We start from the raw sequence: 109,732 nt of genomic DNA on the forward strand, positions 1-109,732 counted from the left end.
ATCGCTGTCGGCGGCGCCGCGGTCGGCGTGGCCGAGTTGAAGGCGACGAACGAAGGCTGGCTGCCCGCTTACATGGGTGGGGAAATGTCCGGCCATTAATACCGGCCGCCCTTTGAAATGATCCGTTTGGGCGGCCGGCAAGCCCGCGCGGCGTTGAGCGAAACCATCTCGGCATGAACGGACCCAACGGGTCAGTTCATTGGCCGGGTGGTATAACTGGCACGAGCATGGCAAAGGCCGGCTTTCCGCAGGGGAAGCCGGCCTTTCTTTTTCAGGCTATGACCGTGCCTTCAACAAAGGTATAGGGGCAATTCCCCTGTTGTCAGGGCAAGGCGACCCAGAGCAAGATCGCCGCCGTTCTGCCCCGGTCCGGGGGCGGGAATGGCCCTTCAAGGAGAATTCATGGAACCCGCCCGTTCCGGCGCTTTCGCCGCCCTTGCCGCCTTTTTGTGCTGGGGGGTGTTCGGGATCTATTTCAATGCCCTGGCCAGCGTACCGGCCCCCGAGGTGTTGGCTCATCGCATTGTCGGCGGGGCGGTGTTCGCGCTGCTGGTGCAAGTGGCCTGGGGGCGTTTCGGTGAAATCCGCGCCGCTTTCGCCGATCGGCGGGTGTTGGGCGGATTGGCGGGCTCGGCCCTGGTCATCGCCATCAACTGGGGCTTTTACATCTGGGCGGTCAGTAACGGGCGGGCGCTGGAAGCCAGCCTGGGCTATTTCATCTTTCCACTGATTTCGGTGGTGCTGGCCCGGTTGGTGCTGGGGGAAAAGCTGACCCGGCGTCAGGGGGCGGCGGTGGTGCTGGCGGCGCTGGGGGTGGTGTGGCTGGTGGCCGGGGGCCACGGCGTGCCGTGGGTGGCGCTGACCTTGGCGTTCAGTTTCGGCACCTATGGCCTGTTGCGCAAGACCATCGTCGTCGGCGCCATGGCGGGCCTGTTCGTCGAGGCCGCCTTGCTGGTGCCGTTGGCTGTGGCTTATCTGCTGTGGCAGGGCGGCGGCGTCCTGGTCCACAGCGACGACGGCAAGCTGGTCGCCCTGATCGCCGTGGCCGGGCCGCTGACCGCCATCCCCTTGGCGCTGTTCGCCTATGGCGCCCGCCGGCTGCGGCTATCGACCTTGGGGTTGATGATGTACATCAATCCCACCGTGCAGATGCTGGTGGCGGTGTTTTGGCTGGGCGAAACCTTTACCCAGGCCCACGCCATCGCCTTTGGCGCCATCTGGTGCGGGCTGGCGCTGTATTCCTGGCCTCAACGCAAGCCCGCGATATAATCGGCGAATATTCCCTTGATAAGGGTTATTGTTCTGGGGTCCCGTGCGCTGATGGAGAGCGTGATGTCTTTCGTCACCATGATCCGGTTTCTGCCTGTGCTGCCGCTTTTAGTCGTTGCCGCCTGCGCGCCGCGCATTGTCGGCTATACTGATTGGGTGGATAAGCCGGGGCAAATGGTCGGCGACAAGACCGGTTACAGCATCGAGGTGCAGCCCGGCAGCTTGCAACAGCAGCGGATGACCGTCATCACCGTAATCCGCGCCTTCAATGATGGCGGCCTGTTGGGTTTGTGCGGCGCCATGGTGGCGGCGGCCCCCAACCAGAAGCTGCTGGAAGGGGAGTTCGCCGATTTTTTTCGCGACCGCAATTCCACCGTGACCCTGGGGGGCAAGGGGCGTGACCCGGTTTTGATTTCGGCTCGGTTCATGCGTCTGCATCAAAAGGTGGTCCCCAGCGGTATGCTTGATCCCAAAAACATTGATATGAATCAGTTGCAAGGCAATTGCGTCACCACCAAACTGCCTTGGCGCGACGATTTAAAGGCTGCCCATCACTTGGATCTCACGAAGACCACCACCACCCGTGGCGTCGTGCCAATCTATACTTATCGGCCTCGGTAAGTTTTGACCCTGCCGGGGTGTTGGCGCAATATGGCCGCGCTTTCGCCAAGTCACCGACCAGGAGATTTTTTCATGCCCATGGAAGCCAGTGTGATCGAGCAGATGATCAAAGAGGCTTTTCCCGACGCCAAGGTCATCATCGAAGATTTGCGCGGCGACGGCGACCATTACTCGGCCCTGGTGGTTTCCGAGGCTTTCACCGGCAAAAGTCGGGTGGCCCAACACCAGATGGTCTATGGCGCGTTGCAGGGCAAGATGGGCGGCGAGTTGCATGCCCTGGCGCTGCAAACGGCGACGCCGGAAAACGCCCCCGATTGGGTCAAGGGTTGACCGGCGTCAAAGCTGGTAAAAGCTGTCGCAAGCATGTTGCACAGCCATCCCGATCACCCTACATTGAAACAATTCCAATTCCGCCTTTACCCTTGCATATAGGTTATCACCCATGAGCAATCCGGCTTTCGAGCGCATTCAGCAAGATCTCAGCGAAAACGACGTGGTCTTGTACATGAAGGGAACGCCTATGTTCCCGCAATGCGGCTTTTCCGCCGCCGTGGTCCAGGTGCTTACCGCCCTGGGTGTCAAATTCAAGGGCGTCGACATTTTGGTCGATCCCAGCCTGCGTGAAGGTATCAAGCAGTTCAGCAACTGGCCGACCCTGCCGCAGCTCTACGTCAAGAGCGAGTTCGTCGGCGGCTGCGACATCGTCCGCGAAATGGCCGGCAGCGGCGAATTGGCGGCTTTGTTCAAGGACAAGGGCATCGCCTTTAACGGCTGATCGCGCGGTTCGCGAGAATGGAAAAGGTCGCCCACCGGGGCGGCCTTTTTTATTGGACGGGTGCAATTTCGTTCCTTTCCAAGGGTTTGTTGCTTTGGCATAAATTCCCTTATGACGATCTTGCCGCAAACTCCACGCACCACCGCCAAGCGCAAATCCGACCGCGTCGAGTATGATTTCGACGCCATTTGCGCGGTTCTCGACCAATCGCTGGTCACGCATCTGGGCTTTGTCCAAGATGGGAGCCCCTTTGTCCTGCCGACCAACGCCTGGCGAGTCGGCGATGGCCTATATTTCCACTTCGCCACCAATGGCCGTTTCGCCCAGACCTTGCGCGGCGGGGCTGAAATCTGTGCCACCGTGTCGCTGCTTGACGGTTTGGTGTTGGCCCGTTCAGCCATGCATCATTCGGTCAATTACCGTTCGGTGATGTTGTTCGGCGTGGCTTCCGAGGTGACCGAGGCCGCCGAGAAAAATCGCGTGTTGATGGCTTTGGTTGACAAGGTTTGGCCAGGCCGCGCCGCCATCGTCCGCCCCCCTGACGCCAAGGAACTGGCGGTTACCGCCGTTTTCCGCCTGCCGATCGCGGAGGGGTCGCTCAAGGCGCGGAGCGGTCAGCCGGTGGAACGGCATGACGATCTGGCTTTGCCGGTTTGGGGCGGGGTGGTGCCGGTGGTGACGGTCCTGGGACAAGCCCAGGCCGATGAATACGTTCCCTCCGGGCTTGAACTGATTCAACCAGATGGTCGGCGGACCATCTGAACCAATCAGTGCGCCAGGGTGAAGTGAAACGCCGTGCCGGCGGGCTCGCACGGTTCGGCCCAGATAATGCCGCCATGGCGTTCGACGATCTTGCGGCAGATGGCCAAGCCCAGGCCGGTGCCGGGAATATCCCTGCCGTGCAGGCGGGAAAAGGCCGCGAACACCCGTTCGCAATCGGTCGCCGGGATGCCTTGGCCGTTGTCTCTGACGACGAAATGCCAGCCATCGACATTTTCTCCGCCGCTGATGCTGATTTCCGGGATGCGGTCGGCGGCACGGTATTTAAGCGCATTGCTGACCAGATTGGCGAACAGGCGTTCGATCTGGCCGCTATCGGCAGAGATGGTCGGCATGGTCCCGACCGAGACATGGGCGCCGCTGTCGCTGATGCTGGGGGAAAGATCGGCCAAGGCGGCGGCCAGCGGTTCCGCCGAATCGATCGCCGCCAGGGCGACGTTCGAGCAGCCGGCGCGGGAATAGTCCAAGATATCGCCGATCAGGTGTTCCATGCGGGCCGCCCCCTCGGTGATGAAGCCAAGGAAGGCGTCGGCGTCCGAGTCCAGCTTGCCGCCATAGCGGCGCATCATCAATTGGGCATAACTGCTGATCATGCGCAAAGGCTCGCGCAGGTCATGCGAGACCACATGGGCGAATTGTTCGAGCTCGGCGTTGGAACGACGCAATTCATCCAGATTGCGTTGCAACGCGCTGATGCGCCGATCGGTGTCGGCTTGTTGCCCCTTGGCTTCGGCGGACACCATGGCCAGCCCCCCAGCGTTAACGACCTTTAGTGTTACTACTATGGCATATGTTTGGGCGGCCGAGGGGAGCAGAGAATCACCCGGCAGCCATGCAAAAAGAAAGGCCCGGCGTTGCCGCCGGGCCTTTCCGCCTTCCAGCGAAAGCTGGATTAGCGCGAATAGAATTCGATGACCAGATTGGGTTCCATCTGGCACGGATAGGGCACGTCCGACAGCTTGGGAGCGCGGATGAAGGTCCCCTTCATTTCCTTGTGATCGACTTCCAGATAGTCGGGAATGTCGCGTTCCGGCGACTGAGCGGCTTCCAGGATGATCGCCAAATCCTTCGACTTCGGCTTGATGCTGATGATGTCGCCGTCCTTGACCTGATAGGACGAGACGTTCAGGCGCTTGCCATTGACCAGGACGTGGCCGTGGTTGATGACCTGACGGGCCTGGAAGGGGCTGACGGCCAGCTTCATGCGATAGACGACGGCGTCGAGGCGACGCTCCAGCAGACCGATCAGGTTCTCCGAGGTGTCGCCACGGCGGCGCACGGCCTCGTCATACAGCTTGCGGAACTGCTTTTCCGAAACGTTGCCGTAATAGCCCTTCAGCTTCTGCTTGGCCATCAACTGGGTGCCGAAATCGGACGGCTTCTTGCGGCGGGCGCCGTGCTGGCCGGGCGGGGTTTCCTTACCGCGCGCCAGCGGGCTCTTGCCGCGGCCCCACAGATTGACGCCCAGGCGGCGGTTGATTTTGAATTTCGCTTCAATACGCTTCGTCATCAGGTCTTCCTTTGGTCCCGGCTGTTGCCGGTTGGGGTTTGTCCCGATAGGCCTGATCCAGTTTTATCTGGGGCGGGACGCAAGCGCGCCCACGTTCTCGGGAATGAATGGGGGCTTTTATACGGCGGGCCGGGCGCTGTCAATGGTTGCGATACGATTTCGCCCCTCCGGTTTGCTTGCCTTTGATGCGCCGCATCCGTAAACTTCATCCCTTCGTTTCGACCCTCCCATTAATATAGAGAGACCTGGGCAACATGGCCGATCTGCCGCCCGATATCGCCGCTTTGAGTTTTGAGGATGCGCTGGCCGAATTGGACGCCATCGTGCGCAAGCTGGAAACCGGTTCGACCAAGCTGGACGACGCCATTGGCGCTTATGCGCGCGGCGCCGCTCTCAAGGCCCATTGCGAGACCAAGCTGAAAGAGGCTCAGGCCAAGGTGGACAAGATTGTGCTGGGCGGCGATGGCGCCATCGGGCTTGAACCTGCCGGTATTGAGTGAGACGTCCAGTGTCCGATCCCCTGAGCTTGGCTTTGGCTGCCAACGCGGCGGCCGTCAACGACGAATTGACCCGCCTGTTGCCGGTGGGCGATGGGCCCGAGCATCGCGTTCACGACGCCATGCGCTATTCCGCCTTGGATGGCGGCAAGCGGTTGCGGCCGTTCCTGGCGGTGCAATCGGCATCCTTGTTCAATGTTTCGCCCGCTGCCGCCTTGCGGGTCGGCTGCGCCTTGGAAATGGTGCATTGCTATTCGCTGATCCATGACGATTTGCCCTGCATGGATGATGACGATCTGCGACGTGGACGGCCCACCTGTCACCGTCAGTTTGACGAAGCCACCGCCCTGTTGGCTGGTGACGCCTTGTTGACGCGGTCGTTCGAGATCCTGGCGGCTCAATCCACTCATCCCGATCCGGCGGTGCGCTGTGAATTGGTGTGGGAACTGGCCCATGCCTCGGGCGGGCAGGGGATGGTTGGTGGCCAGATGGTCGATTTGCAGGCGGCGGAATTGTCCATGGACGTGGCCGCGATCACCCGCTTGCAACAGATGAAGACCGGCCGCCTGATCAGCTTTGCCTGCGAAGCCGGGGCGATTTTGGGTAAGGCGCCGTCGTCGCAGCGTTTGGCCTTGAAGAATTACGCCCATGATCTGGGACTGGCTTTCCAGATCGCTGACGATCTGCTGGATGTGGAAGGCGACGAGACTCAGGTTGGCAAGAAGCTGGGCAAGGATGCCGGGGCCGGCAAGGCCACCTTTGTTTCCCTGCTGGGGCCGGACCGTGCCCGCGCTCAGGCGGCGATGCTGGCCGAGCAGGCCTGCGCCCATTTGGACAGTTTCGGCCCGGCGGCGGAATTGCTGCGCTTGACGGCGCGTTACGTCGTCAGCCGCAGCGTTTAAGGAATATGGTGATGAAAGCTGCTCTGCCCCGCCTGCTCGATCAGGTGAACTGCCCGGCGGATACCCGTGCGTTCACGCCCGAGCAATTGCGCCAACTGGCCGATGAAGTGCGCCAGGAAATGATCGAGGCGGTCTCCATCACCGGCGGTCATCTGGGCGCTGGTCTGGGGGTGGTGGAGCTGACCGTGGCCTTGCATCACGTCTTCGAGACCCCGGCCGACAAGCTGATCTGGGACGTCGGCCATCAATGCTATCCGCACAAAATCCTGACCGGCCGCAAGGATCGGATCCGCACCCTGCGCCAGGGCGGCGGTCTGTCGGGCTTCACCAAGCGGTCGGAAAGCGAATACGATCCGTTCGGCGCCGGACATTCCTCGACGTCGATTTCAGCCGGTCTGGGCATGGCGGTGGGCCGTGATCTCAAGGGCGAGGATTTCAACGTCATCGCCGTCATCGGCGACGGCGCCATGAGCGCCGGCATGGTCTATGAGGCCATGAACAATGCCGGCTCCATGGATTCGCGCCTGGTCGTCATCTTGAACGACAACGACATGTCCATCGCCCCCCCCGTCGGCGCCATGAGCGCCTATCTGTCGCGCTTGCTGTCGTCGCGGCCCTATTTGTCCATTCGCAGCTTCGCCAAGGATTTGGCCAAGTCGCTGCCGCCGCCGCTGGAACGCGCCGCCAAGCGGGCCGAGGAATATGCCCGTGGCTTCGTTTCGGGCGGTGGAACGCTGTTCGAGGAACTGGGCTTTTATTACGTCGGTCCCATTGACGGCCATAATTTCGACCATTTGTTGCCGGTGCTGAAGAATGTCCGCGATTCCGAGGACAACAAACCGGTTCTGATCCATGTGGTGACGCAGAAGGGGCGGGGATATCCGCCGGCCGAAGCCGCCGCCGACAAGTATCACGGCGTCGGCAAGTTCGATGTGGTCACCGGCGCCCTGGCCAAGCCCAAGGCCAATGCCCCCAGCTACACCTCGGTGTTTGCCAAGGCTTTGTTGGCCGAAGCCGCCGTCGATGACCGCATCGTCGCCATCAGTGCGGCCATGCCGGCCGGGACCGGTCTTGATAAATTCGCCGAACGTTACCCCAGCCGTTGCTTCGATGTCGGCATCGCCGAACAGCACGCGGTGACTTTTGCCGCCGGTCTGGCCTGCGAGGGGTTCAAGCCGTTCTGCGCCCTTTATTCCACCTTTTTGCAGCGTGGTTATGACCAGTTGATCCACGATGTGGTGATCCAAAAGCTGCCGGTGCGCTTTGCCATCGACCGCGCGGGTCTGGTTGGCGCCGATGGCGCCACCCATGCCGGGTCTTTTGATTTGGCCTATCTGGGCTGCCTGCCCGATATCGTGCTGATGAGCCCGGCCGACGAGGTCGAGTTGATGCATGCGGTGGCCACCGCCACCGCCTTGAATGATCGGCCGTCGGCTTTCCGTTATCCGCGTGGCGAAGGTGTCGGGCTGGAATTGCCCGAACGCGGGCAGGTGCTGCCCCTGGGCAAGGGCCGCGTCCTCCGCCAGGGCAGCCGTGTCGCCCTGCTGTCCTTGGGCACCCGCTTGGCTGAAGTCTGCAAAGCCGCCGATGAATTGGCGACGCGCGGTCTATCGACCACGGTGGCCGATGCCCGCTTCATGAAGCCCTTGGACGAAGAGATGATCTTGGCCCTGGCGCGTGATCACGAAGTGCTGATCACCATCGAGGAAGGGTCGATCGGTGGTTTCGGTTCGCAGGTTCTGCATCTGCTGGCCCATGCCGGGGCGCTGGACCGTGGCCTCAAGGTTCGGCCGATGGTTCTGCCCGATGTGTTCCTGGAACACGAAACACCCGCCCGGCAGCACGATCTGGCTGGCCTTAACGCACCGCAAATCATCGCGTGCGTTCTGGCGGCGCTGGGGCAGCCGGCGGCTGTGGTCTCCGCTTAAATTAGGTAACCGTTAAATAAGCAATATATACTACAGACGCCTTTCCTAAGATCTGGAATGTATTCAACACTCGAATTTGTGGGGAAATTTTCGTTCTGACGAGGATTTCCTGAATGTTTCGTTGCTGTAATATTGAAACATCAAATTTGAGTGGTATGCTATATGCCGGGTTGCTTGAAGGTAAAGGCTGTTGGAAAATGGAATTGGATAAACTCCAAGAAAGTGCCCGCCGGGCGAGTACGCTGCTCAAAGCCATGAGCAACGAGCATCGGCTGATGATCCTGTGCCAGCTTTTGCATGGTGAAAAGTCGGTGGGCGAACTGGAACGGTTGATCGGTCTGTCGCAATCGGCGCTGTCCCAGCACTTGGCCCGCTTGCGTCGTGACAATCTGGTGCAGACCCGTCGCCAAGCTCAGACCATCTTTTATTCCCTGTCCGGAGCCGAGGCCAGCGCGGTGATCACCACCCTTTATGGCCTTTATTGCGCCAAGGATTCGGGCGGCGTTTGCGCGGCCTGATCGCCGGCTTGGGGGTCAGCGTGTCAGCGGGATTTTCAGATAGCTGACACCATTGCTGTCGGGGGTGGGCAGGCGCCCGCCACGGATGTTGACCTGAACAGCGGCAAGCATCAGGGCTGGAAGCTCCAGCGCCATATCGCGGCTTGTGCGTAATTCAACGAACATTTCTTCGCTGACCGTTTCATTGACATGAATGTTGCCGTTGCGCTGGTCGGCGATGGTGGTTTCCCAGGCGATGGCTCGGCCGCCGGGGCCGTAATCGTGACCGACGAACACGCGGGTTTGATCGGGCAAGGCCAGCAGCCGGCGGATCGAATGATACAAGGTGGCAGCGTCGCCGCCGGGAAAATCGCAGCGGGCGGTGCCGAAATCGGGCATCAGCAGGCTGTCGCCGACGAACAGGCAATCCCCGATCAGATAAGCGGTGCAGGCGGGGGTATGGCCGGGCACATGCAAGGCTTGGGCGGCAAGTCCGCCGACGCGGAACTCTTCGGCGTCGGCGAACAGATGATCAAATTGCGAGCCGTCGCAACGGATGTCGGCGCCCAGATTGTAATAGCTGGCAAAGGTTCCCTGGACCTCGATGACCTGGTCGCCGATACCGGTCATGCCGCCCAGGCGCTGGCGCAGGCTATCCAGGCCGGACAGGTGATCGGCATGGATATGGGTGTCCAAGATCCAGCGCGGTTGCAGCTTGTTGTCGGCGATGAAGGCGGCGATCTTGTCCATGGACGCCATGGACAAGTGACCGGATCGGCTGTCGTAATCCAGCACCGGATCGATGACGGCGCAAATGCCGGTGGCCGGATCGGTGACCACATAGCTGACACTTGACGTTGCGGCATCGAAAAAAGCGGTGACGTCGGGGGTATCGGGGCGGCTCATGACGATCTCCTGTCCTTTACAGGAAATCGGCGATAATTCTCTGAATTCAAGCCGTCTGATATATCCATACGCCGTCGGCGTCCTCGGTGCGGACGAGGCGGCCTTGGGCGATGAGATGGTTGAGATGGGCCACCGTCTCGCCGGCGGCAAAGCCGGTCTGGTGCGGATCAAGGGGGCGTTGGAACAGGGCGCGCAGGACCGCGAGGGCGGTGCTGGGCTTGGCGCAAGCGGCAAACGCCCGTTCCAAGCGCTCGTCGTGGTGGGCAAGCAATTCGTCGGCGCGTTCATGCAGCCCACGGAACGGCAAGCGATGTGACGGCAGCACCAGACAATCGGCCGGAAAGGATTGTTTCAGCCGCTTCAAACTGTCGAGGAACTGCCCCAGGGGCTCGGAATCCGGTTCTTGCGGCCAGACGCCGACCACCGGGGAAATGCGCGGCAAGATCTGATCACCGGAAATCAGCACGTTCAATTCGGCGCAATACAGGCAGGCATGTTCGGGCGAATGGCCGCGACCGACGAAGACTTGCCATTGGCGGCCGCCGATGGTCAGGCAATCGCCATGGCTGATGGCCGAGACGTTGGTCGGTAACGGCTTGATCCGGTCGCCATATCCCCCCGAGCGTTCGCGCACGCCCTCCAGTAAGTCGGGGCCATAGCCGCAGCGGCGGTAATGATCGACTTGATTGTCGATGTAATCGGCCCCGCCTTCCAGCATCAGCATGCGGCCATAGGTCCATTCACCGACGGTGGCGGTCAGACGAATGCCAAAGCGCTGGGTCAACGGCCCGGCCAATCCCATGTGGTCGGGGTGGAAATGGGTACAGATCAGCCGCGTCACCGGCTTGCCGGCCAAGGCGCCAGCGAATAGGCTGTGCCAATGGGCCATGGTTTCGTCATCGCCGACACCGGTATCGACGATGGTCCAGCCGTTGCCGTCGTCCAGCGCCCACAGATTGATGTGATCCAAGGCGAAGGGCAAGGGCATGCGGATCCACAGCACCCCCGGCGCCACCTGCTGTACGGCCGCGATGTCGGGCGGGGCGGGAAAGGGATGATCAAGCTGGACGTAGGTCACGGGAGTTCTCCGATATTTCGGCATAAGGTTACCGGTTTGATGCGCCGCGGCAACAGGTTAAATTTGGATCATGAGCGACAACGACAAGCCTTTCCTTCGTATCGGTATCGACCTGGGCGGCACCAAGACCGAGGCCATTGCCCTTGATCACGCCAGTGGCGCTGAACTGGCCCGGCTGCGGGTAGCCACCGCGCGCGGCAGCTATGACGGCACCATCGCCATCATCAAGGATCTGGTTGAGGGGCTGGAAAGTCGCCTGGGCGGCGCGGGCAGCGTCGGTGTCGGCATTCCCGGCGCCATTAGCCCCAAGACCGGGCTGGTCAAGAATGCCAATTCCACCTGGTTGATCGGCAAGCCGTTCGACCGGGATTTGGCCCAGGCCTTGGGCCGGCCGGTGCGGCTGGCCAATGACGCCGATTGCTTCGCCCTGTCCGAGGCCACCGACGGCGCGGGCCAAGGGGCGGCATCGCTGTTCGGGGTGATCTTGGGCACCGGCGTCGGCGCTGGCGTGGTCATTGGCGGCCATGTGCTGTCCGGCCCCAATGCCATTGCCGGCGAGTGGGGCCACAATCCATTGCCATGGCCGGAACAAGACGAATTGCCGGGGCATATCTGCTATTGCGGCAAGTCCGGTTGCATCGAGACTTTTTTGTCTGGTCCCGGGTTGGAACGTCAGTATGGCCACGGCCTGCGGGTCGCCGATATCGTCGCCCTGGCGGAACAAGGCGACGACCGGGCCGAAGGGGTTCTCGGTCGATACGAGGACCGCTTGGCGCGTGCCCTGGCGACGGTGATCAACATTCTCGACCCGGAAATCATCGTCCTGGGCGGCGGCGTCGGCAATGTGGCGCGGCTGTATCGGAACCTGCCATCGCTTTGGCGCGAATACGTGTTCTCGGATGTGGTTGAGACCAGACTTGCCGCCCCCGCGCACGGCGATTCGTCGGGCGTGCGCGGGGCGGCGTGGCTGTGGCGGTGATCATGAGGCCAAGGCGAAATCCCCGGCGTCGATGCCGTTAAGATCGGTCGCGGCCAGGGTGGCGACCTGATAGGACGACGAACTGGCGTTGGACAGATCCTGACAATAATAAAGAGCGACAGTACCGCCATTGCTGATGGCGATGATGCCGCTGGTGCCGGCGGCGCCGCTGACATTGCCCAGGCTGCTGTCTTCGAAATAGTTGATGCTGTCGGTAAGGGAATCGCCGGCATTAAGGCCAAACACCGTGGCGTTCAGCTGGATCTTGTCGCTGCCGCTGTCGAAGTCGGTGATGGTGTCGGCGCCCAGGCTGATCAGGCGGTCGCCGACAGCGGCGGCGTTGCCGCCCAGGAAGGAAAAGACGTCGTTGCCGCTGCCGCCGGTCAACTGGTCCGTGCCCAAACCACCGATCAGGGTGTCGTTGCCGCTGCCGCCGGTCAGAATATCATTCCCGGCGGTGCCGTATAAAATGTCGTTGCCGCCGCCGCCATCAAGAACCGCCGCCGCGCCGAGGCCGAAAAGGATGTCGTTGCCGTCGCCGCCGTTGACCGCCGTTCCCGAGGCGATGTCGTCGCCGCTGGTGCCGGTGCTGGCGGTGGACAGCAGAACCCGGCCATCAGGGGTGAGGAACAGCGCCGAGATGGAGATGGACGACCACAGATTGACCATGAAATCATAATTCTGGTCGTTGTTGCTGTCCCATTGGATTTTATAAATACCGCTTCCCTCGCTGCCGGGCGAGGCGATGTTGGTATAGGCCGTCAACTCGTCCCCGACGGCAAGGACGCCCCCCAGGCCGGCGCCGTTGCCGGCATTCATCTGGGAGGCGATGGCCGAGAGATCGACGATGTCCTCGGTTCCGACCTGGTTGACCTGATCGACGTTGCCGGCGGCGATATCGGCGGCGCTATAGCCGACAACATCGGCGTCGTGGTCGTCGCCGAGATAGAGGCTGTCGCCGCCCAGGCCGCCGTACAGGGTATCGGCGCCGATACCGCCCCAAAGGCTGTCGATGCCATCACCGCCATACAAGATGTCGTTGCCGGCTTCACCGTATAAGCGGTCGGCCCCGGCCAGACCGGAAAGCACATCGTCGCCGCCGCCGCCGGTCAGGGTATCGTCACCGGCGGTGCCGGTCAGGCTTATCCCACTCACCTCGGCTTCGTCTTCGGCCTGGTCGATGTCCTCTTCGTCGCCCAGGTCCGAGGTCAGCGCCTCGTCGATGAGATCAAGCAGATCTTCTTCCGTCAGACCGCGCGCGGCCAGTTCGCGCAGCATGGCGTTGAAGTCCAATTCGCCCAGGCCGGCTTCCAGCTTGGCGGCGACCTGATCGCTGATATTGGTGGCCGGCTTATACCAGTTGAAGGTCGTGGAATCGTCTTGTTGTTGCGGCGGCGTGTCGGTCTGCGGTTGCGGGGCGGGCGGCAACGCCTGCATGGCTTGGCCGAACCGGCTTTCGATGGTTTGCGGCGACACCGGAACCGGCGGAGCAAAGGGCGACGTCGGCGATTGCTGTTCCGCCATGGTGAAGGCGGTGTTCAGCACCATGCTGCCGGATTGGTTGCTGAGCGTCACTTGGCCGACAGTGCCGTCGGCATCGGGCAGCAACGCCACCTGGGTGTGGCCGTTGGCGCCGACAGTGCCGGCAATGGTGGTGCCGCGCACGCCGATGGTCATCACCGGCGTGCGGATTTGCAAGGAATCTGGGCGAGTATGGGCGATCTGACCGGATGCCAGGCTGAATGCCCCCTGGTCCACCGACAAGGTGGCGGTTCCGGCTTGTGTCGCCGGATCATAGCGCACCTCGTCCAGGCTCAGCCGGCCGTGGCTGCCCAGCGACACGGTGGTGCGGTCGGCCAGGATGATGCCGATGGCGGCCCCCGCGCCGGTTTCCAGGATGTCGCCGCTGAACAGCTTGTCGTTGGTGGTCACGGTGCCGATGCTGCCGTCATCGTGGCGAACGGTAACGGTGCCGCTGACCGTGCCGGCGACGCCGACAGGTGTGCTGGAATTTTCGATCATGTCCCCGAACCCGGTTGTGCGTTAGCTGCCCCACCGCCGATTAGACATGAAAACGGCGGGACTGAGCAGCCCCGCCGTCACATCATCACCCGGTGTTGATGGTTTACATTCCCATCAGGGCGCGCACATGTTCCTTGACCGAAGCGGCCAGGGCGTTGAGGTCGTACCCGCCTTCCAGCACCGACACCACCCGGTTGCCGGCGGTTTCCTGGGCGACATCAAGCAATTGCTCGGTCGCCCATTTGAAGTCACTGGTCTTGAGGCGCAGATGGGCCAGCGGGTCCGAGGCATGAGCGTCAAAGCCGGCCGAGATGATCAGGAAGTCGGGGGCGTATTCCCGCAATTTGTAGACCAGGATGTCGGCGAAGGCCTGACGGAAATCGTCAGAGGCGCAGCCCGCCGGCAACGGCACGTTGACCATGCGGCCGACGCCGCCGGTTTCTTCGGCCAGACCGGTATTGGGATAGGCGTGTTCCTGGTGGGTCGAGGCGTACATGATGCCAGGTTCATCCCACAAGATATGCTGGGTGCCGTTGCCATGATGGACGTCGAAATCGACGATGGCGACGCGCTTGAAGCCGTGGGCGTCACGGGCGTGCAGGGCGCCGATCGCGGCATTGTTGAACAGGCAAAAGCCCATGGCGGCGTCGCGTTCGGCGTGATGTCCCGGCGGACGGACGGCGCAAAAGGCATTGCGGGCCTGCTTGGCCGCCACCGCGTCGACGGCGGCGCAGACCGCCCCGGCCGAACGCAAGGCGGCGTCGCCCGACTGATAGGACAGCAGGGTGTCGGGGTCGATGTGAAAATATTCACCCGGTTCAGGGACTGACGACAGCACATGATCCACATGATGGGAACAATGGGCGCGCAGCAATTGCTCACGACTGGCCTGCGGCGCTTCTTCGCGCAGCAGCATCATGAACTCCTCTGATTCCAGGCTGGCCAGAACCGCCTTCAGGCGATCGGCGCATTCGGGGTGATAGTCGCCTGTGTCGTGTTGCAGGCAGACTGGGTGCGTGAACAGCAGAGTGGCCATTGTGTTTCTTCGGACGTCCCTTATTGGTGTTTGCCTTATTCTCAATGAAGCCAAGGGTAATTTCTATACCCGATTTTCGCATGGGGCCATGTTGGCCGAGATTGCGCCGCCGAAGCCGGCGGAAGGAAGCGCGGAACGAGCCTTAATGGCGGGTTTTCTCGGCCATTTACCAACAATTAGGGGGGGGGCGTCAAAGCCGGCGCGGCCGGCCGCGGGGGCACGCCCGGCCCGGTTTGCTGCGGGCTTTGCTTGCCTTGGTTGACGGCTTAGGGCATCAACGGGCTTGTTGCGCTGTCGGCAGGGGTGTGCTTTGGCGGCGGCGCGGTTTTGGCTTTTCTGATGGAACCGATCCGATGGCGGGACGTATGCGTATTGACCAGTTGCTGGTGGACCGCGGCTTGGCGGAAAGTCGGGCGCGGGCGCAGGCCCTGGTCATGGCGGGGCTGGTCATCGTCGGCGGTAAAAAAATCGACAAGGCCGGAACCGCCGTGGCCGAAGATGCCGCCATCGAGCTTAAGGGCCAGGATCATCCCTGGGTCTCACGCGGCGGGCTGAAACTGGTGGAGGCGCTGGATCGCTTCGCCCTTGATCCCACCGGCAAAATCGCCGTTGATGTCGGCGCCTCTACCGGCGGCTTCACCGACGTGCTGCTGACGCGGGGGGCGGCCAAGGTCTATGCCGTCGATGTCGGCCATGGCCAATTGGCCTGGAAGCTGCGCAGTGATTCCCGCGTGGTGGTGCTGGAACGCACCAACGCCCGCTATCTGACTCACCAGCAGATCCCCGAGACGGTGGACATGGTGGTGTGCGACGCCAGCTTCATCGGGTTGGAAACCGTGTTGCCCGCCGCTTTGGCGCTGGCTGGCGACGGGGCCATGGTCGCGGCCTTGATCAAACCGCAATTCGAGGTCGGCAAGGGCCGGGTCGGCAAGGGTGGGGTGGTGCGCGAGCCGGAATTGCACGCCGAGGTGTGCGAGCGTATCACCACATGGCTGCCGACCAATCCGGGCTGGGAACTGATCGGCTTGTGCGAAAGCCCGATCAAGGGACCAGAGGGCAATAAAGAGTTTCTGATGGTGGGGCGCAAATGTGTTCCCGCTTCGAGCTGAAGGCCCCAGCCGGCGACATCGCCGCCCGCTTCGGCCTGACCGTGCCGCCGCCCTGGCCCAATGCGACTGAATTTCGCCCCACCGATCTGGCCCTGGCCATCGGTGTCGATGGACCGGCCTTGCTGCGCTGGGGGTTGCGCGTCGAGTGGGATAACCGGCCGTTGATCAATGCCAGGGTGGAAAGTATCGAGCAAAAACCGACCTTTCGTCGCCTGTTGGCCAATCGCGTGCTCATTCCGGCCAGCGCCTGGTGGGAATGGAACGCCGACAAGGTGAAGATGCGCCTTGCCGCGGATACGGGGGGCATGATGGCCTTTGCCGCTTTACGCGACGACGATGCTTTCGTCATCCTGACCGCTGCCGCCACCGCCGAGGTGCGGGCGGTGCATCATCGCATGCCCGTGCTGGCGGGGGCCGATTGGCTGGATGGCGGCGCGGCGCCGGCGATGGATCGCAAGATCGTCGTTGCCGTCGATCAGCCGCCGTCGCGCCAGGGCAGTTTGTTCGATTAGCCCAGGCTGAAAATGTCAGAGGGCGGGTTGGCCAGATCCCAGCCCAGCCGCAAGCATACCGCCAGCACGATCAGGGCCAGGGCCAGCCGGAGATGTTCGCCGCGCAACCTGCCGCCGACGCGGGCGCCGAATTGGGCGCCAATGACGCCGCCAAGCAACAAGGTCAGCATCAGCACCACATCCACCGTCTGGGTGGTCATGGCTTGCAGCAAGGTGACATTGGCGGTGACGAAGATGATTTGGAACAAAGAGGTGCCGACCACCACGGCGGTGGGCATTTCCAGCACATAGATCATCAACGGCACCATGACGAAGCCGCCGCCGACGCCCATCAGCGCCGCCAGCACGCCGCCGAAGATGCCGACGCTCAGCGGCATCAGGGCGCTGATATACAAGCCGGAACGGGGAAAACGCATCTTGAACGGCAGCGCATGCCAGGGGTGGCGATGGCGCTTGCGCGGCGATCCGCCGTCGCCGGACTGGCGGATGGCGTTGATCGATTCGATGCCCATGGTGGTGCCGATGAAGCCGAGAAAGATCACGTAACACAGTGAAATCACCAGATCGATCTGCCCCAATCCCTTAAGCCAGCCGAACAGGGCGACGCCCAGGGCCGAGCCGACAAAGCCGCCCACGGTCAGCACCGCCCCCATGCGGATATCGACATTGCGTCGGCGCCAATGGGCGATCAGGCCGGATACGCTGGCCCCGACCACCTGATTGGCCCCGGTGGCCACCGCCACCGCTGGCGAAATCCCCAGAAACATCAGCAACGGCGTCAGCAAAAAGCCGCCACCGACGCCGAACAGGCCGGACAGAAAACCGACACCGCCGCCAAGCGCCAGCAGGGCAAATAAATCGACGGACAGGCCGGCGATGGGCAGATAAACGGGCAAGGCAGGCCTCGGAGATGATGGAATTCTTATATAAGACCGAAGGCCAAGCCCACGGTAGTTAACAATCGGATACTGTACGCCATCTTGGCCAAGGGACATGATGGAAACATGCATGTGCTGTTGATCGAAGACGACGCCGAGACGGCGGAAATGACCGCTCAGGGCTTACGGGAAAGTGGCCATCGGGTGATGGTGGCCACGGGGCAGGTCGCGGCTGAACAGGCTGTCGATGCGCATGATTTCGACGCCATGGTGCTTGACCGCATGCTGCCCGATGGCGACGGGCTGGATTTTTTGCGGCGGCTGCGCGAACGCGGCGATCGGATTCCGGTGGTGCTGTTGTCGGCCTTGGGCGACGTGGATCAACGGATCGAGGGATTGCGGGCTGGCGGCGACGATTATCTTCCCAAGCCTTGCGCCTTGGCCGAATTGCTGGCCCGTCTTGATGCCGTCACCCGTCGCCGCGATGGCGCGGCGGCGACCTTTTTGCGGGTGGGCGACCTGCATATGGATCTGATCGCCCGCGTCGTCCAGCGCGGCGGCCAAGACATCGCCTTGCAGCCGCGCGAGTTTCGTCTGTTGGAATTCATGATGCGCCGCCCCGGTCAGGTCATCACCCGCGCCATGCTGCTGGAAGGCGTCTGGCATTACCGTTTCGACCCGCAAACCAAAGTGATCGATGTGCAACTGAGCCGGTTGCGGCATAAGATCGACAAGGATTTCTCGCCGCCGCTCATTCATACCGTGCGGGGCATCGGGTATTGCATCGGTGCGCTGGATCAGACTGCTTAAATCCTCGACCTTTCGCATGGTCGTTTTCGCCGCGCTGGTTTTCGCCGCCGCCGGTCCCGTTGCCGTTCTCGCCTTGGGGGCGGCGGTGGAGGTCCAGATGGATCACCGTTTTGACCGCATCGCCCGCGACATGGCCGGCAATATTCGCAGTCAGCCCGACATGGCGGCGGCGGTGACCGCCCTGGCGGCGCGGACTCCGGTTCATCTGCGCTGGATCGCCTTGACCGCCGGGGATGGCCGGCTGGTGGCCGGCAATCTGGGGCAATGGCCGGATTCCCTGCCCAGGCTTGCCGGCAATGTCACCGTCGCGGCGGAGCTGGGGCCAGTGCGGGCCGCCGTCATCGGCATGGCCGATGGCGGTTTCCTGCTGATCGCCACCCCCATGCCGGAACGGGTTTTCCTGACCGCGCTTGAAGGCGAGGTGGCGCTGGCAACCTCGGCGATCATGTTGTTGGCCGGGGTGGCGGCGGGGGTGTTGATCGCTCGACGCGCCCTGCACCGGCTGGATCGGGTCAACCGCACCGCCGCGACCATTTTGGCCGGCGATTTGTCGCGGCGGGTGCCGCGCGATGGCGGGGATGACGAATACGATCAGCTGGCCGATAATCTCAACGCCATGTTGGACCGTATCCAGGGGTTGGTGGGGACGGTGCGCGGCATTACCCACAACATCGCCCATGACCTGCGTTCGCCGCTTAATCGGTTGCGGGGACGGCTGGAAGTGGCGTTGATGACCGAGCGCAGCCCGGCCGAGTATCAGCAGGCCTTGGCCGCCGCCATGGACCAAGCCGATTCCATCGTCGCCACCTTCAACGCCTTGCTGACCATCGCCCGCATCGAAGGCGGCGTCGCCAATCTGGATCGGCGGGCGGTGGATGTGACCGAAGCGGTGGAAAGCCTGGGCGATTTGTACCAGCCATTGGCCGAAGAAAGTGGCTTGGATCTGCGCATCGAGGTCGATCCCGGTTTGCTCATCGCCGGAGACCCGCATCTGGTGTCGCAGGCGTTGAACAATCTGTTGGACAACGCGATCAAATACACGCCGGCTGGCGGTTTTGTCCGCCTGTCGGCCCATTTAACCCCGCAAGGAATCTGCGTTTCGGTGCGGGATAGCGGTCCCGGCATCGCCGCCGACCAACGCGGCAAGGTGCTGGAACATTTCGTTCGCCTGGACCCGGCCCGTCATCTGCCCGGCGCCGGGTTGGGCTTGTCGCTGGTGGCGGCGGTGGTGCAAACCCACGGCGCCGTCCTGTCGTTGCAAGACGGCGCCTCACAGGACGGCGGCCCGGGATTACTGATTTCGCTGACGTTCCCGCCGCTTACTTCGTCTTGAAATAGCTCGCGCTTTCATAGGGAGCCAGGGCGGCGGCGTCGGCCTTGGTCACCGGCGCTTGCGGGCGGGAGGTAATCCGGCTTTCCAGCGCGGTCTCGTAGGGGGCGGAGCAGGCGGCCAGCATAAGAAGGGCGGTTGCCGCAAGAATGATCTTCATTTTCGTCTCCGAAGGTCCCGATGCAATGGCCCGCATGGTAGCTTGCCGCAACAGCGGGGGGAAGGGGGCAAACGTCAGGCCAAGGCGTAACCCATGCCGCGGACGGTGACGATGGGGGCCTCGATGTCGCCATGGCGCATCTTGCGGCGCAGGCGGGCAACCAAGGTGTCGACGGTATGATCGCTGACCGAACGGGGGTCGCGATTGCTGATGACGTCAAGCAGGAAATCACGGCTGAGCGGTTGCGGCCGCTGCGAAGCCAAGGCGGCCAAGATATTGAACTCACCCGAGGTCAGTTCCAGCAACTGGCCGTTGGGGCGGAACAATTCGCGCCGGATGAGGTCGAGAATCCAGCCGTCGAAGGTGATCACCGATTCGCCGCTGCGCCGCATGACATTGCGGATACGGGCCAACAGGGCGCGCAAATTGACCGGTTTGATGATGTAATCGTCACCGCCGGCCTCTAAGCCGTTGATCTCGTCCTCGTCGGTGTCGCGGCTGGTCAGAAAGATCAGCCCCGAGCGGTCGCCAAGCTGGAGCTGGCGTGCCAAGGTGATGCCGTCGGCATCGGGCAGGTTGATATCCAGCAGGATCAGTGCGGGTTGCGTCTTGCGCAAAATGGCCTGCATTTCGGCGCCGCTGGCGGCACGCAGGCAGGTCAGCCCCTGTTCCTCCAGGTATCCGGCGACCAGTTCCAGGGTTTCGGGGGCATCTTCGACGACAAGAACGGTATTGGCTGTCATGGACATGAATTCAGACTTTAGCCTCGGAAGCGGCCAGGGTGCGTAGCCGGGCCTTGTTATCGACAATGGCCTGACTGACCGCGACTCGCAAGTCATGCAATGCCGCGTCGCGGGATAAGCCGATGGTATCGTCTTGTTCCGCCACCGCCATGGCCCGTTCCGCCGCCATGGCCAGGGCGGTCAATCCCAAGGTGGCGGCGCTGCCCTTGATCCGGTGAGCGATGGCGGCCAGATCCTTGGCGGCGATGGTGTCGGCGGCAAGAATGGCGGCGTGTTCATCCAAGCTGGCGGCCAGCAAGGTGTGAACCCGGATCATCTGGTCGCGGCCCAACAGGGTCGCCAAGGCGGCGACGGCGTCGCCGGCATCGGCATCGGCATCGGCATCATCGTGGTCTTGGCCGCGCGGGCAAAGATCGGCGATGGCGAGACCCCAGGCGGAAACCGGGCTGTCGGCGGCCAAAACCGCATCGGCGCCGCAGGGCTGTTCGCTTTCATCGGGGGCATAGGCCAGGATCGCTGGAGGCTGGGGGATGGTTTGGCGCAGGCGGATGATGCAATCCGCGCGCGCCTGTGTCGTCAGGGCGATGATCAGATCGAAGGGGCGGGCGCGCAGCAGGTTGGCGGCGATAACGGTATCGGCCACCGGAAACACCCGGTGGCCCATGGTGGTCAGCCGCCGGCGCAGGCCGTTGCTGTCTTCGCCCACCATCAACGCATCGACGCTGATGGTGGGGCCGCCGATCACTTGGGCCATGGCGGCATCCAAGGTCCGGCGTTCCACCGGTTTGGCCAGATGGCCATTCATGCCGGCGGCGCGACAGCGGGCGGCATCGCCGGGCATGACATTGGCGGTCAGGGCGATGATCGGCACCCTTCCGGCCGGGGCGGGCAGGGCTCGGATTCGCCGGGTCGCTTCCAGGCCGTCCACTTCCGGCATCTGCATGTCCATCAAGATCAGATCAAAGCCGCCCCCGCGGGCCAGTTCCACCGCTTGGGCGCCGTTGACGGCCAAGGTGACGCGGTGGCCGGCGCTTTCCAGCAATCCTTGGGCGACCAGTTGGTTGACCGGATGATCCTCGGCCAGCAGCACGGAAAGCGGCGGCAAGGACGATTGCGGCGTCGGGCCTAATTCGTCGGCCGGCTGTTGGGCGGCGGCGAAGCCCAGGCGGAAATGAAAGCGGCTGCCTCGTCCCAAGGTGCTGTCGACGTCGATGTCGCCGCCCAGGCCCTCGACCAGTCTTTTACAGATGATCAGTCCCAGGCCGGTGCCGCCGAATTGCCGACTGATGGAGGCGTCGGCCTGGCTGAAAGGCAGGAACAGGCGGGCGCGCTGCGGGGTGTCGATGCCGGGACCGGTATCGGTGACCGAGAATTCGACGCGAATATGGTCACCGCCGTCATCCAGACGGTCGGCCCGGATAGTGACGCTGCCGGTCTGGGTGAATTTGACGGCATTGCCGATCAGGTTGAACAGAATTTGCCGCAAGCGTCCGCTGTCGCCGGCAATCCAGTCGGGCAAGCCTGGCGCCATGTTCAGGGTCAGGGCCAAGCCCTTGTCCTTGGCGCGCAATTCCATCAGGGCGATGACCCCTTCCAGGGTCGAGCGCAGGTGGAACGGCGCATCCTCGAACTCAAGACGTCCGGCCTCGAGTTTGGAGAAATCCAAGATGTCATCCAAGATCACCTGCAACCCTTCGGCCGATTGACAGGCGGTTTGCAGGCGGCTGCGTTCGGTTTCCGGCAGCGGGCTTTCCAGCACCAGCCGCACCATTCCCAACACCCCGTTCATCGGCGTGCGGATTTCATGGCTCATCACCGCCAGGAAGTCGGCCTTGGTCCGGGCGCCGGCCTCGGCCGCCTCTTTCGCCTCCAGCAGGGTCTGGTTGGTGTGGCGTTCGCGCTCGATATGCAGGTGTTCCTCGCGCCGCATGCGACCGAACTGGGTGCGGGCGATGCCGCCGACCACATAAGCGACCAGGGTCAGCAGGAAGATGATGGCCAAATCAAGCGAAGCTTCCGGCTCGGGCCGCAAGACCCCCCAGAACAGCAGGCTGATGCCGGGGGCGAAGGCGGTCAGCGCCGCCGTGGCGCGAAAGCCGCCCGGCAGAAAGATGAACAGGGCAATGGCGATCAGCGGCAGCAGGGCGCCGCCATGGCGCAGCAGAACCGGATGATTGAAGATCAGCGCGTTAAGGGCGAAGAAGACGTATTGCTGAAGATGGGTCAGGGCGACGACGCGGCCATAGCTGGGGGCGCGGATGATGGCGGTCATGGCGATGAGGCAAAGCACGGCGATCAGCAGACGGTCGCCAAGGAAAAACGGCAGCATGTCGGCGGGCAGCGTCATCAGATCCAGCGGTGCGAAGCTGAGACTGGTCAAGGTGGTGGCGACCACGCACAGGCGTGCGGCTTCCATGGCGCGTTGGGTCGAGCCCTGGGTAAATGAATGTTCCTGCCGGGGATCGGCGAATTCGCCGGTCCACGAGATTTTCGCCATCATGTGCGGATCGCTGATCATGGCGCACCCTTGTCCAATCCGGCGGCGTCGTCAAGCGGCGGCGCTTGCGTTGAAGCTGGGGGGCGGCGACAATTCCCCTTCGTTGGAAGGTATTTCCCCATGCTTCGCAAGTTTCAGTATCTGTTGGCCTTGGCGCGCGAACGGCATTTCGGTCGAGCGGCGGCGTTGTGCAGCGTGGCGCAGCCGACGCTGTCCAATGCCATCCGCCAGTTGGAGGAGGATTTGCGCGTCCCCATCGTCGAGCGCGGCCATCGCTTCGTCAAGCTCACCCCCGAAGGGGAAAAGGTGTTGGAATACGCCCGGCGCATTTGCGGCGATTTCGACTCGCTGGTGCAGGATCTCGGCGCCCCCGGTCAGGACCTGTCGGGCCAATTACGGTTGGGGGTTATCCCCACCGCCTTGCCCATGGTCGCCCATCTGGTCACCCCCTTTGCCGCCCGTCACCCCGGAATCCGCATTTCCATCGTCTCGCTGTCGTCGCGGCAAATCCAGCGCGGGTTGGATAATTTCGAGCTGGATGCCGGCATCACCTATCTGGACAACGAGCCGCTGACCGGCGTGCGCATGCAGCCGCTCTATTCCGAGCGCTATTTCCTGTTGACGCAAAAACAAGCGGCACAGCACGAGCGCGGCGACATCACCTGGGCCGAGGCCGCCCATCTGCCGCTGTGTCTGTTGACCCCGGACATGCAGAACCGCCGCATCGCCGATGCCGCTTTTTTGATGGCCGGACACAAGGTCAGTCCGGCGGTGGAAACCAATTCGTTGATCAATATCTTCACTGCGGTTCGTCATGGGCCATGGTCCAGCATCGTTCCGGGCCAGTTGCTGGCGCTGTTGCCGCTGCCAGAGGACTTGATAGCTTTTCCCTTGGTAACACCAGATGTGACCTATGTCGTCGGTATCGTCTACGCCGATCGTTCGCCGGTGGTTCCAGCGGCCAAAGCCCTTGCTGCAGTTGCGTCCTTGGAGAAACTGGCATCTAGGATACCTCTCATTGTCAAGGAGGCTTTGGCCCGGAATGGCATCCTTTGGACGGCCACACGAGCCACCCGCATGGGCGGGGATCAATAGCTATTTGCTATCGCAGCATGGGGATTTTGTATTTGAAACCCGCGTCCGATTTGTTTCAGGGTATCGCCAAGGATAGTTCGGCGATGGCTTAAAGCCGCTCCGGAAACAAAAACAGCGACAGGGAGCACCCCAACTGATGACAGCCGCCTGGAATGCGGATCGTGCCCGCGCCATTATCGACAACCATCGTGGTTTGCGCGGGGCCTTGTTGCCGATCCTGCACGCCGTGCAAGAGGAATTCGGCTATGTCGACGCGGCGGCGATTCCGCTGCTGGCCGAAGCGCTGAACCTGTCCCAAGCCGATGTCCATGGCGTCATCAGCTTTTACCACGAATTCCGCCACACCCGGCCCGGCCGCCATGTGGTCAAGATCTGCGTCGCCGAGGCCTGTCAGGCGCGCGGCTCGGCCGCGCTGGTCGATTACCTGAAAACCAAGCTGGGCATCGGTCTGGGCGAAACCGCCGCCGATGGCTCGTTCACCTTGGAAGCGGTGTATTGCCTGGGCAATTGCGCCCTGGGGCCGTCGGCACAGGTCGATGAGCGTCTGCTCGGGCGTCTGAGCCCGGCCCGTATCGATGGAGCCCTGGCATGAAGCCGATCACCGTCTATGTCCCCTGCGATGCCGCCGCCTTGTCGGTCGGCGCCGACGATGTCGCCGCCGCCATCGCCGCCGAAGCCTTGGCCCGGCATCGGCCGGTCACGATCATCCGCAACGGTTCGCGCGGCATGCTGTGGTTGGAACCGCTGGTCGAGGTGGTCACCGAACAGGGCCGCGTCGCCTTTGGTCCGGTGACGGCCGACGCGGTGGCCGAATTGTTCGATGCCGGTTTTCTCGATGGACAGCCCCATCCGTTGGGCCATGGCCTGACCGAGGAAATGGCCTTCTTGAAGCATCAGCAACGGCTGACTTTCGCTCGCTGCGGCGTTACCGATCCGGTGTCGGTGGAAGATTACCGCGCCCATGGCGGCTTTGTCGGGCTGGAACGGGCCTTGACCCTGAGCCCGGCCGAGATCGTTGCCGAAGTGACCCAATCGGGTCTGCGCGGTCGCGGCGGCGCCGGCTTCCCCACCGGCATCAAGTGGAACACGGTGCTGAACGCCAGCGCGCAGGAAAAGTTCATTTGCTGCAACGCCGACGAAGGCGATAGCGGCACCTTTGCCGACCGCATGATCATCGAGGGCGATCCCTTCTTGCTGATCGAGGGCATGACCATCGCCGCCATGGCGGTGGGGGCCCGGCAGGGCTATATCTACCTGCGCTCTGAATATCCCCATGCCGCCGCCACCTTGCGTGAGGCCATTCGCCGCGCCTATGAACAAGATTGGCTGGGCGAAAACATCCATGGCTCGGGTCACGATTTCCATTTGGAAGTGCGGCTGGGGGCCGGCTCTTACGTGTGTGGCGAGGAAACCGCCATGCTGGAAAGCCTGGAAGGCAAGCGCGGCATCGTCCGCGCCAAGCCGCCGGTGCCGGCGCTGCACGGGCTGTTCGGACAGCCGACCGTCATCAACAATGTGCTGACCTTGACGTCGGTGCCGGTGGTGCTGGCCAAAGGGGCCGATTACTACCGCGATTTCGGCGCCGGCCGTTCGCACGGCACGCAGCCATTTCAATTGGCCGGCAATATTCAGCGCGGCGGTTTGGTCGAACTGGCCTTTGGCGTCAGCTTGCACGATCTGATTTATCGCTTCGGCGGCGGCACCGCCTCGGGCCGGCCGCTGCGGGCCATCCAGGTGGGGGGGCCGCTGGGGGCTTATATTCCGGCAAGCCAATTGGGCATGGCCGCCGATTACGAATCCATGGCCGAAGCCGGGGCCATGCTTGGCCATGGCGGCATCGTCGTGTTCGATGACAGCGTGCGCATGGACCGCATGGCCCATTTCGCCATGGATTTCTGCGTCGTCGAATCGTGCGGCAAATGCACGCCGTGCCGCATCGGCGCGGTGCGCGGCCGCGAAGTGCTGGAAAAAATCGTCGCCGGCCAGGACGTCGCCGACAATCTGGCCTTGCTGCAAGATTTGTGCACGGTGATGGCCGATGGCTCCATGTGCGCCATGGGCGGTCTGACGCCGTTGCCGGTGCGCAGCGCCATTCGTCATTTCCCCGAAGATTTCGCCCCAATTCCGGAGGGCTTGGCATGAGCTTGTCTTGCAAGGATTTCGGCACGCCGAAAAGCGATAACGCCCAGATGGTCAACGTCACCATCGACGGTCATCAGGTCGCGGTGCCGGAAGGCACCTCGGTCATGCGCGCCGCCGCCGAGGCTGGGATCATGATCCCCAAGTTGTGCGCCACCGATTCGGTCGAACCGTTCGGGTCGTGCCGGCTGTGTCTGGTGGAAATCACCGGGCGCAAGGGCACGCCGGCTTCGTGCACCACCCCCGTGGCCGACGGCATGAACGTGTGCACCAACAACCCGCGCCTGTCGGCCCTGCGCAAGGGGGTGATGGAGCTGTACATCTCGGACCATCCGCTGGATTGTCTGACCTGCGCCGCCAATGGCGATTGCGAATTGCAAGATATGGCCGGCACCGTCGGTCTGCGCCAGGTGCGCTATGGTTTCGACGGCGCCAACCATTTGGCCGAGGCCAAGGATACCAGCAATCCCTATTTCTCCTATGACCCGAGCAAATGCATCGTTTGCTCGCGCTGTGTCCGCGCCTGTTCGGAAATTCAAGGCACTTTCGCCCTGACCATCGCCGGCCGAGGCTTTGAGTCGCGGGTCAAGCCCGGCCCGGCCCTGGATTTCATGGGCTCGGAATGCGTGTCGTGCGGCGCCTGCGTCCAGGCCTGCCCGACCGCCACCTTGATTGAAAAGTCGGTCCTGCGTTTGGGCCAGCCCGAACACGCGGTGGAAACCACCTGCGCCTATTGCGGCGTCGGCTGCTCGTTCCGCGCCGAGATGCAGGGCGATACCGTGGTGCGCATGGTGCCGTCGAAGGATGGCGGCGCCAACCAGGGACATTCCTGCGTCAAGGGGCGGTTCGCCTGGGGCTATGCCAGCCACAAGGACCGGCAGTTGAAGCCGATGATCCGGGCCAGCATCACCGATCCGTGGAAGGTTGTGGAATGGGACGAGGCCATCGCCTATACGGCGGCCAAGTTCCGTGAAGTGCAAGACCGTCATGGTCCGCGCTCCATTGGCGGCATCACCTCGTCACGGTGCACCAACGAAGAAATCTACGCGGTGCAAAAGATGATCCGCGCCGGTTTCGGCAACAACAACGTCGATACCTGCGCCCGTGTTTGCCATTCGCCCACCGGCTATGGTCTCAAGCAGACCTATGGCACCTCGGCCGGGACCCAGGATTTCAAAAGCGTCGATCATTGCGATGTTATCGTGGTCATGGGCGCCAACCCCACCGCCGGCCATCCGGTCTTCGCCTCGCGGCTTAAGCGCCGGGTGCGCCAGGGGGCCAAGCTGATCGTGATCGATCCGCGCGCCATCGAGCTGGTCAAAAGCCCCCATGTCGCCGCCGATCATTACCTGCAATTGCAGCCCGGCACCAATGTCGCCATGGTCAACGCCCTGGCCCATGTCATCGTCACCGAAGGGCTGGTGAAGACTGATTTCGTCGCCGAACGCTGCGATCTCATCAATTTCCAGCAATGGGCCGATTTCGTCGCCGAGGACCGTCATTCGCCGGAAGCCCTGGAAAGCATCACCGGGGTGGCGGCGGCGGAAGTGCGCGCCGTCGCCCGGCTGTACGCCACCGGCGGCAACGCCGCCATTTATTACGGCCTGGGGGTGACCGAGCACAGCCAAGGCTCGACCACCGTCATGGGCATCGCCAATCTGGCCATGGCCACCGGCAATGTCGGCCGTATCGGCGTCGGCGTTAATCCTTTGCGTGGGCAAAACAACGTTCAGGGCTCGTGCGATATGGGCTCGTTCCCGCATGAATTTTCCGGCTACCGCGAGGTCAAGGACGATTCGGTGCGGGCTTTGTTCGAAGTGGTGTGGGGGCGCGAACTGGATTCAGAGCCGGGCCTGCGCATCCCCAATATGTTCGACCAATCCCTGCATGGCCATTTCAAGGGCATGTTCGTCCACGGCGAGGACATCGCTCAATCCGATCCCAACACCAACCATGTGACGGCGGCGCTTGAGGCGCTGGAGTTCCTGGTGGTCCAAGATCTGTTCCTGAACGAGACTTCGGCTTACGCCCATGTCTTCTTGCCCGGCACCTCGTTCCTGGAAAAGGACGGCACCTTCACCAATGCCGAGCGGCGCATCAACCGGGTGCGTCCGGCCATGGCGCCGCGCAGCGGCTTGCATGAATGGCAGGTGGTCGCCGCCATCGCCACCGCCATGGGCTATCCCATGCATTGGCAATCCGGCGCCGACATCATGGCGGAAATCGCCCGCGTCACCCCCAGCTTCAAGGGCGTCAGCTTCGAACGGCTGGACCGCGTCGGCAGCCTGCAATGGCCGGTGACCGACGCCGCCCCCGACGGTACCCCGATCATGCATGTGGATGGTTTCGTCCGCGGCAAGGGCAATTTCGTCCTGACCGAGTTCGTGCCGACCGAGGAACAGACCTCGCGCTTCTTCCCGCTGATCCTGACCACCGGGCGCATCTTGTCGCAATACAATGTCGGCGCCCAAACCCGGCGCACCGACAACGTCGCCTGGCACCCCGAGGATGTGCTGGAAATCCATCCCTTTGACGCCGAACAGCGCGGCATCGCCGCTGGCGACATGGTGTCCCTGGCCAGCCGCATGGGGGCGACGTCGTTGCGCGCCGATATCACCGAAAGGGTGCCGCAGGGGGTGGTCTACACCACCTTCCACCATCCGGTGACCGGGGCCAACGTGGTGACCACCGATCAGTCGGATTGGGCGACCAATTGCCCGGAATACAAGGTCACCGCCGTTCAGGTCAGTGTCGCCAACCATCTGCTTACTCTTGTGGCCGAATAGGAAATGGCCATGACCCGCCCCCCCACGATCCCCGATCCCGACGACGCCCCGGCGGCGGAAGCCGGCCCGCGGGATTGTTCGGTGGCGGCGCGCGGCACCAGCTATCGCACCTTGGCGGTGACCGAGCCGGTTGAATGGCAATTGCCCGAGGAAGAGCCGGTGGCCCTGGTCTATAACCGCCGCTCTTTCGCCGTCATGCTGGCCAGCCCGGCCGATCTGGACGATTTCGGCCTGGGTTTTTCGCTGTCCGAACGCATCATCGCCAATGCGGCGGAGATGCGGGAGATCAAGGTTCAGCGGCTGGAAGCCGGGCTGTCGGTGCAGATGATGATCCCCTCAATGCGCGCCGCCGCCCTGATGGGGCGGCGCCGCGCCATCGAAGGACGATCGGGCTGCGGTCTGTGCGGCATCGAAAGCCTGGAGGCTTTGCGTCAACCGTTGAGCCCGGTCACCGCCCCGACGGTGACGGCGGCGGCCATCGCTCGTGGCCTCGAGGAATTGCGCGAGCATCAGCCCATGCGGGCGAGGAATTATTCTGTCCATGGCGCCGCCTGGTGTGATCGCCAAGGCAATATCGTGCTGGCCCGCGAGGATGTCGGCCGGCATTCGGCCTTGGACAAGTTGATCGGCGCCATGAGCCGCGCCGGGCTGGAAAGCGCCGACGGTTTCGCCGTGCTGTCCAGCCGCTGCGGTTTCGAACTGGTGCAAAAAGCGACGGCGGTGGGTATTGGCCTGCTGGCGTCGGTGTCCGCTCCGACCACCATGGCGTTATCCATGGCTCGGCAGGCGGGGATGTCCCTGGCGGTTTCGGCAAGGGGCAAGGCTGTGGTGTTGTTGGATCGATAAATGAGCTAAAGACCGCCAATATGAGCGGTCCACAGGGGAGGAAGTACCACATGAATACTGCGTCCATTGCCATGCCGGGGATGTTGTCGCGTGAGCGCACCATCGCCCGTCCGGGCTTTAATCGCTGGCTGGTGCCGCCGGCTGCCTTGGCCATCCATCTGTGCATCGGTATGGCCTATGGCTTTTCCGTGTTCTGGTTGCCGCTGTCGCGGGCGATCGGCATCACCGAATCGGTGGCCTGTTCGGCCGATATGGGGTTCTTCCAGCAGATGGTCGCGACCAATTGCGACTGGAAGATTTCCATGCTGGGGTGGATGTACACCCTGTTCTTCGTCTTCTTGGGATCGTCGGCGGCGCTGTGGGGCGGCTGGCTGGAAAAGGCCGGCCCGCGCAAGGCTGGCGTGGTCTCGGCCTGCTGCTGGTCCGGCGGTTTGCTGGTGTCGGCGCTGGGTATCTATACCCACCAGATCTGGCTGATGTGGCTGGGGTCTGGCGTCATCGGCGGTATCGGCTTGGGACTGGGCTATATCTCGCCGGTTTCCACCCTGATCAAGTGGTTCCCGGATCGCCGCGGCATGGCCACCGGCATGGCCATCATGGGCTTTGGCGGCGGCGCCATGATCGGCGCCCCCTTGGCCGACAAGCTGATGAAATATTTCGCCACCCCCCATTCGGTCGGTGTGTGGGAAACCTTTGTTGTCCTGGCCGTGATCTATTTCGCCTTCATGATGGCCGGCGCGCTGGGCTATCGGGTGCCGACGGACAATTGGAAGCCGGCCGGCTGGAACCCGCCCGATTCGTCCAAGCCGGGCAATTCGCTGATCACCAACAAGCACGTGCATCTGGACGTGGCGTGGCGGACCAAGCAATTCTGGTTGGTCTGGGGCGTGTTGTGTCTGAACGTCACCGCCGGCATCGGCATCATCGGCATGGCTTCGCCGCTGTTGCAGGAAGTGTTCGCCGGCAAGCTGATCGGCATTGACGCCACTTTCAATGAACTGACCGCGGCGCAAAAGGGCCAGATCGCCGCCGTTGCCGCCGGCTTTACCGGTCTGTTGTCGCTGTTCAATATCGGTGGCCGTTTCTTCTGGGCGTCGTTGTCTGACAAGCTGGGCCGCAAGAACACCTATTTCGTCTTTTTCGTCCTGGGCATGGTGCTGTACGCGGCGGTGCCGTGGACGTCGCAGGCTGGCGCCTTGGTGCTGTTCGTCGCCGCTTTTTGCGTCATCTTGTCCATGTATGGCGGTGGTTTCGCCACCGTGCCGGCCTATCTTGCCGACATGTTCGGCACCAAGATGGTTGGCGCCATCCATGGGCGTCTGCTGACCGCGTGGTCGACGGCCGGCGTGTTGGGTCCGGTCCTGGTCAATTATATCCGCGAATACCAGTTGGAACACGGCGTTGCCCGTGCCGACGCCTACACCATGACCATGTACATCCTGGCGGGTCTGCTGGCCTTGGGCTTTATCTGCAACTGGCTGGTCACCTCGGTGGCGGAAGAGCATCACATGAGCGATGCCGAACTGGCCGAGGAAAAGAAGGTCGCCGACGACACCCATCAGCATTTCATTGCTGACGTCGAAGCCTTGGCCGATGAAGTGCGTCATTCGTGGAAGGTGGCGTTGGCCTGGGCGGCGGTGTGGATTCCGCTGGGTTGGGGCATCTGGATCACCTTGCAAAAGACCCTGTTGCTGTTCCGCTAAAGGGGCATCGACGAAGCAGCCGCCCGGAGCAATCCGGGCGGCTTTTTTCATGGGTTGGCGCCTCTGCCTTTGTTTATTTCCCGGTCAAGGGATTGTATTTGAACGCCGGCCACGGCATTTTGGCGTGAAAGCTCGCCTGTTTAGCTCAAGGAAACCCGATCCATGAAAACCATCCACAGCGACAACGCCCCCAAGGCCATCGGCCCCTATTGCCAGGGCATCGCCTGCGACGGTTGGTTCTTCAGCTCGGGTCAGATTCCGCTGGGTCTGGACGGCCAGGTGGTGGCCGGCGGCATCGAAGCCCAGGCCGAACAGGTGTTCGCCAATCTGAAAGCGGTGCTGGACGCCGCCAATTCATCGTTTGACCGAGTGGTCAAAACCACCGTCTTTTTGCAGGATCTGGAAGATTTCGCCAAGCTGAACGGCCTTTATGAAAAGGCTTTCGGCGACCATAAGCCGGCGCGGTCCTGCGTGCAGGTGGCGCGCCTGCCGCGTGACGTTTTGGTGGAAATCGAGGTTGTCGCCCGCGTCGGCTGATGCTGGGAAGCTGGGGGGCACCGTCCACCACAGGCAACTGACCGTCCAGCACGCAGCACAGGTGGGCATGGATGGCGTTGATTTCTGCCCGGAAACTTTCCGTCGTGCGATCAGCGGGGCGGTCGGCCGCCAAATCGGCCAATTGAATCTCGTGCTGAAACGCTGGGATACCGGCATCATGTGCGCTATGGCGGCGCACCTTGCAGTTTGGCCCGCCGCGGATCAGTGAAAAATCCGACCTGGACGGATTGATGAACGCGGTCGCCGAGGCCATCGTCTCGTTGTCCCGATAAGGATGGTTGCCGTCATGAAAAAGACCGCGTTCCGGTCGCAAAGGATATTCGACTGTCAGGGCATTGCATGCTAAATCCCTCATTCGCCAGATAAACGATTGGGGGCGTGATGGCGTTAAGCGTGCGCGTGTGGGTTGCCGCTTGGGCTGCCTGGGAGGGACAGGACCAATCCGTGACCGTCGGCGGCGCCGTGTCGGTGCGGCCGCCGCTGCCCGCGTCATTGCGCCGTCGGGTCACGGCGGTGGGGCGCAAGGCGTTGGAAGCCGCCTGGGCGGTTCTGCCGGAACAGGGTTCCCCGCGCTTCGTGCTGGCGTCGCGCCATGGCGAATATGACCGGACATTCGGTTTGCTGGGTGAACTGGCCCAAAGCGACGAGGTTTCGCCGGCCGAGTTCAGCTTGGCCGTGCATCACGCGCTGGCCGGGCTGTTATCCATCGCCACGGGCAACCGCCAAGGCCATACCGCCGTTGCCGCCGGCAGCGAATCCTTTGGCTATGGCCTATTGGAAGCTGCGACTTTCGTCGCCGAACAGGGGGTGCCGGCAGTGTTGTTTTATTTCGATCAGCCTTTGCCCGATAGCTATGCCCCGGTGATGGAAGGCGATTGCGTCACCCCCATGGTCTTGGCCTTGCGGCTGGTGCCGCCTTCGTGGCCGCAGGCGCGGCCGCTGGAGATGAGCCTGGAAACGCGGGCCGGTGGCGGCGATTGTCTGTCCCAGGCCTTCCTGGCGGTTTTGCAAAACGGCGGCGAAGGCTTGGCCCAAGGGCGACGACATGCATGGCGGTGGCGTGATGCGGCTTAATCCGGGCAGGGTCTGGCGGGCTTTGGGGGTTGGCTTCTTCCTGATGCTGATCGGGGTTGGCGGCACATTGATGGCGGTGACGGTGTTTCCACTGTTGACGCTGGTCAGCCGCGATCCGGTCACCCGGCAGCGCCGGGTGCTTTATGCCATCCATCTGGCGTTTCGGCTTTATTGCGGCGGCATCCGCTGGATGGGGGTCGCCTCGATCGAAACCGTTGGCACCGAACGGCTGCGGGCGTTGCGGGGGGCCTTGATCGTCGCCAATCATCCGTCTTTGCTGGATGTGGTGATGATCATGGCGGCGACGCCGTCGGTGCAGTGCATCGTCAAGGCCGGGCTGTGGCGCCATCCGTTCTTTCGTCTGACCGTTGGCGGCGCCCGCTTCATTCGCAACGACCTTGAGCCCGAGGCCTTGCTGGCGGCCTGCGCCGAGGCCTTGCGCGAAGGTCGCAATCTGATCGTCTTTCCCGAAGGCACACGCACTCTTCCCGGCGTCAGGCCCAAGCTGCAACGGGGTTTCGCCAACATGGCCATTGCGGTTGCGTGCCCGGTGCAGGTGGTGACCATCACCTGCGACCCGCCGATTTTACACAAGGGGCATTCCTGGTGGCGTGCCCCCGAGAAGCGGTCGTGCTTTCGCCTTGAAGTCGGGGAATTGTTGGATGTCGGTCAGTTCACGCATGGCCGTGCCCGCCCATTGGCGGCGCGGCGGATGGTCGCTTACCTGGAAAACTTTTACGCGGAAAAGCTAGGCTATGGACACGCTGGAACACGAATTGAAGAAACTGATCGTCGATGCCCTGAAACTGGAAGATGTGTCGCCTGACGATATCGACGCGCAAGAACCGCTCTTCGGTGATGGGGGCGGTCTGGGACTGGATTCCATCGATGCGCTGGAATTGGGCGTGGCCATCCGCAAAACCTTTGGCATCAAGATCGACACGGTGACCGAGGACGTTCGTCACCATTTCGCCAGTATCCACAATCTGGCCAATTTTATCCGTGCGCAGCAAGGGAATGCCGAGTAGATGACCCGCGACGAAATCCAGATCAGTCTGGCCGGCTATTTGACCGAAATGTTCGAAGTTCCGGCGGAAAAAGTGGTGGCTGACGCCAAATTATACGAGGATTTGGACCTGGACAGCATCGATGCCGTCGATCTGGTGGTCAAATTGCAGGAATTGACGGGCAAAAAGATCAAACCCGAGCAGTTCAAGACCGTGCGCACTGTCGGTGACGTGGTGGACCGGGTGCATGAGCTCTTCCTCGAATAAAAAAGCCATGAATGGAAAATCCATTCTGGCCCCGGTTTTGCTGGCCTGTGCCGGGGTGGCCTATCCGTTTCTGGTTTATGCCGCCATGGGGCGGGTATCGACGGGGGCCTTGGTGCTGCTGGCTTTGGCCTTGGTCGGGGCCCGCTTCGCCATGCTGCGCAATCTTGCCGTCGCCCGCACCTTGGCGGTGCCGGTTTCCGCGGTCTTTGTCGGGACCGCCGCCCTGGGGCTGGTGGATGGGGCAATGGCCACCTTGGCCTATCCGGTGCTGATGAATTTCGGCTTTGCCGCCGCTTTCGGCTGGTCCTTGTTGCGGCCGCCCTCGTTGGTCCAGGTCTTGGCCAGCGTGACCGAACCCGATCCATCCCCGGCCGCCCAGGCATATATGCGCAAGGTGTCGGCGGTCTGGTGTCTGTTCCTGGTCGTCAACGCTTTGGTGACGCTGGCCTTGGCCCTGTGGGGCGAGGTGGTGTTCTGGGCGCTTTATACCGGTTTTGTCTCGTATGTGCTGATGGGGCTGTTGTTCGCGGGCGAATGGCTGGTACGCCGCCGTGTCCGCCGTGCCCATGGAGAGGGGGCATGAGCTTCACCCCGTTGGCGGCGCTGATGGCGGAGGGACGTCCGCAGACGTGGCCGGTGGCCCGTGTCGAGGGCGAGATCATTTCCTGGGGCTGGATGCTGCATCATTCCGCCGGTCTGGCGGCGCGCTTGCGCCAGGCGCAGGCCCGCCGGATCGGGCTGTGGTGCGCCGACGGTCATACCTTGGTGGTTGGTCTGCTGGCGGCGGCGCGGGCGGGATGCGCGGTGGTCTTGCCGCCGGGGGATCAGCCAGGGTTTCTGGCCGGTCTGTCCGGCGCCTGGGACGTCGCCGTCGGCGACGCCCCCGGCATGATGCCGGTGGTGGATGGGGGCGGCGCTGATTTCACCGCGAAGATACAAGATATCCCCGTGGCGTTCTTCACCTCGGGCAGCACCGCCCAGCCCAAGCGGGTTGAGCGCCGGCTGGGGCAATTGGAAGCCGAAGTGGCCGGGCTGCATGCGGTGTGGCCCGGGGCGGGATGGGGCATGCATCATGCCACCGTGCCGCATCAGCATGCTTATGGTCTGGTGTACAAAGTGCTGTGGCCGCTGTTGTGCGGGCGGGTTTTTGCTTCGGTGACCCATCAATTCTGGGAAACGGTCCTGGCCGAATTGGCGGATGGCGACATTTTGGTTTCCAGCCCGGCCCATCTCGGTCGTCTGGGCGGGCTGGAGGGGCTGGCCCGGCCGGCATTGGTGTTATCGGCTGGCGCCCCCTTGCCGCCAGCGGCGGCGGACGAGGCGGCACGGTTGTTCGGGGCGCAGCCGGTGGAAATTTTCGGCAGCACCGAAACCGGCGGCATCGCCAGCCGCCTTGCGGTGCCGGGACAAGCGTGGATTCCGTTGCCCGGCAACGTGGTCGAAGCCGGCGCCGGTGGGCGGTTACGCCTGCATTCTCCCTGGGTTGGCGGCAGCCATGAGGGCGCCGATCTGGTCGATGTGCTGGCCGATGGCCGCTTTTTGCTGCATGACCGGGTTGATCGGGTGGTCAAGATCGAGGGCAAGCGAATCGGCCTGGCGGCGGTCGAGGCCGCCTTGCGGGCCTTGCCGCAAGTGGAGGACGCCGCCGTGGTCAAGCTGACGGCGGGGCGCGATCAACTGGCGGCGGCGTTGGTGCTCAGCCCTCAGGGGCGGGGGCTGTTGGCACAATTCGGCCCGTTCCGCTTTGGCCGCTGGCTGCGCACCGCCCTGGCCGATCAGCTGGAGCCACTGGCCCGGCCCCGGTTGTGGCGTTTCGTCGCGGAATTGCCGTGCAACAGCATGGGCAAGCGCCCCGATGCCGCCATCGCCCCTTTGTTTTCACCCCCAGACATGCCGGCATCATGACCCAATCGCCCCGCCTGCCGCTTATCTTGACGCATCGCCCGATCGCCACCGGGGCCGAGCTGGACTTGTTCATCGACCCGGCGCTTTTGTGGTTTCGCGGCCATTTTCCCGACTTTTTGTTGCTTCCGGGGGTGGTGCAACTGGATTGGGCGCTGACGCTGGCAGAGCAATATCTGGGGCTTGCCGCGGAACCAGCATCCCAGTTTCAGGTCAAATACAAAGGGGCGATCTTTCCCGGCGACAGCGTCACCTTGGCCTTACGGCACGATCCGGCCAAGGCGCGGCTGACTTTCGATTATCGTCGTGACGGCGCGGTGTGTTCCTCGGGCTCGGTGGCGGTGGCGCCCTGATGTTCAAGCCCTGTGCCCTGATTCCCAGCCATAACCATAGCAAAGCCTTGCCCCAAGTGGTGGCGGGCCTGCGGGGGCTTGACCTGCCGGTGCTGATCGTCGATGACGGCAGTGACGCGGCGGCGGCGGCGGCCATCGCCGCCCTGCACGATCCCGCCAAGGGCGTTTTCGTTCATCGCCGCCCGCTCAATGGCGGCAAGGGAGCGGCGGTGTGCGACGGCTTTCGGCTGGCCGCCGATCAGGGGTTCAGCCATGCGGTGCAAGTGGACGCCGATGGTCAGCATGATCTGGCCGCTTTGCCGCGCTTGCTGGACCAAGCGCGCCGCCATCCCGCCGCCGTGGTCAGCGGCGCCCCGATCTATGACCAGACCATCCCCACCGCCCGCCGTATCGGTCGCTGGTTCACCCATGTCTGGGTCTTCGTCGAAACCCTGTCCTTTCGCATTACCGACAGCATGTGCGGCTTTCGCGTTTATCCGCTCAAAGCCTGTCTGGATCTGTTGGCGGAAGAAACGCTGGGGACCCGCATGGATTTCGATACCGACATCATGGTGCGGCTGTTCTGGCGCGGAATCGCCCCGATCATGGTTCCGGTGCGGGTGACCTATCCGGTTGGCAACACGTCGAATTTCCATGTCTGGCACGATAATCTGCGCATTTCATGGATGCACACGCGGCTGGTCGTCACCATGCTGTCGCGGCTGGTCTCGATCTTGCGTCATCGTCCGCCCTTGCCGGGGGCAGAGCCCTCGCATTGGGCCGCCTTGACCGAACGGGGCGCCGCCTGGGGGTTATGGCTGACCGCTTGGGTTTACGGGCATTGGGGGCGGCGGGCCTGCATGGCGCTGCTGGCTCCGGTGGTGGCCTATTTCTATCTGACCGGGGCGCAACAGCGGCGGGCGTCGCGGCAATTCCTGGGGCGGGTGCGGCAGCGCCAACCCCGTGGCTGGGAATGCTATCGCCATCTCTTGGATTTTGCCGGCCGCGCCGTCGATACCATCGCCGCATGGTCGGGGCGGCTGGGCCAAGATGCCCTCCGGGTGGAAAATCCCCAGGCATTGGCGGCGGCCGCCGCCGATCCCGCCGGGGCCGTGCTGGTGGTATCCCATCACGGCAATGTCGAATTGTCCCGCGCGCTGATGGATCCGGCCTTGCGGCAACGTCTGACCGTGCTGGTGCATACCCGTCACGCCGAGAATTTCAACGCGGTATTGCGGCGCTTCAACCCCGAAGCGGCGGCGCGGATGATTCAGGTGACCGAAATCGGGCCGGAAACGGCCATTGCCTTGAAAGAACGGGTCGAGCGCGGCGAATGGATCGCCATTGCGGGCGACCGCGTGCCGGTCTTGTCATCGGGTCGGGTGGTCGCGGTGGATTTTTTCGCTCAACCGGCGGCGTTCTCGGTCGGGCCGTGGGTGCTGGCCGCCGTGCTGGATTGTCCGGTACACCTGCTGTTTTGCCGTCGCAGCGGCCCGGCCCAGTGGACCATGACGCTTGAACTTTTCGCCGCCAGGGTGGCATTGCCGCGTGGCCAGCGGACCGAGGCCCTGCGACAGCTGATCCAGGCCTATGCCGCGCGGCTGGAGCAGCACAGCCGGCTTGATCCTTATCAGTGGTACAATTTCTTTGATTTCTGGGCCAAGGGGGGCACGACGCGGTGATCTCGGCAGAAACCACCTTGACGGTGCAATTTTACGACCTCGACCCCATGCAGGTGGTCTGGCACGGCAATTACGCCCGTTTCCTTGAACAGGCGCGGTGCGCCTTGCTGGACAAGATCGGCTATAATTATCAGGAAATGGACCAATCCGGCTATATGTGGCCCATCGTCGACATGCGGCTGAAATATGTGCGGCCGGCGCGCTTTGGCCAGGAATTGCGGGTCACCGCGACCTTGCGCGAATACGAGAACCGGCTGCGCATCGAATACCGGGTTCACGACAAGGCCAGCGGCGAGACCCTGACCAAGGCCGAAACCATTCAGGTGGCGGTGCGGGCCGACACCTTGGAATTATGTCTTGAATGTCCGCCCGCCTTGACCGACCGGATAAGGGCCTTGCTGTGATCCGCGCCCTGTTCATGCTGATCGTGCTGTGGCCGATGGCGGCCTGGGCCGAACCGGTGACGTTGAAGCCGGGGGAAATTCTGCGCGGTCATTTCGTGCAGGAACGTTTTCTCGCCGGCTTTGCCCAGCCGCTGCGATCCGAAGGCAGCTTTGTCCTGGCCCCCGGTCAGGGGCTGATCTGGCGCGGCGAAAAGCCTTTCGCCGTGGTCACGGTGATCAGTGCGGCGGGCATGACGCAAAGCCTTGGCGGCAAGGAAACCATGCGGTTGTCGGCGGCCAAGGCGCCGTTTCTTGCCCGCCTGCACGACGTCATGGCGGGGGCGATGGCGGGGAATTGGCAGGAATTGGAGAGCGATTTCCGGGTGGTTTCGCAAAATGACGGTGTGGTCTTGACCCCACGCCGCGCCGATCTGCTGCAATCGGTCAAATCCATTCAGGCCCATATCGGCCGCTTCGTCGATGCGGTCGAGGTGGAAAAAGGCGAAGGTGACCGCGACCGCTTGCTGTTCAGTCAGCAAAATGTCGACCAAGGCCCGTTATCGGAGGACGAGGCGGCGGCCTTTGCCGCCATCCGATGACCCGCCGATTTCTGGCCCTGTCGTGGTTGGTGGTGCTGATCGCCGCGACGCTGTATCTGGGGCTGGCGGCGCTGGGGGGCGTGCCGCTGCAAAGCGACCTGATGGCGCTGCTGCCGACCGAGGATCGCGACCCGCAGGTTCATGCTGCCAAGACCCACATGGCCGAGCAGATTTCCGGCCGGGTGGTGATCCTGGCCGGCCATGCCGATCCGGCCCAAGCCATCCGCGCCGCGCAGACGCTGCGCGATGGTCTGATGGGCGACGGTTTGCTTGCGGATGCCGGCGACATTCCCAGCCCCGAGGCCATCGGCCGACTTGCCGCGCTGTATTTCCCCCATCGGGCCGGCTTGCTGTCGGCAACGGATCGGGCCAGCCTGCAAGGGGGCGACGCCTCGGCACTGATCGGGCGGACCCTCTCGCAGGTTTTCGGCATCGGCGGCATGGCCGATGCTCGGCTGCTGACCCATGATCCGTTCTTGCTGCTGCCGTCGTTCATGACCGGCTTGCCCGTGCCGACCAGCCGGCTGAGTTTGCGGGACGGCTGGCCCAGCGTCACCGCCGACGGCCTCACCTGGGTCTTGGTCAGCGGCAGATTACAGGGCCAAGCCTATGGTCTTCGCGATCAGCAGGCGTTTGCCGCCAGCTATGCCAAGGCGGCGGAACGGGCCGGCGAGGTCGCCCCCGGAATACGTTTGTTGCGTCTGGGCGCGGTGTTTTACGCTCAGGCTGGGGCGGCCCAGGCCATGGCTGAAACCTCGTTCATCGGAACAGTTTCCGCCCTGGGCACGGTGGGGTTGATGCTGCTGGTGTTCCGTTCGCTGTCGCCGCTGCTGCTGAGCTTACTGGCCATCGGCGCCGGTCTGCTGGTGGCGATGGCGGCGACGTTGCTGTTTTTCGGCTCGTTGCATGTCAGCGCCGCCATTTTTGGCGCCAGCCTGATTGGCGTCACCGTCGATTACAGCTTGCATTATTTCACCCGTCTGTTCGCGCGACCCGATACCCCCCAGGGGCGTCTACGCCATATCTGGCCAGGATTGTTCCTGGGGTTGCTGACCACCCTGATCGGCTATGGCGCGCTGGCCCTGGCGCCGTTGCCGGGTCTGCGTCAGGTGGCGGTGTTTTCCGCCTTTGGCCTGATCGCCGCCTTTTTGACCGTCACCTTGTGGTTCCCGCTGCTTGACCGTAATTCCAGCCGCATCCTGCCGGCCTCTTTGCGGCGTTTGGGGCGAGGGTTCTGGCTTTTGTGGGACAATCCAGGACTGGCCTTGGCCCGTCGCGGGGGGCTGGTGGTGTTGGCGGTCGTGGCGCTGATTGGCGCCAGTCGGCTGCGGGTTGACGACGATGTCCGCCGCCAACAGGCGCTGAACCCGGTTTTGGCCGCGGAGCAAGCCCAGTTGCAAGGCATCGCCGGTTTTGTTTCGGCGGGACAGTTTTATCTGGTTTCCGCCGACGACACCCAAGCGGCATTGCGCCAAGAGGAACGTCTGAGCCAGCGCCTGGCCGTGTTGCGGACGCAAGGAGCCTTGCGGGAATGGCGCTCGCCGGCCAGTTTCGTCCCCTCGGCCGAACGTCAGGCTGACAATGCCCGCTTGCTGGGCGAAGGCTTGAACGAAGCCGCGGTGGCGCGGTTGGCCGCCACCATCGGCCTGCCTTTGGCGCTGCCGGTGGCGGCGGATCAGCCGCTGACGCTCGAGACGGTTATCGCCAGCGGTGGTGTGCCGGCCTTGGCCGGGTTGGTGCTGGGGCAGGGGGTTCATTTGGTCGCCCTTGATGGCATTGTCGATCCGCAAAATCTGCGCGCCGCCGCCAGCGGCCTGGAGGGGGTCAGCTTCATTGATCCGGTCGCCGATATGGGGGATTTGCTGGGCATTTATCGTCAGCGCGCTTTGTGGTTGCTGGCGGCGTCGCTGGTGCTGATGCTGCCGCCGCTGATCTGGCGCTATGGCTGGCGCGGCGGGCTGTGGGTGATGGTGCCGCCGCTGGTCGCGGTGGTGTCGGCGCCGCTGCTGCTGGCGATGATCGGATTGCCCTTTACATTTTTCGCCGCCATGGCCTTGGTGCTGGTGGCGTCGGTGGGGGTGGATTATGCCGTGTTCTGCGCCGAAAGCGGCGCTGACCACGATCCATTGACCACCATCGCCATTTTGCTGGCCACGGCGACAACCGTTTTATCTTTTGGCTTGCTGGCCTTTAGCGATGTTTTGGCCATTCGTTCCTTTGGCACGATCATGCTGGTCGGCATTGCCTTGGCGGCGTTGCTGTCACCTTTGGCCGGGCGGGTGCGGCCGAAACGAGCACGGGGTTGGAAGCGTCACCATGATTGATGTATATGATCGCCCCATCATGCCGCGTGCTTTTTTCCCTCTGATGCTGGTCTTCCTGCTGGCCGGGTGCAGCGCCGCGCCCCCGCCGGATGACCGTTCGGTTGAGCGTATCGTCATCGCCCCCGGCGTGACCTTGCGTCTTCCTGCCGCCGGCCAGTTGGGCGACGCGGTCGAGGTGGCGCAAATGGTCACCGCCCGCCATGGCGGCGACAGCTTCAGCTTCGAAGGCCGCTTGTCGGTCCAAGCCGACCATTTGATTTTGGCGACCACCGACGGCCTGGGACGGCGGGCCATGACCGTGCACTGGAACGAAGGACGTTTGAGCGTGGAAAAGGCGTCGTGGTTGCCGGGCAATGTGCCGCCCCCAGCCAATATGCTTGCCGATATCGTGCTGATGTATTGGCCGGCCGAGGTTCTGTCAGCCGCCCTTGACGGCGCGGCGATCGAGGAAGCGGGGGGCATTCGCCGGCTGCGCCGCGACGGGGCCGTTGTCGTCGAGATCTATCGCGACGCCGATCCGTGGAACGGCGCCGTCGCTTTAACCAACCTGGCCTGGGATTACCATGTCCAGGTCGGCTCGACCCGGTTGACGCCATGAACGCGCCAGTGTTCCTGCCGGCCATGGCGGTGGCCACCTGTTTGGGCATCGGCAAGGCCGCCACCATGGGCGCCTTGCTGGCCGGGGATCGTTCCGGCTTACGCCGTCACCAGGGCGATGCGCTGCCGCTGGGGCGTTTGCCGACAGAGCCCGGCGGTCACGGCGACAGCCGCAACAATCGGCTGTTGGCCATGCTGTTGGAGGAAATCGCCGAACCGCTGGCTCGGGCCATCGAGCGTTATGGCCGTGACCGCGTCGCCGTGGTGGTGGGAACCAGCACTTCGGGCATCGCCGAGGGCGAGGTGGCGCTGGCCCAGCGCCTCAAGACCGGGCATTGGCCCGCCGGCTTCACCTATGCGCAGCAGGAAACCGGCAGCGCGGCGAGTTTTATTGCTGACGCCCTGGGACTGGGGGGCCCCGCTTATGTCGTTGGCACCGCGTGTTCGTCCAGCGCCAAGGTGTTTGCTTCGGCTCGCCGTCTGATCCGCCAGGGGTTGGCCGATGCCGCCATTGTCGGCGGCGCCGACACGCTGTGCCGGCTGACCGTGGCCGGCTTTTCCGCCCTGGAGGCGGTGGCGCCGGAACCGTGTCTGCCGTTTTCGGCTCACCGTCGAGGGATCACCCTGGGCGAGGGGGGGGCCTTGTTCCTGCTGACGCCGGAACCGGCCGAAATCGCTTTGCTGGGGGTTGGCGAATCCTCGGACGCCCATCACCTCAGTGCCCCCGACCCCGAAGGCCACGGCGCCCGTGACGCCATGCAAGCGGCCCTGGCCGATGCGGGGCTTGATCCGCGGCAAATCGGCTATGTCAACTTGCATGGCACCGCCACCCAGCTGAACGACGCCATGGAAGCCCGCGCGGTCAACGCCGTGTTCGGACCGCTGTTGCCGTGCAGCTCGACCAAGGCGCTGACCGGCCACACTTTGGGGGCGGCGGGCGCGGTCGAGGCGGCGTTGTTGTGGCTGACCCTGTCGGCTGAGTGGAACCCGTCACGGCTGTTGCCGCCTCAGGCCGGCACCGGCCAGATGGATGACAGCTTGCCGCCCTTGCATCTGGTCGCTGCCGGCGAGGCTTGGCCGATGGCGGAGAAACTGGCGGCGCTCAGTTCGTCTTTTGCCTTTGGCGGCAGTAATTGCGCCCTGGTGCTGGGGCGGGGGTGGGGGATATGAGCGCCTGTCCGTGGCCGATGGTCGAGCTCTTGCCGCACCGCCCGCCCATGGTGCTGCTGGACGCCTTGCGTTGCTTTGACGATGAAAGCGCCATCGCGGTGGCGGTGATGCGTCCCGATCATCCGTTTATCCGCCCCCAGGGCGTGCCGGCCCATGTGGGGATGGAAATGATGGCCCAGGCCTGTGGCGCCCATGTCGGTGCCTTGGCCCGCAGCGCCGGCGGCGCCGTGCAGGTGGGGTTTTTGTTGGGCACGCGCGGCTATGGCGCCAGCCAGCCATGGTTTCCGCTGGGGGCCGAACTTGAAATAGAGGTCCATCGGGTGTTCCAAGAGGACGGCATGGGGGTCTATGACTGCCGCATTGTGGTGGGGGGGGCGGAAATCGCCCAGGCTCGATTGAACCTTTATCAGCCGCCGGACATGGAAATGGCGGTGACGCGACTGAGGGGGGCGACATGATGAAAAATATCCTGGTCACCGGGGCCAGCAAGGGCATTGGCGCCGCCATCGCCGAGCGGTTGGGCCGGGACGGTTTTACCGTGGCGGTGCATTACCATTCCGACCAAAGCGGGGGGGAAAAGACCGTGGCGACGATTGCCGCCGCCGGTGGGGTCGCTCGTTTGCTGCGCTTCGACATCGCCGACCGCGCCGCGACCCGCGCCGTGATCGAGGCCGACATCGCCGCGCATGGTCCCTATTGGGGGGCGGTGCTCAATGCCGGCATCGCCCGCGACACCGCGTTTCCGGCCATGACCGAAGACGATTGGGACGACGTGTTGGGCACCAATCTCGACGGTTTTTACAATGTCTTGCATCCCTTGGTCATGCCCATGGTCTCGGCCCGCAAGGGCGGGCGCATCGTCACCCTGTCGTCGGTGTCGGGCTTGGTCGGCAATCGCGGACAGGTCAATTATTCCGCCGCCAAGGCCGGTATCATCGGCGCCACCAAGGCTTTGGCGTTGGAGCTGGCCAAGCGCGCCATCACCGTCAATTGCGTTGCTCCCGGCGTGGTCGAAACCCAGATGGTCGCCGATCTGCCGCGAGATGACGTCATGAAGATGGTGCCCATGCGGCGGTTGGGCAAAGTGGAAGAGGTGGCCGGGGTGGTGTCTTTCTTGTGTTCCGACGATGCAAGTTATGTCACCCGACAGGTTATTTCCGTCAATGGCGGGATGGTCTGATGCGTCGGGTTGTCGTCACCGGCATGGCCGGCATCACCGCTTTGGGCAATGACTGGCCGAGTATTCGCGCCGCCATGGCCGAAGGCCGCACCGGCATTCGCGACATGCGGCCGGCATGGGACCGCTTTGAAAGCATCAATACCCGGCTGGCGGCGCCGGTTCTGGATTTCACCATTCCGGCTCATTGGCCGCGCAAGAAGGCCCGCACCATGGGCCGGGTGGCGACCATGGCGGTGGCGGCGTCGGAACGGGCCTTGGACCATGCCCGATTGTTGAATGATCCGGTTCTGACCAATGGGCGGACGGGGGCCGCTTATGGTTCGTCCTTCGGCTCGCCCGATTCCGTTCTCGGCTTTTTTGAATTGAAGATGACCGGGGTGTCGCGTCATCTCAACGCCACCACCTATATCCAGATGATGAGCCATTCGGCTTTGGTCAATATCGGCCTGTTCTTCGGCCTGACCGGGCGGATGATTCCGTCATCCAGTGCCTGCACCTCGGGAAGCCAGGCCATCGGCTACGCCGCCGAGGCCATCCGCTGGGGCAAGGCCGACGTCATGGTCGCTGGCGGGGCCGAGGAACTGGACATCACCGACGCCGCCGTCTTCGACACCTTGTTCGCCACCTCAATGCGCAACGACGCACCGCAAACGACGCCACGGCCGTTTGACCGCGACCGTGACGGGCTGGTCATCGGCGAGGGGGCGGCGACCTTGATTTTGGAAAATTACGATCACGCCGTTGCCCGTGGTGCCACCATTTACGCCGAATTGGTCGGCTTCGGCACCAATTCCGACGGCAACCACGTCACCCAGCCGCAGGCGGCGACCATGGAGCAGGCCTTGCGCATGGCGATTGAGGATGCTGGTATTGGAACCGACGCCATTGGTTTCGTCAGTGGTCATGGGACGGCGACGGAATGGGGCGATATCGCCGAATCCCAGGCCACGGCGGCGGTGTTCGGCGAAAGCGTGCCCTTTCATTCGCTGAAAAGCTATTTCGGTCACTCGCTTGGTGCTTGCGGCAGCATCGAGGCATGGCTGGGTATCGAAATGATGCGTGAGGGCTGGTTCTGCCCCACCGCCAATCTGGATGTGATCGATCCGCGTTGCGCCGCTCTTGATTATGTCCGGGGGGAACCGCGCTTGGTCCGGCCGGATTACCTGATGTCCAACAATTTCGCCTTTGGCGGCATCAATACCTCGCTGATTATTAAATCAAGCTGACCAGGGAGCGGATCTGGCGGGCGCGAATGTCGCTGGCCATTTCCGCCTGGGTGACGTTGCGGCCGCCGCCGTAATTGGAAAGGGTGACCCGGTGGACGTCGGAGAAGCTGCCGCGGCTGCCTTCTTCCCATTCCTCGATCCGTGGGCTGCCGTCAAAGGTGACGACGCGGCGCGGCTTGGTGGAATTGCGGCGGATGGCGAACACGGCTTCGGTGACGACAACGTAGATGTTATCGACGGTGAAATAGCCGGCCAGGGTCCCCAACGACGCCCCGGCGGCAAGGCCGAAACCGGCGCCGGTGGCGGCGGAGCCGGCGCTTTTGTCCATGGCGGCGCCGATGCCGGCCCCGGCGATGCCACCGGCAGCAGCCCCCAGAAAGCTGAACTGCGCCATCATGTCGCGTTCATATTGCTGGCTGCGGATGATGTTCAAGTCGATTTTCAGGCCAAAATCGGTGCCGTCGGACCGTTCATAGCCCTTGTCCACATAGCCTTGGTACAATTGGTCGCGGGTGGCTTCCAAATCCCACACCGGATCGCCGGACATGTTGCGCAGGCTTAGCTTGAGGCGCCGGTTGGGGTAAAGCATGGGATCGGTGAAGATGGAGCCGTCCGAGCGCATGCCGTACATGCGATCGGTTTTGCTGTCGACCACCATATCGCCGACGTTGCGGCGCTGACAGGCGCCCAACAGGGCGGCCATGCCGGTGGCAAGAAACAGGCGCCGGTCCAAGGCCATGCTTATTCTCCCCTCATCGACGAGTTCAAGAAGTTCTGTGCTTCGGAATAATGGACAGAGAAATTCAGCCCCGGCGATTCGGTGATGCCGAAGGTGTTGATCCCGACCACGCTGTTGCCTTTAAACAATGGTCCGCCGGAATTGCCGGGATTGATGTCGGCATCGGTCTGAACATAGACCACGCCGTCACCTTTTTGCGCCGGGTTGGTGGCCGCCAATTTCTTGCGGATGGCGCTGACGACGCCACGGGTGATGGTAAAGGTCTGGCGGCGGGGATGACCAATGGCGTCGACGCTGTCACCGGGCTTAAGGTCCTTGCCGTGCATGAATTCCACCGGCCGGCCGCGATCTTGAACTTTGACCAGGGCAAGGTCGAGACGAACATCCTTGGCGATGACTTGGCCAAAGGTTTCGCGTTTGTCGTACAGGCGCATTTCAATGATGGCGCTGTCATCAACCACATGCCAGTTGGTCATGACGATGTTGGGGCGGACAAAAAAACCCGATCCCATGCCGCCCTTGGTGTAAATGGCGACGACGCTGTCGAAGCGGGGATCGTTGAGCGGGCGGTCGTCGTATTTTTCGCTGACGGCGCGGGCGATGGCGCGGTTGCGGTCCTGCCCCAACTGCGCCAGCAATGTTTCGGTCGAGCCGATGGGCAAAGTGGGGCCGCCTTGCGCCACCGCGTGATCCAGCACCTGCGACAGGGGGATGACCACCGGGGCGCGTTCCCAATCGACCAATTGCTTTTCCCGCATGATGTCGGCGCTGAAACGCGATTGCTGGGGGTCCGAGGTATCGACGTCATAGGCGACGGTGAAACGTTCGTTCTCGACCGTGTCGAAGGTGGATTTAGCGTAGGTCCGGGTGACGCGGTCGATGACGTAATAATTGACGGTCAACACCTTGCGCTCTTCGACATCGGCCAGTTTGTAGGTGTAATCGCCATAGATGGGCTGTTCGATGAATTGCGGCGTGGTGGTCATTTTCAGCCGGGCATCTTCGGCCAATTTCACCAGTTTTGTGTTGCCCGGAACCTTTTCCAGTTTGGCGGAATAGCTGTCGAATTGCTTGACGGCCCGCAAGAAGGCCGGGTTGTCGATCTTGTTGATGCTGACGATCTTGCGTGAGGATTTGTCCTTGAGGTCGCGCACCTTGCGCGACACCTTGGCCAAGGCGACGTCAAAGGCGACCACGTAGCGGCCGGTCTCCTCGATTGGGCCGGTCAGGGCGGTGGACAGGCTCCGCGGCTGGGCATTCAGCGGCAGATCGATGCCGACGGAAAAGGGAAAGTCGATGTCGCCTTCGATGCGCAGCAGGTAAGGGGAGGTCGCCTCAACCAAGGTCAGTTGGGCGATATCAGGGGCGCCTTCGCCCGCCGCGCGCGCCTGTTGGACCAAGGCGGCAAGATCGCCGCTTGCGCTGGCCCACCCCAGTGCCGGGACGCACATCAAAGCTACAAGCACGGCGGCCAATGCCTGCCGTGCCGCCCAAAGACGCCCGGTCGTGTCGCGTTTCATGTCCGATAAGCCCGACGCTGATTAATCTTCCGTTTCGGGCTCAGTAAATCGCGACGGGTCGGCGAGGGCAATATCTCTTTTTAGTATTTTGCCGTCTAGATGATTTCCCTTAAAAGGGATGTGCTATTTATTTGGCTCGCTGGGGCCGGTCAGGTCCTTCCAGGCGTTCTTGACCGCGTCGCCGATTTTTTGCGTGACGCTGCGGGTTTCGTGACCGACGGCCTTGGCGGCGTCACGGGTGCCATGCCCGATGGCCGTGGTGGTTTCGCGCGTCGCCTCGCCGATGGCGCGGGCGCCTTCCTTGACCGCTTGTTTGGTTTCAGCGACGGTCGACTGAGATTCCTCGGCCCAAAGCGGCTGTGCCAGGCTCAGTAATCCCGTGACGACGATGGCAGAGAGAAAGCGATGAGGATGCTTCATCAGAGATAACCTAAAGTTTCACCAAGATGCCATCCTAACAAATTCCTGACACTTGGAACATGAAAAAGACGATAACATGGCAATGCAGCACAAGGCCGCAGCATCGCGCAAATTGTCTGTGACTTAACGCAAGGCGATAGTCGAAGATCGCCTTGCCATTGCCGACAAAGCACCTTGCTTAATATAATCGCTCTGCTCGATCGCCCGACCACCGGGCAAGCTGTTTATCGACGGGTGCGAGATCGGCGGCTATGACGATGTGGAACTGACCAGATTGCGAGAGCACAGCATCGGATTCGTCTTCAGTATCACTATCTGATTTTCGCCTTCACGGCGCTTGAGAATGTGATGATGCCGACGTTGGTCGATCGAGAATTCCCCAAAGAGGACATGAGCGCCCATGCGCATGAACTGCTTGGCCTGTTCAGATCGGATTGTTGCCTATCGGAAAGTAAATGGTGGGCGGTACAAGGATCGAACTTGTGACCCCTACGATGTCAACGTAGTGCTCTACCGCTGAGCTAACCGCCCACTCTTGTGTGGATGAGTTTTCATCCACGTGAACCTTTCGGTTCCAACCCCGGAAGACTGACCTTGACGGGGCCGTCTTAGTATCCGGTTTTTTGTTTCAGCGCAACAGTCTTTATTGCTCTGAATTTGTTCCTCAGTCGCGATCTCCGTGGCTGAGGGGCGATCTTCTAACCGCTTTTACCGGGCTTGGCAACCCCTGTGTTACGGTTTTTTTCAATGAACTCCGTCTGTGACAGATGCGGTGCAACCTGCTAAACCGTTTACATGGATACGAGCGCGATTTCGCCCGCCCTGGATGAGGTTTTCACTGTCCTTGCGCCGCCACGCCAGACGGTGCCGTTGGTGTTTTCCTCGCCCCATTCCGGCCGTGACTATCCGGCCGATTTCATCGCCGCATCGCGCCTGGACCCGTTGACCTTGCGGCGGTCGGAAGATTCCTATGTGGAGGAATTGTTCGCCGCCGCGCCTCGCCACGGAGCGCCGCTGCTGGCGGCACGCTTTCCTCGGGCGTTTTGCGATCCCAACCGCGAACCTTATGAACTGGACCCGTCCATGTTCTCTGGCCGTCTGCCCGAGGCGGCCAATATCCGTTCTCCACGGGTTATTGCCGGCCTGGGGACCATTCCCAAGGTAGTGGCGTCCGGGGCCGAGATTTATAGCGGGCGCTTATCGGTCAGCGAAATCGAACGGCGCATCGGTTTGTATTACCGCCCGTATCACCAATGCCTGCGGGAATTGGTGCAGGCGACGCAGCGGCAATTCGGTTGGGCGGTGCTGGTGGATTGTCATTCCATGCCAAGTTTGGGGGCGCCGCCCGAATCAAGCCAGGGGACGGCGGGGGCGGATGTGGTGCTGGGGGATTGCTTTGGGGCCTCTTGCGCCGGTCCCATCGTCCAGACAATCGAGGACGAGTTTCGCCGGCGCGGTTATCGGGTGGTCCGCAACACACCCTATGCCGGCGGCTTCACCACCCGCCATTACGGCCAGCCGCGCCAGGGGTGCCATGCGGTACAAATTGAACTCAATCGTTCGCTTTACATGAACGAAGCCGACCATCTTCCCCTTGCCGGCTTTGCGCGCTTGGCGACCGATTTGGAAGGGGTTGTGGCGGCGCTGGCGGCATTGACCAAGGAACAGGGCTTCCCATGACCGTGTCCACGCAATCGCCCTTGCCGGTGTGTGTTCGCCCGGCGACGCCAGACGACATGGCGCAGGTTCGGGCGATCTATTCCTATTATGTGACCCGCACCGCGGCCTCGTTTGAGGAAGAAGTTCCCGGCGTGGCGGAGATGCAGCGCCGCCGCGACGAGGTGTTCGCGCGCAATCTGCCTTATCTGGTGGCCGAGGAAGACGGTGAGGTGTTGGGCTATACCTATGCCGGCCCCTGGCGTCCGCGCTCGGCTTATCGCTACACGGTCGAGGATTCCATCTATGTCGCCCCCTTCGTCCAGCGGCGCGGAATTGGCAAGGCGTTGCTGGGGGCGCTGATCGATCGTTGTACGGAATTGGGTTATCGCCGGATGATCGCGGTGATTGGCGATTCCGCTAATCAGGGGTCGATTGGCTTGCACCGCTCGCTTGGGTTTCGCCAAGAAGGGGTGCTGCGAGGGGTTGGACTTAAGTTCGGCCGCTGGGTCGATGTGGTCATCATGCACCGGGTGTTGGGCGATGACGACCGGCCGTTGCCCGACGGCGCCGCCGCGCCACCCTTGCCGAAATACGAGGAACCCTGAATTTTGGCGGATAAAATTGTTTAAATTGCTTCTAAAGGCGTAGAGATCTACCCCGCTGGCGTAGGGATATGAACCCAAGGGCGGATAGGGCGTATCCTCATGAACATCTATCCTATACAGGGAAGTGTCGGCATTATGTCCTCAACCGGTCGGAAGTATCGGGGCTGAGTGTATTGAGGAAGGAAATGGCCATGTCGATTTGCCCGCAAGATAACGTCTGCGTCGATGTTGAATTGGCGGTGGCCCTGGAAGTTGGCTTGACCCGTCTGGAGCGGGCCGAGCAATTGGGCGGCATGGCCGAGGCCTTGGCCTATAACCAGGATTTATGGCGCGTCATTGGCTATCTGGCGTCCGGTGCGGCGGTGGTCCGCAACCGCGATGAATTGCGGGTGCAGTCGCTGGCGGTGGCCGAGGGACGGTGCCGTGAATTCGTGACCATCAACCGCCGCTTCGCCGGTTTGTTCGCCGCGCAATCGGCTGCCTATGGGGTGATGAGCGTCATGCTCAACGCTTGGCGCCAGCATCGCCGCAGCCACGAAAAGGCCGAATTCAGCCAATGGCTGCTTGATCGTCTGGACGGCCAGATCTGCCGGACCCAGGCGGCCTGATCTCATCGGAAGGGGGACACGCTGCGCCTTGGCGCAGCTGTCAGCTGAACGCCTTGAAGGCGATCAGGGTAAAGGTATCCTTGATACCGGGGATGACTTGCAGGGTATCGACGACGAATTGTCCGATATCCTGACCATCATCCAGATAGCATTTCAGCATCAGATCGTATTGGCCGGAAATGGAATGGACTTCGGACACCCGTTCGATGTCCACGGCTTGGTCGGCCACGTCATAGGCGCGGCCCAGTTCACACTTCACCATGACGAAGATGGTCTGCATGTGTCAGCCTCCGTTAACCGGCTTCCATCGCTGATGGAAGCCGGATCTCGTGTCAATCCTCGGCGCCGTCGTCATCGTCCTTGGCCACATTGCGGCTGACGATTTGCGGGACGGCATGGGTCATGAAGTCGGGCATGTGATCGCCAAAGCCGATGGCATTGTCCGGGTGCAGCATTTCGCCGATCCCCAACTCATCGATTCGGCCACGGCGGCGACCGCCGCGATCATCGCGACGATTGCGGTCGCGGTCACGATCCCGGCCGCGTTCCCGTTCAGGACCGCGTTCCCGCTCGGGGGCACGTTCCCGTTCAGGACCGCGTTCCCGTTCAGGACTGCGTTCCCGTTCAGGACTGCGTTCCCGCTCGGGGTTACGATCCCGTTCAGGGTTGCGCTCGCGGCTTGGGCGTTCGCGGCGTTCCGGTTCCCGCGCTTCGACCACCGGCTGGGTTTCAGTCGGGGCCGTAGCCACGATTGCAGCCGGGGCTTCGTCCTTGGCGCGGCCGCCACGGGGCTTGCGCTCCCGCCGGCCATTGCCGTCCTTGTCACCGCCGGTCTTTTCACCACCACGCGGCGCCCCACGACCGCCGCGTCGCGGCGACATGTCCAGGTCCAGCGGCGGCACACCTTCCACCGCCATGCGCGGCAGCGGTTGACCGATCAGACCTTCGATGGCGGCAACGAAGCGGCCATCCTCGGGCGAGGCGATGGTGAAGGCCTTGCCGGTCTCGCCGGCGCGGCCGGTGCGGCCAATGCGGTGAACGTAATCCTCGGCATGGATCGGCACGTCGAAGTTAAAGACGTGACTGACCGCCTTGATGTCGATGCCGCGTGCCACCACGTCGGAACAGACCAACAGCCGGGCTTCGCCCGACTTGAACTTGGACAGCGATTCCAGGCGGGCCGGTTGGCTCATGTCGCCATGCATCTGCACGACGTCGAAGCCGTGCTTTTGCAGCGAGCGATACAAGATATCGACGTCGCGCTTGCGGTTGCAGAAAATGAAGGCGTTCTTCAGATTCTCGATTCGGATGATGTGGCGCAGCGTTTCGCGCTTGTCGATGTGATCGACCACCGCCAGGAACTGTTCCACCGTCACCGCCGTCGAAGACTGGGCGCTGACGCTGATTTCCTTGGGGTTCATCAGGAATTCGTCGGCCAGCTTGCGGATTTCCGGGCCAAGCGTGGCCGAGAAGAACAAGGTCTGGCGCATTTTCGGCAGCAACGAGACGATGCGCTGGACGTCGGGAATGAAGCCCATGTCCAGCATGCGGTCGGCCTCGTCGATGACCAGGACCTTGACGTCGTTGAGCAAGATGCGCCCACGCTCGAACATATCGAGCAGGCGACCAGGGGTGGCGATCAGCACATCGACGCCGCGATCCAAGATGGCGACCTGGTCGCTCATGGATTCGCCGCCGATGATCAGCGCCTTATTGAGTTTGTGGTATTTGCCGTATTTATCGAAATTCTCGGCCACCTGTGCCGCTAATTCGCGGGTCGGCGCCAGGATCAGCGAGCGCGGCATGCGCGCCTTGGCCCGGCCGGCGGCCAGGATTTCGATCATCGGCAGGGTGAAGCTAGCCGTCTTGCCGGTGCCGGTCTGGGCACAGCCCAAGACGTCGCGGCCCATCAAGACGACGGGGATGGCCTGTTGCTGAATGGGAGTCGGGGTGGTGTACCCGGATTCCTCGACCGCTTGCAGGAGTTCGGGGCTCAGGCCCAGGTCAGCGAAGCTCATTGGGTGCGGAAAGCCGTCCATGCGGCGATTTTGAGGGAGTGTTTCATATGCGGCGAGATAATAGAAGGTCGTGCGCCTATGTCAATGAAAGACCTTTGCTTTCCTGCTTTGTCTGGCGGGGGTGTGGCCTTTCGGCTACGCTTTGATGGTTTTGAACAAAAAGGATTTCGCCATGTTGATGGATGCCGCCCGTTCTTCCCTGTTGATCGTCGATGTTCAGGAGAACCTGGGGCCGGTGATGGCGGAGCCGCGTCAAGTCTATCGCAACTGCACCATGCTGTTGCGTGCCGCCGCCCGTTTGGCGGTTCCGGTGACCATTTCCGAGCAATACCCAAAGGGTTTGGGGCCGACCATGGGGGAGTTGCTGGCCGAGGCTCCGGCCGGGGTGGTGATGGAAAAGCTGCACTTTTCCTGCGCCGCCGAGCCGGCCATCTTGACCCGCCTGCGCGGGTTCGACCGCCCGCAGGTGGTGGTCGCCGGCATCGAGGCCCATGTCTGCGTCCTGCAATCGGCCTTGGGCCTGAAAGCCGCCGGTTTCGAGGTGTTCGTCGTCGCCGACGCCTGTTCCTCGCGCATTGTCGGCAATCATCAGATGGCCTTAAGCCGGATGGCCGCCGCCGGTGTCGCGGTGGTGTCCACCGAAATGGCCGTGTTCGAGTGGTTGCATGTCGCAGGAACTCCGGCGTTCAAGGACATGATCAAGCTGATCAAGTAAGGAAGCTCAAGATGACCGATCTGATCTTGTTGCCCGGTTTGCTCAACGATGCCCGTCTGTGGGCGCAACAATGCACTGATCTGGCCGATCAGGCGCGGGTGCGGGTGATCCCCACCTATAGCCATGACAATATCGCCGATTTGGCGCAGGCGGTGCTGGATCAGGCGCCGCCGACCTTTGCCTTGGCGGGTCTGTCCATGGGCGGCTATGTCTCCATGGAGATCTTGCGCCGGGCGCCCGAGCGGGTGGAGCGGGTGGCCTTTGTCAGCACCACGGCGCGGCCCGATCTGCCGGAACAGACCGAACGCCGCCATGTGTTGATGGAAATGGCGTCGTCGGGCGCCTTGGATCGCATCTTGCCCACCGTGCTGGCCAGCATGGTTCCGCCGATCAACGCCCAAGGCCGCGTTGCCGATCTGTTTTACGCCATGGCGGCGGCGGTTGGCGTTGACGGCTTTCTGCGTCAGCAAAGCGCCATTATCGGCCGCCCGGATTCGCGCCCCGGTTTGGCGGCATTGCGCTGTCCGGCCGTGGTGATCGTCGGTCGTGACGACACCTTGACCCCACCAGAGCGGGCCGAGGAAATGGCCGATCTGATTGCCGGCGCCAAATTGGTCAAGATCGCCGATTGCGGTCATCTGTCGGCCATCGAGCAGCCGCATGCGGTCAGTGCCGCGCTGTCCATGTGGTTGCAGGGCTAAGCCCAAGGGGCTGCGCGGCTTATGCCGCTTGAGGCCGCCGGGGATCGGTTACGATCGCCGGGATAGGGTATGAGGCCCGATAACCGCCCTCTCTCCTGGAATAGCGAAGCAGGGGCTTGACGTTGTCTGATTATGTAACAATATATGTTGCATGAAAAAAGACAGCCGCTTATCTGGCGTGCTCCATGTTCTGCTGCATATGGCGGAGCAGGACGGGCCGCTGACGTCCGAGGCTTTGGCCAGAGTCATGGGGACTAATCCGGTGGTGATCCGCCGGGTTTTGTCCGGGCTGCGGCAGAAAGGATATGTCCGATCGGAAAAAGGCCATGGTGGTGGCTGGACGCTGGCCTGCGATCTTTCGCGGATCACCTTGCGCGACATCTATATCGCCTTGGGAAGTCCTGGGCTCTTGGCCATGGGAAATCGCACCGAATCTCCGGGCTGTCTGGTCGAGGTGGTGGTCAATGCCGCGCTCAGCCAGGCCTTTCAGGATGCCGAGGCTTTATTGTTGCATCGTTTCGGTGACGTGACGCTGGCATCGCTCAGTGCCGACTTCCATCGCCGTCTCGTTGCCGTGGGAAAAGTGAGAGTGAAATGAGTGAGTTGTTAGCGCCGTTTTCTGATCCCCAGGCCGTGGCCCGTTACGCCGAGGGGCCACCGCGCTTCGTTCCCGGCTTTGCCGATTTGCATCGGATGGCGGCTATTTTGCTGGCCGAGCATATGCCGGAGGCGGCTGAATTGCTGGTTCTTGGCGCCGGCGGTGGGTTGGAGCTGAAATCTTTTGCCCAAGCCCATGCCGGCTGGAGGTTCGTCGGCGTCGATCCGGCCATTGAAATGCTGAAATTGGCCGAGCGAATGGTGGGGCAGGAGATGGCGCGTGTGCGCTTGCTCAAGGGGTATATCGACGATGCGCCGGAAGGCCCGTTCGATGGCGCAACCTGCTTTCTGACCTTGCATTTCCTGGGGCCAGAGGAACGATTGCGCACGTTGAAAGAAATCCGCCGCCGGCTGAAGCCAGGCGCGCCGTTCGTGGTCGCTCATTCCAGTTTCCCGCAAACGGGGAGTGAACGCGGTACGTGGCTGTCTCGATACGCTGCTTTTGCCCTGACTTCGGGCAGCGATCCAGAGAAGGTTCATAAAATGCGGGATGCTGTTGAGGCCCATCTGAGCCTGCTGACGCCGGAACACGATGCGGCACTTCTGGCTGAGGCTGGTTTTTCCAATGTCGCCATGTTTTATGCGGCCTTCACATGGCGCGGCTGGGTGGCTTACGCCTGATCCGTGAGGCGTCGGGCCAGCCAAACGGTATGCTTGCCGCATTCCGGGTCTTCGATCCGATGATCGATGACGGTGAAACCGTTTTCGCTTAGCCGGGCGTGGTATTCGTCGCTGCTTAGGCTGGCGTGGTAGACGGGCTCGCCCCACATGTTGCCGATGGCCTTGCCATGGCTTGGCCCGCTGGTGAACAAGAGGGGGGCCCCTGGCTTGGCCAAGCGGCCGAAGCTGGCGAACATGCGGCGCTGATCGTCGTGATTAAGGTGAAAAAAGCTGTCCCAGGCCAAAATGCCATCGAAGGTGGCGGTCACGGGCAGCGCCCGCATATCGGCGACGATCCAGCGATGGGCGGCGAAGCGTTGGCGGCACAAGGCGATCAGCGCGGGCGCCGAATCAATGCCGGTCATGGCGACGCCGCGCCCGATCAGATAGGCGGCCAATGGTTCGCCGCTGCCGCATCCCAGATCAATGATCTCTGGCGCCGGACCGATCAGGGCGAGAAAGCGGTCGAGCCAGGGACGTTCGAACAAAGAGCGGCCGCGCAGGCGGTCCCATTCTTCGCTGTGGCGTTGATACAAGCTGATGATGCTGTCGGGCATGATGTTCCGTCGGTGGTGACCGTACAATTTATAGCCAAACTCTAATCAGAAAGGTTTGGCTAAAATGGTGTGTTTGATGTGGTCTTTTTCTTTGTTGGTTCTTAACCTTCGATATTTTATCCTGATACAGGGTTATCAAAGGGGTGATCATGGGCTCGCGCGGGCCGCTTTTGTTGCGGCGCACTACAAATCATGTCCTTGATGCCTTGCTAAAGGCGGCCGAAGGGGCGTGGCAAGGCCACCCCAAGGAAATGGCGGCGCTGCGCGACATCATCACCGGGCTGGAAGCTTCGGTCCAGTTCGACGAATTCTATCGTCGGTCGTATCGCGAATTGCTGGACGTGGTCGAGCAGGAAAAGATGGAGCAGCGGCGCACCAACGCCTTTGGCCGCTTGATGGTTCACCATTTGGGGCCGCAATTCGAGGCTGGTTCCTTGGATCGGGAATTCCTGCCCAACATTTTTTCCTTTTTCCATCTGGTGTTGGGCGATGACGCCGGCTTTTACGGCGAGCAATGCCTGAAACAGGTCGCCGAGATGAAGGCCGAGTTGAAAGAGGATTTCAGCTGGGACGCCTATTACGATTCTCTGCCGGCCAAGCTGATCTTATGGCACACGCTGACCCGCATCGCCGGTTCGTTCAAGCGCTGGGATCTGCGCAAGGACTGGTTCATGAAGCTGATGCAGTACACGCCGACCACGGTCAGCATCGGCTCGAACGCCTTTGTTACCCGCGAGGTCGATCACGACGAACCGCACGTCTTTGGCAACCATCAGTTCTGCGTCTTTTTCCAGGCGCTGTTCTCGCCGCTGACCCATATGCTTCCGGCTGACGAAGCGGCCTTTAAAAAGGAATTCGGGACCGATCCGCATCACCTGATCGGGCCGTTCCTGGTCCACCTCGCCACCTGCGAGATCTGACAAAAAAGGGAGCCGAAGCCCCCTTTTCGTCGAATATCAATCTCTTATCCCGCTGATCAGAACCGATCATCGGGCCGCCTTGATCGGCGGGGCCTAACCAAATCCCCATGAATTGTTTGATTAGTTGACGGCCAATTGGGTCTGTGCCGCCTTGCGACGGATTTCCGCCGCCATTTCCGAGCTGACGCAGACCTTGCCCACCGGGTTGAACATAGTGCCCACGGTTTTGGCCAAGGCGGCGGCAACCGGGATGCCGATGATGGTGATGAACAGCGCCACCACCTGGATGACGGTGGCGATGGCCAAGATCAGGCCCAGCGGCAGCCACAAGATCATGATGACGGTGGAATAGGTTTTCCAGGTCGGGTTGACCTCTTGGTTGGGCAGGGCGTCCTTGGACGCCACCATCTCGTGGCCGAACGGGGCGAGAAAGAATTTGCCCAATTGCATCAGCCCCAGACCGATGGGGGCGGCAACCACGGTGACGGTCAGCAGCAGCCCAAGCACATAGGTGAACAGGGCGTTGAGGAAACCGAGGAAAGGAAAATGCCAAAGAATATTGCCCAGGGCGCGCATGGAGCCCTCCCGCTATGAGAGAAGGGTGCAGCCTATGACAGCCAAGGGACGAGAGCAATGGCGCCGACCAAGTAATTTGGCCGGCGCCATCACTTTTTTACTCGGCGCGGCCGCCGTGCAGCTTGGACCATTGCACCGGATCGTGCAGGAAGCTGCGTACCGCTTCCAGGGTCTTGCGGTCGAACAGACCGTCTTGTTCGGCCACTTCCAAGACGTCCCACCAATTACACAGATAGGACATCTCGACGCCGATTTCGTTCAACGCCTTCAAGGCGCCGGGGAAGACGCCATAGAAGAAGACGACGAAAGCGTGCTTGACCTCGGCGCCGGCTTCGCGCAGCGCGTTGCAGAAATTGACCTTGGAGGCGCCGTCGGACGCCAAATCCTCGACCAGGACGACGCGGGCGCCGGGGCTGAATTCGCCTTCGATCTGGGCGTTGCGGCCAAAGCCCTTGGGCTTCTTGCGCACGTACAGCATCGGCACCATCAGCCGGTCGGAAATCCATGCCGCATAGGGGATGCCGGCAGTTTCGCCACCGGCGACGGCGTCGATGCTTTCATAGCCGGCTTCGCGCAAGATGGTGTTGCTGGCCAACTCGCAAATCTTTTGGCGGGCACGCGGGAAGCTGATCACCTTACGGCAATCCACATAGACCGGGCTGGCCCAGCCCGAGGTCAGGGTATAGGGCTCTTCCGGGCGGAAATTGACGGCCTTGATTTCCAGCAGGATGCGGGCGGTGGTCAGCGCAGCCTTTTTATGCTCGGGCGTGCGGGAAGCGGTTTGCATGTGTGGCGCCTTTCGACGGTTGTCGGCTTGGGGCTCTATAGGCCACAATCGGTCTTTCCTGCAAGCCGACAAACAACAAGGGAAGCGAAATGTCCGACGAAATTCTGGTCAGCCGCGATGGCGCCATCGCCACCGTCACCATTAACCGGCCTGATCGTATGAATGCCTTGAACCTGCCGGTGTGGCGTGGCCTGACCACTGCGTTCATGGAATTGTCCACCGATGCCGACGTGCGCGCCATCATTTTGCGCGGGGCCGGAACCAAGGCTTTTGCCCCCGGCGCCGATATCGAGGAATTCGAAACCCTGCGGGCGACGGCGCAGCAGGCCAAGGATTACGACGTCATCATGCGCGGCGCCTTGGCGGCGGTGAAGAACTGCCCGCAGCCGGTGATCGCCATGATTTACGGCCCCTGCGTCGGCGGCGGGCTGGAACTGGCCTGTTGCTGCGACATGCGCATCGCCGCCCGTTCGGGAAAGTTCGGCGTGCCCATCAACAAGATTTCAGTGGTGATGGCCTATCCCGAAATCTCGGTGATTCGCGCCATCGCCGGCCCGGCGGTGGCTGCCGAAATCTTGCTGGAAGCCCGCATTTTCGACGCCGAGGAGGCGCTGCAAAAAGGTCTGCTCAATCGCATTTACGACGACGAAGCGGTGGAGGGCGAAGTCTTGGCGGCCGCCAAGCGCATGGCCAACGGCGCGCCGCTGGTCAATCGCTGGCACAAGCGCATGTTGCAGCGTCTGGCCGATCCGACGCCGATCTCGGCGATGGAATTAGACGAATGCTATGACTTCCTGGAGACCGCCGATTACCGCGAAGGTCAGGCCGCGTTCAAGGAAAAGCGCAAGCCGGCTTTTACCGGCAAATGAGCCAACCGGCCACGATCTGGGTTCTGGCCGATGATCGCGCCGGCAATGTCGGCCAGTGCTTGGGCGTGGCCGAGGCACTGGGGCGGCCTTTTGTCGTCAAAGCCATCGGCTATGATCGGTGGGGCCGTTTGCCCAACCTGCTGCGTCGGGCGTCGCTGCTGGGGGTGGATGGCGCCAGCCGGGCCGGGCTGGTTCCACCCTGGCCTGATCTGGTGATTGCCGCCGGCCGCCGCACCGCCCCGGTGGCACGGTGGATCAAGCGGCAATGCGGGGCCAGATTGGTGCAGATCATGGACCCTGGTCCGGGCGGGCGGGCTGATTTCGCCCTGATCGCGGTGCCGCGTCACGACGGCGGCACTTGCGGCGATAATGTTTTCGCCGTCACGGGCGCCCCACACCGGGTCACCGACGCCAAATTGGCCGAGGCGGCGGCCTTGTGGCGGGATCGCTTCGCCGCCTTGCCGCGCCCGTGGGTGGCGGCGATTGTCGGCGGCGATACCCGCAAGCGTCCGTTCACCGCGCCGATGGCGGCCGATCTGGGACGGCGCTGCACCGCCCTGGCCGCCGGCGGTTCGGTGCTGGTGACCACCAGCCGCCGCACCAGCGCCGCCGCCGAGCAAGCCTTGTTGCAGGCCATCCCCGAGCCGCGCTTCGTTCATCGGTGGGCGGCGGGCGGCGACAATCCCTATTTCGCCTTGTTGGGGCTGGCCGATGCCATCGTGGTCACCGGGGATTCGGTGTCCATGGCCTGCGAAGCCTGCGCCGCTCCGGCCCCGGTTTATCTGTATGCGCCTGACGGTTGGGTGGTGAATAAGCATGCCCGCCTGCATGCCGAACTGTACGCCCAAGGTTTTGCCCGGCCGTTACCAGCAGTGGGAGAGGGGGGGGGAGAGGCGACAGCGCATCCGCCGCTCAACGCCGCCGCCGCCGTCGCTGCCGCCATTGAACGGATATTACCATGAGGATTGCGCTTACCCTGGTGGTGCTGTTGGCGGCGGCGTTTCCCGCCGCCGCTGCCGGTCTGGACGGCGTCAAGGGCGCCGATGACCGCGTCGAGGTGGTTGCCCGCCAATATCCGTGGAGCGCGGTCGGACGCATCAATAACGGCCAGGGCGGCCATTGCAGCGGCATGCTGATCGGGCCGAAACTGGTGGTCACCGCCGCCCATTGCCTGTGGAACAAAAAGACTCGTCAACCCATGCCGGCGCAGTCCTTGCGCTTTGTCGCCGGCTATGATCGGGGGCAATATCTGGCCTTTACCCAGGTGGAAAAGACGGTGATCGCCCCCGGCTGGGTGTTCGATCAACCTTATAGCCCAGTGCTGGCGGCCAAGGATTGGGCGCTTTTGCTGCTGGCCGAACCGCTGGGTGAGCAGGTTGGCTGGGTTGCTTTGGGGGCTAATCCGGTTCCGGCCGATTGGCTGGTGACCGTCGGCTATGGCCAAGACAAGGCCCATATCCCCGCAGCCCATCTGGGATGTCACGTGACCGGTCGGTTGCAGACCGGCGTCCTTACCCATGATTGTGATGCGGTCCATGGCGATTCCGGTGCCCCGGTGCTGGTCTGGCGCGGCGGCGTACCGACCTTGGCGGCGATCCATGTGGCCACGTTTGGCATGGGCGGTGGAAAATTCCTGGGCGGCGCGGTGGCGGCGGCCGAATTCACCGCCGAGGCCAACCGGCGCGGAGCGCAAAGCCCAGGCCGATCGGGGGTATTGACCCAGCCCTTGGACCCAAGGGTATCGGTGACGGCGCAAAAGCCATAGCCCCCCTCGCATCGGGGGAGAGCGAGCGGTTTTGCCCGTGCCCGCAATGGGCGCTGGAGCGTCGTGCCTCAGATTAAAGGCGCGCCGCTCTATTTCGGCAGGTCGTTGTAAAAAGCGATCAGCAGCGGGGCGCGCATCTGCCGTTCCTTGTCGGTGCGGCCCAGAATCTGGATCAATTGCTTGATGAACTGACGGTCGACCTTGGGGAAGTCGAAAAAAGCGCGCACGGTCAGCAGGTCGCCGCCGTGATAATCCAGCTTGTCGAGGAACTTCAAGATGCCGTCGCGGAACGAGCCGGGCCGACCTTGTTCGGCTCGGGTTTTGGGCTGGAATTCTTGTTCGTACATCTGCGCCAATTGTTCCCAGGCATCGGCCAAAACCTCGCCATCCAGCCGCACCAGACGTTGCAACATGGGGATGTCGGCCGGATAGGGCGGGATATAGCCATGTTGCGCCGCATCGTCGCGAAACATCGCCCAGGGGTCTTCTCCGGGCTTACGTGGCCTGGCTTTGCCGTCCTTGCCCTTGATCAGGTGCTCGGGGTGAAAGATCTGCCAGCGGGCATCCCAATGGTGCAAAATGGGGTTGTTGCTCTCGCCCGCTTGAATCATGCCGATGATGCGGCCGCCGGCTCCGGCTTCGGTCCAGTTCCGGCTGGTGGCCAGTTCCTTCAGCCGGCGCGAACTCCGCATGGCCGGCAGCACCGAATCGCGCAGCACATGCAAGTAGCACGCGGCGAAAGTGGGGGCGGCGTAAAACGGCGGCGGGATGTGCGGACGCGAGTTGGTGGCGGCCAGAACCGACAGGGTGCGCCGTAAATAGCGCGAGATGCTGTCGTCGAACATGGTGGCGAAATCGCCATAGCTTTGCGGTTGTCCGTCCTCGTCCGTATCCTCGGATTCCAGTTCGTCCATCACCGCTTCGGTGGTGCCGGTAGTGCTGGCGGCGGCGCCCGACAGCATGGGTTTGGCCAGATCGAACAGCAGCCAGCGTTCCTTGTCCATCTGGTCTTCCGGCCCTGGCGGCAGCAAGGGATCGAAATGCTGGGTGCTGGCGGCGATGATTTCGGCCGGATCGACGCGTTCCAGTGCCTTGGCCAGAATGACGTTGAAGATCAGGTCCAGTTGCCGGGCGTTGGCCCATTTCAGGCTTTGCGGATCGGCCAAGGTCAGGCGGCGCAGCAGCAGGATGCGGGACACATCCAGCCGTTGGGTCACCGCCACCAGATCGACCACCTTGGATTCGAAACCGTCGCCTTTCGCCGCGCTCATGCCCCTTCGTTTCCCCCGCTTATTGGTTTTCACCATATTGTCGTGTTGAAAGGTAACGCAGCTTCACGCCGGTGCAAAAGGGTCATTCATTCAGGGTTTGGACGAAATCGCTGAGGATCGGGGCGGCGCGGCGGCGGTCCTGATCGCTCCGGCCAAAATTGGTCAAAAGCCGGCGGATGAAGGTGCCGTCGATGCGCGGAAGCATGTAATAACATTTGATCGCCAGCAATTCGCCGATGTCTTCGGGCAGCTTGCTGATCCACTTCATCAAGCCATCGCGGAAAGCCCCCTCGCGCGCTTGTTCCTGGCGGGCATTGGGGGTGAATTCCTGCTCGTATAATTGTCCCAGTTCGCGCCATGCCTTGGCGATGGATTCGGCCTCGAAGCGGACGATATCTTGCATCAGGCGCAAATTGTCTTCGCTGGGGGGGCTGTAATCGCCCTTGGTGGCATCCTCGCGGAACAGGGGCCAGGGATCGTCCTCGGCCTTGGGCTTCTTGCCCTTGATGGTGCGAAACGCCGCCCACCGGCTGTCCCAATTGTGCAGAACCGGGTTGTTGACCTCACCGCTTTGAATGATTTCGATCAGCTTGCCGCCGCCGACTTCCGGCCAATTGTGGCTGATGCCCAATTGCTGGATATGGCGCGACACCCGCATGGGCGGCAAGACGAAACGGCGCAGCACTTCCTCGTAACATTGGGTGAATTCCGGGGCCATGGCAAAGGGGCGGCGGCCGGGTTTGATGTCGCCCTTGACCTGCAACAAACCAAGAATTTTGCGGGAATAGGAACAGATGGCGTCGTCGAACAGGGTGGGGAAGTCAGTATAAGGCTTTTCGTCCGAATCCAATTGCATGCGGTCGGCGCCGCCGGGCATCAGGCGTTCGGAATCCGGCCCCAATTGGGCGGCGAACAGCGGTGGCGGTTCCTTGATGGCGGAAATATAGCGGGCGACCGGCGCTTTGGCCGCCACCGGGCCCATGGCCAGCAATTTGGCCAGCAGGGCTTCATGCTCGGAGATGGGCGGTGGGGATTGCCCCAACATCGGCTCGCTGATGGCGGCCAGCACGCGGACATCCTCGTCGCGGTTATTGGCGTCCAGGGGCAACAGCGGTTCGAAATTTTGGTCGCGGGCTTCTCGCAGGCGATCCAGGCCCATCCGCTCGACCGCCTTGCCCAGGATCACCGAGAACACGACATCCAATTGCCGGATGTTGGCCCATTTCAGACTTTCCGGGTCGGCCATGGTCAGCCGGCGCAGCAGCAGGATTTGCGACACTTCAAGGTGTCGGGTGGCGTTGATCAGGTTTGAAACCTTGGTTTCAAACGTTTTGTTGTCGCGCGACGTCTCGTTCATCCCGCCCTCATCGTCCTTCTGGACGTTTCCATCAACGGTTGGACAGCCCCCACAGCCATCGCCACTGACGTCATCAACTACCCCCATCTTTTGGCTTACCGCACCTGACCCGATGGTGCAAGCGCTGTCGTATGGCGGGCGCATGATCGCGTGCAATAACGCACAGGTCAATCGGGCGGACGGCCTATATGCACGGGTTTAGCCCGGCCTTTTTGCAGCCGTGCCATGCCCGATGCAAGGTGCTTCGGCGTCAGTCGATGGTAACGATCTCGCCGTGGCGTTGGCAGCCGGCCTCCGCCAGGGCGACAAAGCTGGCGGCGACATCGTCGGGTTGCCGCAAGATGGTCTGATCCTCGCCGGGAAAAGCGATGGTGCGCATGCGGGTGGCGACAGTGCCGGGGTCGATCAGGTTGACCTTGGTGCTGGAGATATTGGCGATCTCCGCCGCCCAGGTCAGGACGATGGATTCCAGCGCCGCCTTGCCGGCGGCATAGACGCCCCAATAGGGCTGGTTGGCCTGGGCCGCCCCGGCGGTGACAAAGATGGCCCGCCCGGTCTCGGACAGTTTAAGCAGCGGGGCAAAGGCGCGGATCAGCCGGTAATTGGCGGTGACATTGACGTCAAAGGCTTCTTGGAAATGCTTTTGATCGACATGGCCGATGGGGGCCAAGCCGCCGCCGATATCGCCGGCATTGCCAACCAGGATGTCCAGGCGGCCAAAGCGTTCGTACAGGGCGGCGGCCACCTGGTCGATCTTATCGAATTCGCGCAGGTTCAACGGACACAGCACGGCCTTGCCGCCAGCGGCGGAGATTTCGTCGTCCAGTTCCTCCAGCCCGCCTTGGGTGCGGGCGACGCAGATGACTTCGGCGCCCTCGGCGGCGAAGCGCTTGGCCACCGCCCGGCCAATCCCGCGTGAGGCGCCGGTGACCAGGGCGATGCGGCCTTGTAGACGCTTGCTCACTTGGCCCCCTCGCTGGTCAGCAGGGAAAATTGCTTGGGATCGGCCAATTGGTCGGCGTAATCGGTCGGCATGATCGGGTAATCGCCGGTAAAGCAGGCATCGCAATATTGCGGCGCTTGCGGATTGCGGGCTTCTTCGCCCACCGCCTTGTACAGGCCGTCAAGCGAGATGAAGGCCAGCGAATCGACGCCGATCAATTTGGCCATGCCGGCCACATCGTAACGCGCCGCCAGCAATTTTTCCCGTTCCGGCGTGTCGATGCCGAAATAGCAACAATGATTGGTCGGCGGCGAGGAAATGCGCATGTGCACTTCCTTGGCCCCGGCTTGGCGGACCATTTCGACGATCTTGCGGCTGGTGGTGCCGCGAACGATGGAATCATCGACCAGAATGACCCGCTTGCCTTCGATGGTGTGGCGGTTGGGGTTGTGCTTCATCTTGACGCCGGCGTGACGGGTGCGGTCGGTGGGCTGGATGAAGGTGCGGCCGACATAATGGTTGCGGATGATGCCCAGCTCGAACGGAATTCCGGCCTCGGTGGCGTAGCCCAAGGCGGCGGGAACGCCTGAATCGGGCACCGGGATGATGACGTCGGCATCGACCGAGCTTTCACGGGCCAATTCGGCGCCGATGCGCTTGCGCACATCGTAGACGCTGGTGCCTTCCATGATCGAATCGGGGCGGGCGAAATAGATATATTCGAAGATGCAAAAGCGGCGTTGCTTGAGGGCGAACGGCTTGAGCGAGCGCAGGCCGGTGGCGGTGATGACAACGATTTCGCCCGGTTCGACATCGCGGACGAATTCGGCGCCGATAATGTCGAAGGCGCAAGTTTCCGAAGCCAGGCACCAGGCGCCATCCAACTTACCCAGGACCAGCGGGCGGATGCCCAGGGGGTCGCGCACGCCGATGACGCCGTTCTTGGTCAGGCAGGTCAGCGAATAGGCGCCTTCGATCTGACGAAGCGCGTCGATCAGGCGGTCCTCAACGCTGGTGTACAAGCTGATGGCGATCAGGTGGATGATCACCTCGGTATCGGTGGTGCTTTGGAACAGGCAGCCGCGCTTGACCAGCGAGCGGCGCAACACGTTGGTGTTGGTCAGATTGCCGTTATGGGCCAGGGCCAGACCGCCGAATTCCATTTCGGCGAACAACGGCTGGACATTGCGCAAAAGCGTCTCGCCGGTGGTGGAATAGCGCACGTGGCCGACGGCGGCCGCGCCCTTGAGCTTGCGGATAATGGCTTCATTGCCGAAGCAATCTTCCACGTGGCCGAGGTCGCGATGATTATGGAAAAGATCACCATCATGCGAAACGATTCCGGCCGCTTCCTGACCGCGATGCTGGAGCGCGTGTAGACCCAGCGCCACCAGGGCAGCCGCCTCGGGGTGGCCATAGATGCCGAACACTCCGCATTCTTCGCGCAGATGGTCGTCGTCGAAAGGATTGGTGGTCAACATGCCGGTTCTCGCCGCTGTAATCATTGATTGGCCTGGATCAGACGATCCAGTTGGCTTCTGCTTTCCTTGTCGTACCCTTGCGCGGGCTTGGCGCCCGTCTCGGCCCCCTTGACGGCCGGTGCTGCCGGCTGCGGGGCGATGTACTTGCGGAAGGTTTGTTCCGCCTGCATCAGGTCTTGCGCCTCTTTTGACACCTGTCTGGCCTGGCCTTGGGCCGCGCCGAAATTATCGGGCGCCAGACCGCGCAAGATGTTGGCGCCACGTTCCAGCCAGGGGAAGCTTTTGGCTTCGGCCAGCCATGACGGCGGCGTTTCGGTGACCATGCTGACTAATAGATGGGCGAGGCAAACTAAAACGCCACCCCTCAGCAGGCCGAAAGCAAAGCCAAGCGACGAATCGACGCTGTTGAGGGCGCTGCGCCGGACCCGGTCGGACGCCGCCTTGGTCAGCATGGACAAAATCAGCAGTGTGAGCAAAAACAGCGCGGCGCCAGCGGCGATGTCGGCCACCAGGGCGCTGCCGATATATTGGCGGGCGAGCGGTTGGGCATATTGAAAGCCGTATAACGCGGCCAAGGCGGCGCCAACCCAGGCGGCGATGGCCAGGACCTCGTGCACGAAGCCGCGCATGAAGGCGAAGCCGGCGGAACCCAGCAACACGACGGCCACGACGATATCAACAGCAGTAATGGAAAGATTACCCATAGGGGATCGGCTCTGTTGTCGTCACGAAGCGGGGCGGAACAGCCCCAACAAATCTTGCAGGTGCCCAAGCGGGCGAATGCCCAGCGACCCCGTGGCCACCGGTCCCTTGCCCTTTCTCGGCATCGCGGGCACCAGCCCTTGCGCGAAGCCCAGTTTCGCCGCTTCCTTCAGGCGCAGCTCGGTTTGCGCCACCGCGCGGACCTCGCCCGACAGGCCGATTTCCCCGAACACCACCATATCGGCGGGAACCGGGATATCACTGGCCGACGAGACCAAGGCGGCGGCCACCGCCAGATCGGCGGCGGGTTCGGCGATCCGTAATCCGCCCGCGACGTTCAAATAAACGTCATTGCCCGACAAAGCAAGTCCGCAACGGGCATCAAGCACCGCCAGGATCATGGCCAGACGGCTGGAATCCCAGCCGACCACGGCGCGGCGGGGTGACGATAGCGTGCTGGGGGCCACCAGGGCTTGAATTTCCACCAGCATGGGCCGGGTTCCCTCGATGCCGGCAAAGACGCACGATCCCGAGACATTGCCGCGTCGTTCGGCCAGGAACAGGGCCGAAGGGTTGGCGACTTCGGCCAGTCCGGCATCGGTCATCTCGAACACGCCGATTTCATCGGTGGCGCCAAAGCGGTTCTTGACCGCGCGCAGGATGCGGAATTGATGGCCGCGCTCGCCTTCGAAATACAGCACGGTATCGACCATATGCTCCAACACGCGCGGGCCGGCGATGGTGCCTTCCTTGGTGACGTGGCCGACCAGGAACAGCACGAAGCCGCGCCGCTTGGCCAGTCGGATCAGTTCATGGGCGCAGGTGCGCACCTGGGTTACCGTGCCCGGCGCCGATTCGATCGTGTCGGCGAACATTGTCTGAATGGAATCGATGACCACCACCTGGGGGGCGTCGGCCACGTCCAAGGTGGAGACAATGTCGCGCAGGCTGGTTGCCGCCGCCAATTTCACCGGGGTATTGGCCAACCCCATGCGGCGTGCCCGCAGGCGCACCTGATCGACGGCTTCTTCGCCCGAGATATAGACCACCGAGCAATGCGCCGATAATTGGGCGGCGGCCTGGGTCAGCAGCGTCGATTTGCCGATACCGGGATCGCCGCCGACCAGCAAGGCGGAGCCAGGGACCAACCCGCCGCCGGCCACCCGGTCCAATTCGCCGATCTTGGTCAAGAGGCGCGGCACCGGGGCGGCCGAGCCTTCCAGGCCGACGAATTCGATCTTGCGGCCAGCCTTGCCGCCCAGGCCCTTGGGCGTGTTCTCGCGCGGGGCTTCCTCGGCGATGGAGTTCCAGGCACCGCAGGTTTCGCACTTGCCAGCCCATTTGACGGTGACGGCGCCACATTCCTGACAGACAAAGCGAGGGGCTGACTTGGACAAGAGGCGGCGTTCCGATGGGAATGGGGGGAAGGGGGCTGGGGAAAGGTATGCGCAAGTCCAGCCGGTTTGGCAAGGGGTGGGTGGGGCGGTTGTGCATTGCGCGGCCGCACCTTACAATGGGAAACCAATTCTGATTGAGGAAATCACGGCAATGGCGATGACGCGGGTGGCGATGCTGGTTGTGGTCGCCATGATGGCTTTTGCCGCCAATTCGGTGTTGTGCCGTCTGGCCCTGGCTCAGACCGCCGTTGATCCGGCCAGTTTCACCTTGGTACGCCTCGCCTCGGGGGCGGCCAGCCTGGGGCTGATCGCGCTTTTCCGCCGCCAAGGACTGGCGGGGTCGTGGCGCGGCGGTGCCGCTTTGCTGGCATATGCTACGGCTTTTTCCTTCGCCTATGTCAGTTTGCCGGCGGGGACCGGGGCCTTGTTGCTGTTCGGCGCGGTGCAGGCGACCATGATCACCGCCGGCCTGTTGCGCGGCGAACATCCGCTGCCGGTGCAATGGTTCGGTCTGGGTTTGGCCTTGGCCGGTCTGGCGCTCTTGCTGGCGCCGGGCGTGTCGGCGCCGCCGCTTTTGGGCGCGGTCCTGATGCTGGGCAGCGGTGTCGCCTGGGGGATATATTCCATTTTGGGCCGTGCCGCCGGCGATCCGATCGCGGTCAATGCCGGCAATTTCCTGCGCGCCGCCCCCTTGGCGTTGCTGCCGGCGCTGGGCATGGCGTCGGCGGATGCGATTCGTCTGGACGACGTCGGGTTGATCTATGCCGCGCTGTCCGGGGCTGTCGCCTCGGGCATGGGCTATGCCTTGTGGTACGCGGTGCTGCCGCATTTGACGGCGGCCCGCGCCGCCTCGGTGCAACTGAGCGTGCCGGTGATCACCGCCCTGGGCGCGGTGGCGATGTTGGGCGAGGACATCTCGCTTAGATTAATGTTGTCGTCAGCCGCGGTACTGGGAGGCATCGCCCTGGTCATCGCCGGCCGGCGCAAGATGCGGTAACGCGCTTAGGCGCGCAGTTCCATCTTGATCGGGCCTTCGGCCCGCACGCTTAGGCGCGCAACTCCATTTTAATCGGGCCTTCGGCCCGCGCGCCTAGGCGCGCAGTTCCATCTTGATCGGGCCTTCGGCCCGCGCGCTTAGGCGCGCAATTCCATTTTAATCGGGCCTTCGGCCCGCCCGTGGATGAATTGATCGACAAATTCGTTGCCGGAATGGTCGATGTCCTTGGCTGGACCGATCCAGATCAGGCGGCCCTTGTACAGCATGGCGATGTGGTCGGCGATCTTGCGGGCGCTGGCCATGTCATGGGTGATCGACAGCGTTGTCGCCCCCAATTCCTTGGTGCATTTGACGATCAGGTCGTTGATGACGTCGGCCATGATCGGATCCAGGCCGGTGGTCGGTTCGTCGAAAAAGATGATTTCGGGGCTGGTGGCGATGGCGCGGGCCAGGGCGACGCGCTTTTGCATGCCGCCGGACAGTTCGGACGGGAACAATTCGCCCGTCGAGGCGGCCAAGCCGACGCTGGCCAGCTTTTCAATGGCGATGGCGTGGGCTTGCTCTCGCTCCATGCCCCGACCCTGGATCAGGCCGAAGGCGACGTTTTGCCAGACCTTCAACGAATCGAACAGCGCCGAGCCCTGGAACAGCATGCCGAATTTCAACATCATGCGGTCGCGATCTTTCGAACGCATGCCGATGACTTCCTCGCCATCGACCTTGATCGAGCCTTTCTCTGGCCGCAACAGGCCAAGGACGGATTTCAGCAGCACCGATTTGCCGGTGCCCGAACCGCCGATGATCACCACCGATTCCCCCTTGGCGACGCTCAGGTCGATGCCATCCAGCACCACCTTCTTGCCAAAGGATTTGTGCACGTCGGAAAGGACGATTTTTGCCGGCGCGGTCATGATCATTTCCCGAAGTAAAGGGCGGTGATGACGTAATTGAAGATCAAAATCATGATCGCCGCCGACACCACCGAATTGGTGGTGGCCGCGCCGACGCCTTGGGCGCCGCCACGGGAATAATAGCCGTGATAGCAGCCCATCAGCGAGATGACGAAGCCAAAGACCGCCGCCTTGGTCAGGCCCGAGATGACGTCCAGCGGTTCCAGGTATTCCCAGGTCCGGGCCAGATAAGAGGACGGGTTGAAGCCCAGCTTATAGACACCGACGATATAGCCGCCGAACACGCCGATGATGTCGGCCACCAGCACCAGACAGGGCACCATCAGCACACCGGCCAGCAGGCGCGGCGCCACCAGATACTTGAACGGATTGGTGGAAAGCGTGGTCAAGGCGTCGATCTGTTCGGTCACCCGCATGGTGCCGATTTCCGCCGCCATCGACGCGCCGATGCGGCCGGCGACCATCAGACCGGCCAGGACCGGGGCCAGTTCGCGCGTTATCGACAGCACCACCACCGTGGCGACGGCGCCTTCGGCGGCGAAGCGGGAAAAGCCGGAATAAGATTGCAGCGCCAGCACCATGCCGGTGAACACCGCCGTCAGACCGACCACCGGCAACGAGTAATAACCGATATCGATCATGGCGCGCAGGGTCAGGCGCGGATAAAACGGCGGGCGGACGACATGCGAGATGGCGGTGCCGGCAAAGGCCGACAACCGGCCTACATGGGACAGGAAGGTCAGGAAGACGCGGCCAATCGTCGCCAGGAAATCCATCAACCGTTTCCTCCGATATAGTCGCGCAAATAGCGCCGGCTTAGGGCGGTCAGGACCTCATAGCCAATGGTGCCGGCCTCAAGCGCCAGTTGGTCGCAATCATGGTCGGGACCGATCAGTTCAAGCATGGCGCCGGCATGGACATGCTCGGGCGGCACGGCGGTGACGTCGAAAGTGGTCAAATCCATGGAGATGCGACCAACGACCGGCACTTTTATCCCTCCGATGACGCCAAATCCACGATTGCCCAATGACCGGAACAGGCCATCGGCATAACCGAAAGCGACAGTGGCCACGCGGCCTTTGCTCTTGAACCGATGGCTGGCACCATAGCCAACGGTCTGGGGGGTGTCAACGTCACGGACCTGGAGGATTCTGCTCGCCAGACGCAGGACCGGGCGCATGGGATTGGGCTGGCCCGGCACCGGGTTAAGGCCGTAAAGGGCGGCGCCGGGGCGGATCAGATCGAAGTGGTAATCCGGCCCCAAGAAGATGGTCGAACTGGCCGCCAAAGAGCGCGGCGTCGACAGGGCCAAGGATTCGCTCATGCTTTGGAACGCGGCTAATTGTTCCGGGTTCTTGCCGTGTTCGGGTTCGTCGGCGCAGGCCATGTGGCTCATGACCAGCATGGTGTCGATGCCCGCGAGGCGGCGGCGGTCATCGACCACCAGATCGATGGCGGCGCGGTCCAAGCCCAGCCGGTTCATGCCGGTATCCAGATGCAATGCCGCCGGCAGGGTCTTGGCCGCCGCTTGGGCGAAGCCCGACCACAGGCCGATCTGTTCAAGGCTGTTGAGCACCGGGATCAGGCCATGGCCGATGAAATCGGCGCCGGTTCCCGGCAGCACGCCGCCCAGCACCAAGATGCGGGCGTCGCCGACAATGGGGCGCAGGGCGATGCCTTCGTCGATGGTGGCGACGAAGAAGGTCTTGCAGCCGGCTTGGCGCAAGCTGCGGGCGACGGCCGCCGCGCCCAAGCCATAGCCATCGGCCTTGACCACCCCGGCGGCCTCGGCGCCGGGGGCACGGGCAGCCAAGCGGCGCCAATTATCGGCGATGGCGTCAAGATCGATGGTCAGAATGCCGGTGGCGCGGTCATGGGCGGTCATCAGAACCCCGGTTCTTCGTAATGGTCGTCGGTCATCAGATTGCCGAACTTGGTGAATTCGCCATGGAAGGCCAGGCGGACGGTGCCGACCGGGCCGTGACGCTGCTTGGCGATGATCACTTCGGCGGTGTTCCACACCTCTTCGCAGCGTTCCTGCCATTTGGCGTGACGTTCGTTGTATTTTTCCGGGGTTTCGTCCGGGCGCTGGCCCGGCTCGGCCCGTTCCAGGTAATATTGTTCGCGGAAGACGAACATGACGACGTCGGCGTCTTGTTCGATCGAGCCCGATTCACGCAGATCCGACAATTGCGGCCGCTTGTCCTCGCGTTGTTCCACCGCGCGCGACAACTGCGACAGGGCGATCACCGGCAAATCCAATTCCTTGGCCAGGGCCTTGAGGCCGCGGGTGATTTCCGAGACTTCCTGCACGCGGCTTTCCGCCGTCGCTCCCGACCCGCGCAGCAATTGCAGGTAATCGACGACGATCAGATGCAGGCCTTGCTGGCGCTTGAGCCGGCGGGCACGGGTGCGCACCGACGAGATGCTGAGGGCTGGGGTGTCGTCGATATGCAGCGGCAGGCGGTGCAGTTCCTGGGCGGCGACCACCAGCTTCTCGAATTCGTCGTTGGACATCTCGCCTTGGCGGATCTTATGGCTTTGGATCTCGGCCGCTTCGGCCAAGATACGGGTGGCCAATTGTTCCGACGACATTTCCAGCGAGAAGAAGGCGACGACGCCGCCATCGGCGGCCTTCTTGTTGCCGAGCGCGTCCACTTCCTCGCGATAGGCCTTGGCGGCGTTATAGGCGATGTTGGTGGCCAGCGAGGTTTTGCCCATGGACGGGCGGCCGGCCAGGATCAGCAAATCCGACGGATGCAGGCCGCCCAGTTTCTTGTCCAGATCGATCAGGCCGGTGGGCACGCCCGACAGCTTGCCCTGGCGCTTATGCGCCGATTCGGCTTGCTTGACCGCCTCGACCAGCACTTGGCCGAAGGTCTCGAAGCCGCCTTCGGTCTGGCCGGTGGTGGCCAGTTCGTACAATTGCGCCTCGGCCCGGCCGATCTGGTCCATGGCCGGCTCGTCGATCTTGGGGGCGTGGGCCTGATTGACCATGGTCTCGCCCAGCTCGATCAATTCACGACGCAGATGCAGGTCGTGGATCAGCTTGGCGTAATCCTCGGCGTCGATGATCGACACCACCGCATTGGCCAATTGCGCCAGATACGGCGTGCCGCCCAATTCTTCCAGGCCGCCGTCATGCTGGAAATAGGTGGTCAGCGTCACCGGATTGGCGATCTGGCCGCGTTCGATCAGCTTGGCGCAAGCGGCGAAGACGCGGCCATGGGTGGGGTCGGCGAAATGTTCCGGCCGCAAATATTCCGACACCCGCTCAAAGGTGCGGTTGTTGAGCAAGATGGCGCCCAGCAGCGCCTGTTCCGCTTCGTAATTATGCGGCGGGGTGCGAAAGGTGGGAAGGTCTTCAGGGTTCGACATGGCCGAACCCTAACAGAAAGGATCAGGCAGGCAAAGCCGGCGCGGTGATCACTTTTCCGCCAGCCGCCGTTCCGTCTCCAGCATGTAATCGCGGGTCAGGGGCAGGGCATAGCGGTGCTTGGTCAGCTGGATCTGAAACACCATCAACGACATGCGGCGAAATCCGATCTCGCAGGCCGAGAGATAGGCCTCCCACATGCGGCAAAAGCGTTCGTCGTACAGGGCGGCGGCCTCGGCCCGGCGGGTGGTGAAGCGGTCACGCCACGCCTTGAGCGTTTCGGCGTAATGGACCCGCAGCACCTCGACATCCGTGGTCCACAGCTTGGCCTTTCCCACCGCCGGCAAAACCTGGCCCAGTGACGGGGTATAGGAACCGGGGAAGATATGGCGCTGAATCCACGGGTTCGAGCTGCCGTAATCATATTCGCCGACGGAATGGACCAGGGCGACGCCGTCATCGGTCAGCAGGTCGCGGACCTTGCGGAAATATTGGCGGTAATGGGGCGGTCCCACATGCTCGAACATGCCGACGCTGACGATGCGGTCGAAGCGTTGGCTAAGCTTGCGGTAATCCAGCAACTCGAAGCGGACGCGGTCGGCCAGTCCGGCCTCTGCCGCCCGACGGCGGGCCACTTCCAATTGTTCCTTGGACAGGGTCACCCCCAGCACCTTGACGTCGGCGGTTCGGGCGATTTGCAGGGCCATGCCGCCCCAGCCGCAGCCGATATCCAGCACGCTTTGACCATCCTTGATGTCCAGCTTGGCGATGATATGCCGTTTTTTCGCCGCCTGCGCCTGTTCCAGGCTGTCATCGGCGTTCTGGAAATAGGCGCAGGAATATTGCAGATCGTCGTCGAGAAACAGTTTGAACAGGTTTTCATGCAGGTCGTAATGATGCGACACGCGTTTTTGCGCCAGATGCATGGGGTTCCAGCGCTGCCAGAACAAAAAGGCGCGGCCCATGGCTTGATAGGCCTTGTGCAGCGGGTTGAAACCGCCATCGGCGACATTGGCGCAGCAGACATCAAGGAAATCGTGGAAGCTGCCTTCCTCCATCACCAGCGTGCCGTCGGTATAGGCTTCCAGCAGGTGATAATCGGGGGCCAGGGTGATGCGGCGCTCGGTCTTTTTATCGGTGATACGGGCGACGGCCACCGGGGCCGAACCGTCACCGTACTGGCGCTTGGTGCCGGCACTGTCGATAAGCCCAATGGCGCCTTGAGAGATCAGGTTTGAAAACAGCAGATCGAGCAGGGACATGGGTTCGCGCTCCGGTAGACGACGGCGCTTATGGTGGCGCGTTGCCCGCGCATGCGTAACCCAAGCTTTGGTATTATGTAAAATGACACAGGCGGCGGATGGTTGCCCATCCGCCGCCTGGCGTCATCATCTTGGCGCGACAGAAAAGGCTTAGACCTCTTCTTCGTCCTCGGCGACGTCGTCTTCGACCACGTCTTCCGCTTCCACGACTTCTTCCACTTCGGCTTCTTCAGCTTCGATGGCGGCAGCGGCAGCGGCAGCGGCGGCGCGCTCGGCTTCTTCTTGCGAGCGGGCGACGGTAATGGTCACCGTCACCGAGACTTCCGGGTGCAGCGAGACGCGGACCGGGTAGGAACCCAGGGTCTTGATCGGGCTGTCCAGGTTGACCTGGCGGCGTTCCACGGTGTAGCCGGCGCCCTTGATGGCGTCGGCGACGTCGCGGCCGGAAACCGAACCGTACAACTGACCACCTTCGCCAGCCTGCCGAACCATCAGCACCGACAGGCCGTCCATCTTGACGGCGACGCCTTGGGCTTCGTCACGGCGCTTGAGGTTCAGAGCCTCAAGCTGAACACGCTGCTGTTCGAAGAAGGCAAGGTTACCCTTGTTGGCGCGCAGCGCCTTCTTCTGAGGCAGCAGAAAATTGCGGGCGAAGCCAGGCTTGACCTTGACCACGTCGCCCATCTGACCGAGCTTCTCGATCCTTTCGAGCAGGATGACTTCCATCTTAACCCTCCATACCGCCGCCGCTATCGCCGCGGCGGAACCTCATCGTCCAGAATCTTACCATCCCCAGTACGGCGACGGCCAAGGCCGCCCACACAAATACCAGGGCCAGCAACCCATATGTCGTGGCGAGAATTAATCTCGCCTGGGGCTTGCCCGCCGCCCAGCCATGAATGGCCGCCAATCCCAACAGTATGAATGGGATCACCACCACCAGAGCCACATTGCCCCCCACGAAGCCGACGTCGCCGCCGAAAACCTGGGATGCCAACGCCGCGACCACCAGAACCACGGCCAGCCAATCAGGCAGCCAAAGCTGCCGATAGGCCGGCGATTGCCGGCGATTGCGGCCAAGCCTGACCAGCAAAGCCTGCGCCCCGGTGGCGTTGGCGACGATCATCACCAGCCACGATGCGGACACCATGGCGGGGAAGAACGACGACCACCACCCGACCACCTTGGGCCGCTCAGGGGGCGGCAGTTCGGTGGCCAACAGATCAAGAGCTTGGCTGATGGTTTCAGCAACCCAACCCTTGACCCCTTCGGGGTGCCCCGCCACCAAGACGGCGCCGATAATCATCAGCACCAAGATGGTGGCGGTCAGCCATGCCAGGATCAAACCCGGCGGGTACCACTCGGTCGGTCCGTCTTCGGCTTGTCGCCAAAGCAGGGCCTTATGTGTCACCACCATGGCAGGTAACGCGGCGGCGACCAGAAAGGACACGGCGGACATGCCGCCAAATCCCAAGGCCACCACGATTGCGCCAACTCCTCCGGCGGTCACCGAGGCTCCCATGCCCAACGCCAATCCCGCCATCATCAACGGTAAAGGCGCCACATAGGACAGGACAAACCCTAACGCGATGCCCTTGACCAGCGACAGAAACAGGAGCGCGCTCAGCAATCCCGCCGCCAGCCCAAGGCCGAGTTGCCGTATCACCGGCAAGACAAGCTGCTTACTTCACCACGTAGGGCAGCAAGCCCAAGAAGCGGGCGCGCTTGATGGCCTGGGCCAGTTCGCGCTGCTTCTTGGCCGACACCGCAGTGATGCGGCTCGGCACGATCTTGCCGCGCTCGGAAATGAAGCGGCTCAACAGCTTGGTGTCCTTGTAGTCGATCTTCGGCGCACCCTCGCCCGAGAACGGGCAGGTCTTGCGGCGGCGGAAGAACGGGCGGCGGGCGCCGGCGGCAGCGGCGGGGCGCGGACGCTCGGTGGTCTTGACGTCGCTCATTATTCACCTCCCTCGGAACGGCGCGGACGATCCTCACGCGGGCCGCGATCTTCACGCGGACCACGATCGCCGAAACCGCGATCTTCGCGGCGCGGACGTTCGTCACGGCTGTTCTTGGCCTGCATCATGGCCGACGGGCCTTCTTCCAGCTCGTCGACGCGAACGGTCAGAACACGCAGAACGTCTTCGTTCAGCGACATCTGGCGCTCCATTTCCTTGACCGCGGCCGAGGGGGAGTCCAGGTTGAGCAGAACGTAGTGCGCCTTGCGGTTCTTCTTGACCCGGTAGGCGATATTGCGCAGACCCCAGAATTCCTTCTTGGCGACGGTACCGCCGCCCTGGGTCAACACACCGGCCATCTCGTCGATCAGGGCTTCGACCTGCGGGGCCGAAACTTCCTGACGCGCGAGAATCACGCATTCATAAAAAGGCATTCAATAATCCCTTCTGGCTTTTCTCTTCCCTTCGCCCCCACCTTGGAGTCGCGGGCATAGCCGTCCCGTCTTGACAGTCGGACCGGCAAGGGTTTGGAAGCCGGGGAATATACACGAAAAGACCCTCTATGCAAGGCTTAGGTGCCTATGCGGCTTGGAGGGTGGAAATAGCACGTAAAAGGAGTCATCATGCCGAAATAAGACACCGAATAAGGGTGGTGTCGCAGGAGATGAAATCATGGCTGATGGACGTTGGGGGCACTTGTCCGTGCGCGGACAGCAATTGGAATATCGCTGGGTCGGCCCGCGGCCGGATCAGGCGCCAACCATGGTTTTCTTGCATGAAGGCTTGGGCTCGGCCGCCTTGTGGCGGGATTTGCCCGATCGCGTGGCCAGCTCCACCGGATGCGGCGTTTTGCAATACAGCCGTCATGGCTATGGCGGGTCCAGCCGCAAGCCCCATCCCTGGCCAGACACTTATTTACAAGACGAGGCGGAATTTTGGCTGCCGCAGGTCTTGAATGTGCTGGGCGTTCGTCAGGCGATTTTGGTCGGCCATTCCGACGGCGGTTCGATCTCGGCCATCGCCGCGGGCTTGGGCAGTGTTCCCCAATTGGCTGGCATCGCCTTGCTCGCCCCCCATGTGATGGCCGAACCGGCGACTCTGGCCGGGGTGCGCGGTGCCGTTGATGCGTTCGAGAAAGCCCGGCTGCGCGACCATTTGCACCGCTATCACGGTGAAAACACCGATGATGTGTTTTGGGGCTGGGCGCTGGCCTGGGAGCGCTTGTGCGCCGATGAGTGGGATGTGCGGCCGTTACTGGCGCAAGTGACGGTGCCGGTGCTGGTGGTGCAAGGCGACGATGACGAATATGGCAGCGCCGCGCAATATTTGTCGATTCAGTCAACGGTTCCGGCTGGGGCCGAAATCCGGGTGTTGCCGCAATGCCGGCACTTACTGTACCGCGATTGCCCGGCCGAAGTGACCGAGGCCTTATGCGCTTTCGCCGGTCGGGTCTTTGGCGACGAATCGGCCTCAGTCTTCCAGTACCAAGCCCTCGCGTAGCAACAGGCCGATCATTTCGAAATCGCGGCGGATCAGGTCGAAAGCGATTAATTGCATGCTCAGGGTTTCCATGGCCCGGATCTGGTCGCGACCTCGGGCGATGTCGTTGCGCAGATCCATGGCCTGGTGTAGGAAGTCGGCGTGTTCGGCGCAGTGAGCGTGACGATGGGCGATGCCGGCCGGCTGGCGCAGGTGGGCCATCAAGCTTTCTTCGGCTTGGGCGTGGCGGGCGAACTGATCCAGCCACTCATCGAACAGGCCCAGAATTTGCGTGCGGTTATCGGCGGTGGCGATGGCGGCTTGCAGCAGCTCAAGGTCCTGTACCAATTCCTGGTGATGTTGGTCGATGCTCGCATGGCCGATGCGATAGGTGTCTGACCAGTAGACAGGCGGCACGCGGGCAACTCCACAATGTCATGCGGTTGACACCTTGGGGTGAAATTGATTTGGTTTCAATATAACCAAAGGGTGCTTCTGTATCACATTGTCAGCAACGCCACGCTTGACAGCGGCCGCCTTCATGCCTTTCCTCTCGGCACCAAATTTCACCCCCGACGGAGGGATCAGTATGTCGCGAGCGTTCGTCTTCCCCGGCCAAGGCTCCCAGGCCGTTGGCATGGGCCGTGAACTGGCCGCAGCCTTTGGCGAAGCCCGCCATGTGTTTCAAGAAGTCGACGAGGCGTTGTCGCAAAATCTGTCCAAGCTGATGTTCGAAGGCCCGGAAGACAGCCTGACCCTGACCGAGAACGCCCAGCCGGCGCTGATGGCGGTATCGGTGGCGGTGATCCGCGTGTTGGAAGGCCAGGGCAAGATGGATCTGGCCAAGACCGCCAGCTTCGTCGCCGGCCATTCCCTGGGGGAATATTCCGCCCTGGCCGCCGCCGGCACTTTCTCGCTGGCCGATACGGCGCGGCTGTTGAAATTGCGCGGCCAAAGCATGCAAAAGGCGGTGCCGGTGGGCATCGGCGCCATGGCGGCGCTGCTGGGCAGCGAATATGAACAGGCCAAGGAAATCGCCGCCCTGGCCGCGGAAGACCAAGTGTGCGAAGCCGCCAACGACAATGGCGCCGGCCAAGTGGTGGTGTCGGGCCACAAGGAAGCGGTGGAACGCGCCATGAAGATCGCCGCCGAAAAGGGCGTCAAGCGTGCCGTGCTGTTGCCGGTGTCGGCGCCGTTCCATTGCGCCTTGATGCAGCCGGCCGCCGACGCCATGGCCGAGGCCCTGTCCAACGTCAGCATGAACGCGCCAACCGTGCCGCTGGTGGCCAACGTAATGGCCGCCGCCGTCACCGACCCGGAAATCATCCGCGATTTGCTGGTGCGTCAGGTTACCGGCACCGTGCGCTGGCGCGAAGGCGTGCTCTATATGAAAGAGCAGGGCGTCAGCCAACTGGTGGAAATCGGCGCCGGCAAGGTGCTGTCCGGTTTGGCCAAGCGCATCGATAAGGAACTGACCGGCATTGCCGTGGGCAATCCGGCCGATATCGACGCCTTTTTGGCCTCGCTGTAATCATTAAGGGGGAAACCATGTTCGATCTTACCGGCAAGACCGCGCTGATCACCGGCGCCTCGGGCGGCATCGGCGGCGCCATCGCCAAGGCTCTGCATCAGGCCGGCGCCACCGTGGCCATTCACGGCACCCGGCGCGAGGCGCTGGACGCCTTGGCCGCCGAATTGGGCGAGCGCGTCCATGTGCTGCCCGCCAACCTGTCCAAGGGCGAAGAGGTCGAGCAATTGGCCAAGGACGCCGAGGCGGCCTTGGGCGGCCTGGATATCTTGGTCAACAATGCCGGCATCACCAAGGATGGTCTGGTTCTGCGCATGAAGGACGAGGATTGGGAAGCGGTCCTTAACGTCAATCTGACCGCGGCCTTCCGTCTGTGCCGGGCCGCCATCAAGGGGATGATGAAGCGCCGGTCGGGGCGCATCATCAACATCACCTCCATCGTCGGCGTCACCGGCAATCCCGGGCAGGTCAATTACTGCGCCTCCAAGGCCGGCATGATCGGCATGACCAAGTCGTTGGCCCAGGAAGTGGCCAGCCGCAACGTCACCGTTAACGCCGTGGCGCCGGGCTTTATCGCCACCGCCATGACCGACGAGCTCAATGACGAGCAAAAGGCCCGCATCAATGGCCAAATCCCCGCCGGCCGCATGGGCTCGGCCGAGGAAATCGCGGCGGCGGTGCTGTATCTGGCTTCGGCCGAGGCGGCTTACGTCACCGGCCAGACCCTGCACGTCAATGGCGGCATGGCGATGATCTAGGGCCATTGGCTCAACAAGTTTCAACACCTTGTGTTCCAGTGCTGGCCAAGCCTGAAAAAGTGTGCTAGGTACGGGCCACTTTCCGCCACAAAGGGGCCAGTGCCCCCCAAATAGCGGGCGCAAGTTTCATCCATATGGCACTACACCTTGAGGGAATTCACATGAGCGACGTCGCCGAGCGGGTTAAGAAGATTGTCGTTGAGCATCTGGGCGTTGAAGAGGCCAAGGTGACCGAGAACGCCAGCTTCATCGATGACCTGGGCGCCGACAGCCTCGACACCGTCGAGCTGGTCATGGCCTTTGAAGAAGAATTCGGTTGCGAAATCCCCGATGACGCCGCCGAAAAGATTTTGACCGTCAAGGACGCGATCGACTTCATTTCGAAGGCCGCGTAACACGGGTCAAGGGCGCCGACTCCCGCAATGGGACCGGCGCCCTTTCTCTAAGTAGATAACGGGAACAATCGCATGAGACGTGTCGTCGTCACCGGCCTCGGTATCGTCAGCCCCTTGGGTTGCGGCGTCGAAAATAACTGGAAACGCCTGATCAATGGCGAATCCGGCATCCGCGCCATCGAGCATTTCGACGTCTCGGACCTGCCCGCCAAGATTGCCGGCGTTATTCCGCGCGGTACCGGCGAAGGCGAGCTGGACTTGGACAAGGTTGCTCCGGCCAAGGAACGCCGGCGCATGGACGATTTCATCGTCTATGGTCTGGCCGCCGCCATGGAAGCCATCGAGGATTCCGGCTGGATGCCCACCGATGATGAAGGCCAGGAACGCACTGGCGTGATGATCGGTTCCGGCATTGGCGGTTTGCCCGCCATCGCCGAAGGCGCCCTGGTGTTGCAGGCCTCGGGGCCGCGCCGCGTCAGTCCGTTCTTCATCCCGTCGGCTCTGATCAATCTGGTCTCGGGCCATCTGTCGATCAAATACGGCTTCAAGGGCCCCAACCACGCCGTGGTCACCGCCTGTGCCACCGGTGCCCATGCCATCGGCGACGCCGCCCGCATGATCATGTTCGGTGATGCCGAGGTGATGGTCGCTGGCGGCACCGAAGCCGCCGTGTCCCGTCTGGGCGTGGCCGGCTTCTCCGCCTGCAAGGCGTTGTCCACCGCCCGCAACGACGCCCCGGCAACGGCTTCGCGTCCGTGGGACAAGGACCGTGACGGTTTCGTCATGGGCGAAGGCGCCGGCGTCGTGGTTCTGGAAGAACTGGAACACGCCCGTGCTCGCGGCGCCAAGATTTACGGCGAAGTGATCGGCTATGGCATGTCGGGCGATGCTCATCACATCACCGCTCCGGCCGAAGACGGCAATGGTGCGTTCCGCGCCATGAAGGCGGCGCTGGCCCGCGCCGGTTTGAACCCCGCCGACATCGATTATATCAATGCCCACGGTACCGCCACCATGGGCGACGTCATCGAATTGGGGGCGGTCAAGCGTCTGTTCGGCAGCGCCGCCGCAACCGTGTCGATGAGCTCGACCAAATCGGCCATTGGTCACCTGTTGGGGGCTGCCGGCGCGGTCGAGGCTATCTTCTGCCTGCTGGCTATTCGTGACCAGGTGGCGCCGCCGACCCTTAATCTGGATAATCCAGACGAAGGCTGCGACATGGATCTGGTGGCCAAGGTGGCAAAGAAGCGTTCGATCAAGGTGGCCATGTCCAACTCGTTCGGCTTTGGCGGCACCAACGCTTCGGTCATCTTCAGGGCCGCGCCGTAAGGGGCTGGTCTGAAGCAAAGATAGCAAAGGTCCCTATGCTCCGGCATGGGGACCTTTGTCTTTATGGGGACATTCTGATGCGCGTTGTCGGGAAATTACTGGCTGTCTTGGCCATCGTCATCATCGCCGCCGGCACCTGGGTGGCGCTTGAAGGCCATCGCCGTTTCACCGGCCCCGGCCCGCTGGCCGAGGCCATCACCATCGTCGTCCCCAAGGGCGCCGGTCTGGAGGCCATCGCCCGTAAGCTGGAAGCTTATCGGGTGGTCCCCGACCGTTTTACCTTCATGCTTGGGACCCGCCTGCGACAGGTGACGCTGAAGGCGGGGGAGTATGAATTTCCCGCCCGCATCAGCGCCGAAGAAGCCATGCGCATGATTGCCGATGGCCGCACCGTTAAGCATAAGCTGACCATCGCCGAAGGGCTGACCGTGCGCCAGGTGCTGGCCGAATTGGACGAAGCCGCGTTTTTGGCCGGCAAGGTCTCCACGATTCCTGCCGAGGGCTGGTTGTTACCGGAAACCTGGGTGTTGTCGCGCGATGACGACCGGGGCGAATTGGTGGCGCGCATGGAAAAGTCCATGCGCCAGACCCTGGACGAATTGTGGTCGAAGCGCGCCGCTGGCCTGCCGCTGAAATCGCCGGAAGAAGCCCTGATCCTGGCCTCGGTGGTCGAGCGGGAAACCGGCCTTAAGGCCGAACGACCGATGGTCGCCGGGGTGTTCATCAACCGCCTGCGTTTGGGCATGCGTCTGCAATCGGATCCGACGGTGATTTATGGTTTGTCCAATGGTCTTGGGGTGTTAGAGCGACCGTTGACCCGCGCCGATCTCGACCGCGCCCATGCCTGGAACACCTATGTCATCGACCGCCTGCCCAAGACCGCCATCGCCAATCCCGGCCGCGCCAGTCTGGAAGCGGTGCTGAACCCGGCCAAGACCGACGCGCTATATTTCGTCGCCGACGGTTCGGGCGGTCACGCCTTCGCCAAATCCCTGGACGAGCACAACAAGAATGTCGGCGTTTGGCGGAAGGTCGAAAAGGATAAAAAGGCCAAGTAAGGCTTAAGGCATTTTCGACGCCAAGGTCAGGATCTCGCCATCGACGGCGAAGCGCCCGTAGCCTTGATGATGGATGGTGCGGGGCTGGGGCAGGGCAGGGTCTCCCCAAGCCTTGACCACTTCCAGCACGAACAGGCCATAGCGTTCGACCAGGGCATCATCGGCGACACGGCATTCCAGATTGGCGAAGCATTCGCCGACCAGCGGGGCCGCCACCTTCTCGGCGGCCAGGGGGGTGAATCCCAAGGTGGCGAATTTATCGGTGTCGCGGCCACTGCAATTGCCCACCGCCACCACTTTATCGGCCAAGGTGACGTCGGGAATGGCGATGACGCATTCCCCGGTGGCGCGCAAGGCGGCATAACTGTGATTGGCGTTGCTGACGACGCAGCCCAGCAAGGGCGGTTCGAATTCCATCATCATGTGCCAAGACATGGTCATGATGTTGGTGTGGCCATTGTTTGTGGTGGTTAACAGCACCACCGGTCCTGGTTCAAGCAGGCCATAGACCTTGGCTAAGGGGAAATCGTGCCGCATGGCTGTCCTCGCCAACGCTTGTCGTTCGAGTTTAGGCGCTTCCGCCGGTACAGCCTAAGGCCAAGAGCCGGCAGGGGCATCGTGTCATTCGCACATGGCCCCATGCATTTTGACAATTGCTGAGCGGGCGGCGCCTGGGACTAGGGTCGGTTGCATCAGCAATCTGACCCGGATTCTCGTCATGCCTTCCAAGCCAATGTTCCGCCGTCTGTTAGCGGCGCTGCCCCACGAGGGGGAACGGCGTTATCATGCCGACGGCGTTTCCATGCAGATCACCCGCCACGACACCCCCTATACCCTTATCTCGGTGATGGTGAAGGCCGAGGGCCATAATGCCTGGGTGACGGCCGAACTCGATGCCGGCGAGGTGACCTTGCATCACCCGCGCAACATCGAGTTGGTCGATAAGGCCCTGGATTTGTTCTTGGCTTAGTCTTCCAGCTTTCGCAGCATATCCGCCGTGATCAGGGTGATGCCCTTGTCCGAGCGAGAGAAGCGCTTGGCATCCAGAACCGGGTCGTCGCCGACCACCAGGCCGGGGGGGATGACGCAGCCCTGGTCGACGATGCATTTTTTCAGCTTGGCGTGACGGCCGATGTCGCAATCGGGCAGCACCACCGAATCTTCGACCAGGCAATACGAATTGACGCGGACGTTGGAATACAGCAGCGAGCGCCGCACCACCGCGCCCGAAATGATGCAGCCGCCCGACACCATGGAATCCACCGCCATGCCGCGCCGAGTGTCCGAATCGAACACGAACTTGGCCGGCGGCAATTGCGCCTGATAGGTCCAGATCGGCCAGGAATCGTCATAGATGTTCAGGGACGGCGTTACCGTGGTCAGGTCGATATTGGCTTCCCAATAGGCATCGACGGTGCCGACGTCGCGCCAATAATGTTCGCGTGCGCCGTCATGCATGACGCAGGAATGCTGGAAACGGTGGGCCAGCACCTTGTGCGTGCCGATCAGCGACGGAATGATGTTCTTGCCGAAATCGTGCTCGGTGCCCGGATCGGTGGCATCAATGCCAAGCCGTTCATAGAGGAACTGGGCATTGAACATATAGATGCCCATGCTGGCCAGGGCTTGGTCAGGCTTGCCGGGAATGGGCTGGGGATGGGCCGGCTTTTCGTCGAAACGGATGACGTTGTCGGCGTCGTCGACGGCCATGACGCCAAAGCCGGTGGCGTCGGCCAGCGGAACTTCGATGCAGGCGACGGTGACGTCGGCGCCTTCGGCCAGATGGTGGGCCAGCATCTTGCCGTAATCCATCTTGTAGACGTGGTCACCGGCCAGGATCAGCACGAATTCCGGGTGATGGGCGCGGATGATGTCCAGATTCTGGAATACCGCGTCGGCGGTGCCCTTGTACCAATTCTCACCATCGGTGCGTTGCTGCGCCGGCAGCAATTCGATGAATTCGTTGAATTCGCCGCGCAGGAAGCCCCAGCCGCGCTGCACATGCTGGATCAGCGAATGGGCTTTGTACTGGGTCAGCACGCCGATGCGGCGGATGCCGGAATTGATGCAATTGGACAAGGCGAAATCGACGATGCGGAACTTGCCGGCAAACGGGACAGCCGGCTTGGCATGCCAGTCGGTCAGGGATTTGAGGCGCGAGCCGCGACCGCCTGCCAGGACCAGCGCCAGGGTGCGGCGCAGACGCGGGTTGACTTCCAGATCGACGGCCGGACCATCCTGAGACACGCTCATTTATCCCTCCCGGGTATTTTTGGTGATGCCCTTGGGGCACGGCAACCGGACGGTGCCACAGATTGCCGGCTTGGGCAACCGCCAGCGGCCGTTGGCAGCTTTGCCGTATCCGCCTTTCACCCGTCGCCGGCTTGGGTTAGGGTTGTGAATTGCCGTATGCAAAAGAGGAAGGCCCCATGCGTGTCCTGTTCGCCGCCTCCGAGGTGTTCCCGCTGGTCAAGACCGGTGGGTTGGCTGATGTTGCCGGGGCCTTGCCGGCGGCCTTGATCGAAGCCGGGCACGAGGTGCGGGTGCTGCTGCCCGGCTATCCCCAAGCCTTGGCGAAGGCCGAGGGAAAGCGTCAGGTGGCGTCCTTGGGCGATCCATTGGGTGTGGGCGGCGAAACCAAGCTGATTTCAGCCAAGCTGCCGCAATCGGGGGGGGCGGCGGGGGTGCCGGTGTGGCTGCTGGATTGTCCGGCCCTGTACGATCGGGCCGGCGGTCCCTATGTGGACGAACATGGCGTCGATTATGCCGACAATCCGTTGCGCTTTGGCCTGCTGTCCTGGGCGGCGGCGTTTTTGTGCACAGACAATGCGCCGGTCAAATGGCGGCCGCAGGTGTTGCATTGCCATGACTGGCAGACCGGACTGGCCCCCGCCTATCTGCATGCCTGGAAGGTGGAAAAGCCGCCGGCAACCGTTTTCACCATTCACAACATCGCCTATCAGGGCCAGTTTCCCGCCGATATCGTGTCGCGCCTGGGGCTGCCATGGGAGATGTTCACCATGGACGGGCTGGAATATTGGGGTGACATGGCCTTCTTGAAGGCTGGTCTGATCTATGCCGATAAACTCAGCACCGTCAGCCCGCGTTATGCCCGTGAAATCCAGTCGCCAGCCTTTGGCCATGGCATGGAGGGGGTGTTGACCAACCGTGCCGCCGATCTGGTCGGGATTTTGAATGGTGCTGATTACGGCGTCTGGAGCCCGGCGACCGATCCCCATGTGGTCGCGCGTTATCAGCCCCCCGATTTCATCGACGGCAAGGCGGCCAACAAGGCGGCTTTGCAACAGGCGTTGGGTCTGGAAAAGGATCAGGAAGCGCCGCTGCTGGTCATCGTCAGTCGGTTGACCGACCAAAAGGGCATGGACATGGTGTTGTCGACCTTGCCGGCGGTGTTGCGGCAGGGGGCGCAACTGGCTGTGCTGGGGGCCGGCGATCGGGCATTGGAACAAGGCTTCCAATCGGCGGCGGCGGGCTCGCCCAAACGCATGAGCGTGACCATCGGTTATTCCGAGGAACTGGCCCATCGGCTGTTGGCGGCAGGCGACATGCTGGTGATGCCGTCACGTTTCGAACCCTGCGGCCTGACCCAGTTCTATGCCATGCGCTATGGCACCGTGCCGGTGGTTCACGCCACCGGCGGTCTGGCCGACACGGTGATGGATTGCAGTTATGACGGTTTGGTCACCGGCACCGGGACCGGCTTTGTCTTCGAGCACGCCAATGCCGGCGCTTTTCAATGGTGCCTGGAACGGGCCATCGCCGCCTTCGGGCAAAAGGATCAATGGCGCCGCATTCAAGGCGCCGGAATTGCCCAGGATTTCGGCTGGGGTCGCTCGGCGGCGCGCTATGGCGCCTTGTATGATGAATTGGTTCCGGCATGAGCCTGTCTTTGATCGCCGATATGGGCGGCACCAATGTGCGCTTTGCCTTGGTTGATGCCGCAGGCGGCATCGGCCCTGACATGGTGTTGCAATGCGCCGATTTCGCCGGTCCCGATGACGCGGCCCGCGCTTTTTTGGCCGCGCGTGACGGGGCTAAGCCGACGCGTGGCGCCTTTGCCGTGGCTTCGCCGATCACCGGCGATGTCATCGAGATGACCAATTCGGCCTGGCGCTTTTCTGTCCATCACGTTCAACGGCAATTGGGCTTGGACCAGTTGCAGGTGGTCAACGATTTCACCGCCACCGCGCTTTCGGTGCCGCATCTGGCGGCTGCGCATCTGTTGAAGTTGGGCGGGGGGGAGGGTGTCGCCGGGGCGCCCATCGCCGTGCTGGGGCCGGGAACCGGATTGGGGGTGTCGGGGTTGGTGGCCGACGTCCATGGCCGGTGGACGGCTTTGGCCACCGAGGGCGGCCACGTCACCTTGGCTGCGACCGACGACACCGAGGCTCAGGTCATTGCCCAATTGCGTCGACGTTTCGGCCACGTCTCGGCCGAGCGGGCGCTGTCGGGCCCAGGCTTGCTTAATCTATACGAGGCGGTGGCGGCGCTTCAGGGGATTCCCGCGTCTTATTCCACCGCCGAGGCGGTGTCCAGTCACGGCCTGGATGGGTCGTGTCCGCTGTGTCGGCAAGCCTTGTCCATGTTCTTCGCCATGCTGGGGACGGTGGCCGGCAATCTGGCCTTGTCGCTGGGCGCCCGCGGCGGCGTCTATATCGCCGGCGGTATTTTACCGCGCATGAGCCAAGCTTTTTTCGCGTCCGAATTCCGCCGCCGCTTCGAGGCCAAGGGACGCTTCGCCGCCTATCTGTCGGCGGTTCCCACCTGGTTGGTAATGCATCCCGAACCGGCCTTTGCCGGCTTGGCCGCGCTTACGGCTGATCCGATCCAGGGATAAAATCTGATCGGCGAAAGGGCCAATGCAAAGCCGATGGACGCGCCAGACAGGGCCGTTGCATGGGGTGGCTTTGCTCAAAAGTATTAAAAATATACCGTCGTATATGGTAAAACAGCGTTGGGGTTTGGGGGCGAAGTTGCCTCGCCATTGCCTGTTTATCGGCTTGTGTCGCCACATCGAGCATAGGGTTGATGTGCACACGCGTAAGTCATAGCATGGGGGTGGGGACGGCGTGGGGACGTTTTATGGGTTCAATTCGTAAGGTTGAGGTTAGCACCGGCGTCTGGTGGATCGAGGTTGCTGCCGCCAATTTGCGTGTGCTGTGCGGCTGTCCTGCCGATGTCGTCAAGCACATGATGAAGCGCGGCCTGATCGCCCCCACCGAGTTGGGCGGCGTCGTCTTTGAGACCGGCCCCAACGCCATCTTGCTATCCGATGTCATGGTTCAAAACGGCACCTTCGCCAATCTGGGCGAATTCCCTGTGCTGCAAATGCTTTATCGGCAGGGCATGATCATTCCCGACCATCCCGGCAATACCGGCGATAAACCGCTGCTGATCGGTTCGGCCGAGCAAGTGCGGGCGCAGCTCCAATATATCTATCGCGGCAATTACGGCCTGATCAGCGAAGACGAATTGCTGGAAGCCGGGGCCACGGCGCAGCAGGCCAAAGACTTGATGCGGATGAAACTGAAATTCGCTTTCGGTCGCATCCGCCATCCGCAGGAATTGCTTGATACCTTGTCGGTGGATGCCGAGACGGTGGAGATCCGGGGCGGCGTCAGCGTTCGCCGGGTGCGGTTGAATACCTTTGAATTCCGCTATGGCAATGAAACCGCCACGGTCGATCTGACCTTGCCGCCGTTTGAAACCTATGAATGCCCGTATCCGTTGGGTTTCTACAACATGCAGCGGGAATATTTCTCGGTCGTGCATTCGGGCGAGGGCGATGGCTGGGACATCAATCGCCCCAGCATGGGCGCCATTTTGATGTTTCAGGGGCGCGTCTATCTGATCGATGCCGGCCCGAACATTTTGTTCACGCTAGATGCGTTGGGAATCGGCGTCAACGAAGTGGATGGTATCTTTCATACCCATTCGCATGATGACCATTTTTCCGGCCTGACCACGCTGATCCGCGCCGATCATCGCATCAAGTATTACGCCACACCGTTGGTTCGCGCCTCGGTGGCGCGCAAGATGGCGGCGCTGTTGTCGATCGAACCTTCGGCCTTTGCCGATTATTTCGAATGCCACGATCTGGTGGAAGGCGAATGGAACGAAATCGACGGCCTGGAGGTGCGACCGCTGTTTTCCCCCCATCCGGTGGAAAACACCATGTTCATGTTCCGGGCGCCATGGGAAGACGGCTATCGCACTTACGCCCATTGGGCTGATATCTGCCGTCTGGAAGTGCTGCGCAGCTTTATCACCGATGATGCCGAGGCGCCGGGGATTTCCAAGGTCATGTACCAGAATGTGGCGGCGGCTTATGCGCTTCCGGCCAACATCAAGAAGGTGGATGTGGGTGGCGGCATGATTCATGGCGACGCCTATGATTTCCGCGACGACCGTTCCGGCAAGGTGATCTTGGCGCACACGTCGGGGCGCAACACGGTGGCGCAAAAGGCTATCGGCTCGACCGCCTCGTTCGGCACCGTCGATGTCCTTATTCCGTCCAATCACGATTTCATCTGGCGTTCGGCCTATGAATTGCTGCTGGCCTATTTCCCTGAAATTCAGCACCACCAATTGCGGGTATTGCTGAACAACCCGGTCGAGACCTTCAATCCTGGCACCATCTTGGTCAAGGAACGCCGTTCGGCCGAATTCATCTATCTGCTGTTATCGGGCAGTGTCGAAGCGTTGCATGTGGATGGCGGCGCCCGGTCGGTGCTGTCGGCCGGGGCGATGATCGGCGAATTGTTCGCTTTGTTTCAGGCCCAGGTGACCGAAACCTATCGTGCCATCGGCTTCGTCAAGGCGTTGCGCATTCCGTCATCGCTGTATCAGGATTTCGTCCGTCGCAACGATTTGTCGGCGGCGATCACCCGGATTTTCGAGAATCGCCAGTTCCTGCAACGCACTTGGTTGTTCGGCGAGGTGGTTTCGACCCGGACCCTCAACCGGTTGGCCAAGGAAATGACGCTCAGTCGGATCCACGAGGGCGAAGTCATCGATATCGGTCCCGAATCGGTGGCGCTGGTGGTGACCGGGCAGGTGGGGCGTTATTTGGGCGAGCAGCAGGTGGAAGTCCTGCGTTCGGGCGATTTCTTCGGCGAGGAATTGTCGATTTTTTGGACCCCGTCCATGTTCCGGTTGCGGGCGCTGACCGCTACCGAAGTCTTCCTGGTGCCGGCCGGTCTGCTGGCGGGGATTCCTTCGGTCCGGTGGAAGTTGTTTGAAACCTCGGGACGCCGCATGACCTCGATCTTCGAGGGCGAGCATAGCGACAATGCCGGCCTGTTGCGCTGGCGCGAGGAATACCGCGTCGATGTATTGCGTCTTGATACCCAGCATCGCCGCATGTTCGAGCAGGCCAATGCCATCCTTGAAGCCCTTCAAGTCGGCAAGGGCGGCGAGGAAATCCTGGCGTTGCTGGATGCCATGAGCGAATACGCCCATTACCATTTCGGCGAAGAAGAGGCGCTGATGGTCCGTCACGCCTATCCCCAGGCGGAAGAGCACCGCAGCCATCATGCCGTGCTGTCGGCGCAATTGATCGCCATGCGCCAGACCTTCACGGACGCAGCCGATATGGGCTCCATCGACTTCCTGGCCTTCTTGCAGGATTGGCTGGTTGGTCACATCACCGGCGAGGATCGTCTTTACACCTCTTTTCTGAACGAAAAGGGCGTGTATTAATACGCTCGGGCCGTGGTGGCCGCCGCCACCTTCTAAAGCGGCGCGCCTTTACTCTGAGGCACGACGCTCCAGCGCCCCTTGCGGGCGCGGCCAAGCATGCGCAGGCATGCGCCCGGCGAAGGAAAATGATGAAGGCTAGACCGTGATGCACATTTAGGGCATCACGGTCTAGGCAGGGACAATCCGTCGCGAACTGCCGAGACGTTCCGACAAGGTGTTGGCGGCGGCGATCAATTCGCGCACCACCTGACCTTCGGGGCGCATGTCGAACATGCCTTGGATGCCGACCACCAGCATGGTCAGGGTGATGTCACCGCCAGCGTTGAACACCGGGGCGCCGACCGCTTCGACGCCGGGGACCAGGTGATAGCCGGAAACGGCGCTGATGCCGGTCTGCCGCACCCGTTCGAACATGGTTTCGATCGCCGGCCAGGAATCGGCCCCGACGGGGGCGCGGCCTTCGGACAATTCGGTTTCGATCAGCTTGCTGATCTGCTCCCGCGGGAGATAGGCGGCGAAAATCTGGCCGCTGGCCGATGACAGCACGTCAAGCGCGGTGCCGGTGACGACGTTGACGGTGATGGCGCGGCGCGGGCGTTCGCCGCGGACGATGATCGGGCCGTTCTCGCTCCACACTGACAGCGCCGTGGTTTCATTGACGCGGTCGCGCAATTCGGCGATGGCGTTCAAGCCCAATTGAATGCGGTCCAGGCGGTCGATGGCGGCCAGCCCCACATGCAGGGCCAGCGGCCCCAGGTCATAGAGCGAGGTTTCGCGGTCCTGTTCGACCATGCCGGCGCGAATCAGGCTGACCAGATAGCGATGGGCCTTGGAGGCCGGCATACCGGCGATTGCGGCAATGTCCTTGAGCATCATTGCCCGCTCGCCCCCGGCCAAGGCGCGCAGGACCTGCATGCCGATCTCGATGGACTGGACGCCGTGTTTGCCTTCGCTGGCTTCGCTCATCGCCTGTGCTTCTCCACTGAATCGTTAGGAGATACCGGCGAAGTCGGCTCTTGGCAAGGTCAGCCGCGATCAATTTCCAGTTTAAGAAAATGGGTGGCGCAGGAAATACAGGGGTCGTAATTGCGGATGGCCTGTTCCGCCCGCCATTTTATCTCGTCGTCGGATTTGTGCAGGTTGGCCTGAACCACCTTCATCAGGTCCAGTTCGATCACTTTTTGGTTCTGGGCGGTGGGGGGGACGATGCGGGCGTCTTGCACCACGCCATCGGCGTCGATGCGATAGCGGTGATAGCAGATGCCGCGCGGCGCCTCGGTGCAGCCGTGGCCTTCGCCCGCCCGGACCGGGGCGTCACTATAGGCCTTGTCGGTTTCTTCGTAGGCTTGCACCAGTTTCAACGCATCTTCGCACACTTGCACCAGTTCGACGGCGCGGACGACGATGGATTGAAACGGATTGTTCACCGTTTTTCCCAATCCGGCCGCCTTGGCGGCGGCTTGGGCGGTCTTGCCGAGTTTGTCGTGGTTAAGGCTGTAGCGGGCCAGGGGGCCGACATGATGAGCCCGCCCATCCTTGGGCTTGCCGTGCAGGGCATTGGACCACGGCACGTGCTCTTCCTCAATGTGGTCAAGGAATTGCGGGACGGCGATGTCCAAGCCGCTGGAGGTCACCAAACGGCCTTCATGGATGGCGTATTCGTCGGGATGACGCAGGGCCATGAAATTATAATCTTGGCTGATGTCGGGGAAATCGAAGCCGCCGACCAGCTTGACGGTGGCCACCGAGGTTTCGACGGCCCATTTCAGGTTTTCTTCCAGGGCGCGCAGCTGCTTTTTGCTTGGCAGCTTGTAAAAGCCGCCGACGCGCAAGCCTACCGGATGGATGGCGCGGCCGCCGATGGTTTCCAAAATTTCGTTGCCGACCTTTTTCAGCCGCAACGCCTTTTCCACCAAGGTCCGATCGACCTTGGCCAGTTCCAAGGCATCGGACAGCCCCAGGAAGTCGGGGGCGTGCAGCATATAGACGTGCAGGGCATGGCTTTCGATCCATTCGCCGCAATAGATCAGGCGGCGCAGGTCGCGGATTGGCTTGGTAACCTGGATGCCCAAGATATCTTCCATCGCCTGGGACGCCCCCATCAAATAGGCGATGGGGCAGATGCCGCAGATCCGCGCGGTGATGTCGGGGACTTCGCGGAAATCGCGGCCTTGCAGGAAGGCTTCGAAAAAGCGCGGCGGCTCGAAGATGCCAAAGCGCAATTCCTTGACGATGCCGTCCTTGATCTTGACATGCAACGAGCCCTCGCCCTCGACTCGGGCCAAAGCTTCGACCTTGATGGTGCGGATGTCAGCCATGGCTGTCGCTCTCCTTGCGGAATGCATCGGCATTGGCGTTATAGGTGCGGAACAGGTGATGGATGTCGCGCCGCGACTGCCCCAACGCCGTCAGCTGCGCCGCCAGGGCAGCGGTGTTGGGGTTTTCCATCGGGCCAAAGCAGCCATAGCAGCCGCGATCCATGCCCGGACACAAGGTGCCGCAGCCGGCCTGGGTCACCGGCCCCAGACAGGCGGTGCCCGAGGCGACCATGCGGCAGACGGTGCCGGTTTCCTTGCACTCGATGCATTGGGAATAACGGGGGATGGTGGGCTTGCGGCCGTTGAGCGCGGCGTTCAAGACTTCCAGCATCTGGTGTTTGTTGACCGGACAGCCGCGCAATTCGAAATCCACCGGGACGTGGTCGGAAATGGCGGTCGAGGTGGTCAAGGTGTCGATATATTCCGGATGGGCATAGACGCAGCGGATGAATTCCTTGACACTTTTGAAGTTCCGCAGCGCCTGGATGCCGCCGGCGGTGGCGCAGGCGCCGATGCTGATCAGCAGCTTGGATTGCTTGCGCACCTCGCGGATGGCCTTGACGTCGTGCGGCGTGGTGATCGAGCCTTCGACCAACGAGACGTCATAGGGGCCTTTTTCCACCTTGCGGGTGGCTTCGAGGAAATAGCTGATGCGGACCTCTTCGGTCAGTGCCAGCAATTCATCCTCGCAATCGAGCATGGTCAACTGGCAGCCGTCGCAACTTGAGAATTTCCATACCGCCAGTTTCGGGCGCTTGCGTTCGGACATGGCTAAAGCTCCCTGATCTGGAACAGGTCGGCGACGCGGTCATAGCGAAAGACCGGCCCATCCTTGCAGGTGAAATGCGGTCCCCATTGGCAATGGCCGCACAGACCGCATCCGCATTTCATGTTGCGTTCGACCGAGACCCAGATGCGGCCGCGATCAACGCCCTTTTTTTCCAGGGCCTGGGCCGAATAACGCATCATCACCTCGGGACCGCAGACGAAGCTGGCGGTATGCAGCGGATCGAACCCGCCGCGGGCGATCAGGTTGGTGACGACGCCGACATTGCCGCCCCATTTGCCGGTGGCGCGGTCGACGGTGACCAGCACGTCCAGATCGAAACGACCGCGCCAGCGTTCCAATTCCTTCTTGTACAAGATGTCTTCGGGCGTGCGGGCGCCATAAAGGACGATGATGCGGCCAAACCGATCGCGATTGGCCACGGCCTGATAGATGGCCGGGCGCAGCGGCGCCAAACCGACCCCGCCGGCGACGAAAACCAGATCGTGGCCAAAGGCGGCTTCGACCGGCCAAGCGGTGCCGAAGGGACCGCGCACGCCCAAGCTGTCGCCGGGTTTGAGCGCGTCCAGCGCCTCGGTCACCGTGCCGACCGCGCGGGTGGTGTGGACCAGCACGGAACGGTCGGCCGGATCGCCAGAGATGGAGATGGGAACTTCCCCCACGCCGAAGACGTAGAGCATGTTGAACTGACCGGGCTTGAAGGCGAATTCGCCCCCGGCCTCGGGCACCAGTTCCATGGTGAAGGTGTCCGACAGGTCGCGCCGTACCTTTTCGATACGAAACGGCACCGGGATCATCGGGTCATGGACGGGGTCATGGTCATGGGCGGCGGCATTCATGATCCGCCGTCCTTCTTTTTCTTGCCCTTGGCCTGATCCAGCCGGGCATCGGCGGCGCGGTTGCGCCCTTTGGATTTGGTTTGCGCCTTTTCGGTCTTGATCGGTTTTGCCGCCTTGGCCGCGCCGCGCGGGCCGTAAAGATCAAGCATCTGCAAGCGGGCGGCGGCCAGACGGTGGGCCATCACCGGCAAGAAGCGGCGCAGCACTTCGTAGCCAAGCACAGGGTCGGCTTCCATCTTGCGGCGCAGGCATTTGGCGTCGAAGGACAGGGCGCGGACCAAGGTGACGGCGCGGGCGTCAAAGGTCATCCGATAAGGGGCAATCATCCATGACCAGCCGGCGATCTCGCCTTCGCCGATGGTTTCAACGATGATTGGCGGCTGGGCCGGCTGGTCGATCTCGATGGCGACGGTGCCGGCGCGAATCAGGAAGAATTTGGCGGCTTCGTCGCCTTGGCGGAACAGCATGTCCCCGGTTTCGAACCGTTCATTGGCGGCGCAGCCGGTCAAGAGGTCGCGCAAGGCGGCGTCAATCCCCCGGAAAAAGGGATGTTCGTCGATGATAGGGCCGAGCGTGTCCGGCTTTACCATGGTCAGGTCCTCCCTTGATCGGTGATGGCGGCGGCTTCCTCGGTGATGTCGATTCCCACCGGACACCAGGTGATGCAGCGGCCGCAACCAACGCAGCCGGTCTCGTCGAATTGATCGACCCAGGTGGATAATTTGTGGGTGATCCATTGCCGATAGCGTGACCGGGTTTCGGTGCGCACGGCGCCGCCGTGGATATAGGAAAAATCCAACGTGAAGCAGGAATCCCACTTCCGCCAGCGTTCGGCGTGATCGCCCTTAAGGTCGGTGACGTCGTCGATCGTGGTGCAAAAGCAGGTCGGGCAGACCATGGTGCAATTGCCGCAACTCAGGCAGCGTTCGGCCAGCTGATCCCAGCGTGGATGCTCGGGATTGGCGGCCAGCGCGCGGGCGGCGGCGGCATCCAGCCGTCTTTGTTGCTGACCGGCATGCCGGAGCGATCGTTCCGCCGCAGAGAGGTCGGCCGGGCTGGCCTTGCCGGTTTTCAGGGCCTTGAGCATCTTGGCCCCGCGCGGGCTGCCCGCTTCGGTGATAAAGACGTGGCGGTCCTTGGTCACCACTTCCACCAGCTTGATATCGTATCCCGTGGTAACCTCGGGGCCGCTGCCCATGGCAAGGCAAAAACAGGTGGAATCGGCCTCGTTGCATTGCACGGCGACGACAAAAGCCTCGGCCAGACGGCGTTGGTAACCAGGATCGGCGAAGTCGCGGTCGCCGAACACCTTGGCTTGCCGGCCCATGGCCGCCAACTCGCAGGCGCGCACGCCGATAAAGGCCATGGGCGGCGATGGTGGGGGCGGGGCATCAACGGCAAAGCCGCCATTTTGACGGCTGGCGCCGAATATTTTCTGTCGCGGCGGGTAAAGCTGCCGCTTCCATCCCTGTGGCGCCAAGCCATAGCCGAACAGCGCATCGTCATCGCGACGACGCAGACGGTAACGGCCGGGGCTTTGTTCGGCCCCCCAGCCGGCGGGCAGGGCGTCGATACTGTCGATGACGTCATAAACCACCGCGTCGTCAGCCCGGTGCGGGCCGATAACCTGATATCCCTTGTCGCGAAGAAGCTTGATCAAACCGTCCAGTCCGCTGGTGTCGAGGACCGGTGTGGCGATGCTGTTGCTCTTGGCCTTGGCCATCACTCCCCCCCGTTATTCAGTAAGGGCCAAGTGATGCTACACCCACAGCTTCTTTCCGCCAATCACTCACATGAGTAAACCGCGCAAACCAGCAATGACAATATTTAGTGGAAACTTCAAATATTGCGGCGACAGTTTGGAATGATTTTTACCAGCAGCATTCCTTCATCGACCAGCATTACGGGGCGCCCCAATCTGGTCAGGTCGGCCTGGCACGCCTAAGCCTTCCAAAGCTTGCGTCAAGCCAATCTGGAGGAGAATGTGGTCGGCACTGTTTGCGACGACTGCATCGCTTATCGCAAGCATGAAGGCTAAACCCCTGGGGGCATGGGTCTTTTCCGTTGTCAACGCACCGCCCTCTAGCCTAGAACAGAGTCAACGAAGGCGGAGCGGACAAACATGCCCGAAATCCTGATGCGCGGCGGGGATAGCGCATATACGTTGCGGACGGCGACTCATGGCGATATCGCCCAGGTCGCCGCTATCGACGTTTCCATTACCGGCATTGAAAAGCCCGGTTATTGGGAAGACATTCATGATCGCTATGTGCGTCAGCCAGCCGCCGATCCCGGCTTGGCCCATCTCAACCGATTGTTCTTGTGTGCCTGCCAGGGCGAGCAGGTGATCGGCTTCATCGTCGGTGAAATCCGTGCCTGGGAATTCGGCTCGCCGCCGTGCGGCTGGGTGTTCGCCATCGGCATCAATCGCGATGTGCGCACCCGCTATGTCGGGCAAACCCTGTTCCAGGCGGTGTGCGACAGTTTCCGTCAGGCCGGGGTGACCACCATTCGCACCATGCTGGCCCGCGACAATACCTTGGCCATGAGCTTCTTTCGCAGCCAAGGCATGATGGCCGGTCCGTTCATTCAGTTGGAAATGGAGCTGGCGGCGCCATGAAGTTGCAAAAAGCCACGCGCTGCGCCTTGTTCGCCATCCTTGAACTGGCCGGTGATCCCGGTCGGCAAATGTCGGCCCATGAAATCGCCGAAAAATACGGCATTTCCACCAACCATCTGGCCAAGGTGCTGCGCTCGCTGGGGCGTGCCGGGCTGCTGGAAGCGGTGCGCGGTGCCGGCGGCGGCTATCGCTTTTCCGGCTCGGTCAAGCGCACCACGCTTTTGGATGTGATCCAGTTGTTCGAAACCATCGATCCGTTGGCGCGGGGCGAACGCGAGGACGGCGACGGCACCCCCGGTGGCGGCGCCCTGTGTCAGGTGTTGACCGAAATCGAAGACATCGCCCGGGCCACCTTCGCCTCCATCAGTCTGGAAACCATGCTGAAGCTGGTGGACAAGAAGGGCTGAGGCTTTTTCCCGATCCGTTTCATCCGTCCTTTCTTGTTGATTGAAGCCCCGCCCGGTTCGCTCCGGGCGGGGTTTTTGTTGCAGTGCGTTTCCGGTTGACAGAATAAGTTCTGCATTTCAGAATTGCCTGCAAGACCCCATGGGCTCAACGGAGACAGGTTTTCATGAGCAAGCAATTCGCCTCGGTGGCCGATCTGGAAGAAAAAAAGACCACTTTCACTCAATTGTCGGAACACGCCTGGGGCTATACCGCCGAGGGCGATCCCAATGCCGGCGTGGTCATCGGCGATGACGGCGTGCTGATCGTCGACGCCCTGGCCACCCCGGTGATGGCCCGTCGTCTGATCGCCGAAATCCGCAAGGTCACCGACAAGCCGATCAAATATGTGGTGCTGTCGCATTATCACGCCGTGCGCGTGCTCGGCGCTTCGGCCTATTCCGCCGAAGGCTGCCAGCAGGTCATCGCCAGCCAAGGCACCTATGATCTGATCGTCGAACGCGGCGAGCATGACATGAAGTCGGAATACGACCGCTTTCCCCGTTTGTTCCAGAATTTCGAGACGGTGCCCGGTCTGACGTGGCCGACCTTGGTGTTCCAGGAATCGATGACCCTGTACCTGGGCAAGCTGGAAGTGCAGATCAAGCATTTGGGGGCCGGCCACACCAAGGGCGACACCGTGGTCTGGCTGCCGAGTGAAAAGGTGCTGTTCTCGGGCGATTTGGTGGAATGCGAGGCGGCTTGCTATACCGGCGACGCTCATCTGCGGCAATGGCCGGCGACCTTGGCCGCTTTGCGCACGCTTGGCGCCGAAAAGCTGGTGCCCGGCCGCGGTCCGGCGTTGCTGAACCCGGCCGAAGTGGCCAAGGGCCTGGATTATACCAGCGATTTCGTCGGCACCTTGTACCAATCGGCGGCGGAAGCGGTGGCCCAGGGCATGGACCTGTTCCAGGCGATGAAGCATGTGCGTCTGGCCATGGACCCCAAATTCGCCCAGGTCTTCATCTATGAACATTGCCTGCCGTTCGATGTCAGCCGCGCCTTTGACGAAGCCGCCGGCATCGACCATCCGCGCATCTGGACGGCGGAACGCGACAAGGAATTGTGGGCGGCGCTGCAAAAGGAAGTCTGATTTTTCATTCATGCCCGCTTGGGCGGGCGTCGCGGCGACAACCGGGGATCAACTCCGGGCGCTTTTAATCACACAGGGAGGAGATATCGTGCTCAAGACCTACGCATATCCGAAATACCAGTTCCGCCTGCCCACCGGGGCCGGCGGCGACACCGTTCCGCGCTACCCGGTGGTGGTGGTGGGGGCTGGCCCGGTGGGCATGGCCGCCGCCATCGATTTGGCCCAACAGGGCGTGCCGGTGGTGATCTTGGATGACGACGACACCGTTTCGGTCGGCTCTCGCGGGGTGTGTTACGCCAAGCGGGCGCTGGAGGTGCTTGACCGCCTGGGCGTCGGCGATCCGGTGGTCGATAAAGGGGTGAGCTGGAATGTCGGCCGCACCTTCTTCCGCGAGGAAGAGGTCTATAACTTCAATCTCAAGCCCAATGCCGACCAGAAGCGGCCGGGCATGATCAATCTTCAACAGTATTATCTGGAAGAGTACGAAATCAATCGCCTGGCCCAGTTCGACAGCGTCGAGCTGTGCTGGAAGAACAAGGTGGTCGGGGTCGAGCCGCAAGACGACAAGGTGACCGTCAAGGTGCAAACCCCCGACGGTTTCTACACCCTGGAAACCGATTGGCTGATCGTCGCCGATGGCGCCCGCTCGCCCATCCGTTCCATGCTCAACCTGGATATCGACGGCAAGATCTTCATGGACCGTTTTCTTATCGCCGATGTGGTGATGGAAGCGGAATTCCCGCCCGAGCGCTGGTTCTGGTTCGATCCGCCGTTCCATCCGGGGCAATCGGTGCTGTTGCATCGCCAATCCGATAATTGCTGGCGCATTGATTTCCAGTTGGGCTGGCAAGCGGACCCGGAAGAGGAAAAGAAGCCGGAAAAGGTTATCCCGCGGATCAAGGCGATGCTGGGCGACGACCGTCCGTTCGAACTGGAATGGGTCAGTGTCTATACCTTCCAGTGTCGGCGGATGACTGATTTCCGGCATGGCCGTGTGTTCTTTGCCGGCGATTGCGCCCATCAGGTGTCGCCGTTCGGCGCCCGTGGGGCCAATTCCGGCATTCAGGACACCGATAATCTGGTGTGGAAGCTAAAGCTGGTGATGGACGGCAAGGCGCCGCCAAGCCTGCTCGACACCTATAGCCGCGAACGCACCTGGGGCGCCGACGAGAACCTGATGAATTCGACCCGATCGACCGATTTCATCACGCCGAAATCCAAGACCTCGCTGACCTTCCGCAACGCCACCTTGGGTCTGGCGCGCAAGCATCCGTTCGCCCGCGCCCTGGTCAATTCCGGCCGTCTGTCGGTGCCGTGTTTCTATACCGACTCACGCCTGAACACCGCCGATACCGATGCCTTCGGCGGCGATATGGTTCCCGGTGCGGCCATGGATGACGCTTCGATCCGGGTTAACGGCGAGGACGGCTGGCTGCTCGATCATGTCGGCAACCAGTTCATCGCCTTGGTCTATGCCCCCCAAGCGGCCTTGGCTGGCGCCGACGCCCTGCTGTCGGACCCCATCGGCGTGACCACCATCGCCGTGGTTCCGGCCGGCGGCAAGGCTTTGCCTGGGATGATGGCTTTCGAAGACGTCAACGGCACCTTCGCCAAGGCCTATGACGCCACGCCGGGCAGCGTGCATCTGCTGCGTCCGGATCAACACGTTACCGCCCGTTGGCGCACATTCGATGCGGCGGCCATCCGCGCTGCCGTCGCCCGCGCCACCTGCAATTCCTGAGCGGGAGAAAACAGATGTCGCTCATCACCACCGCCAATTTCTACCAAACGGGCAAGCGCTATTTCCGCGATTTCAGCCCTAACGACGATTTCTATGAAATGCTGATCGAAACTCATCGCGATCTGACCGACGAACAAAGCGCGTTGGTCAATGCCAAGCTGATCTTGCTGTTGGCCAATCACATCGGTGACATGGATGTGCTGGCCGAGGCGATGAAAGCCGCGCGCGAGGATGTGTAACCCGTGAGCTTCACCGTCACCTCGGTCTCGGCGAGGTGACGGTGTCGCCCAAGTGTATAAGGATGACCTAGGCATGAAGCTCGCAACCCTGAAGGCCGGCGGCCGCGATGGTACCCTGGTGGTGGTCAGCCGCGATCTGTCGCGCTGTGTCGCCGTCCCCAGCATCGCCGGCACCTTGCAAGCGGCGCTGGACGATTGGGAACGGTTGGCGCCGAAGCTGGATGCGGTTTCCGTCGGGCTCAATGCCGGGCATCTGGCCGACGCCTTTGCCTTTGACCCGGCCGCCTGTGCTTCGCCCTTGCCGCGGGCCTATCAATGGGCCGATGGCTCGGCCTATATCAATCACGTCGAACTGGTGCGCAAGGCCCGTGGCGCGACGCTGCCGCCGGAATTTCACACCGATCCGCTGATGTATCAGGGCGGCTCGGATTGCTTTGTCGGGCCGTGCGACGACATTATCGCCGTGACCGAGGATTGGGGTATTGATCTGGAAGCGGAAGTGGCGGTGATCACCGGCGACGTGCCCATGGCCGCGTCGTTGGAATGCTGCGCCGGGGCCATCCGCCTGATCATGCTGGTCAACGACGTCTCGTTGCGCAATCTGATCCCGGCGGAACTGGCCAAGGGGTTTGGCTTTTTGCAGTCCAAGCCGGCTTCGGCGTTTTCCCCCGTCGCCGTCACCCCGGATGAATTGGGCGATGCCTGGGCCGATGGCAAGGTGCATCTGCCGTTGGTGGTGGCCATCAACGACACGGCGTTCGGCTGCCCTAATGCCGGCGTCGACATGACTTTCAACTTTCCGCAGCTGGTCGCCCATGTGGCGAAAACCCGCGCATTGGCGGCGGGCTCTATCATCGGCTCGGGCACGGTGTCCAACAAGCAAGGCGATTTGTGGGGGTCGTCCATCGACAATGGCGGCGTCGGTTATTGCTGTCTGGCCGAACTGCGCATGTACGAAACCATCGAAGGCGGAGCGGCCAAAACCGGATTCTTGAAGTTCGGGGATCGGGTTCGCATCCACATGGCCGACGGGCAGGGGCGCAGCATTTTCGGCGCCATCGACCAGACCGTCTCTCGCTTGCCATGAAGCTTTATACCTATTTCCGTTCCTCCACCGCCTATCGGGTGCGTATCGCCTTGAACCTTAAGGGGTTGGAATACGAGGCGGTGCCCATCCATCTGGTGCGCGGCGGGGGCGAACAAAAATCCTCGGCCTACCAGGCGATTAATCCGCAAGCCTTGGTGCCGGCCCTTGACGTCGATGGTCAGGTGCTGACCCAGTCGTTGGCGATCATGGAATATCTGGAGGAGACCCACCCCGAACCGGCCCTGTTGCCGGCGGATGCGCTGGGGCGCGCCCGTGTGCGCGCCATCGCCCTGGCCATTGCCTGCGAAATCCACCCCATCAATAATCTTCGGGTCCTGCATTATTTGGCGGGGACATTAGCCCTGGATCAGCGGCAAAAGGATGCGTGGTACCGCCATTGGGTCGAAAGCGGTTTGCTGGCGGTGGAGGCCATGCTCGCCGGGCGATCCGAGACCGGCGTGTTTTGCCATGGCGACAATCCCGGCTTGGCCGATTGCTGTCTGCTGCCGCAGGTCTTTAATGCCCAGCGCTTCAAATGCGATTTGGCGGCAATGCCGACCATTCGCCGCATCGCCGCCAATTGTCAGGAATTGCCGGCTTTCGCCAAGGCGGCACCCGAGGCGCAGCCGGATTTCGAATAGATTGGCGCAGCCGGATGATGGCGTTCAGGCGACCTGCTGGACCAATTCGGGCCGGGCGGGGGATTGGGTTTCCATGTGGACATGGAAGCAGCGTTGACACCACAACACCGGAGTCAGCTTGCGGTCACGGCTGACCCGATGGCGGGTGCGCTGGTCGCAGGCCGGGCAATGGTGAAATTCGTCGTTGGTTTCGGTCATGGTCACGTCCTTGTCAGGTCGCGCACCCTATACTAAAAGCCATATATGTAAAGATTGTTTGTGAGGTATCGCAAACGGTGGATTCAGGCCACCTGTTGGGCGGGAATCTCGGCCGGGGTGGGCGCGGTGGTTTCCATATGAACATGGAAGCAGCGCTGACACCACAGTACCGGGGCCAGTTTGCGGTCACGGCTGACCCGGTGGCGGGTGCGGTGGTCGCAGGCGGGGCAATGGTGGAATTCGTCGTGTTGTTCGGTCATGGCGGTCCCTTTGTCGCGGGACAGATACTCATAAAGCCATGGCAAGGCAAGGGAAGGTAATATGACATCCCCCCGGACCGATGTCCGGGGGGATGGGCAGGTTACTTCGCCGGCTTCTTCGGCATGCTTTTTTCGTCGAAAAGGACGAAGGAACTGAATGAGATCCCACCCGAGGCGAGGTCGAGCAGTTCGTCGGGCAGTTCCGAGGCGTCAAGGGCGGCGGGCAGGACGATGACCGCTTCACCCGGCTGTTCCTCGATCACGGTGATCTTCAGGGCGGGAACCGGATCGGTGCCGAGCAATTGCTTCAGCGCCGCATGCGGATTGTCCTTGAGCAAGGTGCGGAAGGTTGCGTCGGATTGCGCCCGCTCGGTCAGCAGCTTCTCGGCGTGACGGCGAACTTCGGCCAAGGGGTTTTCAGTCGTCATCGAGTTCATGTCTCCAGTTTAAAGATGCCGAGCCCATCGGGTATTGACCCTATTCCCAGCAATTCATTCCCTTCGCCACCGTATTTGTATTTTTTGATTTGGCGACAACTTTGATGTCAACATCAACGGACATTGATAGGTGGCGCCAGTCTCTTCCCCCTTGAACCGATGATTGTTAACAATGGTCGCTCTTGCCGCGACACAAGGGGCTTATCCATGGGATTAAGGGTCAGCGAAGCCACCCGCGATCAGGCCGCCGCCTTGGCCGGATTGACCTGGGGCGCTTATGCTCCGCTGCTGTCTTGGTCCGAGGACGAAAAACGGCGTTCGCGCGCCGTCAGCCTCGCCGTCTGGGCCGGCACTGTTCCGGTGGGACTGAGCGTCAGCGTGAAAGGGGCGGGGGGTGGCCAAAACCTGTTGTCGCTGACGGTGGCGCCGGCGTGGCGGCGCCGTGGTGTCGGCCGGCTGATGCTGCGCGCCACCACCGAAACGCTGATCCGACGGGGTGGGGTGACGGCGCTGGAAGCCTGTTTTTCCGATCGTCTGCCCGGCTTTGACGGCTTTACCGCCTTATTGGCGGCGGAAGGCTGGCAAACCCCGGAACCGACCAGCCATCGCATTTGCGGCCCGGTGCGCGAGACCTTTTCCGTTTTCCGTCATCGTGCCGGCATCATCGAACGGCTGAACCGCGAGGGCTTTCGCATTCTGACCTGGGCCGAGGCGGGGATGGCGGCCTTGGCCAAGGTGGCCGAATTGGAAGCGACGGGGGAAGCGCCGGCCTGGGCCAGTCCTCGGCATTGGCTGGAAAAATTGCACCCCGAGGCGTCCATGGTGCTGGTCGATGCCGATGGGGACGTGCGCGGCTGGGTGGTTTGTCAGCACCAAGCGGCGATGAACCGCTGGTATTTTCCGGTCGGCTGGGTGCGCCAGCCCCAGGCAAGCCGGGGCTGGTTGCTCGGCGCTTATGCCGAAGGGGCGCGCCGTCTGGGGGAACGCCATGGCCAAGACACCCGGGTGGTGGTGGAAAGCGGCGCCGGCCAACCCGACATGGTGCGGGTGCTGGAACGCCATTTCCGCCCCCATGCCGATTGGGCCGACCGGCTGATGGTGTCGTGGCGGAAGCTAGGCTAGGCTTTTCCGCCCAGGCGGGCGCGCAGGCGCTCGAACCACAAATACAGCACCGGGGTGATATAAAGGGTCAGCGCTTGGCTGACCACCAGACCGCCGACCACCGCAAGACCCAGCGGTTGCCGCAATTCGGCGGCGGCGCCGTGGCCCAGCGCAATGGGCAGCGTCCCCATGATGGCGGCCATGGTCGTCATCATAATCGGCCTAAAGCGCAGCAAACAGGCTTGGCGGATGGCTTCGTGCGCCGGCAGGCCCTGGTGGCGCTGCGCCTCAAGGGCGAAGTCGATCATCATGATGGCGTTTTTCTTGACGATGCCGATCAGCATCAAGATGCCGATCATGGCGATCACCGACAATTCCTGGCGGAACAGCATCAGGGTGGCCAAGGCGCCCACCGCCGCTGACGGCAGGCCGGACAAGATGGTCACCGGGTGAATCAGGCTTTCGTACAACACCCCCAAGATGACGTAGATGACCACCACGGCGGCCAGCAGCAAGATGCCCTGGTTGCCCAGCGATTGCTGGAACACCTTGGCGGTGCCGGCGAAGCTGGAGGTGATGCCGGCCGGCATGCCCATTTCCGTCTGGATCGCCTTGATGCGGTCGGCGGCCTGGCCCAGCGCCACCCCCGGCGCCAGATTAAAGGCGATGGTGACGGCGGGAAGCTGGCTTTGGTGGTTGATGGTCAGCGGCCCGACGGTGCGGCCGATTTCCGCCACCGCGTCCAACGGCACCAGCGGCCCTTCGGTCGAGCGCACCTTGAGCTTGGCCAAAGCCGACAGATCGGCCTGGAAACGCGGGTCCATCTCCAAGATCACCGCGTAATCGGCGATGGTGGCGTAGATGGTGGAAATCTCGCGCGAGCCATAGGCGGAATACAGGGCGCTGCGCACGTCTTCCAGGCGCACGCCCAGGGCGGCGGCCTTGTCGCGGTTGACCGCCACCAGGGCTTGCGGGCTTTTGACCTGCAAATCGCTGGTGACGTCCTGGACGCTGGGTTCCGTCGCCATGCGGGTGGTCAGCTGGTCGGCAAAGGCATAAAGCTCGGCCTGATTGATGCCCTCAAGCGTGTATTGATATTGGCTTTTCGACGACCGTCCGCCCAGGTTCAGGGTCTGGATCGGGGTGATGAAGACGTTGATGCCAGGGCGTCCGCCGGTCTTTTTGCGTAATTGCTGGATCACCTGCTCGACCGGCGGGCGTTGGTCGCGGCCGACCAGATTGATGAACATGCGCCCCGAATTGGCGGCATTGGACAGGCCAGACACCCCAACCGCCGAGGTGACGGTGGCGATATAGGGATCGGCCTGGACGATGGCGGCAACCCGCTGATGCTCCTCGGCCATGGCGGCAAAGGAAATATCTTGGGCCGCTTCGGTCTGCAAGAAGATCTGGCCGGTATCCTCGGTCGGGAAAAAGCCCTTGGGCACTTCGCGGAACAGCCACACCGTGGCCAGCACGGTGACGATGCCCAGGGCCAGCATGGACAGGCCATGGGCCAGCACCCAATCCAAGCTGCGCTGATAGAATGCCTGCACGGCGTTAAAGCCGTGTTCCAGCGCTTTTTCCAACCGGCCGGCCTGGCTGTCGTGTTCCGGGCGCAGCCAACGGGCGCACATCACCGGGGTAAGCGTCAGCGACACCAGGCCGGAAATGCCGATGGCCAGGGTCACCACCACGGCGAATTCATGGAACATGCGGCCGATGACCCCGCCCATTAGCAAGATGGGGATGAACACGGCGACCAGCGACACGGTGATGGAGATGATGGTGAAGCCGATTTCGCGCGCGCCCTTGATGGCGGCGTCGAATGGCTTCATCCCCTCGTCGACGTGGCGTTGGATGTTTTCCAGCATGACGATGGCGTCATCGACCACCAGCCCCACCGACAAGGTCAGGCCCAACAGCGAAATGTTGTCGAGGGAAAAGCCCAACAGCGACATCGCCCCCAAGGTGGCGATCAGCGACACCGGCATGGCGATGGCCGGAATGAGCGTGGCCGAGAGGCGGCGCAGGAACAGGAAAATGACCAGGACCACCAGGGCGATGGTGATGGCGAAGGTGAATTGAACATCGACGATGGCGTCGCGGATCGAGCGCGAGCGGTCGTTCATCACCTGGACATCGACGGTGGGCGGCAGACTATCCTTGATGGTCGGCATCAGGGCGCGGACATCATCGACCACCTGAACGGTGTTGGCCTCGGGTTGGCGTTGGACCGCCAAGACGATGGCGCGGGTGCCGTTGAACCAACTGGCGGTGCGGTTGTTTTCCACCGAATCAAGGATGGTGGCGACATCGCGCAGCCGCACAGGGGCGCCGTCGCGCCAGGCCACCACCAATTGGGCAAAGGCGGCGGCATCGGGCAATTGGGCGTTGGATTGCAGGGTCAGTTGCTGCTTGGGGCCGTTCAGCACCCCCAGCGGCGAGTTGGAATTGGCCGCCTTGATCGCCGCGCTCAGTTCATCGACGCCGATATTGCGCGATGCCAGGGCGTCCGGGTTCATTTGGACGCGCACGGCGAATTTCTGGCTGCCATAGACCAGCACCTGGGCGACGCCGGACAGACGCGACAGGCGCGGCAGCAAGATGGTCTGGGCGTAATCGTCCAAGGTGGCCAGCGGCGTGGTCGGCGATGACAGGGCCAGCAGCACCACCGGCGAATCCGATGGGTTGACCTTGCGGAAGGACGGCGGGGTGGTCATTTCCTCGGGCAGCCGGCGTTGGGCTCGGGTAATCGCCGCCTGCACATCTTGGGCGGCGCCGTCGATAGCGCGATCAAGCACGAATTGCAGGGTGATCGAGGTGGTGCCCTGGCCAGAGGCCGAGGTGATGGTCTCCAGCCCGGCGATGGTGGAAAATTCCCGTTCCAGCGGCGCCGCCACCGACGACGCCATGGTGTCGGGGCTGGCCCCAGGCAGCGACGCGCTGACGCTGATGGTGGGGAAATCGACGTTGGGCAACGACGCCACCGGCAATTGCCGCCAGCCGACCAGACCGCCGAACACCAGCACCAGGGTCAGCAGTAAGGTGGCGATGGGGCGACGGATGAAGACTTCGGAGAAGTTCACGGCTTCACCGCCTGCGGGGCGCGTTCGCTGACCGTCAGGCCGGGGGCAACGCGCATCTGGCCCTGGACCACCACCTTGGCGCCAGGGGTCAGTCCCTGGGTGATGACGGCGATGCCATCCACCACCCGATCCACCCGCACGGCTTGAATATCGGCCTTGGATTGATCGTCGACAGTGAAGACGAAGGTGCCGTTCTGGCCGCTCTGCACCGCCTCGGCCGGGATGGTTAGGGCCTGGGTTTCGGTGCCCAGCGTCAAGGTGACGTTGACGAATTGCCCCGGCCACAGCCGGGTGTCGTCATTGGCGAAATTGGCCTTCAGGCCAATGGTGCCGGTGGTGGTGTCGATGGCCGAATCGATGAAGCTGAGATACCCCACCGCGCGCAAATCCGGGTCGGCGGTCGAGGTGACCACCGCTTCCAGCGGGGCGGCGGCCATGGCGGCGCGGATGCGAGGCAGATGGCTTTCCGCCACGGAAAAGGCGACGTTGATCGGCCGCATCTGGGTGATGGTGACCATGGCCTGGCTGTCGCCGGGCTTGGCCAGCGAGCCGAGCTTGGCGTTGATGGTGCCGGTCCGGCCCGGAACCAGCGCCTTGATGGTGGAATAGCCCATGGTCAGCCGGGCATTGTCGATGGCCGCCTGATCGGCGCGCACCGCCGCTTCGGCCTGGATCGCCTCGGCCTGGGTCTGTTCAACCTTTTGCCGGGTGGCCGAGCCGACCTTGAGCAGGTCTTGATAGCGGACCAGATCGGCGCGGGCCCGGTCAAGCTGTGCCCGGTCGCGGGCCAGATTGGCCTCGGCCTGACGCTTATTGGCCTCGGCGGTGCGGGCGTCCAAGGTAAACAAGGTGTCGCCCTGGGCCACTTCCTGACCCTCGCTGATATGAACTTGCAAGACTTCGCCCTCGGCCCTCGGGCGCACCGGCACCACCGCCAGCGCCTGCACGTTGCCGACCGCTTCGACCCGGATGGGAATGGGGCGTTGGCTGGCCTGGGCGGTGATCACCGGGACGGCCTTGGCTTCGGTCGGCGGCGGCGGCGGCTTCGCCGCGGACAAATACCAGCCGGCGCCGACAAGGGCGAGCAAGGCAGCGACGATGAGGGCGGTGCGTGATGTCTTCATGGCTTCATCTTGCAGGTAAGCGGGCCGCCGTCAACGGGAGTTGGGTAACGGAGGGTAACGGTCAATCATGTCAAAAATGCTGCAACGCAACATTCTTGTTGAATTCTTGTGGGAAACCGTTATGGTGCCTGTATGTTGCATTGCAGCAGCACGTTTCAACCGACCTGCGACACCACAAGACTCGAGGAAGCCATCATGCCGACCGCCAATTTCGAACAGATCGCCGCCGCCACCAAGGCCAGCACCGAAGCCCTGACCAAGAGCGGCAGCGCCGCCATCGCCGGTTATCAGGAATTGGCCAAGGC

117 protein-coding genes and 1 tRNA gene (2 of these 118 only partly in view) are annotated in these 109,732 nt (G+C 62.4%); 70 read left to right on the top strand and 48 right to left on the bottom strand.

Annotation, left to right across the window (positions count from 1 at the left end):
- The 6 genes from purL to KEC16_RS00280 all read left to right on the top strand — a co-directional run.
- Positions 1-99, top strand: the end of a protein-coding gene (gene purL, locus KEC16_RS00255; protein ID WP_211545656.1) for a phosphoribosylformylglycinamidine synthase subunit PurL. 2,100 nt of this gene lie to the left of the window's left edge; 99 of the gene's 2,199 nt are visible here — the last part of the coding sequence; the start codon falls outside the window, past its left edge; its stop codon occupies positions 97-99.
- Between the two features lie 303 nt (positions 100-402).
- Positions 403-1,269: an EamA family transporter RarD gene (gene rarD, locus KEC16_RS00260; protein WP_211545657.1), complete on the top strand. Its 867-nt coding sequence runs from the start codon at positions 403-405 to the stop codon at positions 1,267-1,269.
- A 63-nt stretch (positions 1,270-1,332) separates the two neighbouring features.
- Positions 1,333-1,890, top strand: coding sequence for a hypothetical protein (locus KEC16_RS00265; RefSeq protein WP_211545658.1), 558 nt, complete (start codon positions 1,333-1,335; stop codon positions 1,888-1,890).
- A 72-nt stretch (positions 1,891-1,962) separates the two neighbouring features.
- Positions 1,963-2,220 carry a BolA family protein gene (locus KEC16_RS00270; RefSeq protein WP_211545659.1) on the top strand — a complete coding sequence of 86 codons (258 nt, stop codon included), beginning with the start codon at positions 1,963-1,965 and terminating at the stop codon, positions 2,218-2,220.
- 112 nt (positions 2,221-2,332) lie between these two features.
- Entirely contained in the window at positions 2,333-2,665 is a 333-nt protein-coding gene (gene grxD, locus KEC16_RS00275; protein ID WP_211545660.1) for a Grx4 family monothiol glutaredoxin, read from the top strand.
- Between the two features lie 111 nt (positions 2,666-2,776).
- Positions 2,777-3,427 carry a pyridoxamine 5'-phosphate oxidase family protein gene (locus KEC16_RS00280; RefSeq protein ID WP_211545661.1) on the top strand — a complete coding sequence of 217 codons (651 nt, stop codon included), beginning with the start codon at positions 2,777-2,779 and terminating at the stop codon, positions 3,425-3,427.
- Positions 3,428-3,432: 5 nt separating this feature from the next.
- Here KEC16_RS00280 and KEC16_RS00285 read toward each other — a convergent pair whose 3' ends face one another.
- Positions 3,433-4,188 (bottom strand): sensor histidine kinase, encoded by a 756-nt coding sequence (locus KEC16_RS00285; protein ID WP_211545662.1) that lies wholly within the window; start codon positions 4,186-4,188, stop codon positions 3,433-3,435.
- A gap of 149 nt (positions 4,189-4,337) precedes the next feature.
- A complete protein-coding gene (gene rpsD, locus KEC16_RS00290) occupies positions 4,338-4,955 on the bottom strand; it encodes a 30S ribosomal protein S4 (protein WP_211545663.1) in 618 nt (205 codons plus the stop codon).
- 254 nt (positions 4,956-5,209) lie between these two features.
- Between rpsD and KEC16_RS00295 the strand changes: the two genes are divergently transcribed.
- The 4 genes from KEC16_RS00295 to KEC16_RS00310 all read left to right on the top strand — a co-directional run bounded on the left by KEC16_RS00295 (position 5,210) and on the right by KEC16_RS00310 (position 8,800).
- Positions 5,210-5,455 carry an exodeoxyribonuclease VII small subunit gene (locus tag KEC16_RS00295; RefSeq protein ID WP_211545664.1) on the top strand — a complete coding sequence of 82 codons (246 nt, stop codon included), beginning with the start codon at positions 5,210-5,212 and terminating at the stop codon, positions 5,453-5,455.
- A gap of 8 nt (positions 5,456-5,463) precedes the next feature.
- On the top strand, positions 5,464-6,354 hold the full coding sequence (locus KEC16_RS00300) for a polyprenyl synthetase family protein (RefSeq protein WP_346343980.1): 891 nt from the start codon (positions 5,464-5,466) through the stop codon (positions 6,352-6,354).
- Positions 6,355-6,359: 5 nt separating this feature from the next.
- Entirely contained in the window at positions 6,360-8,282 is a 1,923-nt protein-coding gene (gene dxs, locus KEC16_RS00305; RefSeq protein ID WP_211545665.1) for a 1-deoxy-D-xylulose-5-phosphate synthase, read from the top strand.
- 197 nt (positions 8,283-8,479) lie between these two features.
- A complete protein-coding gene (locus KEC16_RS00310; protein WP_211545666.1) occupies positions 8,480-8,800 on the top strand; it encodes an ArsR/SmtB family transcription factor in 321 nt (106 codons plus the stop codon).
- Positions 8,801-8,815: 15 nt separating this feature from the next.
- Here the strand turns inward: KEC16_RS00310 and KEC16_RS00315 are convergent, their stop codons facing one another.
- Complete coding sequence (locus KEC16_RS00315) at positions 8,816-9,685, bottom strand: MBL fold metallo-hydrolase (protein WP_211545667.1); 870 nt, start codon at positions 9,683-9,685, stop codon at positions 8,816-8,818.
- A gap of 46 nt (positions 9,686-9,731) precedes the next feature.
- Positions 9,732-10,763, bottom strand: coding sequence for an MBL fold metallo-hydrolase (locus KEC16_RS00320; protein ID WP_346343982.1), 1,032 nt, complete (start codon positions 10,761-10,763; stop codon positions 9,732-9,734).
- 70 nt (positions 10,764-10,833) lie between these two features.
- On the opposite strand from KEC16_RS00320, the gene KEC16_RS00325 reads away from it, so the two are divergent.
- On the top strand, positions 10,834-11,742 hold the full coding sequence (locus tag KEC16_RS00325; RefSeq protein ID WP_211545669.1) for an ROK family protein: 909 nt from the start codon (positions 10,834-10,836) through the stop codon (positions 11,740-11,742).
- Here the strand turns inward: KEC16_RS00325 and KEC16_RS19925 are convergent, their stop codons facing one another.
- On the bottom strand, positions 11,743-13,764 hold the full coding sequence (locus KEC16_RS19925; RefSeq protein WP_211545670.1) for a FecR domain-containing protein: 2,022 nt from the start codon (positions 13,762-13,764) through the stop codon (positions 11,743-11,745). It lies immediately after the preceding gene.
- Positions 13,765-13,867: 103 nt separating this feature from the next.
- Positions 13,868-14,800, bottom strand: coding sequence for a histone deacetylase family protein (locus KEC16_RS00335; protein WP_211545671.1), 933 nt, complete (start codon positions 14,798-14,800; stop codon positions 13,868-13,870).
- A 353-nt stretch (positions 14,801-15,153) separates the two neighbouring features.
- On the opposite strand from KEC16_RS00335, the gene KEC16_RS00340 reads away from it, so the two are divergent.
- Together KEC16_RS00340 and KEC16_RS00345 are read left to right on the top strand one after the other, a co-directional pair.
- Positions 15,154-15,909: a TlyA family RNA methyltransferase gene (locus KEC16_RS00340; protein WP_211545672.1), complete on the top strand. Its 756-nt coding sequence runs from the start codon at positions 15,154-15,156 to the stop codon at positions 15,907-15,909.
- The gene (locus KEC16_RS00345; protein WP_211545673.1) at positions 15,888-16,421 is read left to right on the top strand and encodes an SOS response-associated peptidase; all 534 of its coding nucleotides are present in this window, start codon (positions 15,888-15,890) and stop codon (positions 16,419-16,421) included. The genes KEC16_RS00340 and KEC16_RS00345 overlap by 22 nt, the downstream gene beginning before the upstream one ends.
- Here the strand turns inward: KEC16_RS00345 and KEC16_RS00350 are convergent.
- On the bottom strand, positions 16,418-17,317 hold the full coding sequence (locus tag KEC16_RS00350; protein ID WP_211545674.1) for a sulfite exporter TauE/SafE family protein: 900 nt from the start codon (positions 17,315-17,317) through the stop codon (positions 16,418-16,420). The two genes, KEC16_RS00345 and KEC16_RS00350, sit on opposite strands and share 4 nt — an antisense overlap.
- 108 nt (positions 17,318-17,425) lie before the next feature.
- On the opposite strand from KEC16_RS00350, the gene KEC16_RS00355 reads away from it, so the two are divergent.
- Positions 17,426-18,109 carry a response regulator transcription factor gene (locus KEC16_RS00355; RefSeq protein WP_211545675.1) on the top strand — a complete coding sequence of 228 codons (684 nt, stop codon included), beginning with the start codon at positions 17,426-17,428 and terminating at the stop codon, positions 18,107-18,109.
- A 16-nt stretch (positions 18,110-18,125) separates the two neighbouring features.
- Positions 18,126-19,442: a sensor histidine kinase gene (locus KEC16_RS00360; RefSeq protein ID WP_211545676.1), complete on the top strand. Its 1,317-nt coding sequence runs from the start codon at positions 18,126-18,128 to the stop codon at positions 19,440-19,442.
- Here KEC16_RS00360 and KEC16_RS00365 read toward each other — a convergent pair.
- The 3 genes from KEC16_RS00365 to KEC16_RS00375 all read right to left on the bottom strand — a co-directional run bounded on the left by KEC16_RS00365 (position 19,429) and on the right by KEC16_RS00375 (position 22,860).
- Positions 19,429-19,599 (bottom strand): lipoprotein, encoded by a 171-nt coding sequence (locus KEC16_RS00365; RefSeq protein ID WP_211545677.1) that lies wholly within the window; start codon positions 19,597-19,599, stop codon positions 19,429-19,431. The two genes, KEC16_RS00360 and KEC16_RS00365, sit on opposite strands and share 14 nt — an antisense overlap.
- A gap of 74 nt (positions 19,600-19,673) precedes the next feature.
- Positions 19,674-20,342 (bottom strand): response regulator transcription factor, encoded by a 669-nt coding sequence (locus KEC16_RS00370; protein ID WP_211545678.1) that lies wholly within the window; start codon positions 20,340-20,342, stop codon positions 19,674-19,676.
- A 10-nt stretch (positions 20,343-20,352) separates the two neighbouring features.
- Entirely contained in the window at positions 20,353-22,860 is a 2,508-nt protein-coding gene (locus KEC16_RS00375; protein WP_211545679.1) for an ATP-binding protein, read from the bottom strand.
- A 99-nt stretch (positions 22,861-22,959) separates the two neighbouring features.
- Between KEC16_RS00375 and KEC16_RS00380 the strand changes: the two genes are divergently transcribed.
- The 24 genes from KEC16_RS00380 to KEC16_RS00495 all read left to right on the top strand — a co-directional run bounded on the left by KEC16_RS00380 (position 22,960) and on the right by KEC16_RS00495 (position 45,709).
- Positions 22,960-23,934 carry a LysR substrate-binding domain-containing protein gene (locus KEC16_RS00380; RefSeq protein WP_211545680.1) on the top strand — a complete coding sequence of 325 codons (975 nt, stop codon included), beginning with the start codon at positions 22,960-22,962 and terminating at the stop codon, positions 23,932-23,934.
- Between the two features lie 136 nt (positions 23,935-24,070).
- Positions 24,071-24,526: a formate dehydrogenase subunit gamma gene (locus tag KEC16_RS00385; protein ID WP_211545681.1), complete on the top strand. Its 456-nt coding sequence runs from the start codon at positions 24,071-24,073 to the stop codon at positions 24,524-24,526.
- Positions 24,523-26,076, top strand: coding sequence for a formate dehydrogenase beta subunit (locus tag KEC16_RS00390; RefSeq protein WP_211545682.1), 1,554 nt, complete (start codon positions 24,523-24,525; stop codon positions 26,074-26,076). The genes KEC16_RS00385 and KEC16_RS00390 overlap by 4 nt, the downstream gene beginning before the upstream one ends.
- On the top strand, positions 26,073-28,859 hold the full coding sequence (gene fdhF, locus KEC16_RS00395; protein WP_211545683.1) for a formate dehydrogenase subunit alpha: 2,787 nt from the start codon (positions 26,073-26,075) through the stop codon (positions 28,857-28,859). The genes KEC16_RS00390 and fdhF overlap by 4 nt, the downstream gene beginning before the upstream one ends.
- Before the next feature lie 9 nt (positions 28,860-28,868).
- Positions 28,869-29,705, top strand: coding sequence for a formate dehydrogenase accessory sulfurtransferase FdhD (gene fdhD, locus KEC16_RS00400; RefSeq protein ID WP_211545684.1), 837 nt, complete (start codon positions 28,869-28,871; stop codon positions 29,703-29,705).
- A gap of 50 nt (positions 29,706-29,755) precedes the next feature.
- Complete coding sequence (locus KEC16_RS00405; RefSeq protein ID WP_211545685.1) at positions 29,756-31,408, top strand: OFA family MFS transporter; 1,653 nt, start codon at positions 29,756-29,758, stop codon at positions 31,406-31,408.
- A gap of 162 nt (positions 31,409-31,570) precedes the next feature.
- Positions 31,571-31,945 carry a RidA family protein gene (locus KEC16_RS00410; protein ID WP_211545686.1) on the top strand — a complete coding sequence of 125 codons (375 nt, stop codon included), beginning with the start codon at positions 31,571-31,573 and terminating at the stop codon, positions 31,943-31,945.
- 67 nt (positions 31,946-32,012) lie between these two features.
- Positions 32,013-32,174 carry a hypothetical protein gene (locus tag KEC16_RS00415; protein WP_211545687.1) on the top strand — a complete coding sequence of 54 codons (162 nt, stop codon included), beginning with the start codon at positions 32,013-32,015 and terminating at the stop codon, positions 32,172-32,174.
- Between the two features lie 236 nt (positions 32,175-32,410).
- Complete coding sequence (locus KEC16_RS00420; protein ID WP_211545688.1) at positions 32,411-33,040, top strand: beta-ketoacyl synthase chain length factor; 630 nt, start codon at positions 32,411-32,413, stop codon at positions 33,038-33,040.
- Positions 33,012-33,866 carry a lysophospholipid acyltransferase family protein gene (locus KEC16_RS00425; RefSeq protein WP_211545689.1) on the top strand — a complete coding sequence of 285 codons (855 nt, stop codon included), beginning with the start codon at positions 33,012-33,014 and terminating at the stop codon, positions 33,864-33,866. Before KEC16_RS00420 ends, KEC16_RS00425 begins: the two co-directional genes overlap by 29 nt.
- A complete protein-coding gene (locus KEC16_RS00430; RefSeq protein ID WP_249208604.1) occupies positions 33,817-34,068 on the top strand; it encodes a phosphopantetheine-binding protein in 252 nt (83 codons plus the stop codon). The genes KEC16_RS00425 and KEC16_RS00430 overlap by 50 nt, the downstream gene beginning before the upstream one ends.
- Entirely contained in the window at positions 34,069-34,314 is a 246-nt protein-coding gene (locus KEC16_RS00435) for an acyl carrier protein (RefSeq protein ID WP_211545691.1), read from the top strand. It abuts the gene before it with no gap.
- A complete protein-coding gene (locus KEC16_RS00440; RefSeq protein ID WP_211545692.1) occupies positions 34,295-34,897 on the top strand; it encodes a COG4648 family protein in 603 nt (200 codons plus the stop codon). Before KEC16_RS00435 ends, KEC16_RS00440 begins: the two co-directional genes overlap by 20 nt.
- Positions 34,894-36,219 (top strand): AMP-binding protein, encoded by a 1,326-nt coding sequence (locus KEC16_RS00445; RefSeq protein WP_211545693.1) that lies wholly within the window; start codon positions 34,894-34,896, stop codon positions 36,217-36,219. Before KEC16_RS00440 ends, KEC16_RS00445 begins: the two co-directional genes overlap by 4 nt.
- On the top strand, positions 36,216-36,569 hold the full coding sequence (locus KEC16_RS00450; RefSeq protein WP_211545694.1) for an ApeI family dehydratase: 354 nt from the start codon (positions 36,216-36,218) through the stop codon (positions 36,567-36,569). Before KEC16_RS00445 ends, KEC16_RS00450 begins: the two co-directional genes overlap by 4 nt.
- Complete coding sequence (locus KEC16_RS00455) at positions 36,569-38,230, top strand: glycosyltransferase family 2 protein (RefSeq protein WP_211545695.1); 1,662 nt, start codon at positions 36,569-36,571, stop codon at positions 38,228-38,230. The genes KEC16_RS00450 and KEC16_RS00455 overlap by 1 nt, the downstream gene beginning before the upstream one ends.
- Positions 38,227-38,634: an acyl-CoA thioesterase gene (locus tag KEC16_RS00460; RefSeq protein WP_211545696.1), complete on the top strand. Its 408-nt coding sequence runs from the start codon at positions 38,227-38,229 to the stop codon at positions 38,632-38,634. Before KEC16_RS00455 ends, KEC16_RS00460 begins: the two co-directional genes overlap by 4 nt.
- The gene (locus tag KEC16_RS00465) at positions 38,592-39,212 is read left to right on the top strand and encodes a LolA family protein (protein WP_211545697.1); all 621 of its coding nucleotides are present in this window, start codon (positions 38,592-38,594) and stop codon (positions 39,210-39,212) included. The genes KEC16_RS00460 and KEC16_RS00465 overlap by 43 nt, the downstream gene beginning before the upstream one ends.
- Positions 39,209-41,536 carry an MMPL family transporter gene (locus tag KEC16_RS00470; protein ID WP_211545698.1) on the top strand — a complete coding sequence of 776 codons (2,328 nt, stop codon included), beginning with the start codon at positions 39,209-39,211 and terminating at the stop codon, positions 41,534-41,536. Before KEC16_RS00465 ends, KEC16_RS00470 begins: the two co-directional genes overlap by 4 nt.
- Entirely contained in the window at positions 41,529-42,134 is a 606-nt protein-coding gene (locus KEC16_RS00475; protein ID WP_211545699.1) for a DUF3261 domain-containing protein, read from the top strand. Before KEC16_RS00470 ends, KEC16_RS00475 begins: the two co-directional genes overlap by 8 nt.
- A complete protein-coding gene (locus tag KEC16_RS00480; protein ID WP_211545700.1) occupies positions 42,131-43,303 on the top strand; it encodes a beta-ketoacyl-[acyl-carrier-protein] synthase family protein in 1,173 nt (390 codons plus the stop codon). The genes KEC16_RS00475 and KEC16_RS00480 overlap by 4 nt, the downstream gene beginning before the upstream one ends.
- Positions 43,300-43,761, top strand: a complete 462-nt coding sequence (locus tag KEC16_RS00485; RefSeq protein ID WP_211545701.1) for a hotdog family protein — start codon at positions 43,300-43,302, stop codon at positions 43,759-43,761. The genes KEC16_RS00480 and KEC16_RS00485 overlap by 4 nt, the downstream gene beginning before the upstream one ends.
- Positions 43,758-44,483, top strand: a complete 726-nt coding sequence (locus KEC16_RS00490) for a 3-ketoacyl-ACP reductase FabG2 (RefSeq protein ID WP_211545702.1) — start codon at positions 43,758-43,760, stop codon at positions 44,481-44,483. Before KEC16_RS00485 ends, KEC16_RS00490 begins: the two co-directional genes overlap by 4 nt.
- Positions 44,483-45,709, top strand: coding sequence for a beta-ketoacyl-ACP synthase (locus KEC16_RS00495; RefSeq protein WP_249208606.1), 1,227 nt, complete (start codon positions 44,483-44,485; stop codon positions 45,707-45,709). Before KEC16_RS00490 ends, KEC16_RS00495 begins: the two co-directional genes overlap by 1 nt.
- Here KEC16_RS00495 and traT read toward each other — a convergent pair.
- The 4 genes from traT to KEC16_RS00515 all read right to left on the bottom strand — a co-directional run bounded on the left by traT (position 45,696) and on the right by KEC16_RS00515 (position 48,919).
- Positions 45,696-46,448 (bottom strand): complement resistance protein TraT, encoded by a 753-nt coding sequence (traT, locus tag KEC16_RS00500; protein ID WP_211545703.1) that lies wholly within the window; start codon positions 46,446-46,448, stop codon positions 45,696-45,698. The two genes, KEC16_RS00495 and traT, sit on opposite strands and share 14 nt — an antisense overlap.
- Positions 46,449-46,450: 2 nt before the next feature.
- Positions 46,451-47,968 (bottom strand): S1C family serine protease, encoded by a 1,518-nt coding sequence (locus KEC16_RS00505; RefSeq protein ID WP_211545704.1) that lies wholly within the window; start codon positions 47,966-47,968, stop codon positions 46,451-46,453.
- Between the two features lie 123 nt (positions 47,969-48,091).
- Positions 48,092-48,388, bottom strand: a complete 297-nt coding sequence (locus tag KEC16_RS00510; protein ID WP_211545705.1) for a hypothetical protein — start codon at positions 48,386-48,388, stop codon at positions 48,092-48,094.
- 456 nt (positions 48,389-48,844) lie between these two features.
- A tRNA-Val gene (locus tag KEC16_RS00515) sits at positions 48,845-48,919 on the bottom strand.
- 264 nt (positions 48,920-49,183) lie between these two features.
- Here KEC16_RS00515 and KEC16_RS00520 point away from each other — a divergent pair.
- The 3 genes from KEC16_RS00520 (at position 49,184) to KEC16_RS00530 (ending at position 51,260) form a co-directional block, all read left to right on the top strand.
- Complete coding sequence (locus KEC16_RS00520; RefSeq protein WP_211545706.1) at positions 49,184-50,068, top strand: N-formylglutamate amidohydrolase; 885 nt, start codon at positions 49,184-49,186, stop codon at positions 50,066-50,068.
- Positions 50,065-50,652: a GNAT family N-acetyltransferase gene (locus tag KEC16_RS00525; RefSeq protein ID WP_211545707.1), complete on the top strand. Its 588-nt coding sequence runs from the start codon at positions 50,065-50,067 to the stop codon at positions 50,650-50,652. The genes KEC16_RS00520 and KEC16_RS00525 overlap by 4 nt, the downstream gene beginning before the upstream one ends.
- A gap of 191 nt (positions 50,653-50,843) precedes the next feature.
- A complete protein-coding gene (locus KEC16_RS00530; protein WP_211545708.1) occupies positions 50,844-51,260 on the top strand; it encodes a hypothetical protein in 417 nt (138 codons plus the stop codon).
- Positions 51,261-51,300: 40 nt separating this feature from the next.
- Here KEC16_RS00530 and KEC16_RS00535 read toward each other — a convergent pair whose 3' ends face one another.
- Together KEC16_RS00535 and KEC16_RS00540 are read right to left on the bottom strand one after the other, a co-directional pair.
- Complete coding sequence (locus tag KEC16_RS00535) at positions 51,301-51,540, bottom strand: Lrp/AsnC ligand binding domain-containing protein (RefSeq protein ID WP_211545709.1); 240 nt, start codon at positions 51,538-51,540, stop codon at positions 51,301-51,303.
- A 52-nt stretch (positions 51,541-51,592) separates the two neighbouring features.
- A complete protein-coding gene (locus KEC16_RS00540; protein ID WP_211545710.1) occupies positions 51,593-53,278 on the bottom strand; it encodes a DEAD/DEAH box helicase in 1,686 nt (561 codons plus the stop codon).
- Between the two features lie 145 nt (positions 53,279-53,423).
- Between KEC16_RS00540 and KEC16_RS00545 the strand changes: the two genes are divergently transcribed.
- The 4 genes from KEC16_RS00545 to KEC16_RS00560 all read left to right on the top strand — a co-directional run bounded on the left by KEC16_RS00545 (position 53,424) and on the right by KEC16_RS00560 (position 55,972).
- A complete protein-coding gene (locus KEC16_RS00545) occupies positions 53,424-53,993 on the top strand; it encodes a hydrolase (protein ID WP_346343983.1) in 570 nt (189 codons plus the stop codon).
- 11 nt (positions 53,994-54,004) lie between these two features.
- Entirely contained in the window at positions 54,005-54,694 is a 690-nt protein-coding gene (locus KEC16_RS00550) for an alpha/beta fold hydrolase (RefSeq protein WP_211545711.1), read from the top strand.
- Positions 54,695-54,845: 151 nt separating this feature from the next.
- Complete coding sequence (locus KEC16_RS00555; RefSeq protein ID WP_211545712.1) at positions 54,846-55,292, top strand: Rrf2 family transcriptional regulator; 447 nt, start codon at positions 54,846-54,848, stop codon at positions 55,290-55,292.
- Positions 55,289-55,972, top strand: coding sequence for a class I SAM-dependent methyltransferase (locus KEC16_RS00560; RefSeq protein WP_211545713.1), 684 nt, complete (start codon positions 55,289-55,291; stop codon positions 55,970-55,972). The genes KEC16_RS00555 and KEC16_RS00560 overlap by 4 nt, the downstream gene beginning before the upstream one ends.
- Here the strand turns inward: KEC16_RS00560 and KEC16_RS00565 are convergent.
- Complete coding sequence (locus KEC16_RS00565) at positions 55,963-56,568, bottom strand: class I SAM-dependent DNA methyltransferase (RefSeq protein WP_211545714.1); 606 nt, start codon at positions 56,566-56,568, stop codon at positions 55,963-55,965. The genes KEC16_RS00560 and KEC16_RS00565 overlap by 10 nt on opposite strands.
- A gap of 149 nt (positions 56,569-56,717) precedes the next feature.
- Here KEC16_RS00565 and KEC16_RS00570 point away from each other — a divergent pair, with 149 nt between their 5' ends.
- Positions 56,718-57,488, top strand: a complete 771-nt coding sequence (locus KEC16_RS00570; RefSeq protein WP_211545715.1) for a hypothetical protein — start codon at positions 56,718-56,720, stop codon at positions 57,486-57,488.
- Between the two features lie 120 nt (positions 57,489-57,608).
- On the opposite strand, the gene KEC16_RS00575 is transcribed toward KEC16_RS00570, so the two are convergent.
- Positions 57,609-58,064 (bottom strand): YccF domain-containing protein, encoded by a 456-nt coding sequence (locus tag KEC16_RS00575; protein ID WP_211545716.1) that lies wholly within the window; start codon positions 58,062-58,064, stop codon positions 57,609-57,611.
- Positions 58,065-58,161: 97 nt separating this feature from the next.
- The gene (locus tag KEC16_RS00580; protein ID WP_211545717.1) at positions 58,162-58,851 is read right to left on the bottom strand and encodes an orotate phosphoribosyltransferase; all 690 of its coding nucleotides are present in this window, start codon (positions 58,849-58,851) and stop codon (positions 58,162-58,164) included.
- An 89-nt stretch (positions 58,852-58,940) separates the two neighbouring features.
- Here KEC16_RS00580 and KEC16_RS00585 point away from each other — a divergent pair, with 89 nt between their 5' ends.
- Genes KEC16_RS00585 through KEC16_RS00595 form a run of 3 tightly spaced genes read left to right on the top strand, consistent with a single transcriptional unit; the run spans position 58,941 to position 61,485 of the window.
- Positions 58,941-59,720, top strand: a complete 780-nt coding sequence (locus tag KEC16_RS00585) for an enoyl-CoA hydratase/isomerase family protein (RefSeq protein WP_211545718.1) — start codon at positions 58,941-58,943, stop codon at positions 59,718-59,720.
- Positions 59,717-60,682 (top strand): mitochondrial fission ELM1 family protein, encoded by a 966-nt coding sequence (locus KEC16_RS00590; RefSeq protein ID WP_211545719.1) that lies wholly within the window; start codon positions 59,717-59,719, stop codon positions 60,680-60,682. The genes KEC16_RS00585 and KEC16_RS00590 overlap by 4 nt, the downstream gene beginning before the upstream one ends.
- Positions 60,679-61,485, top strand: coding sequence for a trypsin-like serine peptidase (locus KEC16_RS00595; RefSeq protein WP_211545720.1), 807 nt, complete (start codon positions 60,679-60,681; stop codon positions 61,483-61,485). Before KEC16_RS00590 ends, KEC16_RS00595 begins: the two co-directional genes overlap by 4 nt.
- Positions 61,486-61,574: 89 nt before the next feature.
- On the opposite strand, the gene KEC16_RS00600 is transcribed toward KEC16_RS00595, so the two are convergent.
- The 6 genes from KEC16_RS00600 to radA form a co-directional block, all read right to left on the bottom strand.
- Positions 61,575-62,756 (bottom strand): hypothetical protein, encoded by a 1,182-nt coding sequence (locus KEC16_RS00600; RefSeq protein ID WP_211545721.1) that lies wholly within the window; start codon positions 62,754-62,756, stop codon positions 61,575-61,577.
- Between the two features lie 82 nt (positions 62,757-62,838).
- On the bottom strand, positions 62,839-64,113 hold the full coding sequence (locus tag KEC16_RS00605; protein WP_211545722.1) for a hypothetical protein: 1,275 nt from the start codon (positions 64,111-64,113) through the stop codon (positions 62,839-62,841).
- A gap of 250 nt (positions 64,114-64,363) precedes the next feature.
- Complete coding sequence (locus KEC16_RS00610; RefSeq protein ID WP_211545723.1) at positions 64,364-65,077, bottom strand: SDR family NAD(P)-dependent oxidoreductase; 714 nt, start codon at positions 65,075-65,077, stop codon at positions 64,364-64,366.
- Positions 65,074-66,537 (bottom strand): amidophosphoribosyltransferase, encoded by a 1,464-nt coding sequence (purF, locus tag KEC16_RS00615; RefSeq protein WP_211545724.1) that lies wholly within the window; start codon positions 66,535-66,537, stop codon positions 65,074-65,076. Before purF ends, KEC16_RS00610 begins: the two co-directional genes overlap by 4 nt.
- 20 nt (positions 66,538-66,557) lie before the next feature.
- Positions 66,558-67,241: a CvpA family protein gene (locus tag KEC16_RS00620; RefSeq protein ID WP_211545725.1), complete on the bottom strand. Its 684-nt coding sequence runs from the start codon at positions 67,239-67,241 to the stop codon at positions 66,558-66,560.
- A gap of 21 nt (positions 67,242-67,262) precedes the next feature.
- Positions 67,263-68,636, bottom strand: coding sequence for a DNA repair protein RadA (radA, locus tag KEC16_RS00625; protein ID WP_211545726.1), 1,374 nt, complete (start codon positions 68,634-68,636; stop codon positions 67,263-67,265).
- A gap of 151 nt (positions 68,637-68,787) precedes the next feature.
- Between radA and KEC16_RS00630 the strand changes: the two genes are divergently transcribed.
- Complete coding sequence (locus KEC16_RS00630; protein ID WP_211545727.1) at positions 68,788-69,633, top strand: DMT family transporter; 846 nt, start codon at positions 68,788-68,790, stop codon at positions 69,631-69,633.
- Between the two features lie 137 nt (positions 69,634-69,770).
- Here KEC16_RS00630 and KEC16_RS00635 read toward each other — a convergent pair whose 3' ends face one another.
- From KEC16_RS00635 to rpsF, 9 genes are all read right to left on the bottom strand, one after another.
- Positions 69,771-70,544, bottom strand: a complete 774-nt coding sequence (locus KEC16_RS00635; RefSeq protein ID WP_211545728.1) for an ABC transporter ATP-binding protein — start codon at positions 70,542-70,544, stop codon at positions 69,771-69,773.
- 2 nt (positions 70,545-70,546) lie between these two features.
- Positions 70,547-71,320, bottom strand: coding sequence for an MlaE family ABC transporter permease (locus tag KEC16_RS00640; protein WP_211545729.1), 774 nt, complete (start codon positions 71,318-71,320; stop codon positions 70,547-70,549).
- Complete coding sequence (gene alr, locus KEC16_RS00645) at positions 71,320-72,429, bottom strand: alanine racemase (RefSeq protein WP_211545730.1); 1,110 nt, start codon at positions 72,427-72,429, stop codon at positions 71,320-71,322. Before alr ends, KEC16_RS00640 begins: the two co-directional genes overlap by 1 nt.
- On the bottom strand, positions 72,429-73,922 hold the full coding sequence (locus KEC16_RS00650; RefSeq protein ID WP_211545731.1) for a replicative DNA helicase: 1,494 nt from the start codon (positions 73,920-73,922) through the stop codon (positions 72,429-72,431). The genes alr and KEC16_RS00650 overlap by 1 nt, the downstream gene beginning before the upstream one ends.
- A 48-nt stretch (positions 73,923-73,970) precedes the next feature.
- Positions 73,971-75,182: an SAM-dependent methyltransferase gene (locus KEC16_RS00655; RefSeq protein ID WP_211545732.1), complete on the bottom strand. Its 1,212-nt coding sequence runs from the start codon at positions 75,180-75,182 to the stop codon at positions 73,971-73,973.
- 150 nt (positions 75,183-75,332) lie between these two features.
- Positions 75,333-75,908: a 50S ribosomal protein L9 gene (rplI, locus tag KEC16_RS00660; protein WP_211545733.1), complete on the bottom strand. Its 576-nt coding sequence runs from the start codon at positions 75,906-75,908 to the stop codon at positions 75,333-75,335.
- A gap of 1 nt (position 75,909) precedes the next feature.
- The gene (locus tag KEC16_RS00665; RefSeq protein ID WP_249208608.1) at positions 75,910-76,812 is read right to left on the bottom strand and encodes a DUF2232 domain-containing protein; all 903 of its coding nucleotides are present in this window, start codon (positions 76,810-76,812) and stop codon (positions 75,910-75,912) included.
- A 52-nt stretch (positions 76,813-76,864) separates the two neighbouring features.
- Positions 76,865-77,140, bottom strand: a complete 276-nt coding sequence (rpsR, locus tag KEC16_RS00670; RefSeq protein WP_211545734.1) for a 30S ribosomal protein S18 — start codon at positions 77,138-77,140, stop codon at positions 76,865-76,867.
- Positions 77,140-77,574 carry a 30S ribosomal protein S6 gene (gene rpsF / locus KEC16_RS00675; RefSeq protein ID WP_211545735.1) on the bottom strand — a complete coding sequence of 145 codons (435 nt, stop codon included), beginning with the start codon at positions 77,572-77,574 and terminating at the stop codon, positions 77,140-77,142. The genes rpsR and rpsF overlap by 1 nt, the downstream gene beginning before the upstream one ends.
- Before the next feature lie 238 nt (positions 77,575-77,812).
- Here rpsF and KEC16_RS00680 point away from each other — a divergent pair, with 238 nt between their 5' ends.
- Positions 77,813-78,640 (top strand): alpha/beta fold hydrolase, encoded by an 828-nt coding sequence (locus KEC16_RS00680; RefSeq protein WP_211545736.1) that lies wholly within the window; start codon positions 77,813-77,815, stop codon positions 78,638-78,640.
- Here the strand turns inward: KEC16_RS00680 and KEC16_RS00685 are convergent.
- A complete protein-coding gene (locus KEC16_RS00685) occupies positions 78,611-79,036 on the bottom strand; it encodes a bacteriohemerythrin (RefSeq protein WP_211545737.1) in 426 nt (141 codons plus the stop codon). The two genes, KEC16_RS00680 and KEC16_RS00685, sit on opposite strands and share 30 nt — an antisense overlap.
- A gap of 172 nt (positions 79,037-79,208) precedes the next feature.
- On the opposite strand from KEC16_RS00685, the gene fabD reads away from it, so the two are divergent.
- The 5 genes from fabD to mltG all read left to right on the top strand — a co-directional run bounded on the left by fabD (position 79,209) and on the right by mltG (position 83,687).
- Positions 79,209-80,150, top strand: a complete 942-nt coding sequence (gene fabD, locus KEC16_RS00690) for an ACP S-malonyltransferase (protein ID WP_211545738.1) — start codon at positions 79,209-79,211, stop codon at positions 80,148-80,150.
- Positions 80,151-80,167: 17 nt separating this feature from the next.
- On the top strand, positions 80,168-80,905 hold the full coding sequence (fabG, locus tag KEC16_RS00695) for a 3-oxoacyl-[acyl-carrier-protein] reductase (RefSeq protein ID WP_211545739.1): 738 nt from the start codon (positions 80,168-80,170) through the stop codon (positions 80,903-80,905).
- A 161-nt stretch (positions 80,906-81,066) separates the two neighbouring features.
- Positions 81,067-81,300 (top strand): acyl carrier protein, encoded by a 234-nt coding sequence (locus tag KEC16_RS00700; protein ID WP_024079722.1) that lies wholly within the window; start codon positions 81,067-81,069, stop codon positions 81,298-81,300.
- A 72-nt stretch (positions 81,301-81,372) separates the two neighbouring features.
- Complete coding sequence (gene fabF, locus KEC16_RS00705; RefSeq protein WP_211545740.1) at positions 81,373-82,629, top strand: beta-ketoacyl-ACP synthase II; 1,257 nt, start codon at positions 81,373-81,375, stop codon at positions 82,627-82,629.
- A gap of 77 nt (positions 82,630-82,706) precedes the next feature.
- Positions 82,707-83,687 carry an endolytic transglycosylase MltG gene (mltG, locus tag KEC16_RS00710; RefSeq protein WP_211545741.1) on the top strand — a complete coding sequence of 327 codons (981 nt, stop codon included), beginning with the start codon at positions 82,707-82,709 and terminating at the stop codon, positions 83,685-83,687.
- A 3-nt stretch (positions 83,688-83,690) separates the two neighbouring features.
- Here the strand turns inward: mltG and KEC16_RS00715 are convergent, their stop codons facing one another.
- Positions 83,691-84,224, bottom strand: coding sequence for a flavin reductase family protein (locus KEC16_RS00715; RefSeq protein ID WP_211545742.1), 534 nt, complete (start codon positions 84,222-84,224; stop codon positions 83,691-83,693).
- A 181-nt stretch (positions 84,225-84,405) separates the two neighbouring features.
- On the opposite strand from KEC16_RS00715, the gene KEC16_RS00720 reads away from it, so the two are divergent.
- Positions 84,406-84,657: a hypothetical protein gene (locus KEC16_RS00720; protein ID WP_211545743.1), complete on the top strand. Its 252-nt coding sequence runs from the start codon at positions 84,406-84,408 to the stop codon at positions 84,655-84,657.
- Here KEC16_RS00720 and glgC read toward each other — a convergent pair.
- The gene (gene glgC, locus KEC16_RS00725) at positions 84,654-85,940 is read right to left on the bottom strand and encodes a glucose-1-phosphate adenylyltransferase (protein ID WP_211545744.1); all 1,287 of its coding nucleotides are present in this window, start codon (positions 85,938-85,940) and stop codon (positions 84,654-84,656) included. The two genes, KEC16_RS00720 and glgC, sit on opposite strands and share 4 nt — an antisense overlap.
- 176 nt (positions 85,941-86,116) lie before the next feature.
- Between glgC and glgA the strand changes: the two genes are divergently transcribed.
- From glgA to KEC16_RS00740, 3 genes are all read left to right on the top strand, one after another.
- Complete coding sequence (gene glgA, locus KEC16_RS00730) at positions 86,117-87,589, top strand: glycogen synthase GlgA (protein WP_211545745.1); 1,473 nt, start codon at positions 86,117-86,119, stop codon at positions 87,587-87,589.
- Positions 87,586-88,545, top strand: a complete 960-nt coding sequence (locus tag KEC16_RS00735; RefSeq protein ID WP_211545746.1) for a glucokinase — start codon at positions 87,586-87,588, stop codon at positions 88,543-88,545. Before glgA ends, KEC16_RS00735 begins: the two co-directional genes overlap by 4 nt.
- A 245-nt stretch (positions 88,546-88,790) precedes the next feature.
- Entirely contained in the window at positions 88,791-91,409 is a 2,619-nt protein-coding gene (locus KEC16_RS00740; protein ID WP_211545747.1) for a bacteriohemerythrin, read from the top strand.
- 168 nt (positions 91,410-91,577) lie between these two features.
- On the opposite strand, the gene KEC16_RS00745 is transcribed toward KEC16_RS00740, so the two are convergent.
- Genes KEC16_RS00745 through KEC16_RS00770 form a run of 6 tightly spaced genes read right to left on the bottom strand, consistent with a single transcriptional unit; the run spans position 91,578 to position 97,076 of the window.
- Complete coding sequence (locus KEC16_RS00745) at positions 91,578-92,375, bottom strand: IclR family transcriptional regulator (RefSeq protein ID WP_211545748.1); 798 nt, start codon at positions 92,373-92,375, stop codon at positions 91,578-91,580.
- A gap of 59 nt (positions 92,376-92,434) precedes the next feature.
- Positions 92,435-93,727: a Ni/Fe hydrogenase subunit alpha gene (locus tag KEC16_RS00750; protein WP_211545749.1), complete on the bottom strand. Its 1,293-nt coding sequence runs from the start codon at positions 93,725-93,727 to the stop codon at positions 92,435-92,437.
- Positions 93,720-94,496 carry an NADH-quinone oxidoreductase subunit B family protein gene (locus KEC16_RS00755; protein WP_211545750.1) on the bottom strand — a complete coding sequence of 259 codons (777 nt, stop codon included), beginning with the start codon at positions 94,494-94,496 and terminating at the stop codon, positions 93,720-93,722. Before KEC16_RS00755 ends, KEC16_RS00750 begins: the two co-directional genes overlap by 8 nt.
- 2 nt (positions 94,497-94,498) lie before the next feature.
- A complete protein-coding gene (locus KEC16_RS00760) occupies positions 94,499-95,353 on the bottom strand; it encodes an FAD/NAD(P)-binding protein (protein WP_211545751.1) in 855 nt (284 codons plus the stop codon).
- Positions 95,350-95,943: a cyclic nucleotide-binding domain-containing protein gene (locus tag KEC16_RS00765; protein WP_211545752.1), complete on the bottom strand. Its 594-nt coding sequence runs from the start codon at positions 95,941-95,943 to the stop codon at positions 95,350-95,352. Before KEC16_RS00765 ends, KEC16_RS00760 begins: the two co-directional genes overlap by 4 nt.
- A gap of 2 nt (positions 95,944-95,945) precedes the next feature.
- Entirely contained in the window at positions 95,946-97,076 is a 1,131-nt protein-coding gene (locus tag KEC16_RS00770; protein ID WP_211545753.1) for a 4Fe-4S dicluster domain-containing protein, read from the bottom strand.
- Positions 97,077-97,475: 399 nt separating this feature from the next.
- Between KEC16_RS00770 and KEC16_RS00775 the strand changes: the two genes are divergently transcribed.
- From KEC16_RS00775 to maiA, 7 genes are all read left to right on the top strand, one after another.
- Positions 97,476-97,973, top strand: coding sequence for a GNAT family N-acetyltransferase (locus tag KEC16_RS00775; RefSeq protein ID WP_211545754.1), 498 nt, complete (start codon positions 97,476-97,478; stop codon positions 97,971-97,973).
- Positions 97,970-98,380: an Rrf2 family transcriptional regulator gene (locus KEC16_RS00780; protein WP_211545755.1), complete on the top strand. Its 411-nt coding sequence runs from the start codon at positions 97,970-97,972 to the stop codon at positions 98,378-98,380. Before KEC16_RS00775 ends, KEC16_RS00780 begins: the two co-directional genes overlap by 4 nt.
- A gap of 164 nt (positions 98,381-98,544) precedes the next feature.
- Positions 98,545-99,510, top strand: a complete 966-nt coding sequence (locus KEC16_RS00785; RefSeq protein WP_211545756.1) for an MBL fold metallo-hydrolase — start codon at positions 98,545-98,547, stop codon at positions 99,508-99,510.
- Positions 99,511-99,598: 88 nt separating this feature from the next.
- Positions 99,599-101,251: an FAD-dependent oxidoreductase gene (locus tag KEC16_RS00790; protein WP_346343987.1), complete on the top strand. Its 1,653-nt coding sequence runs from the start codon at positions 99,599-99,601 to the stop codon at positions 101,249-101,251.
- A gap of 14 nt (positions 101,252-101,265) precedes the next feature.
- Complete coding sequence (locus KEC16_RS00795; protein WP_211545758.1) at positions 101,266-101,490, top strand: DUF2783 domain-containing protein; 225 nt, start codon at positions 101,266-101,268, stop codon at positions 101,488-101,490.
- A 73-nt stretch (positions 101,491-101,563) separates the two neighbouring features.
- Positions 101,564-102,577, top strand: coding sequence for a fumarylacetoacetate hydrolase family protein (locus KEC16_RS00800; protein WP_211545759.1), 1,014 nt, complete (start codon positions 101,564-101,566; stop codon positions 102,575-102,577).
- On the top strand, positions 102,574-103,218 hold the full coding sequence (gene maiA / locus KEC16_RS00805) for a maleylacetoacetate isomerase (protein ID WP_211545760.1): 645 nt from the start codon (positions 102,574-102,576) through the stop codon (positions 103,216-103,218). Before KEC16_RS00800 ends, maiA begins: the two co-directional genes overlap by 4 nt.
- A gap of 24 nt (positions 103,219-103,242) precedes the next feature.
- Here the strand turns inward: maiA and KEC16_RS00810 are convergent, their stop codons facing one another.
- The 3 genes from KEC16_RS00810 to KEC16_RS00820 form a co-directional block, all read right to left on the bottom strand.
- Complete coding sequence (locus KEC16_RS00810) at positions 103,243-103,416, bottom strand: hypothetical protein (RefSeq protein WP_211545761.1); 174 nt, start codon at positions 103,414-103,416, stop codon at positions 103,243-103,245.
- A gap of 83 nt (positions 103,417-103,499) precedes the next feature.
- Positions 103,500-103,676, bottom strand: coding sequence for a hypothetical protein (locus KEC16_RS00815; protein WP_211545762.1), 177 nt, complete (start codon positions 103,674-103,676; stop codon positions 103,500-103,502).
- Between the two features lie 101 nt (positions 103,677-103,777).
- Entirely contained in the window at positions 103,778-104,104 is a 327-nt protein-coding gene (locus KEC16_RS00820; RefSeq protein ID WP_249208611.1) for an NHLP leader peptide family natural product precursor, read from the bottom strand.
- Positions 104,105-104,320: 216 nt separating this feature from the next.
- On the opposite strand from KEC16_RS00820, the gene KEC16_RS00825 reads away from it, so the two are divergent.
- Positions 104,321-105,235 carry a hypothetical protein gene (locus KEC16_RS00825; RefSeq protein WP_211545764.1) on the top strand — a complete coding sequence of 305 codons (915 nt, stop codon included), beginning with the start codon at positions 104,321-104,323 and terminating at the stop codon, positions 105,233-105,235.
- Here the strand turns inward: KEC16_RS00825 and KEC16_RS00830 are convergent.
- Both KEC16_RS00830 and KEC16_RS00835 read right to left on the bottom strand, forming a co-directional pair.
- The gene (locus KEC16_RS00830; RefSeq protein WP_211545765.1) at positions 105,232-108,303 is read right to left on the bottom strand and encodes an efflux RND transporter permease subunit; all 3,072 of its coding nucleotides are present in this window, start codon (positions 108,301-108,303) and stop codon (positions 105,232-105,234) included. The genes KEC16_RS00825 and KEC16_RS00830 overlap by 4 nt on opposite strands.
- Positions 108,300-109,427: an efflux RND transporter periplasmic adaptor subunit gene (locus KEC16_RS00835; protein ID WP_211545766.1), complete on the bottom strand. Its 1,128-nt coding sequence runs from the start codon at positions 109,425-109,427 to the stop codon at positions 108,300-108,302. Before KEC16_RS00835 ends, KEC16_RS00830 begins: the two co-directional genes overlap by 4 nt.
- A 195-nt stretch (positions 109,428-109,622) precedes the next feature.
- On the opposite strand from KEC16_RS00835, the gene KEC16_RS00840 reads away from it, so the two are divergent.
- Positions 109,623-109,732, top strand: the 5' portion of a protein-coding gene (locus KEC16_RS00840; RefSeq protein WP_211545767.1) for a phasin family protein. Its footprint extends 238 nt past the window's final position; the window shows 110 of its 348 coding nt (coding positions 1-110); its start codon is at positions 109,623-109,625; its stop codon lies beyond the right edge, outside the window.

Origin of the sequence: Magnetospirillum sulfuroxidans (assembly GCF_018224925.1) — a bacterium.
Taxonomy (GTDB): domain Bacteria; phylum Pseudomonadota; class Alphaproteobacteria; order Rhodospirillales; family Magnetospirillaceae; genus Magnetospirillum; species Magnetospirillum sulfuroxidans.

Coding starts and splice junctions, on each gene's coding strand:
- rarD (WP_211545657.1), top strand. CDS start 403: ATGGAACCCGCCCGTTCCGGCGCTTTCGCCGCCCTTGCCGCCTTTTTG.
- KEC16_RS00265 (WP_211545658.1), top strand. CDS start 1,333: ATGTCTTTCGTCACCATGATCCGGTTTCTGCCTGTGCTGCCGCTTTTA.
- KEC16_RS00270 (WP_211545659.1), top strand. CDS start 1,963: ATGCCCATGGAAGCCAGTGTGATCGAGCAGATGATCAAAGAGGCTTTT.
- grxD (WP_211545660.1), top strand. CDS start 2,333: ATGAGCAATCCGGCTTTCGAGCGCATTCAGCAAGATCTCAGCGAAAAC.
- KEC16_RS00280 (WP_211545661.1), top strand. CDS start 2,777: ATGACGATCTTGCCGCAAACTCCACGCACCACCGCCAAGCGCAAATCC.
- KEC16_RS00285 (WP_211545662.1), bottom strand. CDS start 4,188: ATGGTGTCCGCCGAAGCCAAGGGGCAACAAGCCGACACCGATCGGCGC.
- rpsD (WP_211545663.1), bottom strand. CDS start 4,955: ATGACGAAGCGTATTGAAGCGAAATTCAAAATCAACCGCCGCCTGGGC.
- KEC16_RS00295 (WP_211545664.1), top strand. CDS start 5,210: ATGGCCGATCTGCCGCCCGATATCGCCGCTTTGAGTTTTGAGGATGCG.
- dxs (WP_211545665.1), top strand. CDS start 6,360: ATGGTGATGAAAGCTGCTCTGCCCCGCCTGCTCGATCAGGTGAACTGC.
- KEC16_RS00310 (WP_211545666.1), top strand. CDS start 8,480: ATGGAATTGGATAAACTCCAAGAAAGTGCCCGCCGGGCGAGTACGCTG.
- KEC16_RS00315 (WP_211545667.1), bottom strand. CDS start 9,685: ATGAGCCGCCCCGATACCCCCGACGTCACCGCTTTTTTCGATGCCGCA.
- KEC16_RS00325 (WP_211545669.1), top strand. CDS start 10,834: ATGAGCGACAACGACAAGCCTTTCCTTCGTATCGGTATCGACCTGGGC.
- KEC16_RS19925 (WP_211545670.1), bottom strand. CDS start 13,764: ATGATCGAAAATTCCAGCACACCTGTCGGCGTCGCCGGCACGGTCAGC.
- KEC16_RS00335 (WP_211545671.1), bottom strand. CDS start 14,800: ATGGCCACTCTGCTGTTCACGCACCCAGTCTGCCTGCAACACGACACA.
- KEC16_RS00340 (WP_211545672.1), top strand. CDS start 15,154: ATGGCGGGACGTATGCGTATTGACCAGTTGCTGGTGGACCGCGGCTTG.
- KEC16_RS00345 (WP_211545673.1), top strand. CDS start 15,888: ATGTGTTCCCGCTTCGAGCTGAAGGCCCCAGCCGGCGACATCGCCGCC.
- KEC16_RS00355 (WP_211545675.1), top strand. CDS start 17,426: ATGCATGTGCTGTTGATCGAAGACGACGCCGAGACGGCGGAAATGACC.
- KEC16_RS00360 (WP_211545676.1), top strand. CDS start 18,126: ATGGTCGTTTTCGCCGCGCTGGTTTTCGCCGCCGCCGGTCCCGTTGCC.
- KEC16_RS00365 (WP_211545677.1), bottom strand. CDS start 19,599: ATGAAGATCATTCTTGCGGCAACCGCCCTTCTTATGCTGGCCGCCTGC.
- KEC16_RS00370 (WP_211545678.1), bottom strand. CDS start 20,342: ATGACAGCCAATACCGTTCTTGTCGTCGAAGATGCCCCCGAAACCCTG.
- KEC16_RS00375 (WP_211545679.1), bottom strand. CDS start 22,860: ATGATCAGCGATCCGCACATGATGGCGAAAATCTCGTGGACCGGCGAA.
- KEC16_RS00380 (WP_211545680.1), top strand. CDS start 22,960: ATGCTTCGCAAGTTTCAGTATCTGTTGGCCTTGGCGCGCGAACGGCAT.
- KEC16_RS00385 (WP_211545681.1), top strand. CDS start 24,071: ATGACAGCCGCCTGGAATGCGGATCGTGCCCGCGCCATTATCGACAAC.
- KEC16_RS00390 (WP_211545682.1), top strand. CDS start 24,523: ATGAAGCCGATCACCGTCTATGTCCCCTGCGATGCCGCCGCCTTGTCG.
- fdhF (WP_211545683.1), top strand. CDS start 26,073: ATGAGCTTGTCTTGCAAGGATTTCGGCACGCCGAAAAGCGATAACGCC.
- fdhD (WP_211545684.1), top strand. CDS start 28,869: ATGACCCGCCCCCCCACGATCCCCGATCCCGACGACGCCCCGGCGGCG.
- KEC16_RS00405 (WP_211545685.1), top strand. CDS start 29,756: ATGAATACTGCGTCCATTGCCATGCCGGGGATGTTGTCGCGTGAGCGC.
- KEC16_RS00410 (WP_211545686.1), top strand. CDS start 31,571: ATGAAAACCATCCACAGCGACAACGCCCCCAAGGCCATCGGCCCCTAT.
- KEC16_RS00415 (WP_211545687.1), top strand. CDS start 32,013: ATGGATGGCGTTGATTTCTGCCCGGAAACTTTCCGTCGTGCGATCAGC.
- KEC16_RS00425 (WP_211545689.1), top strand. CDS start 33,012: ATGCATGGCGGTGGCGTGATGCGGCTTAATCCGGGCAGGGTCTGGCGG.
- KEC16_RS00435 (WP_211545691.1), top strand. CDS start 34,069: ATGACCCGCGACGAAATCCAGATCAGTCTGGCCGGCTATTTGACCGAA.
- KEC16_RS00440 (WP_211545692.1), top strand. CDS start 34,295: ATGAGCTCTTCCTCGAATAAAAAAGCCATGAATGGAAAATCCATTCTG.
- KEC16_RS00445 (WP_211545693.1), top strand. CDS start 34,894: ATGAGCTTCACCCCGTTGGCGGCGCTGATGGCGGAGGGACGTCCGCAG.
- KEC16_RS00450 (WP_211545694.1), top strand. CDS start 36,216: ATGACCCAATCGCCCCGCCTGCCGCTTATCTTGACGCATCGCCCGATC.
- KEC16_RS00455 (WP_211545695.1), top strand. CDS start 36,569: ATGTTCAAGCCCTGTGCCCTGATTCCCAGCCATAACCATAGCAAAGCC.
- KEC16_RS00465 (WP_211545697.1), top strand. CDS start 38,592: ATGTCCGCCCGCCTTGACCGACCGGATAAGGGCCTTGCTGTGATCCGC.
- KEC16_RS00470 (WP_211545698.1), top strand. CDS start 39,209: ATGACCCGCCGATTTCTGGCCCTGTCGTGGTTGGTGGTGCTGATCGCC.
- KEC16_RS00475 (WP_211545699.1), top strand. CDS start 41,529: ATGATTGATGTATATGATCGCCCCATCATGCCGCGTGCTTTTTTCCCT.
- KEC16_RS00480 (WP_211545700.1), top strand. CDS start 42,131: ATGAACGCGCCAGTGTTCCTGCCGGCCATGGCGGTGGCCACCTGTTTG.
- KEC16_RS00485 (WP_211545701.1), top strand. CDS start 43,300: ATGAGCGCCTGTCCGTGGCCGATGGTCGAGCTCTTGCCGCACCGCCCG.
- KEC16_RS00490 (WP_211545702.1), top strand. CDS start 43,758: ATGATGAAAAATATCCTGGTCACCGGGGCCAGCAAGGGCATTGGCGCC.
- KEC16_RS00495 (WP_249208606.1), top strand. CDS start 44,483: ATGCGTCGGGTTGTCGTCACCGGCATGGCCGGCATCACCGCTTTGGGC.
- traT (WP_211545703.1), bottom strand. CDS start 46,448: ATGGCCTTGGACCGGCGCCTGTTTCTTGCCACCGGCATGGCCGCCCTG.
- KEC16_RS00505 (WP_211545704.1), bottom strand. CDS start 47,968: ATGAAACGCGACACGACCGGGCGTCTTTGGGCGGCACGGCAGGCATTG.
- KEC16_RS00510 (WP_211545705.1), bottom strand. CDS start 48,388: ATGAAGCATCCTCATCGCTTTCTCTCTGCCATCGTCGTCACGGGATTA.
- KEC16_RS00520 (WP_211545706.1), top strand. CDS start 49,184: ATGGATACGAGCGCGATTTCGCCCGCCCTGGATGAGGTTTTCACTGTC.
- KEC16_RS00525 (WP_211545707.1), top strand. CDS start 50,065: ATGACCGTGTCCACGCAATCGCCCTTGCCGGTGTGTGTTCGCCCGGCG.
- KEC16_RS00530 (WP_211545708.1), top strand. CDS start 50,844: ATGTCGATTTGCCCGCAAGATAACGTCTGCGTCGATGTTGAATTGGCG.
- KEC16_RS00535 (WP_211545709.1), bottom strand. CDS start 51,540: ATGCAGACCATCTTCGTCATGGTGAAGTGTGAACTGGGCCGCGCCTAT.
- KEC16_RS00540 (WP_211545710.1), bottom strand. CDS start 53,278: ATGAGCTTCGCTGACCTGGGCCTGAGCCCCGAACTCCTGCAAGCGGTC.
- KEC16_RS00545 (WP_346343983.1), top strand. CDS start 53,424: ATGGTTTTGAACAAAAAGGATTTCGCCATGTTGATGGATGCCGCCCGT.
- KEC16_RS00550 (WP_211545711.1), top strand. CDS start 54,005: ATGACCGATCTGATCTTGTTGCCCGGTTTGCTCAACGATGCCCGTCTG.
- KEC16_RS00555 (WP_211545712.1), top strand. CDS start 54,846: ATGAAAAAAGACAGCCGCTTATCTGGCGTGCTCCATGTTCTGCTGCAT.
- KEC16_RS00560 (WP_211545713.1), top strand. CDS start 55,289: ATGAGTGAGTTGTTAGCGCCGTTTTCTGATCCCCAGGCCGTGGCCCGT.
- KEC16_RS00565 (WP_211545714.1), bottom strand. CDS start 56,568: ATGCCCGACAGCATCATCAGCTTGTATCAACGCCACAGCGAAGAATGG.
- KEC16_RS00570 (WP_211545715.1), top strand. CDS start 56,718: ATGGGCTCGCGCGGGCCGCTTTTGTTGCGGCGCACTACAAATCATGTC.
- KEC16_RS00575 (WP_211545716.1), bottom strand. CDS start 58,064: ATGCGCGCCCTGGGCAATATTCTTTGGCATTTTCCTTTCCTCGGTTTC.
- KEC16_RS00580 (WP_211545717.1), bottom strand. CDS start 58,851: ATGCAAACCGCTTCCCGCACGCCCGAGCATAAAAAGGCTGCGCTGACC.
- KEC16_RS00585 (WP_211545718.1), top strand. CDS start 58,941: ATGTCCGACGAAATTCTGGTCAGCCGCGATGGCGCCATCGCCACCGTC.
- KEC16_RS00590 (WP_211545719.1), top strand. CDS start 59,717: ATGAGCCAACCGGCCACGATCTGGGTTCTGGCCGATGATCGCGCCGGC.
- KEC16_RS00595 (WP_211545720.1), top strand. CDS start 60,679: ATGAGGATTGCGCTTACCCTGGTGGTGCTGTTGGCGGCGGCGTTTCCC.
- KEC16_RS00600 (WP_211545721.1), bottom strand. CDS start 62,756: ATGAGCGCGGCGAAAGGCGACGGTTTCGAATCCAAGGTGGTCGATCTG.
- KEC16_RS00605 (WP_211545722.1), bottom strand. CDS start 64,113: ATGAACGAGACGTCGCGCGACAACAAAACGTTTGAAACCAAGGTTTCA.
- purF (WP_211545724.1), bottom strand. CDS start 66,537: ATGTTGACCACCAATCCTTTCGACGACGACCATCTGCGCGAAGAATGC.
- KEC16_RS00620 (WP_211545725.1), bottom strand. CDS start 67,241: ATGGGTAATCTTTCCATTACTGCTGTTGATATCGTCGTGGCCGTCGTG.
- KEC16_RS00630 (WP_211545727.1), top strand. CDS start 68,788: ATGGCGATGACGCGGGTGGCGATGCTGGTTGTGGTCGCCATGATGGCT.
- KEC16_RS00635 (WP_211545728.1), bottom strand. CDS start 70,544: ATGACCGCGCCGGCAAAAATCGTCCTTTCCGACGTGCACAAATCCTTT.
- KEC16_RS00640 (WP_211545729.1), bottom strand. CDS start 71,320: ATGGATTTCCTGGCGACGATTGGCCGCGTCTTCCTGACCTTCCTGTCC.
- alr (WP_211545730.1), bottom strand. CDS start 72,429: ATGACCGCCCATGACCGCGCCACCGGCATTCTGACCATCGATCTTGAC.
- KEC16_RS00650 (WP_211545731.1), bottom strand. CDS start 73,922: ATGTCGAACCCTGAAGACCTTCCCACCTTTCGCACCCCGCCGCATAAT.
- KEC16_RS00655 (WP_211545732.1), bottom strand. CDS start 75,182: ATGTCCCTGCTCGATCTGCTGTTTTCAAACCTGATCTCTCAAGGCGCC.
- rplI (WP_211545733.1), bottom strand. CDS start 75,908: ATGGAAGTCATCCTGCTCGAAAGGATCGAGAAGCTCGGTCAGATGGGC.
- rpsR (WP_211545734.1), bottom strand. CDS start 77,140: ATGAGCGACGTCAAGACCACCGAGCGTCCGCGCCCCGCCGCTGCCGCC.
- rpsF (WP_211545735.1), bottom strand. CDS start 77,574: ATGCCTTTTTATGAATGCGTGATTCTCGCGCGTCAGGAAGTTTCGGCC.
- KEC16_RS00680 (WP_211545736.1), top strand. CDS start 77,813: ATGGCTGATGGACGTTGGGGGCACTTGTCCGTGCGCGGACAGCAATTG.
- fabD (WP_211545738.1), top strand. CDS start 79,209: ATGTCGCGAGCGTTCGTCTTCCCCGGCCAAGGCTCCCAGGCCGTTGGC.
- fabG (WP_211545739.1), top strand. CDS start 80,168: ATGTTCGATCTTACCGGCAAGACCGCGCTGATCACCGGCGCCTCGGGC.
- KEC16_RS00700 (WP_024079722.1), top strand. CDS start 81,067: ATGAGCGACGTCGCCGAGCGGGTTAAGAAGATTGTCGTTGAGCATCTG.
- fabF (WP_211545740.1), top strand. CDS start 81,373: ATGAGACGTGTCGTCGTCACCGGCCTCGGTATCGTCAGCCCCTTGGGT.
- mltG (WP_211545741.1), top strand. CDS start 82,707: ATGCGCGTTGTCGGGAAATTACTGGCTGTCTTGGCCATCGTCATCATC.
- KEC16_RS00715 (WP_211545742.1), bottom strand. CDS start 84,224: ATGCGGCACGATTTCCCCTTAGCCAAGGTCTATGGCCTGCTTGAACCA.
- KEC16_RS00720 (WP_211545743.1), top strand. CDS start 84,406: ATGCCTTCCAAGCCAATGTTCCGCCGTCTGTTAGCGGCGCTGCCCCAC.
- glgC (WP_211545744.1), bottom strand. CDS start 85,940: ATGAGCGTGTCTCAGGATGGTCCGGCCGTCGATCTGGAAGTCAACCCG.
- glgA (WP_211545745.1), top strand. CDS start 86,117: ATGCGTGTCCTGTTCGCCGCCTCCGAGGTGTTCCCGCTGGTCAAGACC.
- KEC16_RS00735 (WP_211545746.1), top strand. CDS start 87,586: ATGAGCCTGTCTTTGATCGCCGATATGGGCGGCACCAATGTGCGCTTT.
- KEC16_RS00740 (WP_211545747.1), top strand. CDS start 88,791: ATGGGTTCAATTCGTAAGGTTGAGGTTAGCACCGGCGTCTGGTGGATC.
- KEC16_RS00745 (WP_211545748.1), bottom strand. CDS start 92,375: ATGAGCGAAGCCAGCGAAGGCAAACACGGCGTCCAGTCCATCGAGATC.
- KEC16_RS00750 (WP_211545749.1), bottom strand. CDS start 93,727: ATGGCTGACATCCGCACCATCAAGGTCGAAGCTTTGGCCCGAGTCGAG.
- KEC16_RS00755 (WP_211545750.1), bottom strand. CDS start 94,496: ATGTCCGAACGCAAGCGCCCGAAACTGGCGGTATGGAAATTCTCAAGT.
- KEC16_RS00760 (WP_211545751.1), bottom strand. CDS start 95,353: ATGAATGCCGCCGCCCATGACCATGACCCCGTCCATGACCCGATGATC.
- KEC16_RS00765 (WP_211545752.1), bottom strand. CDS start 95,943: ATGGTAAAGCCGGACACGCTCGGCCCTATCATCGACGAACATCCCTTT.
- KEC16_RS00770 (WP_211545753.1), bottom strand. CDS start 97,076: ATGGCCAAGGCCAAGAGCAACAGCATCGCCACACCGGTCCTCGACACC.
- KEC16_RS00775 (WP_211545754.1), top strand. CDS start 97,476: ATGCCCGAAATCCTGATGCGCGGCGGGGATAGCGCATATACGTTGCGG.
- KEC16_RS00780 (WP_211545755.1), top strand. CDS start 97,970: ATGAAGTTGCAAAAAGCCACGCGCTGCGCCTTGTTCGCCATCCTTGAA.
- KEC16_RS00785 (WP_211545756.1), top strand. CDS start 98,545: ATGAGCAAGCAATTCGCCTCGGTGGCCGATCTGGAAGAAAAAAAGACC.
- KEC16_RS00795 (WP_211545758.1), top strand. CDS start 101,266: ATGTCGCTCATCACCACCGCCAATTTCTACCAAACGGGCAAGCGCTAT.
- KEC16_RS00800 (WP_211545759.1), top strand. CDS start 101,564: ATGAAGCTCGCAACCCTGAAGGCCGGCGGCCGCGATGGTACCCTGGTG.
- maiA (WP_211545760.1), top strand. CDS start 102,574: ATGAAGCTTTATACCTATTTCCGTTCCTCCACCGCCTATCGGGTGCGT.
- KEC16_RS00810 (WP_211545761.1), bottom strand. CDS start 103,416: ATGACCGAAACCAACGACGAATTTCACCATTGCCCGGCCTGCGACCAG.
- KEC16_RS00815 (WP_211545762.1), bottom strand. CDS start 103,676: ATGACCGAACAACACGACGAATTCCACCATTGCCCCGCCTGCGACCAC.
- KEC16_RS00820 (WP_249208611.1), bottom strand. CDS start 104,104: ATGACGACTGAAAACCCCTTGGCCGAAGTTCGCCGTCACGCCGAGAAG.
- KEC16_RS00825 (WP_211545764.1), top strand. CDS start 104,321: ATGGGATTAAGGGTCAGCGAAGCCACCCGCGATCAGGCCGCCGCCTTG.
- KEC16_RS00835 (WP_211545766.1), bottom strand. CDS start 109,427: ATGAAGACATCACGCACCGCCCTCATCGTCGCTGCCTTGCTCGCCCTT.